The sequence below is a fragment of the Streptomyces cavernicola genome (assembly GCF_029968035.1).
Lineage (GTDB): Bacteria > Actinomycetota > Actinomycetes > Streptomycetales > Streptomycetaceae > Streptomyces > Streptomyces cavernicola.
The window spans coordinates 55,566-168,800 of sequence record NZ_JASCIQ010000016.1; the positions used below are offsets into that span (position 1 = coordinate 55,566).

A 113,235-nucleotide genomic window follows, 5' to 3' on the forward strand; every position below is an offset into this window, starting at 1 on the left:
AGTCGAGGTCGCCGCCGAGCAGGCCCAGCCACTTGCGCAGGGTCAGCACGTCCTCGCGGTCGATGTCGGACGGGCCTCCCTCGATCACGGCGACGGTGACGTCCGGGTTCTCGGTGAGGCGGGACGCGATCACCGATCCCGCGGTGCCGCCACCGACGATGACGTAGTCGAACTCGGTTCCGGGGGTTCCGGGAGTTCCAGGCGTTCCGGTCATGGGGGAGTTGCTCCTCATGGTGTGCGAGGTCGTGCTGAAGGTGCTGTCGCTTAAGGGGCGGGCGCCGCAAGGGAGTTCACGGCGCCCGCGGCGGTCTCAGCCCGCGAACCAGCGCACCGGCTCGGGCGCGAGGTTCTCGGCTGTGCCTTCCCGGGGGCTGTGACATGAGCGGCTGCCGCCGCGGGCCCCCGGACCCCCAGCCGAAGTCGGCTCGGAGGCGGGCCAAAGGGGGATCATCCGGCGAACCATCGCACCGCCTTCGGGTCCAGGTTCTCGTAGACGTGCTTGGACTCGCGGTACTCGGCGAGGCCGGCCGGGCCGAGCTCGCGGCCGACGCCGCTCTTGCCGAAGCCACCCCACTCCGCCTGCGGCAGGTAGGGGTGGAAGTCGTTGATCCAGATCGTGCCGTGGCGCATCCGGCGGGCCATCCGGCGGGCGCGGCCCGAGTCGCTGGTCCAGACGGCGCCGGCCAGGCCGTACTCGGTGTCGTTGGCGAGGGCCAGGGCCTCGTCCTCGGTGGTGAAGGTCTCCACGGTGAGGACCGGGCCGAAGACCTCCTCGCGGACCGCGCGCATCCCGCGGTGGCAGCCGTCGAGGACGGTCGGCTCGTAGAAGTAGCCCTCGGCGGGCCGCACGTCGCTGGGCTCGGGGCGCTTGCCGCCGGTCAGCAGCTTGGCGCCCTCCTCCAGGGCCGAGTCGACGTAGTACTCGGTCTTGTCGAGCTGCTGCTGCGAGACGAGGGGGCCGCACTCCACGCCGTCCTCGGTGCCGCGGCCGAGCTTGATCTTGCTTGCCCGTACGGCGAGTTCGGCGACGAAGCGGTCCCGCACCGACTCCTCGATGATGAGGCGGCCGCCGGCCGAGCAGACCTGGCCCGAGTGGATGAACGCGGCGTTGAGGGCCTGGTCGACGGCGGTGTCGAAGCCCTCCTCGGTCGCGCAGGCGTCGGCGAAGACCACGTTGGGGTTCTTGCCGCCGAGCTCCAGGGCGACCTTCTTGACGGAGACGGCCGCGGCCTGTGCCACCTTCGTACCGCTGATCAGGCCGCCGGTGAAGGAGACCAGGTCGACGTCGGGGTGGTCGGCGAAGCGGGCGCCGACGGAGTGGCCGGGGCCGGTGACGATGTTGGCGACGCCGGCCGGCAGGCCCGCCTCGACGAGCAGCTCGATCAGCGCGACCGTGGTCAGCGGGGTGATCTCGCTGGGCTTGATGACGAAGGTGTTGCCCGCGGCGAGGGCCGGGGCGATCTTCCAACTGGCCTGCAGGAGCGGGTAGTTCCAGGGCGTGATCATCGCGCAGACGCCGATCGGTTCGTGCACGACGACGCTGTGCACGGTGTCCGTGCCCGCGTCCACGACACGGCCCGCGCCCTCGCCGATGACGAGGTCCGCGAAGTAGCGGAAGGCGTCGGCGACGCAGTCGACGTCGACGCGGCCCTCCTCGACGGTCTTGCCCGCGTCCCGGCTCTCCAGGAGGCCTATCTTCTCCCGGTCCCGGACGAGGAGGTCCGCGACCCGGCGCAGCAGGGCGGCCCGCTCCGCGACCGGGGTGTCCGGCCACGGTCCGTGGTCGAAAGCCTTGCGGGCCGCGGCGATCGCGGCGTCCGCGTCGCTGCCGTCGCCCTCCGCCACCACGGCGAACGGCTTGGCATCCGCGGGGTCGAGGATCTCGCGCGTGGCCCCGGAGGCGGCGTTACGCCACTCTCCGTCCACGTGGATGGTCTGTTCTGCCGACACTTCGCGTCTTGCCTTCCGTTTACCGATTTGTTCACCCGGAGTCACCGAGGTGATCTGATGCCCTTGCCCTAGGGGCCGAAAAGCATGTCGGTTCCCGACCCGAAAGTGCCGTGAGTCACTCCGCGTGCGATCAAAAGGCCCGAGTCGTACGGTTTATTGCGAAAAGCCCCGGCGGGAGGAAGCGCGATGCTCAAGCCCCGTAAGGCAACTTTCAGCACGTTTGGCGTCACTCTCTGTGTAACTGCTCTCGTCGGCGGGTTCTGCGGCACCGCTACCGCCCGTGACGACAACGGCATCGCTGACAAAAGCCCCGAGGAGATCGGCAAGGCGTCCCGTGACGCATTGCTGAGCGTGACCTCCCTGCACGTCGAGGCGGAGATCAAGGGCCTCCCCGAACCCACACCCGCGTCCTTCGAGCTCTCGTACGACACGAAGGACAACTGCACCGGCACGGTCACCAACCAGAACGACAAGGGCAGCATGGAGGTCGTCCGCAAGGGCGACCGCGTGTGGATCAAGCCGGACGAGAAGTGGCTCGCCTCCCAGATGCCCGAGCTCAAGGGCGACGAGGCGACCGAGCTCCTCAAGGGCAAGTACTTCGGCACCACCGTGCGGGACGCCGACGGCGCGGAGATCGCCCAGCTCTGCGACCTCAACTCCTTCAAGCAGCAGATCACCGACCAGTCCGGCCGATCGCAGGACGCCACGGTCGAGAAGGGCGAGCGCACGGAGGTCGACGGTCGCCCCGCGATCCGGCTGAACGTCACCCGGGACACCCAGAAGGGCAGCACGTACGTCTCCACCGAGGGCAAGCCCTACCCCCTGAAGATCGAGGCGGACGAGTCCGCGAAGGGTGTCGAGATCGACATGACCTTCTCCGAGTTCGACGAGCCGGTGGACGTCCAGGCGCCGCCGGACGACCAGACCGTCGACATCAACTAGCCCCCACTGCCAGGGACTTGAGCCTCACCCCGCGGTCGTGAACGACCCCAGCGCGTCCTCCATGACCTGCCGCTGCCCCGGCCAGTCGTCCGCCGGGCCGATGCTGAGGACGGCCCACAGCGTCGGGTCGTCGGGGCCGCCGGGCACGATCCGGTCTAGGGTCCGCAGCTCCATGGACCACTCGTCGCTCATGTACGTGTAGTCCAGCTCCGCCGCCTCGCCGTGCGGGTGCGAGACCGGTCCCAGCGCGTTCCGCTCGTACCCGGGCAGTCGCTTCAGGTCCTTCTCGGCCAGCTTCACCGTGCTCATCGGGGTGGCGGCGTCCTCCGTGACCTGGAAGACCTGCAGCCGCTCGGGGCCCTCGGGCGCCTCGTAGTAGTAGAGCGTGACGCCGTTCTTGCCCTCCTCCGTGCGGCGCTCCCAGTCCTCGGGCACGGCGAGCGTGAACTCCGGCTCGGCAGCCGCCCGGTAGCCCGCCGGGACCGAGGCGGACGGCGACGCGGACTCCGTGCTCTCGGCGGGGTCCGGCTCGCCCGTCGGCCCCTGGTCCGCCGGGGGCGAGCCGGTGACGCTCGGCGGGGCCGACGGCTTGGCGTCCGGCGCGGGCTCCGCACCCCGGCCCCACAGCAGGTACGAGCCGAGGCCCGCCGCGAGCACGGCGACGACCACCGAACCGACCACCGCACCCCGCCGGTACCACGGGCGCGACTGCGGCTCGGGGACCGGCGGCTGCCAGGGCGGCAGCCCGGACGACTCCTCCGAGGGCAGCGGCCCGAACTGGGGCCCGCCCGGCCCCTGTTCGCCCCCGCCCGGCGCGTGTTCGCCCCCGCCCGGCGCGTGTTCGGGGCGGGGCGGGGGCGGCGGGGTGTACGGGGCGGGCTGCGGACCGCCGGTGTCCCAGCTCTGCGTCTCGGGGTTCCAGCGCACCCCGCCCTGGCCCTGGTCGGCCACGCTCAGCCTCCGAGGAGTGCGCCGACGGCCTGGGAGACCGCCGCCGCCGACGCGAACATGCCGGTCACCGCGCCCGCGTCCGCGAGGGCCTGCCGCAGCCGCCCGAGCCGGTCGGGGGCGGCCTGCCCGGTCTGCTCGATCTCGCCCTGTGCGCCCTCCAGTTCGGCGTCCAGGGCGGTCGCCGCGTCGTTCTCCACCAGCCGGGCGAGGTCGGCGCGGAGTTCGCGTACCGCGTCGAGGAGCTTCTCGTGGGGGTCCGGGTCGCTCGGCGGGACCACGCCTTCCACGTGGCGCACGCGGTTGTCGTTGCCGAAGACGACAGAGCCGTGCTCGTTGTGGATGTGGACACTGCCCTGCTCGTTGTCGCCCCTACCCTGCATCCGGGCCTCCCCCAGGTTTGGTGAACGACGAACCCGTGCCGGGCTCGGTGCCCGAACTCCCCGGCTGCGTCGCCCGGTTGGTGATGACGTTGTTGTCGCCGAGGGCCACGGCGCCGCCGGCGTTCTCGATGAGCGTGCTGCCGCCGCTCACGTTCACGACCTTCTGGGCGAACTCGTCGGTGCGGTACCCGGCCTCCCGCAGCGCGGTCCGCACCCCGTTGGCCACCCGGTCCTGGATGGACTTCAGATAGCGGTGTACGTCCATGTCCTGGAAGAGCGAGGACTCGCCGTCGGAGCCCAGCTCGCGCACCGAGAGGGCGGGCCCGTCGGGCAGCGCCGCGCCGTGGCCGCCGGTCAGCGCGCGCCAGCCGAACGCCACGCCCCGGCCGAGCGTCACCAGCGAGTGCGCGAACGAGCGGGGCGTACGGGCCAGTGCCCAGACGGCCTTGCCGAACAGGTTGTTGTGCCGGTGCTGGTGGGCCAGTCGGTCGGCGTTCTCGAAGTCCTTGCGGATCGGCAGGAGCACGTGCGGCGCGATCTCCAGCATCAGCATGCCGCCCTGCGTGTGCACCCGTACGAAGACCGTGGTGACGACCTCCTCCTCCCAGCCGCCGACCCGGATGCGCAGGAAGTGCCGCCGCGTCTCGCCGCCCTCGTCCACCGACTCGTCCCGGTGCGTACGGAACGCCGCCTCGCCGTAGGGCGCGTACTCCCGCTTGGGCAGCCCGTCCGCGGGCAGGAACACGCACTCGTCGATCTGCAGTTGGCGCAGCCGGTCCCGCACCCGGCCCCCCGCGTGCGGCGCGGGCGCCCGCAGCTCGGCGAGGAGCGGCCGCACCGCCTCCAGGATCACGCGGTTGCCGAGCGGCCGCTGCTCCTTGTCGGGGTCGGGCCGCAGCTCGACGGCGAGGGTCCAGGAGTCGTACGGCTCGCCCGCGCCGCAGAAGGGACGCGCCGAGTGGTACATGACCAGCGGCGCGTGCTGTTCGGTCCTGATCCGGTCGCGCAGCCGCCCCAAGCGCGCCCCGTCGGCCCCCTCGGCGGGGTCGGCGGCCATGTCGGCGAAGTTCTCGCGGTGCAGTTCGCCCGCGAGGACCCGGGCGAACTGGCCGCGCTGGGCGGCGACGCAGAGCGCGACGAGTGCCAGGGTCGCCGACGCCGCCCAGCCGTGGAACGGCTCCACCGAAGTGGCCGAGGGCGCGATCAGCTGGACCAGGTCGGAGAGCGGCCCCGGCAGGGTCAGCGCCACGATCGACGCGATGCTCTCCCCCTCGGCCTGGCCGAAGATCACCACGATCAGGGTGAGCACCACGAACAGCACGCCGAGCCGCCCGTACCAGCGCAGCAGCAGGGCCGGGACGCGGCGCCACAGGGAGGGGCGGTCCTCCGGCCCGCGCACCTTCGTACCGAGGAAGAGCAGCAGGGCCGGCGACACGATGACGAGCAGCAGATACGAGCTGAGCACCGCCCCGAGCACCCACAGGAACAGAATCCCCGCCGCCCAGCCCAGTTCGAGCCGGCGGGCGCGCAGCGCGTGCGCGAGGACGCGGGCCGCGTCGAAGCCGAGCGAGGGGGCGACGATGCGCTCCTCGTGGACGTACAACTCGTCGATGACCGCGTCGCGGTAGGCCTCGTCCAGGTAACTGCCCGCGCACAGCAGCCGGGTGGCCTCGCTGGCGCCGGGCGGGGTGACCGGGAGGGCGGGCGGCAGTCCGTCGCCCCTGGGCTCGGCCGGTCCTGGCTGCGACGGCACCTGCGGCTGCTGCGACAACGCTCCCCCTGTGAGTCAACTGCCGTGCGACACAGCGGAGTTGACCACCCGGTGTGCGCGAGATCACATCATAGAGGAGTCGGGGCGATGCGGCCCACGAAAAAACCTCCGCCCCGGCGACCGTCGAGACGGCCGCCGGGGCGGAGGCGGAACTACTGGGGAACTACCGGCGAACTACCGGGGTGCGGGACTCAGATGAGGCCGAGACCGCGCACGGCGTCGCGCTCCTCGGCGAGCTCCGCGACGGAGGCGTCGATGCGGGCGCGCGAGAACTCGTTGATGTCCAGGCCCTGGACGATCTCGTACTTGCCGTCCTTGGTGGTGACGGGGAAGGAGGAGATCAGGCCCTCCGGGACACCGTACGAACCGTCGGACGGGACGCCCATGGAGGTCCAGTCGCCCGCGGCGGTGCCGTTGACCCAGGTGTGCACGTGGTCGATGGCGGCGTTGGCGGCGGAGGCGGCCGAGGACGCGCCACGGGCCTCGATGATCGCGGCGCCGCGCTTGGCGACGGTCGGGATGAACGTGTCGGCCAGCCACTGCTCGTCGCTGACGACCTCGGCGGCGTTCTTGCCGGCGATCTCCGCGTGGAAGATGTCCGGGTACTGGGTCGCCGAGTGGTTGCCCCAGATGGTGAGGCGCTTGATGTCCTCGACGGACGAGCCGGTCTTCTGCGCGAGCTGCGTCAGGGCGCGGTTGTGGTCGAGGCGGGTCATCGCGGTGAAGCGCTCGGCCGGTACGTCCGGGGCGGCGGCCTGGGCGATCAGGGCGTTGGTGTTGGCCGGGTTGCCGACGACGAGGACCTTGATGTCGTCCGCGGCGTGGTCGTTGATGGCCTTGCCCTGCGGCTTGAAGATGCCGCCGTTGGCCTCGAGCAGGTCACCGCGCTCCATGCCCTTGGCACGGGGGCGGGCGCCCACGAGCAGACCGACGTTGGCGCCCTCGAAGCCCTTGTTCGGGTCGTCGAAGATGTCGATGCCCTTGAGGAGCGGGAACGCGCAGTCGTCGAGCTCCATGGCGGTGCCCTCGGCGGCCTTGACGCCCTGCGGGATCTCGAGGAGGCGCAGCTTGACCGGCACGTCCGCGCCGAGCAGGTGGCCGGAGGCGATGCGGAAGAGCAGCGCGTAGCCGATCTGGCCGGCCGCGCCGGTGACGGTGACATTCACGGGAGTGCGGGTCATGGCGATCTCCGTTAAGACAGCTGGCGGTTGGGGCCCTGCCCCGGGTGCAGGATCTCCGTGCAGTCGCCTCGTACCGATCGCTTCGCTCGATGATCGATCTCTTGGCGTCAAGAGAGATCCACCGGTCAGGCTATACCGCCCCACCCGGACCGCACCGCCGGACCTGTGTGGCCCGGCCCACACCACCCCGTCGCGGCGGCGGTCTTCGCCCAGGAGGGGGTGAGCGCCGACCACCGCCGCCGGGTGCCGGAGGCCCCGGACTCACGTTCCGAGGACCCGCTCCCGTGGGGGGATGAGACCCGCCTGCCCGAACTCACGCGACGCATGCGTACTTCCCAAAACTGGGGCTCCGCCCCAGACCCCGCTCCTCAAACGCCGGAGGGGCTGTCTTTGGGGCGCCCTACAGGGGCGCGGGGAACTGCGCGCCCAGCCACGACGGCGGGACAGCCAAGCTGAGGGGGTGCCCCATCAGGGGCGCGGGGAACTGCGCGCCCAGCCACGACGGCGCGGCAGACAAACTGGGGGGTGCCCCATCAGGGGCGCGGGGAACTGCGCGCCCAGCCACGACGGCGGGACAGCCAAGCTGAGGGGGTGCCCCATCAGGGGCGCGGGGAACTGCGCGCCCAGCCACGACGGCGCGGGAGACAAACTGGGGGGTGCCCCATCAGGGGCGCGGGGAACTGCGCGCCCAGCCACGACGGCGCGGCAGACAAACGACGGCCGGGGCACGGGGCGCAGCCCCGAAGCGGGATCCAGACGCGGCAGCCCCGGGGAGCTGGATCCAGGGACGGCAGCCCCGAAGCAGGGTCCAGGGGCAGCAGCCCCGGGGGCGGGGGCCGGGGGCGCAGCCGCGGGGGCGCAGCCTCCGTGGTCGTCCGTCAGGACTTTCGGGAAGGGGCGGGGCGGGGAGGAAAACCCGCCCGCCGACGGGGGACCCCCGTCAACCGTCCGTCCCCGTACACCCCTTCAGCCCAGCCACAAGCGTCCCGCAAGCCTTCGCATCGGCAGCGGCCTCCACAGCCACCATCGGCGTATACGCATCCCCGTCCCCGTCGACCTCACCCCTCTGCTCATCGGCGGCGGCCGCACCGGACCCGGTGATCCGCACCGCGTCGCCGGGCGCGGCCTGGGTGATCCGGGCCCAGGCGGCACCGCAGGTCTCGCTGTACCGGACCTCCACGAGAGCGGTGCCGATGGTGACGCTGGTCGGGGTCCGCGCGAACTCGCCGCTGCAGCCCATCTCTTCGGGATCCTCGCCGGTGCAGTCCGCGCCCACGCACTTCACGCCGTCGGGCAGCTCGGGCTTGCTCGCGGTCGGCGACGGGGACGGCTTCGCCACCGGCTCGCCCCCACCGAACCCGAAGCCGCCGAAGTACAGCGCACCCGCGACCACCGCGAGGACCAGGACGACGACGGCGAGGATCGCAAGCCCCTTGCGCCCCCCGCGCCCACCGCCCGGCCGCCCGGCCCCCGCTCTCCGGGGCACGGCGTCCCGCGGAACGCCCGAGGGATCCACCGGGCCGCCGGCGCGGGCGGAGCGCGCGGCGGCGGACGGAGCGGAGGACGCCGAGGACGAGGAGGGCCCGGAAGGCCCGGAAGGCGCGCTCCGCCCCTTGGCGTCCGGCTGCGGACCGAACTCGCCCAGCGCGGCCCGCGCCTGGGAGATGCGGATCGCCTCCATGGTCATGTCGTGCCGCATCTCCGAGCGGCTCCAGGCGCGCTCCGCCAGCTCCCACATCGTGGTGAGGTGCAGCGGATTGGTGCCGGTGACCTCGGCCAGGGCGACGACCGCGCCCTTCGGCGCGAGCAGCCGGCCGCCCAGGTACCGCTCCCACGACGTCTTGCTGTACCCGGTGCGGTCCGCGAGCGCGGCGATGCTCAGCCCGCTGCGGTCGACGAGCCTGCGCAGCTGGCTCGTGAACTCCCGTACCTGCGGATCCAGTTCCTCCGGCAGTGCCTTCCAACGAGGCATGCTTCCCCCTTGCTCCCCTGTCCCTCCCCGTGTGCGTCAGTCTCCCACCGCCGGGCGGCTGTGCCACATGGAACCCCGGCGCAGGGCCTCGCGCACCCGCGTGGACGCGTCATTACCTGCTCGTGAAGATCGTTGCGCGCCGCCGACACCGTGCCGGAATGGTCACTTCCGCGTCACAGGGACCAGGCGGCCCTTGATCCACGGTTGTCACGTCCATGACTCTGGATTCCGGGCGGGAGAACGCGGGACAACAGCGGGGAACACCCGCGGAACCGCAACCGGCACCGGCACCGGAACCGGCACCACCCTCCAAGACGACGGCGCCCGTCCTCCCTCGGGGGAGAGGACGGGCGCCGTCAGCGTTCCCGACGTACAACACACGGGTGGGAACCGTCAGTTGGCGGTCAGTTCGTCACGGTGAAGTGCAGGATCCCTTCCAGGAACGGGATCTCCAGACCGTCCGGCTGCGCCATCAGCGCGAGCAGCACGATCACCAGGCCCATCACCCCGTACGTCACCATGTCGGTGAAGCGGGAGCGGACCGCCAGCATGCCCACCGACGGCAGCACCCAGCGCAGTACGGCGCCGGCGAGCAGCGCGACGCCGATGAGCACCGTGCCGACCCGGAAGAGGTCGAGAGCCGTCAGGAAGAGCCCGAGCCCGGTCAGGCCGAGCACCGTGAGCATCGGCCACTGGCGGGCGGGCGCGGGCGCGTCACCGGCGGCGGCGCGGCCGCCGCCCTCGGGCCGCGCGGTGTCCCGCGTGATCGAAGGGAACCGCCGGGTCTTCTTCCGGGGCTCCGGCGCGGGCCCCGCCGCCTCCTGGCTCACCGACGCACCCATGTCACCGAGCACCCTGCGCGTCGGCGGCGAGTTCCGCCGCAAGCTCGGCAGCCTCCACCACGTTCACGAGCAGCTGCGCCCGCGTCATCGGGCCCACGCCGCCCGGGTTCGGCGACAGCCAGCCCGCGACCTCGGCGACGCCGGGGTGCACATCGCCGACGATCTTGCCGTTCTCGTCCCGGCTGACGCCGACGTCGAGCACCGCGGCGCCCGGCCGTACGTCCTCCGGCTTGATCAGGTGCGGGGAGCCGGCGGCGGCCACGATGATGTCGGCCTGGCGCAGCTGCGCGGCGAGGTCACGGGTGCCGGTGTGGCACTGCGTCACCGTCGCGTTCTCCGACTTGCGGGTGAGCAGCAGCGGCAGCGACCGGCCGATGGTCACGCCGCGGCCGACGACGACCACGTGCGCCCCGTTGATCTCCACGCCGAACTGCCGGAGCAGCTTGATGACGCCCCACGGGGTGCAGGGCAGCGGCGCCGGCTCGTTGAGCACCAGGCGGCCGAGGTTCATGGGGTGCAGGCCGTCCGCGTCCTTGGCGGGGTCGATGAGCTCCAGGATGCGGTTCTCGTCGATGCCCTTGGGGAGCGGCAGCTGCACGATGTACCCGGTGCAGGCCGGGTCCTCGTTCAGCTCGCGCACGACCGCCTCGATCTCGTCCTGCGTGGCGGAGGCGGGCAGTTCGCGCTGGATGGACGCGATGCCCACCTGCGCGCAGTCGCGGTGCTTGCCCGCGACGTACTTCTGGCTGCCGGGGTCCTCCCCGACGAGCACGGTGCCGAGGCCGGGCGTGACGCCCCGGGCCTTCAGCGCTTCCACGCGGCGGACGAGGTCGGCCTTGATCGCTGCGGCGGTGGCCTTGCCATCGAGAATCTGGGCGGTCATACCCCCATCCTCGCGGATGACCCACCCAGGTCTCCAATCCGGTACGGGACGGCCCTGTGCGGTCTCCGATCCGGTTCGGGACGGTCCTGTGTCCGCTCTGTGTTGCACTTGCACAACTCTTCCGGCCGTGGCTGGACAAATACGCCGCGCTTTTAGAAGCATGAGCGGCGCAGTGCCGCGGGCAGTGCACGGGGGGAACACCGCAAGACCGCTCTGACCAAGATCCTCCGTACGAACCGCGTAATCCACGCACGTCAACGGAGGAAACAAGCGCCATGAGTTTCGGCGACCCCCACAGTCCCTACGGGCAGCAGCCCCAGGGCCAGCCCGGCTACGGCTACCCGCAGGCGCCGCCGGTGCAACAGCCCTACGGCGGCTACCCGGCCGGCCCGATGGAGATGCCCAAGCCCGCCCGGCTCGCCCGGATCTTCGCGGCGACCGTCGCCGTCGCGCACCTGATCGTGGCGATCCTCTTCGGCGTCGCGATGGTGATGTTCGACAGCTACCTCGACAACTCGGGGCTCACCGGCGACGAGGCCGTGGCGGTCGGCGGTGTCGGCAAGGGCTTCATCGGCTTCCTCATGGTGCTCGCCACGGCGTGGGCCATCGCCGGTCTCGCGATCTTCCTGAAGTGGCCGAACGGCGGCAACGGCCTCCGCGTCTGGGCGATCGTCTACGGCTCGCTCGCGATCATCACCGGCATCTTCACGATCATGTCGTACGGCCTCGGTCTGGCCCTCATCGCGCTGTCGATCCTGCTGATCGTGTTCGCCGCGAAGCGCGAAACGGCCCAGTGGTTCCAGCGGCCGCGCCACTGAATCCGCTCGGTCCTCTCTCAAGTCCCCAACTCCCAGAAGGAGTCTCGCCATGAGCTTCGGCGACCCGAACAACCCCTACGGCCAGCAGCAGCAGGGCCCCTACGGCCAGCCCCAGCAGGGCCAGCCCGGCTACGGCTACCCCCAGCAGGCCCCGCAGGGCGTCCCGCAGCAGGGTTACGGCTACCCGCAGCAGGCCCAGCAGGGCGGCTACCCCGGTTACCCCGGCGGTGCCATGGAGATGCCCGGCGGTGTCAAGGCCGCCCGCGTCATGCTCTGGGTGATCGTCGCCTTCCAGATCATCGGCGGCATCGCCAGCTTCGTGGGCGCCGCCGCGCTGGGCTCCATCGACGACGGCACCACCACCACGGACGACTCCGCCCTGGCCCTCGGCTCCGGCATGATCGTCGTGATGGGCATCCTGATCCTCATCCTGGCCGGCCTCGGCGCCTGGCTCGCGCTGAGCTTCAAGAACGGTGGCAACACCACCCGCATCTGCGCCATCGTCTACGGCGCGTTCGTCGTCCTCGGCGGCATCTTCCAGCTCCCGCTCGGCATCGTGTCCATCGCCGTCGGCGTGCTGATCATCGTCTTCACCGCGAAGTCCGACGGTGCCGCCTGGTTCAACCGCCCGCGTTACTGAGCGACCAGCGGCGTTCCGCCGTATCCGCAGGGAGAGGCCGGCCGCCCGCTCGGGCAGTCGGCCTCTTGCCGTCCTCCTCCCCCCTCCCCGCACTCCCCCCGCTCCGAAGGACAGACGCCATGAGTTACGGCGACCCGAACAACCCGTACGGACAGCAGCCCCAGCAGCCCCAGGGCCAGCCCTACGGCTACCCGCAGCAGCCCCAGGGGCAGCCCGGTTACGGCTACCCGCAGCAGGCCCCGCAGGGCGTCCCGCCGCAGCAGGGGCACGGCTACCCGCAGCAGCCGCAGCCCGGCTACCAGGCACAGCCGCCGGGCGGCTACGGCTTCGTGCACCTGCCCGCGCTCGGCACCGTGCAACTGGCCAGCATGGGCTCCCGGTTCGGCGCCCGGCTCATCGACGGCGTCGTGATCGGCGTCATCTACGGCATCTTCATGACCGTCGGCGTTTTCAGCGCCATGGGTCTGGCCGAGGAGGGCGACAAGTGTGACTGGGAGGCCGCCGACTATTACGCCTGCCAGGACGAGGCCAACATGAACGCCCTGTTCGTGGGCCTCGGCGTGATGGCCGCCCTCGCCCTCATCACCCTGCTCTACGAGTGGATGATGATCTCCTTCGCCGGTGCGACGCTCGGCAAGATGGCCGTCGGCATCAAGGTCGTCAAGGACGACACCGGCCAGGCCCCCGGCATCGGCGGCGGCTTCGTCCGCTGGGTCATCCCGCAGCTCGGCGGCATCCTCTGCGGCATCGGCACACTGCTCGTGTTCCTGTCGCCGTTCTGGGACAACTCCGGCCGCCAGGTCGGCTGGCACGACAAGGCCGCGCACACGGTGGTCATCAAGAAGCCGTAACCGCGGCCTACTCGACGCAGCGAAGCGCCCCACGCAAAACGCTCGGCTGGGAAACCCCAGCCGAGCGTTTTGCATGATCGACCGTCGAACTCGTCAGTCCAGTCCTTGCCGCGGTGATCGAACAGTCCGGCGCGACGCCCCTGAATGCCGGGTATAGCCTGAAATTCCCCCACTTGGTTAGCACGGCCGCTCCCTTCAGAGGAGTGCCTCATGACGTTCGTCCAGCTCATCGACTGCAAGACCCACGACGTCGACCGGCTCAACCGGCTGATGGACAACTGGGTCGTGGCGACCCAGGGCAAGCGGACCGCCACGCACTCGATCGTCGGCCGGGACCGCTCCGACTCCACGCACGTCGTCGAGATCGTGGAGTTCCCGTCCTATGAGGAGGCGCAGAAGAACTCCAACCTCCCCGAGACCAACCGCATCTTCGAGGAGATGGTCGCCGCCTGCGACGGCATGCCCACGTTCACGGACCTCGACGTCGTACGCGACGAACAGCTCAACAAGGCCGTCGTCACCCGGCTCTTCGAGGAGGCCATCAACGGCAACAATCTCGACCTGTGCGACGAACTGTGTACCGCGGACTACCGGGAACACTCCGCCGGCCGCTCCTCGTACGACCTTGACCTCGCCCAGGCCAGGCGGGAGAACCAGGAGCACCTCGACGCCTTCAGCCCCCGGATGACCGTGGAGAGCATGGTCGCCGAGGGTGACATGGTGTGCTGCCGGGTCTCCATCCAGGGCCGCCACGTAGGCGCTTTCCGCGGGATCGAGCCGACCGGCAAGGACCTCACCGGAACCGGCCAGGCCACGTTCCGCTGCCTCGGCGGCAAGATCGCCGAGGGCTGGCTGAACTTCGACGACCTGGGACTGGCCCAGCAACTCGGGATGATGCAGGCCTGACCTCAGTCCACGGGGCCCCGCAGCTCGCGTACGAACGACGCCCAGGCGCCGGCGGGGAACACGAGCACGGGGCCCTCGGTGTTCTTGGAGTCCCGGACGGGGACGAGGCCGGGGAGGTCGTCGCGGACTTCGACACACTCCCCGCCGTCACCGTTGCTGTAGCGGGACTTGCGCCAGGGCGCGGCGCCCGGGAACGCTTCGGCGACCTCGACGCAGGCACCGCCGTCGCCGTTGCTATAGCTGGACTTGCGCCAGATGGCGGTGCTCAACTCAATGCGATTGCTTGCCATTTCGGTAATCCTCTGCCGCGTCCTCGAGCATGGCGAGGGACGCCTCAAGCGGCAGTGCGGCGGCCCTGAGCAGATCGTACGACCTGCGATACCGCTTCACGAGGGCCGGATCGTCGATGGTGCTTCCGCTGTACGAAGACTCGGTGTACACCAGCGGCGGGGCGTCAGGGAAGGTCATCAGCTGTACGCCACACAGCATCAGCGGATACGCCCCGCAGTTCCACGGGAGGATCTGCGCAAAGACCCGGCGACGTCGCACCAACGCCGCGACGTGGTCGAGCTGTTCGGCCATCTCCGCAGGTGACAGGACAGGGTGCCGAAGGATCGACTCATGCAGGACCGTCCAGTACTCGGGGTTGGCGTGGTCGTCCTCGAAGAGCCGGGCACGCCCCATCCGGGCGGTGACCTTCTCTTCCACCCACTCCTCTGTGGCGTCGGGGTGCGCCGACAGCACCATGGCGCGCGCATACGCGGGCGTCTGCAACAACCCCGTGAGAACGGTTGGGTACCAGTCCTCAATCGCATCCGCATGCTTCTCCGCCTCAAGTACGTACTCGAAGTACTCCGCATGCCCCTTCCGCTTGGCCTTGCGTACGTCCTCGCAGCACCGCTCGAAGAACCCGTCCGTGTCCAGCACGCGATCGACGTGCCGCGCCAAGTCGACCGGCATGCGCCGCTGTCCGCGTTCGATCTCACTCAGGTAGCTCGTCCCGTAGAACGAACCCTCCACCGTCTGCTCAAGGGTCAGCCCCGCCTGCTCGCGCTTGAAGCGCAACTCCTTGCCGTAGAAGGCGGGGACGCTCGACGAGCCGTCAATGTCCTTGCGCGTGCCCACAGTTGCCGCCTTCCACAGTCCACTCAGTGGTGCCCAAACCCCTTCAACCGTACGCCGCACCGCATCACGCTGTGAGGGATTCATCACACACCGCACATGGCAAGGCGCCCCCATGGACATGGAGCCCCTCGACATCGACAACTGCGTGGCAGAACTCCGCACCGCACTCGCCGCGCACGGCATCACCCTGCCGTCGCTCGGCGTCGACGCCCCCACCTTCGCCGCGCAGCTCCCCATCCGCCCCCTCGTCGCGCTCGGGAACTGCAACAAGGCCACGGCCCGCGCCCTCACCGACGTACTGAACAAGGCGGCGGACACACCGTGCGACTGACCTTGACGCTCGAACTGCCCGCGCACGCGAAAGCCGTACCCGAGGTGCGCCGAGTCGTACGCGAACACCTCGGCAACACCGTCGGCAGTCCCGAAGTCCAGCTCTGCGTAAGCGAGTTGTTGACCAACGTGGTGCAACACGTGGGCGAGGGCACCCCGGTGACCATCGAGGTGAGCCCGACCCGCGTGGCGGTCAGCGATCCGGATCCGCACCGGCTGCCCGTGCCCGCACCCCCGCAACACGAAGACCCCGGCGCCGAGTCGGGCCGGGGTCTGGCGCTGCTGGCCGCCGTGTCCACGCGCTGGGGTGTGACACGGCGGCCGGACGGCAAGACCGTGTGGTGCGAGCTACAACCAGTCCCGCACCAGGCGGAACTCAGTGGAAGAAGTGCCGCGTGCCCGTGAAGTACATCGTCACGCCGGCCTTCTTCGCCGCCTCGACGACCAGCTCGTCACGGACCGAACCGCCGGGCTGGACCACGGCCTTGACGCCGGCCGCGGTGAGGATCTCCAGGCCGTCCGGGAACGGGAAGAACGCGTCCGACGCGGCGTACGAACCGGCCGCGCGCTCCGCGCCCGCCCGCTCCACCGCGAGCTTCGCCGAGTCGACCCTGTTGACCTGGCCCATGCCGACGCCGACCGAGGCGCCGTCCTTGGCGAGCAGGATCGCGTTGGACTTCACGGCACGGCAGGCGCGCCAGGCGAAGGCCAGCTCGGCCAGCTCCGCGTCGGACAGGGCCTCGCCGGTCGCGAGGGTCCAGTTCGCCGGGTCGTCGCCCTCGGCCTGCAGCCGGTCGGTGACCTGGAGGAGCGCACCGCCGTCGATCGGCTTGACCTCGACGGGGGCCGCCGGGGCATCGGGGGCGCGCAGCACCCGGATGTTCTTCTTCTTGGCCAGGACCTCGACCGCGCCGTCCTCGTAGCCCGGGGCCACGATGACCTCGGTGAAGATCTCGGCGACCTGCTCGGCCATCGCCACGGAGACCGGCCGGTTGACCGCGATCACACCGCCGAACGCGGACAGCGGGTCACAGGCGTGCGCCTTGCGGTGCGCCTCGGCGACGTCCGCGCCGATCGCGATGCCGCACGGGTTGGCGTGCTTGATGATCGCGACGGCCGGCTCGGCGTGGTCGTACGCGGCCCGGCGCGCGGCGTCGGTGTCCGTGTAGTTGTTGTACGACATCTCCTTGCCGTGCAGCTGCTCGGCCTCGGCCAGACCGCCCGCGCCCGAGGTGTAGAGGGCGGCGCCCTGGTGCGGGTTCTCGCCGTAGCGCAGCACGTTCTTGCGGCCGTACGTCGCGCCGGTGAAGGCCGGGAAGTCCTGCCCGTCCCCCGCGCCGTATCCATTACCGGCTTCGCCGGGGGCGCCGGCGAACCAGGAGGCGACGGCCACGTCGTACTCGGCGGTGTGCCGGAAGGCGTCGGCGGCGAGACGCTTGCGGGAGGTCAGGTCGAAGCCGCCCTCCTTCGCCGCGGCGAGCACGTCCGCGTACCGCTCGGGGCTGGTGACGACCGCGACCGACGGGTGGTTCTTGGCGGCGGCGCGGACCATCGAGGGGCCGCCGATGTCGATCTGCTCGACGCACTCGTCGGGCGAGGCGCCGGAGGCGACGGTCTGCGTGAACGGGTACAGGTTCACGACGACCAGGTCGAAGGGCTCGACGCCCAGCTCGGCGAGCTGCTCACGGTGGCTGTCCAGGCGCAGGTCGGCGAGGATCCCGGCGTGCACGCGCGGGTGCAGCGTCTTGACCCGGCCGTCCAGGCACTCGGGGAAGCCGGTGAGCTCCTCGACCTTGGTGACCGGCGCGCCCGCGGCGGCGATCTTCGCGGCGGTCGAGCCGGTGGAGACCAGCTGGACGCCGGCCGCGTGCAGCCCGAGCGCGAGCTCTTCCAGTCCGGTCTTGTCGTAGACGCTGATGAGAGCCCTGCGGATGGGGCGGCGACCTTCTGCGGTCGTACCTTCGGCGGTCACGGGATGGAAACCTTTCGTCCCTCAATGCGGTAGCCGTGCCGGGCGAGCCGCCCCACGACCTCGACGAGCAGCTTGCGCTCGACTTCCTTGATGCGCTCGTGGAGCGCGGCGCCACCGTCCTCGTGGTCCTCGTCCCGGACCTCGATCACGCCCTGCGCGATGATCGGCCCGGTGTCGACGCCGTCGTCGACGAAGTGGACGGTGCAGCCGGTGACCTTCGCGCCGTACGCGAGCGCGTCGCGCACGCCGTGGGCACCGGGAAAGCTGGGCAGCAGCGCGGGGTGGGTGTTCACGGTCCGCCCGCCGAAGCGCGCGAGGAACTCCTTGCCCACGATCTTCATGAACCCGGCGGAGATCACCAGGTCGGGCTCGTACGCGGCGACGGCCTCGGCGAGCGCCCGGTCCCACTCCTCGCGTGTGGGGTGGTCCTGCACCCGGCACACGAAGGTCGGCAGGCCCACGCGCTCGGCCCGCTCCAGTCCGGCGATCCCGCTCCGGTCGGCGCCCACGGCGACGATCTCCGCGCCGTAGGCGGCGCTGCCCACGGCCTCGATCTCGTCGATCAGCGCCTGCAGATTGGTGCCGGACCCGGAGACGAGCACGACGATGCGCTTCGGGGCGGCGGCAGATGAGGCCACGACGGGGCCCTTTCATGTCTTGCTCGGCTTTGTGCGGTCGTACGAATGCTTCATGGCCCCCGATACGGGGAACTCTACGAAGCGCCCGACCGTCAGCAACGATACCGGCACTCGCAGCGGCCCCCACGGGACGGGGACCCGGCCGGGAGGTAGCGTCTGCGGAGCAAGTCTGCGGATGCCCAGCACGGGCCTCGACCATCTGCTCCTCGCGCACGCGGGGATGGACCCTAGGGGAAGACGCACACAAGATGCCGGACCGACTGCCTACGCCCCCGTCCGCGCCCCGCCGGGACCCCTCCGAGGACGGGTCCCGGCCGAGCGCGGACCCGGACACGGAGAGCACCGGCGCCGAGTTCCCCGGCAACCCGGGCACGGCCGACAACCCCTTCGCCCCGCCCCCGGAGGGCGCCCCCGACCGCCCGTGGCAGCCCCGACAGCAGGGCGACGGGGACAAGCGGGGCGACCGGGACGGCGGCAGCCGGTGGAGCAGCCGCCAGCCGGGCCGCTCCTCGGGCCCCTTCGGCCAGCGCCCCGGCGAGGGCGAGGGCCAGGGCGGCGGTCCCGGCGGGCCCGGCGGACTGCGCTGGGACCCGACGGACCCGGTCCAGCGCCGCGCGCGGTACGCCCTGCTCGCCGGCATGTGGGGCTTCTTCTTCGCCCTGTTCAGCTGGACGTACCTGGGCCTGCTGCTCGGCGCGCTCGCCCTGTACTGGGGCATCAGCTCGCTGCGGGCGAAGGCCGGCGCGGAGCCGGGCGGCACCGCCAAGGCCGATGTGGACGCGATCACGGGGCGTGCCCCGCGCGAGCCCGCCGAGCCGCAGGCCGCGGGCCGGCCGCAGGGGCAGCAGGGGCCGGGTCAGCCGGGCGCGCGGCCGCAGAAGACGGCCGCGGTCACCGGCATCGTCGTCGGCGCCCTCGCCCTGGCCGTGGTGGCGGCGACCTTCACGGTGCAGACCGTCTACCGCGAGTACTACACGTGCGTGAACGACGCCCTCACCACGACCGCCGCGAAGAACTGCGGCGACCTCCTGCCGAAGGAGATCCGCCCGCTTCTGGAGACGACGGCGACGGCCGAAGAGGGCTGACCCCTCCCCGGCCGTCGGGCCATGCGTCCGGCCGTCGGGCCAGGCGTGACAGGTGGGCGCTACGCCTTCGACTGGTCGTGCCGGTCCGCCACTCCGGCCAGGAACTCCTCGATCACCGGGTCGCCGAGCAGCACCGGGCCGACCTGGTGGTGCTCCTCCGGGTCGACGGTGATCTTCCCGGCCTCCGCCGCCGCGGCCTCCATCGCCGTGCGCTCGGCCGCGGCCTTCGACGCGTCGCCCGCCTCGATGGCGGCGAGCGTGTTCAGACCGTGCTCCATGGCCTCTCCCCACAGGTCCGTGGCGTCCAGCCAGCGGTCCGAGTCGGCGAGGAACAGCCGGTCCGGCAGGTCCCCGCGCAGCGTCTCGGGGACCTGCGCGATCTCCCGGACGACGGGCCTGAACTCCCGTACGGCTGCGGCGGGTTCGTTCTCGTACGCCTTCCAGAACGCGGCCGTCTCGGCGGTGAGGCGGGGCGACTGGGGCTGCCACGGGGTGTCGCCGAAGGTCGGCGCGAGGTGGTTGAGGTCCACGAAGCGCTGCACGGCGTCGGCGGTGTGCGCATCGCCGCCCGCGAGGTAGAGGGCGGCCTGCCGGGCCGAGGCATCCCGGTCGTACGCCTCGTCGTTCCAGGCGAAGTCCAGCATCGTGAACATGGCGGGCTTGCTGGCGGACTCCTGGTTCATCGGGTTGGAGACGAGGCCGCTGATGTGCGCGGAGAGCCCCGCCTCCCGCTTGTCGTACGGGGCCATGAGCAGCCGGCCGCGGGTCCTGGCGAAGTCGTTGACCGGGTAGTTGTCCCAGACGAACACCTTGCGGCCGAACAACTCGCTGGCCCGCTCGGCCTGTTCGTTGGTGATCTCCGGCGGCACCACGTCCGTGCCGGTCCACATCACCTCGACGTTCGGGTCGAGGGTGGACCGCATCGTCTCCTTGTACGCGGTGTCCGTGAGGTCGCCGTACTCGGTCGGCACCATCTGCAGCGGGTTGGTGCCCTCGCGGGCCTCGACGAACTCGCGCTGCACCGTGTTGAGCAGCTTCACCTGCGCCTGCGCGGCCGCTCCGCGACCGGGTGCGCCGAACTCGGCCTCGTCGCCCGCGCAGTTCCACTTGGTGTAGCTGATGTCGTCGAGCGGGATGGAGAACGAGCGGACGCCGATGTCGTACAGGGCGCCCAGCTTCGCCGTGAGCGCCGCGGTGTCGGCCGGGTCCGAATAGCAGATGGACGTGCCGGGCGACACGGCGAAGGTGAACCGGACGTGGTGCTCGCTCGCCCGCTCGACCAGGTCGGCCAGCTCGCCGAGCTTGTCCGCCGGGTAGGGCTCGCGCCACTTCTCGCGGTGGTACGGGTCGTCCTTCGGCGCGTACACATAGGTGTTGGCGCGGACGTCGCCGAGGAACTCCATCTGGTCCAGGCGCTCTTCATGGGTCCACGGGGGACCGTAGAAGCCCTCGATGCTGCCGCGCAGCGGCATCGCCGGGCGGTCGCTGACCGAGGCGCCCGCGATCCTGGACGGCCCGTCCTCGGTGCGCGTGAACAGCTGGCGGAGGGTCTGCACGGCGTAGAACTGGCCGGCCGCGTCGGTGCCGCCCAGGGCCACCGTGCTCTTCGTGCCGCCCGAGACCCTGAGGGCGTAGCCCTCGGCGTGGTCGGGGACGGCGGTGTCGTGCAGGGCCTCGGCCACGTCGGCGCGGGCGGCGGGGCCGAGGAGCAGGGTCAACGGGGCGTTGCCGCTGGCCCGTTCGCGTATCTCGATGTCCTTGACGCCGTGGGCGCGCAGCGTCTCCAGGAGCAGCCGTCGGGCGGCGGCGTCGGTGCGGTCGTCCACGACGACCTCGGCCCGTCCTGCCACCGGGACGTCGTCGCCCGCGCGGGACATGGTCCGGGGTGTGGGCGAGACGACGGGCAGCGGGTCGGCCGCGGCGGCGGCCGTCGCGGCCCGCGCGCCGGGGTCGGGGGCGGCGGTGGCCGCGCCGGCCGTCGCCACCGAGGTGGCGACGGCTAGCGCGGTCAGGGTTCTGGCCAGGCGGGGCACAGCTTCCTCCAGGTCGTTCGGGGGCATGACGTGGGGCGTGCTCAACTGCTCAGGCATCTGCGGCGGTTGCTGAGTGGGTGCGCAGAGGGTGCGCTCAGGACCAGCGGACGTCGGCGGACGCCGGGGCGCTGCGCGTGCCGTCCGGGGAGACCGCGACGAGCTGAAGCCGAGTGGTGCCCTCGGTGCCGGCGCGGGCCAGGGACTTGACGTAGTACACCTCGTCGTAGATCCGGCCGACCGACTCCCGCTGCCCGTCCGGGAGTTCGCGGTGGATGTCGTAGTACCAGACGCCCTGCCCCTTCAGCTGCCAGGACAGGAACACCTCGGCCGTCTTGCCGTCCTCGGCGACATGGACCTGGTCGACGGCGAAGCCGGCCGGGGCCTGCGGGCGCTCGGCGGAGCCGCCCAGGAGCGCCAACTCCCCGATGTTCAGGGCGTATTCACCGAGCTTCGCGGCCGAGACCCGCACGCCGACCGCCGCGATCGTGCGACCCTTGTACGCGTCGAGGCGCCGCACCGCGGTCGTCCAGCCCGCACCCTCGGCCCGGCCCGCGGGCAGCCACTCGAAGCGCTCCGGGTCGTCGGCGAAGAGCAGCCCGACCTCGAGACCGCTCTCCGCGCCCGCGCGCCCGGTCAGGAACGTCACCGAGAGCCGCTCGTCGCCGCCCACGTCGAGCGCGGTCTTGAACAGCCGCACGGTGGTGGCGTTCTCCGGGCCGAGCTCGCCGGAGAGCCGCAGCGAGGAGCCGCCGTCGTACGCGCGGGTGTAGTCGTAGTCGACGGTGACCGGGGTCCCGTCGCTGCGGGTCCAGAACTGCCAGGTGGGCAGCAGGTCCTGGATGCTCGCGTTGTTCCACTCACGGCTGCTCGCCTTCTCCCCGTCGAGGAAGAAGGCCCGCCCGTGGCCGGTGTTGAAACGCGTCACGAACGGGAACGCGCCGATCACCGACCGCTCGGTGATGTAGCGGGCGACGCCGTCCCACTTCTTGTGGTTGTCCGCGTCGCGCGGCTTCCCGTCGTCCTCGTTCGGCCACGGCACGTACTCGGTGCGGCCGGTGCGCGTCGGGTCCTCGTTCGGACCCGACCAGTAGCGGCGCTCGCGCTGGAAGACGGCGGGCTGCGCGTCCGGGTTCTCGCGGTCCGGGTAGCGGTCCCAGGCGAAGTGCGAGCCGAACAGGGCCCAGCTGGTGCGGGCCGGCTTGCCCTCGGGGAACACGAGCCGGGTGTCGTAGGGCGGGTTGTAGCCGTACTTCTCGTTCTCCGTGCCGTGGAAGACCACGTCGTACGGGTCGAGGCCCAGCTTCTTCGCCGTCTCCACGGACTTCTCGACCTGCGCGTCGTCCGGCATCCAGTAGTTCGCGAACAGGCTGTTGTTGACCGGGGTGTCGCCGTCCTGGATCCAGGGGGCGTTGCTGTCGTTCAGCTGGTTCTGGTAGTCCAGCTTCCCGTTCACCATGATCGTGTCGTACCACTGGACGTGGAAGCCCTCGGGCGCCTGCGTGCGCAGGTACTTCAGCATCTCCATCAGCTTCGCCGCGTCGGCGGGCGCGGTCTCCGCCTCCTGGTTGATGAAGTAGCCGTCGAAGCCGAAGTATTCGGCCATCTCGATCAGCTTGTCCGCGACCGGGAAGCTCCCGTCGGCGCGCTGCTCCAGGTAGTCGGCGAACTCCCCGTTCCGCGGCCAGAACCAGCAGCCCAGGCTCTTCGCCCCGTTGCGGTGCGCGGCGTCGGTGTAGCCGGGGTTGGGCAGGTTGATCAGGCCGTGGTCGGGCTCGTCGGTGGGCGAGCCGTCGACGGGCATGCCGTGCCAGGACCCGTAGAGGTCGGTGTACTGCCAGAAGCGGAGCAGCCGCCGTGCGTAGACGTCGTTGTACTTGTACGCGGTGAAGAACGAGTTGTCGTAGTCGTAGCTCAGGTTCATCAGCTGCGCCCCGGTCTCAAGGTCCGGGTTCGCCTGGGTGGCCGCGAAGGGCGCGATGCGGGTGGCCAGCGGCACGCGGGAGCGGAAGTACTTCGCCCAGCGGTCGGACTGCGGGGTCCAGCTCTTGAGCGACGCCGCGTCGTACCCGTGCATGAAGGGCTGGTGCGGCGCGCGGCCCGGGGCCGGGTCGGCGGCGGCACTGGCCGGGAGCGCGAACGGGCCGACCGGACCGGCGAGGCCGATGGTCACTCCTGCCGCCCCGAGCATGCCCAGGAACGTCCTGCGGTCCATACGACCCTGGCGGTCCTTGCGGTCCTTGCGGTCCATCAGGCGATCAGCCCTTCGCGTCGAGTTTCACAGAAAGCGCGAAAGGAAAGCTGCCCCCGCTTTGCGTGCACGTCAATGGTTCGCACTCAACTAATGCGATTTAGTTCCTGCGCACTAATGCGGTTTACCGAGGCTCTTGTCGACCCGTTTGGAAGTGGCTACGATCCGGCTTGGGCAAGCGAGTTGGGCACCGGGTGCGTCCTTTTCAGTCGCCCTTCTCGTTCTTCTCGGGCTCCGCCGCCAGAAAGTCGTAGGGCTCGAAGTCGCTGCTCTTGTCGGCTTCGGTGCGCTTGCCGGTGCGGCGGCGCGACCACCAGGTGCGTACGCGGGCCACTGGGCCTCTGGTTGTGCCTGCGGCTTCGGGTGCGGCTTCGGCTTCGGCTTCGGGGGCCGTCGGGTCCGACTCGGCGTCCGTCACCGCCGGGTCCGCTGCCAGGCCCGCCTTCGGGGTCCGCCACCACAGCAGGCGGTCGAGCTGCGCTTGCACGCGTCCGGTCCGGAGGGGCTTCAACGGCGTGGCCTGTGCGGGCCGTTCGGGGTCCGTGGCCTGTGCGGGCCGATTCGCACCCTCGCGCCGCTCCGCCCGCCTCGGCCGCAGCGCCTTCGCCCGGCCCCACAGATCCGCCCGGTCCCACAGGTCCCGCGCCCGCCAGCTCCGTACGCGCCAGGCCCGCAGCCCGAGGGCGACCGGGACGCCGAGCGCGCCCGACCAGAGCAGGGCCGCGCCGCCCGTCCGCCACCACACCGGACCGAACTCCGCCAGCGCCCCGTCGCCGAGGGGGCCGCCGGCGAGCGCCGCGAGCAGGGCGAGGGCCAGCCCGCACAGCACCGCCGCGAGCCCCGCCGCAAGGGCCGTCTCACCGCGCGACCAGGCACTGTCCGGCTCCGACCTGGCCGCCGCGGCGCGCGCCGTGAACCACCCCACCGTCAGCCCGCACGCCCCGCCGACGGCGCACGCCGCCCAGGTCAACGGCGTACCGCCGCCCGAGTCCGGGATCGCGGCGAGCAGCGGGAAGGGCGGAAGCATCGGGTCCGCAGGCGCGCCCGCAGGCCAGACCACGCTGCCCGCGCCGAGCGCGAAGCCGGACCCGAGCCCGTAGGACGCCCCCCACACCGCCGCGTTGGGCACGAGCGCGACGGCGAGAAGGAGCACCGCGACCCGCCCCGACCACAGGTCGCTCAACTGCAGATACGTGGTCTGCGCGGCCTCGGCGTGCAGGACGAGGGAGACCGCCACGAGCAGCGCGCCGCCGCCCACGAGGACAACGACCCCGGCCGCGCCCGCCCGCAGCGCGGCGCCGACACGGGGACGTACGGTGGGACGCCCCTCGGCCGGCTCCGGGTCGAGGAAGCGGTGCAGCGCGGCGGGGAGCGGGCCGTGCGGGCGGCCGTACGCGTTCCACACCCCGGCGGCCGCGCCGAGCACCGCGAGCGCCGTGAGGTGCAGTGCGGCGCTCAACAGGTCGGCGCGCAACGGCCCTTCCACGGCGAAGAGCAGCACGAGCGCGCCCACCGCCAGGTACCCGGCGACCACCCCGCCGAGGGCGACGCGCGGCCGGTCCGTCGTCTCCGCCGCGTCCCGGCCCGCGCGGTGGAGCAGCAGCGCGGGCACCGCGACGAGCAGCAGCGGAGTCACGCCGAGCGGCGCCGGGGCCCCGGAGAGGGTGTCGGTCCTGACCAGGTCCGCGCCGTGCGCGAGCAGCCAGAGCCCGGCCGCGACATGCAGCGCATCGTCCGGCCCGCTGTCCGGATATGGCGAGCTGATCCAACCGACCGTCACCAGTACGGCGAGCCCGCCGAGTCCGAGCCCCGCCGCGACGGCCCCGCCGACCACGGCCCCCGCGAGCGCGGAGGCTCTGCGCCGCCGGCCACCGCGCGCGAGTCCGGCGAGCACCGACGCCGACGGCGGCGACGACGCGGCCGGCGAACCGGCTGAGGGACGGGGCGACGAGCTGCGGTCGGTCGTGTGCATCACGCCCGCAATGCTCCCAACGACACGCGCTTTCTCGTCGTAACAGGCGAATACACGCAGTGTCGCCCAATATACGTTTATGTACTTTTTCGTACGGCATTGGGCTGCACGCACCACCGCGGTCCGCCCTGCGAACGACGACCCGAACGACGGTCCAACGGCCCACGGTGTGGAGAGTCCGACATGACCCAGAGCCCCGCCACCCCGCTGCCGTCCCCGAAGGAGTGCCGACGGCTGCGGGAGGCGCAGGATCTGACGCAGGCACAGGTCGCAGCGAAGGTCGGCGTCACCCGCGAGACGGTCAGGTCCTGGGAGACCGGCCGCACCACCCCGAGAGGCAGCAAGCGCGCAGCATACGCCCGACTGCTCGCCGCCGCCCCGGCCCGCACCCGGCCGCCGAACTCCTCCGCCAAGAGCCGCTCGGGCACGTCCCGTACGGCCAAGGCGCACGGCGGCGGCAAGCCGCACGGCTCGAAGTCGGTGGGCACGGAGTCGGTGAGCACGAACGACATGGACGGCACGGGCGGCACGGGCGTCACGGACGGCACGGGCGTCACGGACGGCACGGGCGGCACGGACGGCACGGACGGCGCTGGCGTTACGGGCGGCGCTGGCGGCACGGGCGGCGCTGGCGTTACGGGCGGCGCTGGCGGCACGGGCGGCGCTGGCGGCACGGGCGCGGAGCCGGTGCCGGTCGGCGCGAGAACCGGAGCCGAGGACGAACGGGCGGACGAGCGGGCGAACGCGACGGCCGGCGAACCCGTGACCGAACCGGCGAACGGATCGGCGAGCGCACCCGCGGCCGACGGATCCCCGGGCGGCTCGGCGACCGGGTCCGGGCTGACGCCCGATCAGGCCTTCGACGCCCTGTACGCGTTCACCTCCCCCGCCCTCGTACGCCAGACGTATCTGCTCACCGGCCGGCGGGCGCTCGCGAAAGAGGCGGTCGAGCGGGCCTTTCAGCAGGCCTGGGAGCGCTGGCCCGAAGTGGCCGTCGACCGCGACCCGGTGGGCTGGGTGCGGGCGGCGGCGTACGAGTACGCGCTCTCGCCCTGGCACCGGCTGCGGCGCAGACACCGGCAGCCGGACGTCCCGCCCGCCGAGGCCGAGGACCGCAAGCTGCTCGACACCCTGCTCAGCCTGCCCGCGCCGTACCGCAGGACTCTCGTCCTCTACGACGGCGTCGGGCTCGACCTGCCCGAGACCGCGGCCGAGACGGAGGCCTCCACTCCGGCGGCGGCGCACCGGCTCCTGCACGCCCGCGAGGCCGTCGCCGAGCAGCTGCCCGAGCTGTCCGACCCGTCCGAACTCCAGCGCAGACTCGACGAGTTGGCGCGCGCCGAGAAGCTCGGCTCCGGCCCCGCCCCCGTCGTACGACAGGGCGGAGAGCACCGCTCTCGGTTCTGGACGCGGGCCGCGATCGCGTTCACGGCCCTGATCATCGGCGCCTCGGCGCTCGCCCTCGCCACCTCGCCGCGGCAGTACGAGCCGGTGCCCGCGCCGGGGGCGCCGATCAGCGGGGTACCGCCGCTGATGGGGCCGGGGCCCCTGACCCCGCAGGACAAATGGCTCCAGCAGAAGCTGCAGTCCGCCCCCGGGAACGGGCCGGAGCGGCTCGCGCCCGCGATCGAGTGACGATGGAGGACGCCTCCCCGGAACGTACGCGGGCCCGCACCCCTGGAAGAGGGGTGCGGGCCCGCGTACGTATGAGCGCTGGTCAGCCGTTGAGGATGGCGCGCGCCAGCTTGGCCGTCTCGGTCGGGGTCTTGCCGACCTTGACGCCCGCGGCCTCGAGGGCCTCCTTCTTGGCCTGCGCGGTGCCGGAGGAGCCGGAGACGATGGCGCCGGCGTGGCCCATGGTCTTGCCCTCGGGCGCCGTGAAGCCCGCGACGTAGCCGACGACCGGCTTGGTCACGTTGGCCTTGATGTAGTCGGCCGCACGCTCCTCGGCGTCGCCGCCGATCTCGCCGATCATGACGATCAGGTCGGTGTCGGGGTCGGCCTCGAACGCGGCGAGCGCGTCGATGTGCGTCGTACCGATGACCGGGTCGCCACCGATGCCGACGGCGGAGCTGAAGCCGATGTCACGGAGCTCGTACATCATCTGGTACGTCAGCGTGCCGGACTTCGAGACCAGGCCGATGCGGCCCGGCTTCGTGATGTCGCCCGGGATGATGCCGGCGTTGGACTGACCCGGCGTGATGAGGCCGGGGCAGTTCGGGCCGATGATGCGGGTCTTGTTGCCCTTGGCCTTGGCGTACGCCCAGAAGGCGGCCGAGTCGTGGACGGCGATGCCCTCGGTGATGACCACGGCGAGCGGGATCTCGGCGTCGATGGCCTCGACGACGGCGGCCTTCGAGAAGGCCGGGGGCACGAAGAGGACGGAGACGTTGGCGCCCGTCTTCTCCATGGCCTCCTTGACGGAGCCGAAGACCGGCACGGACGTGCCGTCGAAGTCGACCTCGGTGCCGGCCTTGCGCGGGTTCACGCCGCCGACGATGTTGGTGCCGTCACCCAGCATGAGCTTGGTGTGCTTCATGCCGGTGGCGCCGGTCATGCCCTGGACGATGACCTTGCTGTCCTTGTTGAGGAAGATAGCCATGGCTGTTCTGTCCCTCGTCCCTTACTTCGCGGCCGCGAGCTCGGCGGCCTTGTCGGCCGCGCCGTCCATGGTGTCCACGCGCTGCACCAGCGGGTGGTTGGCGTCGCTGAGGATCTTGCGACCCAGCTCCGCGTTGTTGCCGTCGAGGCGCACGACCAGCGGCTTGGTGACCTCTTCGCCCTTGGACTTGAGCAGCGCCAGGGCCTGCACGATGCCGTTGGCGACCTCGTCGCAGGCGGTGATGCCACCGAAGACGTTGACGAAGACGGACTTGACGTCCGGGTCGCCGAGGATGATCTCCAGGCCGTTCGCCATGACCTCGGCGGAGGCGCCGCCACCGATGTCGAGGAAGTTGGCCGGCTTGACGCCGGCGTGGTTCTCACCGGCGTACGCGACGACGTCCAGAGTGCTCATGACGAGACCCGCGCCGTTGCCGATGATGCCGACCTCGCCGTCGAGCTTCACGTAGTTGAGGCCCTTGGCCTTGGCAGCAGCCTCGAGCGGGTTGGCTGCGTCCTTGTCCTCGAGCGCCTCGTGCTCCGGCTGACGGAAGTCGGCGTTCGCGTCGAGCGACACCTTGCCGTCGAGCGCCAGGATGTCGCCGGAGGCGACCTTGGCGAGCGGGTTCACCTCGACGAGGAGGGCGTCCTCGGCGACGAAGGTGTCCCACAGGGTCACCATGACCTCGGCGACCTTCTCGGCCACGTCGGCCGGGAACTTCGCCTGCGCGACGATCTCGCGGGCCTTCTCGATGGTGACGCCGTCGTTGGAGTCGACCGGCACCTTCGCGAGCTTCTCGGGGGTCGTCGCGGCGACCTCCTCGATGTCCATGCCGCCGGCGACGGAGGCCATGGCCAGGAAGGTGCGGTTGGTGCGGTCGAGGAGGTACGAGACGTAGTACTCCTCGACGATCTCGGGAGCCGTCTCGGCGATCATCACCTTGTGGACCGTGTGGCCCTTGATGTCCATGCCGAGGATGTCCGTCGCGCGGGCGACGGCCTCGTCCGGGGTCGCCGCCAGCTTCACACCGCCGGCCTTGCCGCGGCCGCCGACCTTCACCTGCGCCTTGACGACGGACTTGCCGCCAAGCCGCTCGGTCGCCTCGCGGGCCGCCTCAGGCGTGTCGATGACTTCACCGGCCAGCACCGGTACACCGTGCTTGGCGAAGAGGTCCCTCGCCTGGTACTCGAACAGGTCCACGCGCGTCCGTCCCTTTTCAGTGGTATCGCGTCGATCGCGGCGCGGCAGTCACTTCCGTTGCGTGCTGTCGCTTCGCGTTCTGTCACGTTCGTTTTCTGCGTGGGCGTGCCGCGAAGGGCAACGTGACTGCGCTGTCACTGAGGGAGGCGTACACGGTGTCCGTGGACGCGGCATGTCCGTCTCGCAGGTTATCGCCGTGGGACGTAGGTCCCTAAATCGCAGATCACACTCCGGCGGTGATTACGGTCACAGAATCCACGCCCCAGCGGCGCTGCCGCTTCTCGCTGACTGGTCTCACGCCCCCGGGCGGGTGCCCTCCCCCCTCCCTCTACGTCCGCGGGAGGGCTAGCCCGATGGGGTGCCCCCACCCACTCCCCTCACATCCGTGGGCGGGGCGCTCCCTCCCCTCGCCCCCTCAGCCTTGGGTGGAGCTGGTGGCGCCTGGTGGGGGCAGGGGAGGGGGCTGGTCTTGGCCGGGACGGCCGTTCCTGTGGCGGGGCCAGCCCCTGGCCGGGACAACTGGCCGGGACAAAAGGCTGGGGCGGGGGCTTGGGACTGGCTCACACCTCAGGGCACGGTGTGACGCCGCAAGCTGTGAGGGCGGGGGTGGCTGGGGTCCGCTGGAGGCGGGGCTCGTCTCGGGCTCGTCTCGGCTATGGCCGAGGCCGTGTTCCGGATGGGGCTGTCCGACGGGGTCGCCCCTGGACCGGAAGGGAAGGGAAGGGAAGGGCTGCCGAATGGCCAGTGCCTGCTGGTGGCGGGGCCGGTCCCGGTGAGGAAACGCCTGGCTGGCGGGGCCGGTTCCGGTGAGGCAACACCCTGGTGGCGAGGCCGGTTCCGGTGAGGCAACACCTGGGCGGCGAGGCCGGTCCCGCTGAGACAACACCTGGGCGGCGAGGCCGGTCCCGCTGAGACAACACCTGGGCGGCGAGGCCGGTCCCGCTGAGACAACACCTGGGCGGCGAGGCCGGTCCCGCTGAGACAACACCTGGGGCTGCCATCGCGCATTCGGGCTGCCGGGGCTGCGAGGGGCCCCGACAGGGGCGCGGGGAACTGCGCGATCAGCCACGACGGCGCAGCAGCCGAACAACCGGCCGGGGTCCGGGGGCTGAAATTCAGCCCGTCCGGCGTTTGAGGACGAGCGCCTCAGCGCGATACGGGGTCCGGGGCGGAGCCCCGAGGCAGGGTCCGAGGCGGGGTCCAGGGGGGCAGAGCCCCGAGGCGGGGTCCCGGGAGGGGCGGCGGAGCCCCGAGGCGGGAGCCCGGGGGCGGCAGCCCCGAAGCAAGGCAGGGGCGGCAGCCCCGAGGCGGGGTCCAGGGGCGGAGCCCCGAGGCCGTCCGGCGAGGAATTCGGGAAGGGGCGGGGTGGGGAAGAGCCAGGCCCGTCCGACCTGAAGGCCCGCGCCCCGCCTCGGCGCAAGAGCCTCGCCCCGGCGAGCCGGGGCAACAGGGGCCGGCCAGCCCCCGCGCCCCCGACCCGGACCCGCACCCCGAGCCGGACCGAACCTCCTCAGGCAGCGGCCCGGCCCGGGTGAACGTCGACTCAGATACCCGTACCCGAGAGGAAGTTCGGCGTGATCGACGTGGCCGTGTCCTGGACGCCGGACACCACGTTGCTGACGAGCGGCGCCGCATCCTGGGTGACCGTACCGGTGAGGTCCTGCGCGAACGGCTGGACGTCAGCGGTCACGTTCTGCGTCAGACCGGTGGCGCTGCCGCCGACACCCTGACCCAGCGTCTGCACCTCGCCGACGATGCCGCCGACAGCAGGCTTCACGTCCTCCACGACCGCACCCGCGAACGGCTGCACCTCACCGACGACGCCCGCCGCGAACGGCTGCACGTCGACGCTGACGTCCTGGACCAGGACACCGGCGTCGGACACGGCCTGACCGGCGACCGGCACGACCGACTCGACCGCGGCGGAGGCCAGCGGGGGCAGCACGGCCTTGGAGGTCTCGTCCACGATCGGCGAAGCCTTGGTCACCGCGCCCTGGGCCGCACCCTGCACCTGCCCCGGAGCCTCGGCGACCAGGCTCTGCGCCTCGCCCTGGACCTGCAGGCCCGCGCCCCGCACCTGGTCGACCCGGCCCTGGACCTGGTCCTGAACCTGGCCCGGCGCCTGCGCGGCCAGCTCGGGGGCGAAGGCGGAGAGCGGGCCGAAGAGGTAGTCGACCTGGCCCTGCGCCTGACCTGCGGCGTCCGTCGCACCCCGCAGGTCCTGCACGCCCGGCAGGTCCGGGGTGCCCGGCAGGTCCGGGGTACCCGGCAGGTCCGGGGTGCCGACGGCCGGGATCGCGCCGTACGCCGGCAGCTCGCCGTCGACGTGCAGGCGGGCCTCGTCCGCGGCGTCCTTGACGTCGCCGACCTGCCCGGCGGCGCCCTCGACCTTGCCGGTCGCGCCCTTGGCCTGGCCCGCGGCGCCCTTGGCCTGCGCGGCGGTGGACTTGGCCTTGCCGGTCACGCCGTCGGCCTTGTCGGCGATGCCCTCGGCCCGCTCCTGCACGCCGGAGACGGTCGACCCGACCTTGCCGGTGACGCCGTCGACAACGTCGGTGTCCGTCACGTCGGCGAGCGTGTCCTGGACGCCCTGGACCGCTTCGACGTCCACGTCCGGGGTGCTGATGGGCAGCGAGGAGTCGGGCAGCTCGGCGGCGTTGGCGCCCGCGGCGCCCATCGCGATGACGCTGGTGGCGCCGGCGGCGATGACGATCGAACGGCGCAGGTTCCGGCTGCTGGTGACGGCCTTGCTGGGCTTGCTGTGCTTGCTCATGCTTGCGTCGATTCCTTCGAATTCGAGGGGGTCGGGAGCGCATGGGAAGGGGGCGCTCCCTGGATGGGCAGACCTGTCCCGCCCCCGCGCGGCAGGTCCAAGGCGGGGGAAGGCCTGCCCTAACCCGGGAATTCGAGGATGTCGCGGTGCCTGTCACGCGTCGGGTGGTACGCCGTGGCGGCGCCCTCCCCGGCCACGAGCCGGAACGGGGGAACGCCCGTCACCGTCGTCGCGTGCAGCTCGCCGTGCCGCTGCGCACCGCCGTCGGACGCCGACTGCCCGGCGATGCCGTACGGGCCCTGCGGGTCGTCGGACGGCAGCTGCGGCTGCTGCCGCGCGTCCCGCCCTGCGGCGTCGTGCGCCTGCCCGGCCGCGACGTTGCCGCCGAAGCGGTCCCACCGCTGGCACGCGAAGGCCGACCGCACCTTGTGCGCCGCGCCGTCGTCCGCCCGCGCACCGTGCTCGCGCTCCTGCGGAACGACACGGTCCGGTACGGGCTGCGTGGCGTCGCCGCCCGGCCCGATCTCCCCGAACTCCGGCAACGACGGCCGGGGGAACGGCGATTCGGGCAGCCTCCGCGCGGCCTCCTCGGCCAGCAAACCGAGCGGGTTCGCGACCGTACGGGTCAACTCCCCCGTCACGTACCGGGTGAGGGACACCGCGGTGGAGGTTGTGGTGGAGGTCGCGACCGAGGTCGCGGTGACCCCTGCCGCCGACGTGCTGTCGACCGCCGCCCGCACCGTGTGCCGCAGAGCGGCCCGGGGCCCGAACTCTGAATCAGCTTCGGAATCGGAATCGGACACAGGCTCGGATGCGGACGTGGCCGTCGGCTTGGACGCGGGCTTGAAAGCCGCGGTGGCCCCCGGCTCGGATGCGGGCTTGAACGCCGACTCGTAGCCGGGCTCGGGCTCAGACTCAGCGGTCGGGTCCGCCTCGGTCGGCTCCGAACTGCCCGCCCACTCGGACGGCCCGGCGGTCGAAGTCGCCGAGGCCGAGGCTGACTCGAACCCGCCCCGGGTCGAAGTCGCCGAGCCCTCCGTGGAGCTGACGGTCCTCGAGGCCTGCGGAGCGTCGACCGCCTCCGCCGCCTGCGCCCGACCGCCGAACAGCAGCCCGAGCGCCAACAGCGCGCCCAGGAAGAGGCCCACGCGCAGCGCACGCCGACCGCCCGCCGAGCGCGCCATGCGCTGGGCGGCGGGAATCGCGGCTGCGGCAGTCAAGTTCGGGGAGCCTCCTAGTAAGCGCCCGATACTTGCATGCGACGGCATGCGTTGCGCAAGTCCCCTGTGACTGATGAGTAGCCATGTCCGGAATGGCCGTTCAGGGCGCTCCGGGATGATTCAGCCACCGTTCACCAGGCGTTGGACAAGACGTCGCACCAGGCGCTGCACGAGGCGTTGCACAAGGCTTGGTCGAGGTGTTGCGCAAGGCTTGATCGAGGTGTTCAGGCCGCGTCCGGTATCGGCAGTGGCCGCTTCTCGATCGCGGCCGCCATCACCTCCGGGAACAGATCGGGCGTGCAGGCGAACGCGGGCGCACCGAGCCCGGCGAGCGCCGCCGCATGCTCCCTGTCGTACGCGGGCGCCCCCTCGTCGGAGAGCGCGAGCAGTGTCACGAACTGCACGCCCGCCGCCTTCATCGCGGCGACCCGCTTCAGCATCTCGTTCCGTATCCCGCCCTCGTACAGGTCCGAGATCAGCACCACGACCGTGTCCGCGGGGCGGGTGATCTGCGACTGGCAGTACGCGAGCGCCCTGTTGATGTCCGTGCCCCCGCCGAGCTGGGTGCCGAACAACACGTCCACGGGGTCGTCCAGTTGGTCCGTCAGGTCGACGACCGCCGTGTCGAAGACGACGAGCCGCGTGGCGATCGACCGCATCGACGCCAGGACCGCGCCGAACACCGAGGCGTAGACGACGGAGGCGGCCATCGAGCCGGACTGGTCGATGCAGAGGATCACTTCCTTCTTCACGGACTGCGAAGCCCGCCCGTACCCCACGAGGCGCTCCGGCACGACCGTCCCGTACTCCGGCAGGTAGTTCTTCAGGTTGGCGGCGATCGTGCGGTTCCAGTCGATGTCCCGGTGGCGTGGCCGGCTGATCCGCGCGCTGCGGTCGAGCGCACCCGTCAGGGTCGCCCGCGCACGCGACGCCAGCCGCTTCTCCAGGTCCTCCACGACCTTGCGCACCACGGCACGCGCGGTCTCCTTCGTCGTCTCCGGCATCGCGTGCTTCAGCGAGAGCAGCGTGCCGACCAGATGCACGTCCGCCTCGACGGCCTCGAGCATCTCCGGTTCGAGCAGCAGCGCGGACAGGCCGAGCCGCTCGATGGCGTCGCGCTGCATCACCTGCACCACGGACGACGGGAAGTACTTCCGGATGTCGCCGAGCCAGCGCGCCACCGACGGGGCCGACGCCCCGAGCCCGGCCGAGCGGTCCCTGCCCTTCCCCGCCCGGTCGCCCTTGCCGTACAGCGAGGTCAGCGCGCCGTCCATCGCCGCGTCCTGCCCCTGCAGCCGGCATCCGGTCCCGTCAGCCGCATCTCCGCCGAGCACGAGCCGCCACCGCCGAAGCCGCTCCTCGTCGCCGCCTTGCCCGTGCTCCGGCACGCGTTCCGGCACGCGTTCCGGCACGCGTTCCGGCACGCGTTCCGGCACGCGTTCCGGCAGGTGTCGCCGATCAGCCTGCGGCTCGGCTTCCCGGGTCGCTTCCGGTGCTTCTGCGCCTGTACGTGTCATGCGGGCGCCTCCGTGAGGTCGCGAACGGCTGAGGCTGGGGCTGGAGCCGAGGCCACGGCCGGGCTCTGGCTCGTGGACGAGGTCGCGGTCGCGGTCGGGTTCAGAGTCGCGGGGTTCGGTGGTGCGAGGCCGAGGAGCAGGTGCAGCACCGGCAGCACCGCGTCGGCCCGCTCCTGGTCCGGTTCCGCCGCGAAGCCCCGTATGCCGGTCGTGGCCGTGATCGCTTCGGCCGCTCCTCCGGGCCCGCGCCGCACCAACTCCCCGAGCGTGCGCCGCACTCCGGCCTCGTACGCCGAGAACGTACGGCGCAGCAGTGGCAGTACATCCGTGAACGCCTCGGCCGGCACGGACGTCAGCCAGGCGTCGACCAGGCCGAGCAACCGGTCGTCGTGGATGAGCAGCATGCCGCCGCCGGTTCCTCCGGAACCACTGCCGACGAACCCCTCGATCCACGCCGCCGCGTCGGCCGGCGCCGCCCCGGGCGACAGTGCGAGCCCCATCAGCCGCGCTGCCTCCGGGTGCTCCAACTCCCCTTCGTCCAGGAGGAGTCGAACCGCTCGCCCCCGCACCTCGCCCGGCACGGTGTCCCGCCCGGCAAGGACCCGGAGGACGGAGTGCCAGCGGCCGCGCACGGCGGTCGTGGTCGCGCCGTCCGGCGGCGTCGGCTCGGCGAGCAGGCCGACCGCTGTGTGCACCGCGTCGACATGGCCTCGCATCTGCGCCCCGCCGTCGGCGTCGAGCCCGGCGCAGGCCGGCGGCAGGCCGACGAAGATGCGCCCGGCGAGGCCCGCGGCGACCTCGGCGAGTGCGCCGGTGTCCGTGCTGCGTACGTCGCCGTAGCGGAGCGAGCGGACCAGTGCGGGCAGGGCCTGGGCGAGGTGGCCGACGTCGGTGTCCAGGGCGGCGCGGTCGGCGAGCACCTGCATCACCGTGGGGAGCGCGTCCGGGAGTTCGGCCAGGAGGCAGCGCTCGGCGAGCGCGGTGACGTCGGCGAGGGCCGGCGCCGAGATCGCGTCCGACTCGGCCTTCGCGGTGGCGGCCGCGAGCACCGTGGTTCCCCAGATTCCCGCTTCGGCGACGCGGACCGCCAGCTCCGGCTCCCAGCGGAGCCGCCAGCTCTCGCGGAACGTCCCGGTGGAGCTGCGCCCCGTGGCCGACGGCTCGCCCCAGCCGACGCCGAGGAGCCGCAGCCGGTGCAGGAGCCTGCTGCGCGCGGCGTCGGTCTCCTTGCGCAGATCGAGGTCCAACTCCCGTTCCAGCGCCTCGGGTTTGAGGCGCAGCCGCCGTTGCGTCCGGCTCAGGTCGCGTTGCAGCGGCACGGCGGGCGCCGCCTCCGGGACCTCGCCGAGCACGTCCCCGACGACGAGCTTGTCGTGCACCAGCGCCAGCGGCACGTCCGAGCCGTCGCACATCACGGCGCGGACCGCGTCGGTGGTTTCCGACAGTCCGGGCAGCGGGCGGCCGCGCATCACGGCCAGCGTCTCGGCGAGCCGTACGGCCTCGATGACGTGCGCCGACGACACCGCGCGGTCCTCGTCCCTGAGCAGCCCGGCGACTCTCGTCATCCAGCGTTCGACGGGCCGGTCCGGTGCGCGGAACAGATGCGCGTACCAGCCCGGCGAGGCGATGCCCGCCCCGTACCCGCTGGCCCGCGACAGTCTGCGGTGTGTCCAGGGCACCCACGTCATGTCGACCTTGGTCTTGGGCAGCCCCTTCAGCACGGCCCGGTCGGCGGTCACAGTCACCTTGGCGGCGAGCGCGGGCACGTGCCAGGCGCCGCACACCACCGCCACCTCGTCCCCGAACTCCTTGCGCGCCGCGCGGAGTTGGAGCCGCATGTACGCCTCGCGCGCCGTGTCGCGGGCGTGGCCGCCGTCGCCGTACCGCTCCCGCAGCGCGCCCATCGCGTCGGCAAGCGCGGCGAACGGGGCCAGTGCGTCGTCGGCCGCGGCCCGGTGCTCGACCACGTCCTCCCACCAGCGCTCCGGGTCGTCGTACCCGGCGGTCTCCGCCAGGACCGCGAGCGGGTCGATCCGCAGACTCCGCCCGTCCGGATCGCCCTCCTGTCCCGCGGCTTCCTGACCGGCCTCCTGCCCTGCAGCTTCCTGACCGGCGGGCTGGCCGGGGTGGCCGGGCTCCGTGCCCGAGCCCACATCCACCTGCGGGTTCGGCCTCTCCCCCGGAGGATCGCCCTGAGCCTCGTCCACGGCCTGGTCCGGGTCCGGGTCATCCCCCGGCGGCTGGGCCAGCGAGTGGGCGGCCGGCAGGTCGATGAACCGTACCGGCACCCCGCGCTCCACAGCCCAGCGCAGCGCCACCCACTCCGGGGAGAACTCGGCGAGCGGCCAGAACGCCGAGCGCGCCGGGTCGTCCGTGACGTGCGCAAGGAGCGCCACCGGCGGGCTCATCCCGTCGTCCCCGACCAGCGCCACCAGGGCGTCCGCCTCGGGCGGCCCCTCGATCAGCACGGCACGCGGCACGCACGCGTCCAGCGCTTCCCGTACGGCCCGCGCCGATCCGGGGCCGTGGTGGCGCACCCCCAACAGCCAGGGCCCGTCCGTCCGTTCACCTTCGTGGTTCTGCGGGGCGCCGCCCCCACCCCCGTGCAGGGCGGCGCCCCTGTCCTTGGGCCGGGCGCGCGGGCCCGGCGCCGCTTCCGCGAAGCCCCTCACGCGCTCACCTCCCGGCACGCGCGGTAGAAGTCCTTCCAGCCCTCGCGCTCGCGGACGACCGCCTCCAGGTACTCCTGCCAGACGACCCGGTCCGCGGCCGGGTCCCGCACCACGGCGCCGAGGATCCCCGCGGCGACGTCGGCCGGCCGCAGGATCCCGTCGCCGAAGTGGGCGGAGAGAGCGAGGCCGTTGGTGACGACCGAGATGGCCTCGGCCGTGGAGAGCGTGCCGCTGGGCGACTTCACCTTCGTACGTCCGTCTGCCGTGACTCCGTCGCGCAGCTCGCGGAAGACCGTGACGACGCGGCGGATCTCGGCGATGCCGTCCGGAGCCGTGGGCAGGTCGAGCGAGCGCCCGAGCTGGTCGACGCGGCGCGAGACGATGTCCACCTCCGCCTCCACGCTCTCCGGTAGGGGCAGCACGACCGTGTTGAAGCGGCGGCGGAGCGCGCTCGACAGCTCGTTCACCCCGCGGTCGCGGTCGTTGGCCGTGGCGATCAGGTTGAAGCCGCGCACCGCCTGCACCTCCTGCCCCAACTCCGCTATGGGCAGGGTCTTCTCGGACAGGATCGTGATCAACGTGTCCTGCACGTCCGCCGGGATGCGGGTGAGCTCCTCGACCCGCGCCGTCATCCCCTCCGACATGGCCCGCATGACCGGGCTCGGCACGAGCGCGTCCCGGCTGGGGCCGTGGGCGAGCAGCTGCGCGTAGTTCCAGCCGTACCTGATCGCCTCTTCCGGCGTGCCCGCCGTGCCCTGGACGAGGAGGGTCGAGTCTCCGCTCACCGCGGCCGCCAGGTGCTCGGACACCCAGGTCTTCGCGGTGCCCGGAACGCCGAGGAGGAGCAGGGCGCGGTCCGTGGCCAGGGTGGTCACCGCGACCTCGACGAGGCGGCGCGGGCCCACGTACTTCGGCGTGATCACCGTGCCGTCCGGGAGTGTGCCGCCCAGCAGGTAGGTCGCCACGGCCCACGGCGAGAGGCGCCAACGCGCGGGCCTCGGGCGGTCGTCGGCCGCCGCCAGCGCCTTCAACTCGTCCGCGAACGCGTCCTCGGCATGCGGCCGCAGCGCTGCCGCGTCGTCCTTCGGACCGTTCACGGCGGTAGTGACGGCGGTGTTGACGGACACAGTCATGGATCCCCCTCCAAATGCGCAGGACTGAGCACCTCGACAGATCACCGGGGCCGCGGCCCGAGCTGATCGCCGGTTGTGGTCTCCACCGTGCACCACGCCACTGACAATCGACCGTCGTCGCAGGTCAGAAGGGAAGTGGGCGTGGGTGGAGAGGAAGTGAGCGCGGCGAGAGGGGAGTTGAGGCGGCGGTGAGGCCGGGCCGAGGCGAGGCCGGGGCGAGGTTCGGGCGAGGCCAGTCGCCGGCGAGGCTCGCCGCAATCGCCGTCGATCTACGTTTCCGCAGGTCAGGGTCGATTGTCAGTGGCGGGCTCTAACGTCGCAGACATGAATCAGCAGGGGGTGCGCTGGACGGCTGATCAGGTGCTCGCACTGGCTCCTGACGTCGCGTCGCGCAAGGCGGGAAGCAAGCTCGGCGCGGCCGGTCCGTGGTCCGAGACGGGCAGTTCGAGCGAGGGGGCGGTATGGGGACTGTGCAAGGGCAGCGGCAGCAAGCCGTACCAAACGGTCGTGGACACCACGGGCCCTGCGTACAAGTGCAGTTGCCCGAGCCGGAAGTTTCCGTGCAAGCACGCGCTCGGCCTGCTGCTGCTGTGGGCGGAACCCGACGGCGCGGACGGCACGGTTCCGGACACGCGGCCGCCGGAGTGGGCGGAGCAATGGCTGGCCGACCGCCGCAAACGAACCGCCGCGACCGGAGGGGACCAGTCAACTCCGGCTACAGCAAAGGCCGGTGACGCCGAGGCCGCCCGCCGCAGGGCGGAGCGTCGGGCCGAGCGGGCGACGGCGGGGGCGACCGAGCTGGAGCAGCGCCTGACCGACCTGCTGCGCGGCGGCCTGGCCGACGCCGAGCAGGCGGGGTACGGGCTGTGGGAGGAGACCGCCCGCCGCATGGTGGACGCGCAGGTGCCCGGACTTGCCTCGCGCGTACAGGAATTGGGGGCGATTCCCAGCTCGGGCGCCGGCTGGCCGGTGCGGTTGCTCGAGGAGTGCGCCCTGCTCCACCTGCTCGACCAGGCTTGGCTGCGGCGCGAGCAACTGCCCGAACCACTGGCGGCCACCGTTCGCGCACGGCTCGGCCTGCCCACATCGGCCGACGGCCCACCCGTCCGGGACCAGTGGCTGGTCCTGGCGCAGTACGACTCGGCCGAGGGCAAACTGACCACGCGCCGCATCTGGCTGCACGGAGTCGCATCGGGCCGCACGGCACTGCTGTTGTCCTTCGGAGCCGCAGGCCGGGCACCGGAGCTCGCGCTTCCAGTGGGGTTCTCGCTGGACGCGGAGGTGTCCTCCTTTCCGGGAACCGGCCAGCTGCGGGCCGCACTCGGCGAGCGCTTCGCCGCGCCGGAGCCGACACCGCTGCGACCCGAGGCCGTGAACATCGCCGATGCCACGGCGGCGTACGGCATCGCGTTGCGCGACGACCCGTGGCTGGACTCGTGGCCGGTCACGCTGCGGGAGGTGGTGCCCGTCCAGGAGGACGAAGGCGACGGATGGCAACTGGCCGATGCAGACGGCAAGTTCGCGCTTCCACTCTCGGACAGAGCCGTGACGCGTCCTGGCCTGTGGAAGCTGGTCGCGATCTCGGGCGGCGCACCCGTCACCGTCTTCGGCGAGTGCGGACACAACGGCTTCACCCCTCTTACGGCCTGGCCCACGGAGGAAGCCACCGAGGCGATATCGCTGAGCTGAGCCGAGCTGGGCCGATCCGAACTGGGCCCAGCTGAGCCGGCCCGACTCCGGCTCCGGCTCCGGCTCCGGCTGGGCTCCTCGTACGCGGTGCCGCCCTGCCGACCGGCTCCCGCACTCCATCCTCTTCCGCAAGACTCGAAGCTCTGGAGCCCGTATGAACGCGATGGCCACCTCCAACAGCACCGCCCCCTCCGACATCTCCGACGCCCCGCCGGACGCGGGCACTGCCTGGGAAGAGCTCGTCACGTCCGCGCTGCTCGGCACCGACCGGCGCAGGCCGCAGGTGAGCGTGGGCCCCGGGCAGGACCTCCCCGGCGCGCTGCTCGACGCGGCGGCCGTGGAAACCGTGCGGCGCCGGGCAGGCCTGCGGCCCACGTCCGCCGCCGTGCTGCCCGAGCGTGCGGCCCCCGACACAAGGCCCCCACTGCCGGCCGCCGCCAGGCGACGCCTCGCCCTTCTCCTCACGGACCGGCCGGGCGCCGGCGGCGGGCGGCGCAGCACGGCCCCCGACCTGACGGAGCTGCTGCCGCAGTGGCTGGCGCTGGCCAACGACCACGGGTACGCCGCGCCCGCCGAGCTGCTGCCCGCCCTGCTCGACGCGGCCCGCGGGCGGACCGACCTGCGACCGCAGGCGCTGCGCTTCGCCGGTCCGCGGGCGCTGTGGCTGGCCCGGCTCAACCCCGACTGGAAGTTCGCGCTCCGTACGGCGCCGGGAGGCAAGGGGCTGCCCGACACCGGGGATGCGGAGGCGGTGCAACGCCTTTGGGAGGAAGGCCTGTTCGCCGAGCGGGTCGCGCTCCTGGCCGCTGTGCGCGTCGACGCTCCCGAAGTCGCCCGCGAGCTGCTCGGCGGCAGCTGGTCGACCGAGCGGGCGGAGGACCGTCTGATGTTCCTCGACTCGCTGCGCGCAGGGCTGTCCGACGGTGACGAGTCGTTCCTGGAGCGTGCGCTGTCCGACCGCAGCCGGAACATCCGGGCGACGGCCGCCGAGCTCCTTTCGGCCCTCCCGAACTCGGCGCTCGCGGCACGCATGGCGGACCGTGCGTCCTCCTGCGTGGCCATGGATCCGACGCGCAGCGCCATCACGGTGGAGGCGCCGCACGCCTGCGACGCGGCGATGGAGCGCGACGGCGTGGTGTCCCAGGCCCCGTCGGGCAGGGGGCAACGGGCCTGGTGGCTGGGCCAGTTGGTGGAGTCGACGCCGCTGGCCGCCTGGTCGGCTCGGCTTGGCGGACGCAGCGCCGAGGAGATCACCGCCCTGCCCGTGCACGACGACTGGCGGCCCGAACTGCACGCCGCGTGGTGCCGTGCGGCCGTACGACAGCGGGATGCGGTGTGGGCTCGGGCGCTGCTCGGCGTGCCGTCCGCGCCGGAAGCGGGCGGGCCCGGCGCGGTGTCGCTCGCCGAGCGGGCCAAACTCCTGGCCGTGCTCCCGGGGACCGAGCGGGCGGACTGGGTCGCCGGGTTCATCGACGCGCACGGCCTGTCCGAGGCGTTCCAGCTGCTCGGAGTCTGCACCCTGCCCTGGTCGGGCAAGCTGGGACGGGCCGTCGTCGACGCCCTCAACATCGCGCGGGACGCGGGCAGTTACCCCTGGAGCTTCAGCGGCGTGATGGGTCTGGCCGAGCGCTGCCTGGACCCGGCCGAGACCAGCCGCCTGGAGTCCCTCACCGCGATATCCGACGAACCGGAGGACGGCGCACCGGGCGCGGTGGGCTACTGGGCGGAGGCCTTCCAACGCCTCGTCGGCACGCTGAACCTGCGCGCGGCGATGGCCGCGGAGCTGACCCCACGGGAGGCGGTGGACATACCGGCCTGACGCCGAACCGGAGGAGGCGGGCGAACGGACAGGCCCGACGGCGACGACCGAGCGGCCGCCGCCTCACGACCTCACCACCCCGGGCTACCGCAGCCTCACGGCCCCACCGCTCCGGCGCCCGCCGGGCCACCCGACCACCCGGCTCGGCTACCCGGCCCGACCGCTCGGCCCGGCTGCCCCGCCCGGCCGTCGGCTCAGGCTCCGGCGGCCTGGGTGACGTTCGCGCGGACCCACTCCACGATCGAGGCCGTCGTCGCGCCCGGCGTGAAGATCTCCGCGACGCCCTGCTCCTTGAGGGGAGCGATGTCGTCCTCCGGGATGATGCCGCCGCCGAAGACCTTGATGTCCGCCGCGTCGCGCTCCTTCAGGAGCTGGATCACCTTCGCGAAGAGGGTGTTGTGGGCGCCCGAGAGGATGGACAGGCCGATCGCGTCGGCGTCCTCCTGGATGGCGGTGTCCACGATCTGCTCCGGCGTCTGGTGCAGGCCGGTGTAGATGACCTCCATACCGGCGTCGCGCAGCGCCCGCGCGATCACCTTGGCACCGCGATCGTGCCCGTCGAGCCCCGGCTTGGCGACCACCACGCGGATCGGACCGGCTGCCACACCCATCACTGCCTCCATGTACCGAGTTGCCCCTCCGGAGTCCGTCACCAGCCCCGAGATGTCTCGCGGAAGGTGAACCAGTAGAGGAACGATGTGAACGAACGTTATCTCCAGGATCCCGTACGCGGCAGTTTCGTGGTGGGGAGGGAGGGGGAAATCACATGGTGGGACACGTTCGCCGGGCGTTTCCACGGGGAGGGCGGCGAGACCGCCGCCCCGCGGGACGTGCACATGGGGAGCCGCCAGGAGATCGCTCCAGAATCGACAGATGCACGGCCACCGCGGGTGCTGGCGGGACAAGGCTCCGCAGGATCCGACACGGCGAGCAATGAGGGCACACGGGGGCGCGGAGGCGACTCCCGCGTGCGGTTCGGGGAGGTCGGCCGTGAGGGTACTGCCCGTACTGATGTCGACGCTCGAGTCCTGTCTGCGCCACCCCGGACTGCTGCACCCCGATCAGCATCTGCGGTTCTCCACCGCTCTGTTGAAGGCGTCGGCCCTGGAGCTGGCCATCCTGGCCGGGCATCTCCTCCTCTACCCCACGGGCATCCGGCAGGAGCGCCCCACCACGCCCCGCCGCCCGGCCCCCACTCCGAGAACCACCGCAGAAACCCCAAAGACCTCAGAAACCGCAGAAGAGGCCGACACCCTCAAGACGCCCGTACGACTGCCGAGTGCCACCGCCGATCGGCCCGTCCTGCTGCTGCACGGCTTCGTCGACAACCGTTCGGTCTTCGTGCTGCTGCGCCGGGCCCTGGCCAGGGAGGGGCGGCAGCACCTCGCGTCGCTCAACTACTCGCCGCTGACGTGCGACATCCGCGGCGCGGCGGAGCGACTCGGCCGACATGTGGAGGAGACCTGCGAACGCACGGGGCAGCCGGTCGTGGACGTCGTCGGGCACAGCCTGGGCGGGCTGATCGCCCGCTATTACGTGCAGCAACTCGGCGGTGACGTCCGGGTGCGGACGCTGGTGACACTCGGCTCGCCGCACGGCGGCACCGCAGCCGTGCCGTTGATGAGCGCGCACCCGATCGTGCGTCAGATGCGGCCGGACTCCGATGTGATCCAGGAGTTGAGGCAGCCCGCCCCGCACTGCAGGACCCGGTTCGTCTCCTTCTGGAGCGACCTCGACACGGTGATGCACCCACTGGAGACGGCCTGCGTCGACCACCCCGACCTCCTCGCGCACAACGTGCAGGTGACCGGCGTCGGGCACCTCGCCCTACCCGTGCACCCGGCGGTCGCGGCCGGCATCCGGCAGGCGATCGACGCGGAGGAGGACATCGCACCGGCCGGGGGCTCGACCGCGACAGTGGCCTGAACAGCGACCTGAACAGAAACCTGGACCGAGACCTGAACAGAGACCTGAACAGCGACCTGAACAGCGGGCCGAGCGGCGGACGACAGCAGCCACCGCCGCTCGGTCCGGCATCCGAGACGACGTCGAGGCGTCCGATGGTCGAACGATCTCCGAACGCAGCGCCAAAGCTCCGCCCACAGTCCACCGAAAGGCGGCCGATTGCCCGTTTCCTGATGCCGGGAAACCTCCCGAAGATTGTCGCCGTCGCGTACCGCCGGGTACAGTCACCGAACTGCTCTGCCCCCTGCTGTCGAGGCGAAAGAGAAGTTGGTGAACGACCAGCACGGCTATGCCGCCGGTTACGACGGCTACACCACCGGTGCCTTCGACACCACCTCTTTTGACGCCGACCCGCTGTTCGGCACGATGCCGGGCGAGACCGGCTCGTACGACGCCGGACAGAGCGGTCAGTGGGACAGCAACCAGTGGGCGTCGGGCGGCCAGGCCGCCTACGACCCGTACGCGGGCGGCGCCACCCAGCAGGCCGGGATGCAGACCGGACTGCAGGACACGGCCCTGCACGACAACACCCCCCATGACGCGGGCAGTTACGCGACCGGCAGCTACGACACGACCGCCATGTGGGCGACGGGCGGCTACCAGCCCCTCGCCGACATCCCCGCGCAGCCCGGACCGCAGGCCGCCGAGCAGTGGGACGCCACCGGCCAGTGGCAGAGCCCGAACTTCGAGCAGCCGACCGGCCTGGAGCACGGGCAGACGTACCTGGAGACGGGCGCGTACGACGCCACCGCGTGGAACGTCGACGGAGCCACGCCTTCCGCGCCGGCCGGCATGCCCACCGATGCGTACGACGCCTACGGCACGACGACGTTCGGCGCCCAGAACTTCGACGCCCAGAACTTCGACGCCCAGAACCTGGACGCTCCGAACTTCGACTCCTCGGGCTTCGATTCTGCGGGCTTCGATTCCGTCGGCTTCGACGGTCAGGCCGCGGCCGGCGTCGGCGTAGGGTTCGAGGCCCAGGCGTTCGACACGCAGAACTTCGACGCCCAGAACTTCGGCGCTCCCGGCCTCGACCCCTCCGGGCTCGACGCTTCGGAGTTCCAGACCCAGGCCTTCGACGCCTCGATGTTCGGGCAGGCCGAGCACATCGAGAGCGTCGGGCACGTCGAGAACGTCGAGCAGCCGCTTCACGACGAGCACGCTGCAGCCGAACATCCCACCGCCGGGCCGGAGTTCGACCAGGCGGCGGGCTTCGGCCACGACGGCAGCGGGCCGTCCCTGCCGGGCCAGGTCGACGCGGCGGACGCAGCCGACGCCGCCGACGAACCGCTCGTCGCGCCGGTCGACCCCGCCCCCCGCAGCCGCAGCCGCCGTCGCGCCCCCGCCAAGCGTTCCGCGCTCCTCACGGTCGCCGTGCCCTCCGTGTGCGCGCTCGGCGTCGCAGGCATCGCCGCCGCGTCCGTGGCCGGCGGCATGAGCGACGAGTCGGCCGACACCCAGACGCAGGCCGCGCCCGACCCGACTACGGTCAAGCCGTCCACGGCCAACAACAAGCTGGACACCCAGCTCGCCAATCTCTCCGCGGACGCCGACGACTTCGCCGACCGGGCCAGCCGTACGCAGGAGCGCATCGACCTCAAGGAGCGCCAGGAGGCCGAGCGCAAGCGGAAGGCCGCCGAAGCCGCGCGCAAGGAGGCGATGCGCCCGAAGTTCGCGTTGCCGGTGGAGCAGCGCGGGCTGAGCTCGTACTACGGACAGTCCGGCATCAACTGGATGTCCACGCACTCGGGCATCGACTTCCCCGTCTCGTACGGCACTCCCGTCATGGCCGCGGCGGACGGCACCGTGCGTACGCAGTGGAATCCCGCGTACGGGAACATGGTGATCGTGACGGCCGCCGACGGCACCGAGCTCTGGTACTGCCACCTCTCCAGCACGAAGATCCGCAGCGGATCCGTGAAGGCCGGCGACACCATCGCGTACTCCGGTAACTCCGGTAACTCGACCGGCCCGCACCTGCACTTCGAGGTGCGCCCCGGCGGCGGCTCGACGATCGACCCGCTTCCGTGGCTGCGCAGCCACGGCCTCGACCCGACCTGATCGGTCCCGGCCTGGCCCAGACCGTCCGACGCAGCCCCGGGCAGCCCCATCAGGGGCGGCCCGGAACCGGCCAGGACCGGGACCGAACCCGTCAGAGCTTCTCGACCGGCGCGTATCTCAGCAGCAGCACCTTCGGCTTCGGGTCTCCGAAGTCGATCGTCGCGCGGGCCTTGTCCCCCACTCCCTCCACGCCGACGACCGTGCCGAGGCCGAACTGGTCGTGCGTGACCCGGTCCCCCGCCGCGAGCGACACCACCGGCTTGTCGCCGGATGTGCGCCGCGTCGCGAAGCCCGAGGGCCCGCCGCGCGCGCGGGAGGACGAGAGCGAGGAGGCGACCGAGCCGGCCGCGCCACGGGAGGGCGGCGGCGCGGCAGGTCCGGTGCGCTTCCAGTCCAGGTGCTGGTCGGGGATCTCCTCGAGGAAGCGCGACGGCGGGTTGTACGAGGGCTGGCCCCAGGCCGAGCGCATCGTGGACCGCGTCAGGTAGAGGCGCTCGCGGGCGCGCGTGATGCCCACGTACGCGAGGCGGCGCTCCTCCTCCAGCTCCTTGACCTGGCCGAGGGAGCGCATGTGCGGGAAGACGCCGTCCTCCAGGCCGGTCAGGAAGACCACCGGGAACTCCAGGCCCTTCGCGGTGTGCAGGGTCATCAGCGTGATGACGCCGGAGCCGTCCTCCTCCTCGTCCGGGATCTGGTCGGAGTCAGCGACGAGCGCGACCTTCTCCAGGAAGTCCGCGAGGGTGCCCGACTCGCCCTCTTCGCGCTCCTGCTCGAACTCCAGGGCCACGGCGGCGAGTTCCTGCAGGTTCTCGATACGGGTCTCGTCCTGCGGGTCCGTCGAGGACTGCAACTCGGCGAGATATCCGGTGCGTTCGAGCACGGCCTCCAGGACCGTGGCCGGCCCTGCGCCGGACTCGACGATCGTACGGAGCTCCTCCATCAGCGTGTTGAAGCGGCGGACGGCGTTGGCGGAGCGGGCCGCCATTCCGTACGCCTCGTCCACGCGCTTCAGGGCCTGCGGGAAGCTGATCTTCTCGCGCAGCGACAGCGCGTCGATCATGGCTTCGGCGCGGTCGCCGATGCCGCGCTTGGGGACGTTGAGGATCCGGCGCAGCGGAACCGAGTCCTCCGGGTTGGCGAGGACGCGGAGGTAGGCCAGGACGTCCCTGACCTCCTTACGCTCGTAGAAGCGGACGCCGCCGACGACCTTGTAGGGCAGGCCGACGCGGATGAAGATCTCTTCGAAGACGCGGGACTGCGCGTTCGTCCGGTAGAAGACCGCGACGTCTCCGGCCTTCGCGTCGCCCGCGTCCGTGAGGCGGTCGATCTCCTCGGCGACGAACTGCGCCTCGTCGTGCTCGGTGTCCGCGACATAGCCTGTGATGCGGGCGCCCTCGCCGGCGTTGGTCCAGAGGTTCTTGGGGCGGCGGCTCTCGTTGCGCTCGATGACGGCGTTGGCGGCGCTGAGGATCGTCTGCGTGGAGCGGTAGTTCTGCTCCAGGAGGATCGTCGTCGCGTTCGGGTAGTCCTCCTCGAACTGGAGGATGTTGCGGATGGTCGCGCCGCGGAAGGCGTAGATCGACTGGTCCGCGTCACCCACCACGCACAGCTCGGCGGGCTCGATCGCGGGGGCGCCGTCGGCCACCGGCTTTCCGTCCCCCACCAGCTCGCGCACCAGGGCGTACTGGGCGTGGTTGGTGTCCTGGTACTCGTCGACCATGACGTGGCGGAAGCGGCGGCGGTAGTGCTCGGCGACGTCCGGGAAGGCCTGGAGCAGGTGGACCGTCGTCATGATCAGGTCGTCGAAGTCCAGGGCGTTGGCCTCGCGGAGGCGCTGCTGGTACATCGTGTACGCCTGCGCCAGGGACTTCTCGAATCCGTCGGCGGCCTGGCCCGCGAAGGTCTCCTCGTCGATGAGCTCGTTCTTGAGGTTGGAGACCTTGGCGCTGAAGGACTTCGGCGGGAACTTCTTCGGGTCGAGGTCCAGGTCCCGGCAGCACAGGGCCATCAGGCGCTTGGAGTCCGCGGCGTCGTAGATCGAGAACGAGGACGTGAAGCCCAGGCGCTTCGACTCACGGCGGAGTATCCGCACGCACGCGCTGTGGAAGGTCATCACCCACATGGCGTTCGCCCGCGGGCCGACCAGGTCGGAGACGCGCTCCTTCATCTCGCCCGCGGCCTTGTTCGTGAACGTGATCGCGAGGATCTGCCCGGGGTGGACGTCCCGCTCCGCGAGGAGGTGCGCGATGCGGTGCGTGAGGACACGGGTCTTGCCGGAGCCCGCGCCCGCGACGATGAGCAGCGGCGAGCCGGAGTGGACGACGGCCGCGCGCTGGTTGTCGTTCAGCCCCTCGAGGAGGGCAGCCGGATCGACCGCGGGGCGGGGGGCGCCGTCGCGGTAGTACGCGTCCCTGGGCGGGGGCGCGTCGAAGCGGCCGCCGAAGAGGTCGTCCGGAATCTCCTCCGGAGCGGGCTCCTCGGGCGGCGGCGGGGGCCCGTGATCCTTGGGCTGCAGGTCCGCCAGGAAGCTGTCGTCAAAGAGGCTGCTCATCGCCTACCGAGTCTAGGCGGCCGCACTGACAACCCGTCCCCGGTTCCCGCAGCCCGCCCGGAACCGGGGCTCGACCGACTCCGGACTTCCGTGTTCAGCCGCTCACACAGAGCGAAAGTCACGAAAATGTATCGGGCCTATCGGACACCAACCTTCACAGCAGCCACACGAGTTGGCTACTTTGCTCGCGGGCCGCACGTACCTCCGCCGGCGAAACACGTCGGGAGCGCGCGGCCTGCGCCGAGTCCGGTGCGCTCCACGCGGGCAGCCGGAGCCGGGGACCCACCTTCATACCTGGGGTGAATCGGTCCCGTACACGAGCACTGCGTACGAGACCGTAGGGCAGCCCTTCCGAACCATCCGCCCGAACCCGACAGCTAACCCGGTAGGCGGCCAACGGAAGGAGCGCCTCCTTTGGCGTCGCACCGCAAGCCGCGGTCCAGGTCGGGTCTCATACGGACGTCCCAGGCCGTCGGCATCACCACCGCCGCACTCACCTCCGTCGCCCTGCTGTCGCAGACCGCGGGCGCCGCGCCCGCGGAGCCGAAGCCCTCGCTCGAAGAGGTGCAGAAGAAGGTCGACGACCTGTATCGACAGGCCGGCGTCGCCACCCAGAAGTACAACGCCGCCAAGGAGCGCACCGACCGGCAGCACGGCGAGGTCGACGGGCTGCTCGACCAGGTCGCCGAGCGCACCGACAAGGTCAACGAAGCGCGCCGGGAGCTCGGTTCGCTCGCCGCGGCCCAGTACCGCAACGGCGGCATGTCCGAGACCGCGAACCTGCTGCTCGCCGACGACCCGCAGGCGATGTTCGACCAGCGGCAGCTGATGAGCCGCCTCGGCGACCGGCAGAAGCGGGCCGTCGAGGACTACGAGTCGCTGCAGCGTGAGGCCTCCGCCGAGCGCGGCAAGGCGCAGAAGAGCCTGGAGACGCTGACCGAGTCGCAGGCGGACCTGAGAGAGAGCAAGCGGGCCGTGCAGGCCAAGCTCTCCGAGGCGCGCGAGCTCCTGTCGAAGCTGACCGCCGAGGAGAAGGCGCGCCTCGCCGCGATCGAGCGGGAGAAGGAGGCCGCGGCCAAGCGCAAGGCCGAGGAGCTCGCCCGCAAGCAGGCCGAGGAGGAGCGGCAGCGCAAGGCCGAGGAGGAGGCCCGCCAGGAGGAGGAGCAGAACTCCGGCTCCGACGGCTCGGACTCCGGCTCGGGCTCCGGCTCCGATTCCGGCTCCGACGCGGGCACCTCGTACGCCGCCAAGGCGCAGAAGGTGATCGCGTTCGCGGAGGCGCAGATCGGCAAGCCGTACGTGTGGGGCGCCACCGGGCCCGACTCGTACGACTGCTCCGGGCTCACGCAGGACGCCTGGCAGGCTGCGGGGATCTCGCTGCCGCGCACCACCTGGGACCAGGTGAAGGTCGGCACGACCGTGAAGACGGCCGACGCCCAACCCGGTGACCTGGTGTTCTTCTACGACGACATCAGCCACGTCGGGATCTACATCGGCAACGGCGAGATGATCCACGCGCCGAAGCCGGGGGCGAACGTGCGCACCGAGTCGATCTACTACATGCCGATCCACAGCGTGGTGCGGCCGGCGTGAATCCTGCTCCGCGCGTGTGCGCCTGCTCGCCACGCGTGTGCAGCTGCTCGCCGCGCGTGTGGGCCTGCGCCGCGCGTGTGAATCGGCTCCCGCGCGTGTGACGTGACACGCGTGGCCCGTACGGCGAAGGGCCCGGACCGCGACGGCGGTTCGGGCCCTTCTGTCACATCGGGCGGTGCTACGTCCAGAGCTTGGCGATGAAGATGTTCGCCACGGTGAGCGCGCCCACCGCGATGAACGCCCCCTTGGCCACCTTCTCCTCGTCGCGCTTCACGTACACGAGGCCGAGGATCACGATCAGCAGTGCCAGCTTCACGCCGATCTTGATGTTGTCGACCGGCTGGCTGTCGGCCTGGTTGAGGCCGACCAGGGCCACTCCGGTGACCAGCATCGTCACCGCGCCGTGCAGCATCGCGGGGGTGAACCGTGCCGTGCCCGCGCCCATCGCCTTCATCTGGGTCAGGAAACCGCCCAGAAGCGAGGCGATGCCGATGATGTGCAGGGCGACGAACACGTTGATGAGTACGTCCATGGCCCGGAGCCTAGCCGGGGGCATACCAGCACTCGACAGCCAGGTCGTGCGGGACGGGCGCATCGGTCGCAGGGGAGCCGAAAACCGGCACTACGCGCGCGTGCGCCCGGTCAGTTGCGGTCACGCTCCACTCTCTGCGGTCAGTTGCGCACATTCCGTCACCATCCCGTGACAGTGAGGTTTAGCGTCCTTGGCCAGGTGACCGGCGCAGCACCGCCGTCCCCGCCCCGTAGGGCGGCAGGCCGGTCACCTCCGCCGAGAAAGTCCGGCGGCGGCCCGCTCCCCCTGTGCGGGCCGCCGCCGGACGCGTAAGGAAGTGGATCCGTGGCCGCGCAGCGCAAGCACCGAAAACCCAGACACCGCTCGATCAGCGGCCATACGGCCCGCACCGCCGCCACCCTGGCTCTCGCCGGCGCGGCGTCCGGTGCGGCGTTCGAAGGGACCGGGCACGCGGAGCCCCAGCTCACGCCGGCCCAGGTGAAGGCCAAGGTCGACCGCCTCTACCACGAGGCGGAGATCGCCACCGAGCAGTACAACGGCACCAAGGAGCGGGCCGAGGCGGCCGAGGACCGCGTCGACGAGCTGCAGGACGAGGCCGCCCGCAGGACCGAGCGCCTCAACTCCGCACGTACGACGCTTGGTTCGGCCGCCACCGAGCAGTACCGCACAGGCGCGATCGCCCCCTCGATGCAGCTCGCCCTGGCCTCCGACCCGGACACCTATCTGGACCGGGTCATGCTCGCCGACCGCGCGGGCACCCGGCAGGCCGCCGCCGTGCAGCGCGTCCAGGGCCAGCTGCGCGAGCTCGACCGGCTGCACGCCGAGGCCGATCGCAAGAGTGACGAACTGGGCGCACACCGCGCGCAGTTGCGCAAGCACAAGAAGGACATCAACGGGAGGCTGGCCTCCGCCGAGCGCCTCCTCGACCGCCTCACCGCCGCCGAGCGCGAGCAGCTCACCGAGGGCCTGCACGGCGGCGACGCCGACTCCCGCGCCTCCCGCGACCTGCCGCGCGGCCCTCTCAAGGCCCCCAACGCGCGTGCCGCACAGGCTGTTTCGTACGCCTACGGCGCGATCGGCAGCCCGTACGTGTGGGGCGCCACGGGGCCGAACGCCTTCGACTGCTCCGGCCTCACCCAGGCCGCGTACCGTTCGGCGGGCGTCTCCCTGCCCCGGACGACGTACACTCAGATCAACGCCGGGCGACGCGTCTCGCGCTCCGAACTCGCCCCTGGCGACCTGGTGTTCTTCTACTCGGGCATCAGCCACGTCGGGCTCTACGTGGGCAACGGGCAGATGATCCATGCCCCGAACCCGAACGCCCCGGTCCGGCTCGCGCCGGTGGACTCGATGCCGTTCTCGGGGGCCACGCGGGTGGCATGAGCCCACGCCGGTTCCGTACGCGCGCCCGCCCCGGGCCCTAGGCGCCTGCTGCCGGATCCGTACGCACCTGCCGCTGCCGCTCGATCACCGCCCGGACGGCCTGAGATCGCCCAGCGGAAGCCACATCTTCACGTCGTCGAACCGCTCTTCGCCCACCGCGATCCCGCCCGGGAGCCGGCCCCACTCGCGAAAGCCGAGGCGGTTGTAGAGCTCGATGGCCGAGTGGTTGTTTCCGCGCACGCCGAGCGTCAGCAGCTCCATGCCCGCCGTACGCGCCTGCTCCACCAGCCCCGACACCAGCAGCTGGCCGAGGCCGAGCCCGCGCGCCGCCGGATGCGTCATCAACTGCCGCAGCTCACCGCTGTGTCGGTACGTCGCGACAGCGCCCCGCCGCTGCCAGAGGCCGCAGCCCGCGACCCTGCCGTCGACCGTCGCCACTGCGAACGCCGCGTCACCGGCTCGCACATCGGCGAGCACGGCGCCCAGCCAGGCGTCCGTCTCGTCCCGCGGGGGCGGGGCGAGATAGCCGATGGCGCCGCCGTCCGCGGTGACGTCCCCTATCAACCGGTGGATGCCGACCTGGAGTTGGGCCTCCTCCTCGGTCGGCCAGACGAGGGCGAGCTGCGGGCGGGTCCTGGCGGGGACGCCGGAAGGGATGTTCATGGTCAGCCATGCTAGGGGGCGCCGCCGACGTCGGGCGAAGTTGTCCACAGGCCCTGCGGCGGCGGCCTGTGCGGAGTTATCCACAGGCCGCACGGACGGGAACGCCTGTGCGGTACGTTCGCCCGCATGTCCCGCCTTCCGCTGCCTCCGCCTCCGCCGCCACCGCATCTGCGCACGTGGCCGGACCGGGACGCCCTGCTGTCCGACAGGGCCGACGCGTTGAAGATCCTGCACCGGCGCAGTCTCGGCCTGTTCCAGCTCGGCCGGCTGTGGTTGCTGGCGCTCCTTGCGCTGTGCGGCTGGTCGGGTGTCGCGGGCGCCGTGCAGATGGGCACCAGCGCCGACGGCTTCCCGATCGACGTGTTCATCGCGGTGCTCGTCGCGGCCGTCGGCCTGGCGGTCATTGCGCCGGCCGTGCTCGTCGCGGTCCTGTGGCTCCGAAGACAGCAGCGCATAGGTCAACTACGGGACGCCTGGCTGCTGTTGGACTCCGACGAGGCCGCCGACAACAGGCTCCGCTCTCCCGCACTGAGCCTGACCTGGATGCTGCTGTCGTTCGCGATGTGTGGGCTCGGCATCTTGAGCTCCTACAGCGCGGCGGCCACGGCTGCCGGCTCGGCCGCGATGTTCCAGCTGTTCCTGGGCATGGGCGGCGGGATGATCATCTGGGTGACCGGACTCCTGGGCATCCACAGGGCGTTCAGACACCGCCAGTGGGTCCTGTCCCGACTCGGGGACGGGAGCGGGCGCGGGAGCGGGGACGGGGACGGGGGCGGGGGCGGGGGCGGGGGCGCGCACCAGTCCACGCATTGACCGCCGGGTGCCCGCACCGCCCTGCCCCACCCCCGGACCGGGCCTCTCAGACCAGCCGCCTCGCCGTCGCCCATCGCGTCAGCTCATGCCGGTTGGACAGCTGCAACTTCCGCAGCACGGCGGAGACATGGGACTCGACCGTCTTCACGGAGATGAAGAGCTCCTTGGCGATCTCCTTGTACGCGTACCCACGGGCGATCAGTCGCAGCACCTCGCGCTCGCGCTGAGTGAGGCGGTCCAGGTCCTCGTCGACCGGGGCGGCGTCCGTCGACGCGAAGGCGTCCAGGACGAAGCCGGCCAGGCGGGGCGAGAACACCGCATCGCCCTCCTGCACGCGGAAGATGGAGTCGACCAGGTCGGTGCCGGTGATCGCCTTCGTGACGTACCCCCGCGCTCCGCCGCGGATCACGCCGATGACGTCCTCGGCGGCGTCGGAGACCGACAGGGCCAGGAAGCGCACCGGGTTCTCGGCGTCCGCCATGAGCGGGGCGCTGCGCCGCAGCACCTCGACCCCGCCGCCGCCCGGCAGATGCACGTCGAGGAGAACCACCTCCGGGCGGGTGGCCGTGATGACGGCGACCGCCTGCTCCACATCGGCCGCCTCGCCCACGACTTCGACGCCCGTGGTCTCCGTACGGCCGATCTCCGCCTGGACCCCCGTACGGAACATCCGGTGGTCGTCGACGAGGACGACGCGCACCCGGCGCGCGCCGGGCTCACGCTCGGGCTCGCCCTGCGTCTGTTCGGTCGCGTCACTCATGCCGTGGTCGCCCTCTCCATCTCCAACTCGACTTCCGTGCCCCCGCCGGGCACCGCGCGCAGCCGTGCCGTGCCGCCGTTGCGCTGCATGCGGCCGATGATCGACTCCCGTACGCCCATGCGGTCCGCGGGCACCGCGTCCAGGTCGAACCCGGGGCCGCGGTCGCGCACCGACACGAAGACCGTCCGGCCCTCGACCTCCGCGAAGACCTGGACGGCGCCGCCCTCGCCACCGTACTTGGCGGCGTTGACCATCGCCTCGCGCGCGGCCTGGAGTTGGGCGGAGAGCTTCTCGTCCAGTTCGCAGTCGCCCACGACGACGACCTCGATGGGCACGCCGTACTTGTCCTCCACCTCCGCGGCCGCTCTGCGGACCGCGTCGGCGAGGTTCTCCGGCTCTTCCTTTTCGGCCTTGCCGGTGGGTTTGTAGAGCCACGTGCGCAGGTCGCGCTCCTGGGCGCGGGCGAGCCTGCGGACCTCGCCGGGGCTCTCCGCGTTGCGCTGGATCAGGGTCAGGGTGTGCAGCACCGAGTCGTGTACGTGCGCGGCGACTTCGGCGCGCTCCTGGGCCCGGATGCGCATCAGGCGCTCCGCGGAGAGGTCCTGTGTCATACGAACGAGGTAGGGGCCCGCGAGCAGGGCTATACCGACGAGCACCGCGAGAGCCGCCTGCAGCACGGCGCCGAGGTCCCGGACGGAGCCCTGCAGCACGAAGATGCCGGTGACTCCGGTGCCGACGAGGACGACTCCGGCGGCGGTGCGCGCCAGGTTCAGCGTGCGCCTGCGGCGGCCGACCTCCATCCAGCGGGCCCTGCGGGCGTTGTCCGCCTGCCGCCAGACCAGGGCCACGCCTGCGGCCATGAGGAGCGTCGGCCACAGATAGACCTTGCCGGGACCGCTCACGTCGACACTGCCCACGAAGATCATCGCGACGACGACCATGGCGAGCAGCGCGATCAACTGCCCCTTGTCGACCTTGCGGACGACCAGTTTGCGGCGGCCGTCCGGACCGATCTCCGTCGTCACGGCGGGCTGCCGCTCGGCCGCTCCGGCCGCGCCCGCGCCGCCGACGCCTCCGACGCCGAGCGGGACGAAGAACCAGAACGCGGCGTAGAGCAGAGCGCCCAGCCCGTTGGCGAGGAACAGGCCGACGAAGACGAGGCGCACCCAGATGACGGGCAGCCCGAGATGGCCCGCGAGCCCGCGCGCGACCCCGCCGAGCCAACGGCCCTCGCCGCTGCGGTAGAGCTTGCGCAGCGGCTGCGGATCATCGGTGGCGGGTGCGGCGGTCGGCATGTCACCGATGGTCACACGGTGCGCGGCGGAAGACATCAGGGTCTGCCCCCGAGACGTCCCTGATCTCTGAGCTCCACCGTGTTCTCCGCACTCCGGCCCGAGCCTCGGCGCAGCGGGCAGGTGCCGCGCCGCTTCCGGGCCCGAGACGCTCAGCGGGAGCGCTCCGTTTCCGGGCCCGCGCCCCGGGCCCGCGCCGTAGCTCCCCCAACTCGGTCTCAGGGTCGGATCTCAGGGTCGGACCAGGGTCTTCCCGCCTGCCGAAGCCGGCCTCGCCCCGTCACCATGGACGCATGAACGATCAGGACCTGGCCGGGGCGAGCGCCGCCGAGCCGAGCGCCCCGCCGGGGCTTCGCCGCGAGCGGCCGCACCGCCTGCTCGGCGGCGTCTGCTCGGGCCTCGGCCGGCACTGCGATCTGGACCCGGTGATCTTCCGTATCGGCATCGCCGTGCTCGCCGTCACCGGCGGCCTCGGCCTGATCTTCTACGGCTTCGCCTGGCTGCTCCTCCCGCTCGACGGGGACGAGGAGAGCGAGGGCCGCAAGCTGCTCACCGGCCGGGTCTCCGGCGCCGGCCTGTCCGCGCTGCTCTGCGCGCTCATCGGCTGCGGCGTGTTCCTTTCCATGCTGAACAACGGCAGTGTGCTCACCTTCGCGGCGATGCTCGCCCTGCTGCTCGCGGGCGCGGGGTACTGGTCGCGGAACCGCCGGGCCGCCGACGCCACCCCGGTCACGGCCCAGAAGGTCGCCGACGCCCCGCCGGAGGCCCAGGCCCCGCCGGTCGCCGGGACCATGTCCTGGTGGCGCGACCCGATAGTGAAGGACGGCACGCACGAGGGCGGCACGGGTTACACCTGGGGCCCGGTGGACATCATTCGCGGCGACCGCCACCCGTTCCCGCTGGGACACAACTGGGTGTTCCACCACGAGCCCCCGGAGGAGTTCCCGGAGCCGCCCGAGCCGAAGCCACGCGGGCCACGCCGGATCGGCGGCTGGGTGTTCCTGCTCGCGCTGCTCGCCGCAGTGCTCGGCACCGCGCTCACCTGGAGCGACCACGGGGGCGCGGGCTCGCTCGGCCTCAGCCTGCAGGCCGGCCTGGCCTGCGCGCTCGCAGTGTTCGGCCTGGGCATCGCGGTGAGCGCGTTCCTCGGGCGTACGGGCGTGGGCTCGATCGTCCTCGCGGTGCTCACGGCAGGCCTGTTGGCGATCGCGACAGTCCTGCCGGCCAACATCGGCACGACCTGGACGCACAGACAGTGGCGCCCGACCGCGACGGCACAGGTGCGGCCGGTGTACGAGGTGGGCTCGGGCGTCGGCAGCCTCGACCTGACGGGCGTCGACCTGCGCAAGGGCCAGACCATGCGGACGGCGGTCGAGGTCGGGGCGGGCCGGGTGGAGGTGGTCGTGCCGGACGACGTCACCGTGCGGCTCCGGGTCGAAGTGGGCGTCGGCGACATCCGGTTGCCGGGCGAGGCCTCCGACGACGTGGACGTCGCCCCAGGCCAGGACCGCGCCGCCATGCTCAGACCGCCGAAGGGCACGCCCGAGGCCGGCACGGTCGACCTGAGACTCGAAGTAGGCGTCGGCCAGGCGGAGGTGAGACGCGCGGCGGCCGGTGCCGAGCCGGACGGACCGACCGAGCCGAGCGACCCGACCAGACCGACGGCACCCACGGCACCGACCGCCCCCACAGCGCCCAGAGCACTCGCCACGCCCGCAGCACTCGCCGCCCCCGCAGCACCCACCGCCCCGGCGAACCCGACCGCACCGACCCAACCGAAGGAGCCGCCCGAACGGACCGAACCAAGCGGCCCGACCTCCCCCGACACCCCGACCGAACCGAGCGAGCCCCAGCAGGAGCCCGCCCCGCAGAAGCCCGCCCCGCCGGAGCGCGTCCCAGCACCGTCCGCACCCTCGTTCCCGCCGGAGTAGCCCATGCTGAAGCACGAGTTCCAGCCCGGAAAGCTCGTCGCGGGCCTCGCCCTGCTCGCCGCGGGCGTGGCCTACGCGGGGGACGCGACCGGGGCCTGGCGCGTTCCGTGGTTCGTGCTGTTCCCGCTGGTCTGCGGCGGCCTGTTCCTCGCGGCGGTCGTGGCCGCGGCGGGCTACGGGATCCGGCGCCGCCGCTCCCGTAGCAGAGCGTCGAGGGAGAACGTGGGGGCGCCCGCGAGCAGCAGCGGGAGCCAGGCCATCAAGTAGGCGAGGTCGTTGCCGTAGTAGTAGGGCTCGACGGCCCAGCTGACCGTCAGCCACAGGCTCAGCGAGATCAGCGCGCCGCCGAGCGCGGCGAGGCGGGTGAGGAGGCCGACCAACGTGCCGAGACCGACGACGAGTTCACCGATGCCGATGGCGTAGCCGAAGCCGACGGGACTCTTCAGTGCGAGGTCCACGAGAGCGGGGATCGCCGAGGAGTCGCGGACGCCCCGCATGGTCTCGGCGATGGAGCCGGAGCCGGAGTCGGACATGAAGGTGGAGTCGGTGAGCTTGTCGAGACCGGCGTAGATGAAGGTGACGCCGAGGAAGATCCGCAGGGGAAGGAGGGCGTGCCGGGTGAGGGTCGCCTTCAGGCTGCCGCCGTCGGCCCGCGCGATGTAGGGGTCGCTCCGCATGCCGTGTGCCATGGTGCCCGCCGCCTCTCGTTGATCGGCCAACAGACCATACGTACGGCAGAAGGGCGCGCCTCACCAGTACCCGGAGCCGAACGGAGCGTTCCGGGATGTCGACGTCAGTCGGTCACCTCGACGACACAACGGTTGCTCTCCACCCCTGCTGCGGTGATGACCTGCACTTCCACACGGCCGGGCGGGATGTCCACGGGGACCGGAACCGTGAGTACCGAGTCGGTGGGATTGGTGAAGCCGCCGGGAACCGGAACGAGAGGGACATGGACATGCACGGGGCCGACACGGACGACGACGCGGGAGAGGCGGTCCGGGGCGCCGGCGCCGGGCGGTACGAATCCGGCGCCGCGGATCTCGATGTCGTCGCCGGTGCGGATCGGCGCGTCCAGGTCGCCCGGCTCGCGGGCACGGACCACGGAGAGGATCACGGGCCGGCCGCCCTCGGCGAACTTCCCGGCGAGGTAGGCGGCGGCCGAGACCAGCACGAGGAGGGCGAGCCCCCACGGCAGGTCGGGCAGCCGGCCGGGCTCGCGGGCGAGCCGGACGGCGGCGAAGGCGAGAGCCCCGGCGGAGACGAGGACGTACTGGACGTCGGTGAAGCTGCCCCGGCCCGCGTCGTCGGTGATCAGGTCGGAGGGGCGGGGCCGGTCGGCGGGGAGCTTCTGCAGCCGCTGCGCCTGGACGCGTACGACGACGAGGCGGCGCACCAGTACGGCGGCGGCGCAGACGACGGCGACGACGGTCAACAGGCCGAGGCCCGCGCCGAGTCGGAGGCCGTCGAGCAGGGCGGAGCGTTCACGTTCGGTCCCCGCGAGGGCGAGGCGGCCGGCCAGTACGAGCACGGCGAAGCCGGTCAGGAGGACCCAGGCGGCGGCGACGGCGCGGGAGGTGGAGAGCCGGTTGTCCTCGCCGACGAGGGGCGCGAGCGCCGCGCCGTGCGTCTGGTGGGCGTGGCCGACGGCGAGCAGGGCGCCTCCGCTGAGGGCGGCGGCGAGGGCGCCCGCGGTGCGGGCCGCGGTCCAGCCGGCGTCGATGGCGGTGAGGGCCTGGGCTAGCAGGAAGAGGGTTCCGGCCGCACCGACGGCGGTCAGGGTGCGGCGGTGCATCTGCCGCAGCCAGGCCCGCCCTTCGGCGCGGCCGCGCTCGGCGACGACGGCTGCCGACTGGGTCAGGGCGTCGGAGGCCCACTGCCGGGACGCGGCGGCCGAGTGGGCGAGGGCGGCGGGCAGTCCGTCGCCGGAGGCCAACGCGTCGCGCTGGGCGAGGAATTCGGCGACGGCGCGTCGATGTCCGGTGCGTGCGCCGTGCGGGCAGTCATCGCCGCAGGCGCAGCCGCCGTCGCGCGCCCCCTTCTCCGTCATGTGCACTGCCACGTGCGCTCCCCATCACTCCAACGATCCTCTTGACCGCCAACGCCCTTGATTTGATGGGGAATTGTGCCGCACTGCGGGGGCCTCGGGGGCGTGTTGTCAGGTCAGAGGGGGTGAGGGCCGTGGCGCGAGGTTGACTCGATCTTCCCGCCCGCGCCGGAGGCGCCCTACGACAGCAGATCCGGCTCCCCGCGGCTGACGTCCTGCCACAGCGGCTGGTAGTTGATCCACGCCACCAGGTCCGTGCCCAACTGCTCGCGCAGCGCCACCGCGTCCTTGTGGCCGATGAGCACCGGACGGCCGGCGGCGCGGGCCTCCAGCTGGACCTGGCAGGAACGCTCCATGGAGATGAACCACCAGGCGGCCGCGTCGACCGAGTCGCCGACGGTGAGCAGCCCGTGGTTACGCAGGACGGCCGCCTTGCGCTCGCCCAGGGCGGCGGCGATGCGGCGGCCCTCGTCCGCGTCGACGGCGGCGAGCGTCACGGCGTCGTACAGCGCGTGGTCCTCGTAGAACGCGCAGGCCTCCTGCGTGATCGGTTCGAGGAGCTCACCGAGCGCGGACAGGGCGCGGCCGCGCAGCGAGTGGCAGTGCGCGACGGACACGACGTCCGGGCGCGCCTCGTGCACCTGGGCGTGCACGGTGATCGCGGCCTGGTTGACGTGATAGCGCCCGTCGAGCACCTGGCCCGCGCCGTCGACGAGGATCAGGTCGCTGACGGTGATGTGCTTGAAGGGCATGCCGAAGGGGTTGACCCAGTAGCAGTCGGTGAACTCCGGGTCCCGGGCGGTGATATGGCCCGATACGCCGTCCTCGTACCCGAAGCGGCCGAACAGCCGCAGGGCGCCCGCGAGCCGTTCCTTGCGGTGCCGGCGCTCGTCCGCGACGGTCTCGTGCACGGGCGGCAGCGCGAACTGCAGCTGGTCGACGGGTATCGGCGTGGGCGCGGGCATGGTCGTCCCTCCATTCCTGGTGTACGGGGCGGAAGTTACCGTCGGTCAACCGAAGTGACCAGGGGCGTCCTGTGAAAAGAGTGCGCAGCCGACGGCGCGGCGCCGGGGAACACAACCCTGCGCACCCCTCGCGAGTCTGCCTGGGCAGACCACACGCATCACAGGAGGACCCGTGCGCCACCGCCCCCACACCCTGGCCGCCGGCTGCGCCCTGGCCGCCGCCCTGCTGACCGCCCCGCTCGCCCTCGCCGCCCCCGCGTCAGCCGAAGCGGCCAGAGCGGCCACCAGCGCCCCGGCCGCCGAAACGCCGGCCGCCGACGCCCCCATAGGCACGCAGCCGCGCGCGGACTTCGACGGCGACGGCAGGACGGACGTCGCCTCCGCCGCCCCGTCCGCCACGGTCGGCGGCCAGGAACGCGCCGGATACGTCTCGGTCGTCCACGGCAGCGGCCGCCACCAGACGATCACCGCGGCCGCCCCGGCAGGCGGTGCCGCGTTCGGCGGGGCCACGGCGGCACGCGACCTCGACGGCGACGGCCGCACCGACCTCGCCGTCCAGGACCGCACCGCCGTCGTCGTGCACTGGGGCTCGGCGCAGGGCCTCAGCGCCGAGGCCACCCCGCTGCCCGCGACCGCCCGCGCCGGCGGATTCCCGCTCACCGAGGGCGACTTCGACGGCGACGGCCACGCCGACCTGGTCGCCAGGGACAGCGACCCGGACGCCGAGTGGGGTCAACTGCGCGTCCTGTACGGCCCGTTCGACCGCGCGGGCGCCCCCGCCCGCAGCTCCGGCCTCACCACCGGCCGCACCTTCGAGCCGACCGGCCTGGCCGCCGACGACATCACCGGCGACGGCCGCGACGACCTGGTGACGACGCACGCCTTCGAGGAGATGTCGGAGTCGAGCCTGTTCTGGGCCGGTACCGCGAGCGGCCTCTCGACCAGCGCCAAGTCCCTGCCCGACGCGGCCGCGGCGACCATCGGCGACGTCGACAAGGACGGCCGCGGCGACCTGGTGATCCGCACCGTGCCCGGCGGCGTGGTGGAGAACCTGCCGTACGACGCGGGCACGATCAAGGTCCTCTACGGCACCGCGTCCGGGCCCTCGACGACCCGCACCAGCACCCTCACGCAGAGCTCCGCGGGCGTGCCCGGCGCGAGCGAGGACGGCGACCAGTTCGGCTACGCCCTTGCCGCGGGCGACGTGAACGGCGACGGCTACGCGGACATCGCGGCCGGCGTCCCGTACGAGGACCTCTCGGGCGCGGCCGGCGGCGGCAAGGACGCGGGCTCGGCGGTGCTGCTCAAGGGCGGCGCATCGGGCCTGACCGGCACCGGCGCCAAGGCGTACCACCAGGACACGGCCGGGGTCCCCGGAGTCGCGGAGGCGGGCGACCGCTTCGGCGCCTCGGTCGCCCTGCCCCCGGGCCTCGGCCTGGTCGCGGGCGCACCCGACGAGGACACCGCCGCCGGTCAGGGCTCGGGCGCGGTGTGGCTGCGCCTCGGCGTCTCCGGTACGTACGCGGTGAACCCGGGCGACATCGGGGCCCCGGCGCCGGGCGCGGCGTTCGGCACGTATCTGCGCTGAACAGCCGGTGACTGTGTAGGTCACGAAAAGGGGGCCGGGATTCCCGACAGGAGATGTCGGGAATCCCGGCCCACACTGAGCGCATGACGCCCATGACGCGCATGCCGTTCAGGACCACGTTCAACTGGGAAGCCTTCGCGACCGCCGAGCCCGACCTCGCCGCGGCCGTCGAGGAACGCTTCGGCTCGTTCACGCACCACGTCCTCGCGACGCTCCGCAGGGACGGCTCGCCGCGCACCAGCGGACTCGAAGTCCGGTTCCTGGACGGCGAGTTGTGGCTCGCGATGATGCCGGACTCGCGGAAGGCGCACGACCTGCGCCGCGACCCGCGCTTCGCGCTCCAGGCCAACCCGGGCGCGGGCCAGAGCATGGGCGGCGGCGACGTGCGCATCGCGAGCCGCGCCGTCGAGATCCACGACCTCGAGGGCCGCGCCCGCTACACCCAGGAGGTCGAGCCGCCGGACCCGGACGCCTTCCACCTGTTCCGCACCGAACTGACCCAGGTGGTACGGACGTTCGTCGAGGACGACACGTATCTGGCCGTACAGATCTGGAAACCCGGAGAGCCCCTCCGTACCGTCAGGCGGACGTGAGGGGCTCTCGACAGGGACCTACGAAGCCGGGGAGGTCACTCCCACTCGATGGTGCCCGGCGGCTTGCTCGTGACGTCGAGGACGACTCGGTTCACATCGGCCACCTCGTTGGTGATCCGCGTGGAGATCCGCGCGAGGACGTCGTACGGCATGCGCGTCCAGTCGGCCGTCATGGCGTCCTCGGACGAGACGGGGCGCAGGACGATCGGGTGGCCGTACGTACGGCCGTCGCCCTGGACGCCGACCGAGCGGACGTCGGCGAGGAGGACGACCGGGCACTGCCAGATCTCGCTGTCGAGACCGGCGGCGGTCAGCTCCTCGCGGGCGATGGCGTCGGCCTCGCGCAGCAGGTCGAGCCGGTCCTTGGTGACCTCGCCGACGATGCGGATACCGAGGCCGGGGCCGGGGAACGGCTGGCGCTGGACGATCTCGGCGGGCAGGCCGAGCTCCTGGCCCACCATGCGGACCTCGTCCTTGAACAGCTGGCGCAGCGGCTCGACGAGCTCGAACTCGATGTCGTCGGGCAGGCCGCCCACGTTGTGGTGGGACTTGATGTTCGCGGTGCCGGTGCCGCCGCCGGACTCGACGATGTCCGGGTAGAGCGTGCCCTGCACGAGGAACGCGACCTCGGGGCCGTCCTCCTGGAGGATCTCCAGCTGGGCCTGCTCGAAGACGCGGATGAACTCACGGCCGATGATCTTGCGCTTGGTCTCCGGGTCGGAGACGCCGGCGAGCGCGGTCAGGAAGCGCTCGGACGCGTCGACGACCTTCAGGTTCGCGCCGGTCGCGGCGACGAAGTCCTTCTCGACCTGCTCGGTCTCGCCCTTGCGCATCAGGCCGTGGTCGACGTACACGCAGGTCAGCTGCGAGCCGATGGCCTTCTGCACGAGGGCCGCGGCCACCGCGGAGTCGACGCCGCCGGAGAGGCCGCAGATCGCGCGCTTGTCGCCGACCTGGGCGCGGATCGCCTCGACCTGCTCGTCGATGACGCTGCCCGTGGTCCAGCTCGGCTCGATGCCGGCGCCGCGGTACAGGAAGTGCTCGAGGACCTGCTGGCCGTGCGTGGAGTGCATCACCTCGGGGTGGTACTGCACGCCGTACAGCTTCTTCTCGTCGTTCTCGAAGGCGGCGACCGGGACCACGTCGGTGGACGCGGTGACGGTGAAGCCCTCAGGTGCGGCGGAGCAGGCGTCGCCGTGGGACATCCACACCGACTGCTCGGCGGGGGTGCCCTCGAAGAGCGTCGAGCCGGACTTGGAGACGGTCAGCGGGGTGCGGCCGTACTCACGGGCGCCGTTGTCGTCGACGGTGCCGCCCAGGGTGGTGGCCATGAGCTGGAAGCCGTAGCACATGCCGAAGACGGGGACGCCGGCCTCGAAGAGCGCGCGGTCGAGGCTCGGGGCGCCCTCGGCGTACACCGACGACGGGCCGCCGGAGAGGATGATCGCCGCGGGGTTCTTGGCGAGCATCTCGTCGACCGGCATGGTGCTCGGGACGATCTCGCTGTAGACCCGGGCCTCCCGCACGCGGCGGGCGATGAGCTGGGCGTACTGCGCACCGAAGTCGACGACCAGGACGGTGTCGGGGGCGGCAGCTGATGAGGATGAGGACACTGCTGGCACTGCGGCGGCCTTCCGGCGGTGGTGGGGAGGGGGGTCTCTACTTGTCGATTCTAACGGCGCGCGGGAGTGAGCTTTCGTCTCACCATCCGAACCCGGGACCGGCCCGCCTTGACCGGGTGTGTGCGCGTACGGCAATACTGTCCCCGTGAACAAGCAGAGCAGCGCCGTTTTCGCGGCCTTCGCGTTTACCTATGGCACCGGGCCCACCGGCTGCCATGGTCGTGCTGCTTGATCCACTGAAGCGACTTCCCAGGCGCCCCGGGCCGACAAGGCTCCGGGGCGTCTGTCGTTTCCGGGGCCTGATCCCCCGGGGCACACACCGCGACCACGAGAACCGGAGCCCCGAACATGACGACCCTCACCACCGCCGCCGCTGACACCGCCACCGCGAAGCCCGCCGCCTCCGCCGCCGAGCGCACCGGGGCCCACACCCCCGAGGCCGCCGAGCTGATCGGCGGCGAGCGGGAGCGGATCGACGCCCTCGACGACCGCATCATCGGGCTCGTACAGGAACGCATGGCCGTCTCGGCGGTGATCCAGGAGTCCCGGATCGCCTCGGGCGGCCGCCGCGTGAACCTCTCCCGCGAGATGGAGATCCTCGGCCACTACAGCGACGCCCTCGGCAAGCCCGGCACCGCGCTCGCGATGACGCTCCTCGAACTGTGCCGCGGCCGGGTCTGAGCCCTCGCCCGGTGAGCCCCTGTGTGCGCAACGGCGTTCGGGCGGACCTGAGTTCGGGTCCGCTCTCACCCGTACGGCGCGTGACCGGTGCGCGGCGGGCTTCGTTGGTCCCGATGTCCGTGCCAGCCAGGGGCGGGCCCGAAAGAACCACGCGTGGCTCCGCTGGAGCGATGAGACGTTACGGATGGTGCCGTGCGTCGTGGGACCTCGCTCCAGAGTGACCGGTCGGCAGGGGACAGCAGCCCGGTCACGAGGGAAAGATTGGTCGGCTCCGGGGACGCCCGGAGCCGGCCGACGGCTCGGCAGCTCGACAGCTCTGGCCAGAAGTGGCCGAAACGGTTGCGCGGGCCCCGGCTCATCCAGCACGATGCGTACGAGGCGACTTCCCAGCGCCGAGTTCCACAATTGAATTGCCATTGGTCAAGACCACTTGAGCGCCGCTTGTGCGCCGGGTCTCCGACCGGCTCCCCGAACCAGCGGCGCACCCCCCGGCGCCGCCCCGCCGCACCGACGCTGCCCTGACGTCGGTGCTGTCAGCGAAGGGCCCCGCAGCTCGCACTCTGCGGGGCCCTTCGCTGTACCTGCGGCCGGGCCGGGCCGGGCGAAACAGGCTTCCCGGATCAACGGATCAGCCGCGCGTGCTCGATCACGGCTCGATGACGGCGCATGGCCGAAACCGCACCCTCCGCAAGTGACCCAAGTCACATAAGGATTCTGTGAGTTGCGGTGCAACCATGCACTCCCTTCGCAGGTCATGCATGCGTATCAACGGCCACACCCGCGCCCCACCGCGGAGGCCTCTCCACCTCCGTACCGCGTGAGCGGTACGCCGGACTATCCGAGGTCTTCCATGAAGCTTCGCCGTGTACTGGCCACCGCGGCCGCTACGGCAGTCATAGCCCCGGTCGCGCTGCTCGCGGCCCCGGCCGCGTTCGCGACGGACGGAGAGCCGAGCCCGGCCCCGACCGCCACCTCCCCCGAGACCAGCCCTTCCGAGGAGCCCTCGGCCGAGCCGACGGACCCGGAGACCACCGAGCCGTCCGAGGCACCCACCGAGACCGCGCCCGGCACGCCCGCCCCCACCGAGGAGCCGACCGAGGCGCCCACCGAGACCGATCCGGAGCCGACCGAGTCGGAGCCCACCGAAGAGCCCACCGAGGAGCCCACGGACGAGCCGACCGAGCCGGAGGAGTGCGCCGACTCCAAGGTCGACGTCGACATCAAGGGCCTGCCCGGCAAGATCGCCAAGGGCTCCGGCTGGCACAAGTTCAAGATGACGGTCGCGAACAACTCCGACACCACCGTCAAGGACCTCTTCTTCGTCGCCGGCGCGTCCGCCGACAAGGAGGGCGAGAACGTCTTCAAGACCCGCCAGGTCGAGCTGCAGGCCCTCAACCCGGAGACGGGCGCCTGGGAGCGGATCGGCAACGACGGCCACACCGCAGGCTTCGTCGGCTGGACGGAGTCCCTGGAGCCCGAGTACCAGGTCGACATCCCGCTGCGCCTGAACGTCAAGCAGAGCGCCCCGGTCGGCGCGGGCTTCTCGCTCGGCGGCAGCGTGTACAGCGACGAGGATGCCGAGTGCGTCGGCTTCGGCCAGGTCGCGTACAAGTTCCAGATCGTCGGCGCGGGCACGAGCACCGGCGGCACCGAGCCGCAGGAGGGCGGCAAGGTTCCGGTTCCGGCCGAGAAGCCCAGCAAGGAGAAGACCGCCGAGGTCACCGGCAGCCTCGCGGAGACCGGTTCGAGCTCGGCGCTGCCGACCATCGGCGCGATCGGCGGCATCACGCTGGTCGCCGGCGCCGGCGTCGTCTTCGCCGTCAAGCGTCGCCGGGGTGAGGGCGCGGTCGCGTAACAGCGCCCCGACCCCCGCGTACGACAAGGGACCTGCACTCGGAGGGGGGTGCAGGTCCTTTGTCGTACGCGGTGCAGCGGCGGCTACTTCTTCGGGGGCATCGCAGGCATGCCGAGGAACGGGAGCTTCAGGGCGCCGAAGGCGTCCGCGGGGACCGTCGGGGACTTGGGCTCCACCGCGGCGAGGCGCTCGTAGGCCTGGCTCTGGGCGGGGCGCTGGTCGGCCTCGCCCTTGTTCGGCCAGAACGACATGGCGCGCTCGGCCTGTGCGGTGATCGTCAGGGACGGGTTGACGCCGAGGTTCGCCGAGACCGCGGCGCCGTCGACGACGGAGATGCCGGGGTGCCCGTAAAGGCGGTGGTACGGGTCGATGACGCCGCTCTTCGGGTCGGCGCCGATCGGGCAGCCGCCGAGGAAGTGCGCGGTCAGCGGGGTGCCCATGAGCTCGCCGATGTTGGACCCGGCGAAGCCGTTGATCTCCTCGGCGAGGAGCGTGGCCGCCTCGGTGGCCGCCTCGATCTGCATCGGGTTGGGCGCGCCATGGCCCTGACGTGCCGTCAGCAGGCCCTTGCCGATGCCCTTCTCCTTGCGGTACGTGGTCAGGGAGTTGTCCAGGGACTGCATGACCAGGCCGATGATGGTCCGCTCCGACCAGCGCCGGTTGGACAGCGAGCGGGCCGCCTGCACGGGATGCCGGACGCAGTTGCCCAGCCAGGCCGCGAACCGCCTTGTGCTGTACGGGACTTGGAGGACGGTCATGCCGCCCATCGCGTTGGAGCCCTTGCCGTAGCGCACCGGCTCGATGTGGGTGTCGCCGTCCGGGTGGATGGACGACGTGATCGCGACGCCCTTCGTGAAGTCCACCTTGGCGACGCCGTGCCGCTTCTTGTAGCGCCGGTTGTCGGTCTGCGCGCCCACCAGCGCCTCGGAGTTGGTGCGGGTCAGGTCGCCGAGCCGGTCCGAGATGCGCGGCAGCAGACCGTTGTCCTTCATGCGGTGCAGCAGCGTCTGCGTGCCGTAGGTGCCGGCGGCGATCACGACCCGCTCGGCGCGGAAGACTCGGCCCTTGCCCTTGCGCTTGTCGTTCGTGGGCAGGGTGGCCACGGCGAAGCCGCCGCGCGAGTCCTCGGTGACCGAGACGACCGAGGTCAGCGGGTGGATGGTCGCGCCCGCCCGCTCGGCGAGGTGCAGGTAGTTCTCGTTCAGGGTGTTCTTCGCGCCGTGCCGGCAGCCCGTCATGCACTCGCCGCACTCGGTGCAGGCCTTGCGGGCGGGCCCCGCGCCGCCGAAGTACGGGTCGGGGACCTCCGCGCCGGGCTTCGCCTTCGCGTCGCCGGTCGCGTCCTTGCCGTCGCCGTAGAACACGCCGACGGGCGCCATGTGGAAGGAGTCGCCGACGCCCATCGCCTCGGCCGTCGCCTTCAGATGGACGTCGGACGGCGTCATCGTCGGGTTGAGCCGCACGCCGAGCATGCGCTGGGCCTGGTCGTAGTACGGCTTCAACTCCTCCTGCCAGTCCGTGATGTCCTTCCACTGCGGGTCGTTGAAGAACGGCTCCGGCGGCACGTACAGCGTGTTGGCGTAGTTCAGGGAACCGCCGCCGACGCCCGCGCCCGCGAGCACCATCACGTTGCCGAGCAGGTGGATGCGCTGGATGCCGTAGAGGCCGAGCGCCGGAGCCCACAGGTAGTTCTTCAGGTCCCAGGAGTTCTTCGGCAGCTCGGCGCGGGTGAAGCGGCGGCCCGCCTCCAGGACGCCGACGCGGTAGCCCTTCTCCGTCAGGCGCAGCGCGGTGACGCTGCCGCCGAAGCCCGAGCCCACGACCAGGACGTCGTAGTCGTAACTCCCGTCCTGCTCTGGGCGGTTGTGGACAGACTCGTCCTGTGACACCGATACCTCCGTAGAAACGTGCAGGTCAGCCGCGTGCGGGCGGAGAGTGGTCAGCGGAGCCGGAACGCCTTCATCGCGCGCAGGCTGCGGCTCATGAACGCCGCGTACTTCTCGTCGTCCATGCCGAAGGACGGGGCCATCGGCATGATCCGCTGGGTGGCCACGGTCTGTGCCTCGGTGTACTTGAGGATGCCCTCGGAGCCGTGCCTGCGGCCGAGGCCGGAGTCCTTCATGCCGCCCATCGGCGACTGCACGCTGCCGTACGCCGGGGCGTAGCCCTCGTTGACGTTGACGGTGCCGGTGCGCAGCCGGGCGGCGACGGCGCGGCCACGGCGGGCGTCCTTCGTCCAGACCGAGGAATTCAGGCCGTACGAGGTGGAGTTGGCGAGCTCGATCGCCTCGTCCTCGTCGCTGTAGCGGTAGATGGAGACGACCGGGCCGAAGGTCTCCTCGTTACACACGGCCATCGGGGCCTCGACGCCGTCGAGGATCGTCGGCTCGTAGAAGTACGGGCCGATGTCCGGACGCGCCTGGCCGCCCGCGACGAGGGTGGCGCCCTTGGCGACGGCCTCCTCGACGTGCCGCTTCACGGTCTCCAGCTGGCGCTCGCCGACGAGCGAGCCCATGTCCGCGCCGTACGCGAGGGACGTACCGAGGCGCATCGCGCGGGTGCGGGCGGCGAAGCGGGCCACGAACTCGTCGGCGATCGACTCGTGGACGTACAACCGCTCGATGGAGATGCAGAGTTGGCCCGCGGACGAGAAACAGGCACGGACCGCGCCGGCGGCGGCCTTGTCCATGTCGGCGTCCTGGAGGACCAGCATGGCGTTCTTGCCGCCGAGTTCGAGCGATACGCCGACCAGGCGGGCGGCCGCGCCCTGCGCGACCTCGCGGCCGGTGCGGGTGGAGCCGGTGAACGAGACGTAGTCGGCGTGCTTGACCAACTCCGGCCCCACGACCGGGCCTTCGCCGAGGACGACCTGGAACACCTCGGCCGGGAGGCCCGCCTCGATCAGCAGGTCGCGGGCCCACAGGGCGGTCAGGCAGGTCTCGGTGTCGGGCTTCATCACGACGGCGTTGCCGGACACGAAGGCCGGGAGCGCGTCGCCGACGGACAGCTCGAACGGGTAGTTCCACGGCGCGATCTGCCCGACGACGCCGCGCGGGACCCGGTGCTCGACGACCTTGGTGAGCGTCGGCACGGCCCCGGTGTGGCTGCGCGAGCGCAGATACGAGGGGGCCTTGCGGCCGTAGTGCCGGGCGGCGACCGCGACGGCCTGCACCTCCTCGTGGGCGTGCAGGCGGGCCTTGCCGGTCTCCAGCTGGATCAGGTCGAGGACCTCGGCCTGGCGCTGAAGCACCAGGTCGTGGAAGCGGAGCAGCACGGCGGCGCGCTTGCGGACCGGCGTCGCCTCCCAGGCGCGCTGCGCGGCACGGGCCCGCTCGAAGGCCTTCGCCACGTCCTCGGGCGTGGACTCGGGCAGGTCCGCCAGCTTCTCGCCGGTGAGCGGCGTGTGGTTGGCGGTCCGCCCGGAGCCGACGACGTCCCGGGTGAGCTGGGCGATCAGCTCGGGCGTGACCACATCCACTGCGGTACGCGCGCCGGCGGGCGCCGGAGCGATGGGGTTGGTGCCGATGTCGTTCGTGCCCTGAGTGTCGTTCGTGCCCTTGGCGGGAGCCTGCGAGTCCGTCATGAGCGTGAGCGTACGACCCCGGAAACCATTTGGGTACCCGTCGGTAACGAGGTTTCACGGAGTGCGCACATCGCGCCAGTGGTTGCTGGCAGCAAAGGGGCTGATCAGGGGTGTTGTCGGCACCCCTGACCCCGTTCGGTCAGAGTTTGTCGATCTGCAGGCTGTCGATCGCGGCCTGGGCCACTTCACGGCCCCGCTCGGTCATGTCGCCCTTGCCGGGGTACCGGACGGTGAGCTTGTACATGTCGCCGGCCTTGGTGCGGTAGTAGAAGATCTTGGCCTCGCGGGGGATCCGGACCTCGTCCGGGTCCACCTCGTACCGGACGGTGTTCTCGGCGGCCTTCTGCTCCTGGTACGTCACGTTGTTCTTGGTGGTGACCTTGACCGACTCCATACCGTTGTCCGGCAGGATGTCGGATGTGGAGGACGTGTTGCCGTCCTGCAGCTCTTCGGCGTCATCGAACGCCTCGGCCGCCGCGCTGCCGCTGATCTCTTCGGATGTGTCATCCGACTTCTTGTACAGGCGCAGCTGGACGTTGATCACGCCGCTCGGGTCGCTGTACTCGGCGAAGTACTCGCCCTCGTCCATGTCCGGGTCGGGGGCATCCGTCTGCATGTAGTGCGCGGGCAGATCGACGGATCCGCCGACCCCCTTGAACTCCTTGGCCTTCCACTCCTCCGTGCCCGAAGTCGGCCCCGCGAACGGGTCCGCGATCACCAGGCCCGCCGCGACCACGGACGCGAGGACCACCGCCACACCCCCGAACAGCACCTTGCGGCTGACCCGGACGCCGTCCACCGGGCCGCGGGCCGTGCCCACCGCCTGCGTGCGCGTCGGGGCCGGCGGGCGGACCGCCTCCTCCAGGAGCCGGCGGATCTGCACCGCGTCGGGGCGCTGGTTCGGGTCCTTGATCAGCAGGCGGTTGATGGCGTCGGCGAGCGGGCCCTTCGCGGCGTTCGGCGCGGCCGGGGTCGCGTTGATCACCGACTGGAGCGTCGCCGGGGTGTTGTTGCGGCGGAACGGCGAGACGCCCTCCGTCGCCGCGTAAAGGACCACGCCGAGCGACCACAGGTCCGACGCCGGGCCCGGCCGCTGCCCCAACACCCGCTCGGGCGCGATGAATTCGGGCGAGCCGACGAAGCTCCCGGTGTCCGTCAGGTTGGTCTCGCCCTCGATCTGGGCGATGCCGAAGTCGGTGAGGACGACGCGGTCGTGCCGGCCCAGCATCACGTTGTCGGGCTTCACGTCCCGGTGCAGGACGCCCGCCGCGTGCGCCGCCGCCAGGGCGCCGAGGACTTCGAGGCCGATGCGCGCGGCCTCGGCGCCGCTGAGGGTGCCCTCCTGCAGGACGTCCCCGAGGGAGCGGCCCTGCACGAACTCCATGACGATCCACGGCTGGCCGTCCTCGACCGCCACGTCGTGCACGTTCACCACGGCCGGGTGGTCCAGCTTCGCCGCGGCCCGCGCCTCGCGGCGCATCCGCTCGAAGGCGTTGGCCCGCTCCCGCTCCGGCAGGTGGTCCGGGATGCGCGGCTCCTTGACGGCGACCTCGCGGTCCACCGTCTCGTCCTTGGCCCGCCACACGGTGCCCATACCGCCGTGGCCGAGCTTGGAGAGCAGGCGGTACCGGCCCGCGATCAGCCGGCCCGCGCCCGGGTCCTGCTGGGCCGGCTGCTGCGCCGCGGCCTGGGTGGGGATGGCGTGCGGCTGCGGCGGCGGGGGCGAAGTGGGTGCGGCCGGCGGCTGAGCGGGGGGCTGCTGGGCAGGGGGCTGGTGAGCGGGGGGCTGCTGCCCGTACGGGGCGGTCTCCTGCTGGGCCTGCTGGTGCGCCTGCCGCTGGGCCTGCTGCTGTGCGTACGGATCAGCCGGGGCGCCGTACGGCCCCGGAGCGCCCGGCGGAGGCTGCGGCGGCTGCAGGCCGTAGCTCGTCGGGTCGTTCGATCCGTAGGGCGTTCCCCCGTGGTTGCTCATGCGTCCATCCTTATCTCGGCACCGCCCCATGGTTCCACCCGCCTACGACAGCGGTCACTGAGCCGTGACGCAAGGCGCCGGATTGCTTGCTGAATGCGCGGTTTGCCGGATCTGCATCGGGCCTGTTTCCGGGCCTGTTCCGGGCTGTTTCCGGGCCTGTTCCCGGGCCTGTTCCCGGCTGTTTCCGGGCCTGTTCCGGGCCTTTCCGCCGTCACTGTGACGGGTTTCGCGCGCCCCGCACGCCCCTCACACCCGCGCGGTTCAGCCCGCAGGGTCGCGCGTGAAGGAGCCGAGCGCCCGGTCGAGGTGGCGCTGCGCCTCCCGCGCCCGCCCGACCGGCGCCGAGACCGACACCTCGTGCATCCGGCCGCCCTCCTCCCAGGCGACGTGCAGTTCGTGCCGCGGGCCCCAGCCGTCGCTCGGCCCGTCCCAGGTGAACTCCCAGCGGGCGGCGGCGCGGCCGTCGTGCCGGGTCTCGGCGAGCGCGCCCGCGCGGTACCCGGCGTGGGTGCGCGGCCCCCGCCCGTGCGCCTCCCGCAGCGCGGCCGCCGGACCTCCCGGTACGGGATCGGCCTCCCGTACCCCGATCCGGAACGCCCCGCCCGGCGACGCGTAGAAGACCCGCGGCGGCTCGACCGTGCGCACGTACCCCTCCGGGACGGCCAGGGCGAACCCGGCCGGGTCGTGCACCAGGCGGTACCCGGCGGGTGCGGAGCCCGTGCCCGTCGGCACCCGGGTCACCGTGACGGTCGGAGTCGGCGTGCCTCCCGTGCCCCCCGTGTCCGCCGTTTCCGAGGCGTGCGGCCTGCCGTCGTCCCGGTCGGCGCCCCCGTCGAACAGCAGCACCGCCGCGGCCGCCCCCGCGCCCGCGACCACCGCCACCAGGACCCCGGCGAGCAGTGCGGCACGCGCGCGTGGCAGCCGACGCGGGCTCCCCGCCGATACGCCGGAACCAGAAGGAGCCCCGGCCCCGGCACCAGCACCGGCACCGGCCGGGCGGCGCGGGCCGGGGGTCGGCAGCCGCTGGGCGGCGGTGCGCAGCGGCGCGAGCGCCGGCGGGAATCCGCGCCGCTCCGCCGGGAACCCGCGCCGCTGCGGCGCGTACGGCACGACGCCCGTCTGCACGTACGCCCGAAGGAGCCGTTCCGCCTCCGCCGCATCGATTCTTCGCTCCGGGTCCCGCTCCAACAGCCCCCGTACGACCGGAAGCAGCGGGCCGGCCGCGCCCGGCAGGTCCAGTTCGTCCGACATGACGGCGGTGACGATGCCGCCCAACGTGTCGCGCTGGAACGGCGATCGGCCGGTCAGCGCCGCGCAGAGCAGCACGCCGAGCGACCACAGGTCGCAGCCGGGCCCGGCTGCGCCGCCCGACATGCGCTCCGGCGCGGTGTACTCGGGCGAGCCGACGAACGAGCCGTGCTCGGTGAGCGTGGAGGCCCCGGCGACCTGCGCGATCCCGAAGTCCGTGAGCACCACACGGCCCGAGCCGGCCTCCGTCAGGACGTTGCCCGGCTTGAGGTCGCGATGCAGCACGCCCTCGCCGTGCGCCGCGCGCAGCGCGCCGAGCAGCGCGAGGCAGAGCCGCGCCGCCTCCTCCGTGCCCAACGGGCCCTGCCCGTCGAGCCGGTCGGCTAGCGAGCCGCCCTCGATCAGCTCCATCACGATGTACGGGCGGCCGTCCTGGACCAGGACGTCGTACACGACGATCACGTGCGGATGGTGGATCTGCGCTATCGTCCGCGCCTCGCGCAGCGTCCGCTCACGCAGCCGGCGGGCCTCGTCGAAGGAGAGCGAGGGGTCGAGAACGACCTCCTTGACCGCCACCTGACGGGCGAGCAGCTCGTCCGTGGCACGCCAGACGACCCCCATGCCGCCCCGGCCCAGCTGCTCCCCCAACCGGTAACGGCCCGCTATCAAGCGGCTGTTGCCCCGCTCGCTCGCGCTCGCCATGACTTCATCATGCCGCACACCCGTACGGTCAACCCCTCACGTCACGACGGACTGCCGCCGAGGCTATGGGTGTCGGCCACTCTGCTTATGGGTCCTGGTCACACCGGCCCGCTCGCCGGTGCCGCGGCCTACGGCCGCCAGCCGCGCAGCACGTGCTCGAACCGCTCCCGCGTCCGGTCCCAGTCCTTCGCCGGGCCCGCCATGTAGATCGCGTACTCGGTGCCGTCCGCCGCGATGTACAGCTGGTCGATCGCCCGCCGCTCGCCCTTGCCGACGCCGTCGGTCTCGGTCCAGCTGAACTCCCATATGGCACCCGGCCGTCCGCGGAACGTGTTGGACTCCAGCTGCACCCGCTCGTACGTGGGCAGCCGCCCCATGCCCTGCTTCTCCATGACCTTGGCGTGCACATACGAATTCTCTTCCGGCGGCACCTTGTTGACGCCGATGCGCAGCAGGTGCCGGCCGTTGTCCGGGGTGTAGTCGATCTGGTCGCCGAAAGTGCGGCGCTTGAAGTCGGGCGGCAGGAGCAGGCTGAAGCCCGCGACGTCGTCCTTGATCCGCACCCAGTCCTTCGGCACGGCGCCTTCCGTGCGCCCCTCGCCGTCGTCGCCGCTGCTGCCGTTCTGCGCGGCGTTCCGGCCCTGCTCGCCGCCCCGGTCGGCGAACTCCAGGATGCCGACCGCCGCGCCCACGCCGACCAGGCCGGCCGCCACGATCACGGCCACCGTGTTCCGCCAACGGTGCCGGGGCGGCTGCGGCTGCGGCGGGGGCTGCACACTGGGCACGGTCGAGCCGGGTGAGGCCGGCGGGGCGGACTGCGGTACGGGAGTCGGGGTGGGCGGTGTGCCCGGCGGCGAGGTAGGCGGCGTGCCGGGCGTCGGGGCGGGCGGCGTGCCGGGGAAGGCGTGCGCGCCCGGGGCCTCGTACCGCCGCGTGGCCACGTACTCCTGGGCCGCCGAAGGCCTGCGCCCCTCCGCGACCTCCGTCAGCATCTGCTCGGCCAGATCCGCGTCAGGCCGCACCTCCGGGTCCTTGCTGAGCAGCGCCGCTATCACCGGGGCGAGCGGACCGGCGTGCTCCGGCACGCCCGGCTCGTCCACCACCACGGCCTGCATCGTGGCCAGCGGCGACTGCCGGCGGAACGGCGAGTACCCCTCGACCGCCGCGAACAGCAGCACGCCCACCGCCCACAGGTCGGACGCCGGTCCCGGGTCGGCGCCCCGCACCCGCTCGGGCGCCAAGTAGTCCAGAGAGCCGACGAGTTCACCGGTCTTCGTGATGGTCGAGTCGCCCTCGATGGCCGCGATACCGAAGTCGGTGAGCAGCACCCGCCGGTCCCCGGCGAGCAGCACATTGGCCGGTTTCACATCCCTGTGCAGCACCCCCGCGGCGTGCGCTGCGCGCAGCGCGCGCACCACCCACGCGCCGATCCGCGCGGCCTCCACCGGCTCGATCCGCTGCCGCCGCCGCAACGCGTCCGCGAGGGAGCCGCCGTCGACCAACTCCATGACGATCCAGGGGCGTTCGTCGTACTCGAACACGTCGTGCACCGTCACGACCGCCGAGTGGTTGATCCGCGCGGCCGCCCGCGCCTCCTTCTGGGTGCGCGCGAGCAGCACGGCCCGGTCGGCCTCGGAGACGTAGAGCGCCGCGGTCAACTCCTTGACGGCGACGGTGCGATGGAGCACCTCGTCGTGGGCCCGCCACACCCTGCCCATGCCGCCGCGCCCGAGGCACTCGGCGAGCCGGTACCGCCCCGCGAGTACGTCGCCCTGTGCCGTGCCTTCGGTCCGATCCACGTTCCCCCGCCCGTCCATGTCCCGGCCAAGCGTAAGGAACACGCCGCACCGTCCGGAAGGCGGTGCGGTGTTACGGGCGGATGGTGTCGCCCCGCCTCGACGGCTCGCCCCGGGTGCGGCTCCGGGTCACTTGCCCGGCCGGTACGAGACGACGGCCTGCTCGTGCAACCGCGTGACCTCGTCCCGCTCGGACTCCGGCCCCTTGACGAGCACCACGTGGTACCGCCCGTCGATCAAAAGCGCCGCATTGCGTACGTACACCTCGCCGCCGTCGGCGTCCGTCCACGTGAACTGGCCCTCTGCGCGCACCTGTCCGCCGACGTCTATGCGCCGCATGCCCGTCGACGTGGCCCATGTCGAGTCCCGGAACGGCTGCAGCTCGACCTCGCGCTCGCGCTGGTAGTAGAGCGGATCGCTGCTCCGGCCCGTGGCCGCGTCCCGACCCGGCACGACGATCAACTCGAACTCCCCGTCCGCGTACGTCACTTGGCCGCGCCCGGTCGCACCCACGCGCTCCCAGCCCTTCGCCACCGCCACCCGGAAACCCTCCGGGTCCTTGCGCAGCGCGAAGCCCTCGGGCACGTCGGGCCCCGAGGACTGCGGGTCGGGCCGCTGCGAGGTCGGCGACTCCGCGTTGCCGTCGCCCGGCCCGTCCGGCCCGTCCTCTCCGTTCTTCCCGTCCTCGCCCTCGCCCGGCTCCGCGGGGGCCGAACTCGCCGAGCCCGCCTGCCCGGTGCGCCCGCCGTCCGCCCCCTCGCCCGCGCCCGCGCCCTCGCTCGGCTCGGCCTTCGGCATGAACAGCACGGCGTACGCGACCGCCGCCACGAGCCCGAGCAGGATCAACGCGAGCAGCATCCGCCCGAGCCGCCGGGGCGCCTGCTGCGTCCGCTGCGTCCGCTGCGCCTTCGGGGCCTGCCGTGCGGGCTGGTACGAGCGGTACTGCTCCTGCAGGTCCGTCGAGGCTGCCCTGCTCCCGGCCCCGGTTCCTGCTCCGGTTCCCAGTGCGGGTCCGGCTCCGATGCCTGGTGCGGCCGCGGCTCCCGCCCCGCGCTTGTGGCGGCTCTTGTGCCGGCCCGCCCTGCGCCTGCGCACCAGCTCGCCCCGGCGTCGTACGACCGGAAGCTTGGTGCGGTCGAAGGGCGGCGAGGGCACCACGTTCTGGCCCGCCTCGGGCTCCGGGGCCGACCGGACGAGGGAGCGCAGCCAGCCGCGCAGCTCCTCGAACTCCGGCCGCTCGGTGGGGTCCTGGCGCAGCAGCGACTCCACGACCGGCCGCAGCGGCCCGCACTCCTCGGCGAACGCCGGCGGCTCCCCGCACACCAGCTGCACCAGCTCGTACGCACTGTCCTCCGGGTACGGGGCGTGCCCCTGCACCGCGCGGAACAGCAGCGACCCGAGCGCCCACAGGTCGGTGGCCGGACCGACCGGGGCCGCCAACTGCCAGTTCTCGTGCACCGGTCCGGCCTGCTCGGGTGCCCAGCGCTCGGTGACGGGGCCGACGACGTTCATCCGCGCCTGCCGCGCCCGCTCCGCGGCCAACGGCGTCGCGGGCCCCTTGCGCGGCGGCCGCTCGGGCTGGGGCCAGGGCTGAGGTTCGGGCTGGGACTCGGCTTGGGCCGGGGTGCCGCCCGCGGGCCGCCGCCCGGCCACGCCGTAGGGGTCGTCTATACGGCCGGGCGGGACGGGAGGGGCGGGCGCACCGGCTGCGGCTTCGCCGCCCGTGCGCGGGCCCGGTACCGCCGGGTCCGGGCCAGGCTCTTCGGACTCATCGGCCCGCGCCGCCGCGTCCGGCACCGGGTCGTACCCGCACAGCGCCTCCTCGGCGGCGCCCGCAGCGAGACCCGTGAGCATCACGCGGCCGTTGTCGCAGACCAGGACCGTGCGCATCGTGATGTTCCGGTGCACCCAGCCGTGGGCGTGCAGCGCGCGCAACGCGGTCAGCACCTCGGACGCGACCTCCGCCGCGCGGTACGGCGTCAGCGGCTTCTCCGCGACCAGCGCCGCGAGCGGCAGCGCCGCCACCAGCTCGCTGACGATCCACAGCGAACCGTCCTCCGCGAACACGTCGAAGACCTGGTCCAGCCGGGGGTGGTCGGGGATCTGCGCGGCCGCCTGCGCCGCCTCGATCGCCCGCCGCACGACCGGATCGGCGGGCCTGCGCGTGGACCGCCCGCCCCCCGGGCCGTACGCACCCTCGTGCTCGTACCCGCTCCCGTACCGGCCCTCGGCGAGCCCCTCGTCGACCACTTCCGCGTCGACCGTCTCCGGCAACGGCACCTGCCGGACGAGGACTTCTTGACCGCTGTACGTGTCGAAGGCGCGGGTCTCGGCGAACTCGTACGCGTCCGACGGGGGCAGCGGAAGGCGGTAGCGGTCGGCAAGCACCCGACCCGCATAGTCGTCCACGTCGCCTCCCCGTCAGCGCACGTACCTCAACGCCCTTGCGCCGACCGCCGTATCACTCCCCGAACCTTCACGATACGTGGCCCCGCCGCGGTCCGCCGCAGGGTCTCGGCAACCGGTCAACTACCGGCTGGCTACCGGTCAGTCCTTCGGTTGGAAGGTCTTGAACGCCGTCTCGCGCAGGGTCCTGCACTCCTTCGCGTTCCACGCGTCGGCCTTGCACGTCACCATGATCGAGTAGCCGCGGTTCTCATCGACCTTGAAGCCCCGGTTGAGGACCCGCACCCGCTGCCCGCTCTGATCACGCTCGAACTCCCAGTCCGCGACGGTCGGGTAGCCGTTGAACTCGACCTCCGCGATGCGGATGTGCCGGTAGTTCGGCATGCTCCCGCTGACGGCCGACCTGAGCTGCCGCCACGCCTTGGCCGCGTCGTCACCCGGACTGCGGTTGAAGTCGACCTGGACGCGCGGGAATCCGCCGCTCTCGCTGAATATGGCGCCGGAGTTCTGCCCGGCCGTGCCGGTCCGACGGAACCCCTCGGGCATCGCCATGGCGAACATGAACTGGCCGTTCGACACCTTCGCGTACCCGGCCGGAATCCCGCCGTCCGCAGCGCCCTCGTCCCCGGAGCCCTTGCCGCCGTCCGCCTTGCCCTTGCCCTTGCCGTCGTTCTCGGCGTTACCGCCGTCGTCCGTGGTCGGGTCCGGTCCGGGGTCGGCGGGCTCGTCCTGCTCGCCCTTGCCCCGGTCCCCGGTGGCGCCGGCCGACGCGGCCGCCTCGTTCTTGCCGCCGCCCTTGCCCGCCGGGTCCTCGCCCCCGCTGAACGCCACGGCGAACACCGTGCCGAGTATGGCCAGCGCGACCACCACCGCCACGACGAGCAGCGTGCGCTTCGGCACCACATCGGTCAGCGAGGCGCGCGCGGCGGCCACGGCCCCACCGGCTCCCGGTCCGCCTGAACTGACTGCGGCATCACTGGACTTGGCGGCGCCGCTGTCCGAACTCGACTTGTCCGTACCGGGCTTCGAGGTGCTCGCCGCAGCCGACGCCGCAGCCGCGTTCCGTACCGACTTCAGCGCGCCGCGCAGCCGCTCCGCCGCCTCACCGCGCCGGGGGCCGCTCGCGCCGGGCGCGTCGGGCGCCTCGGGCAGCGGCACGACACGGGTCGCGGACACCGGGTCGTCGGCCTGCAGCTCCGCCTCGTCGTCGGGCGCGTGGATCACGTCGTTCAGGAGCGCCCGCGCACCCTTGTCGTCGAGCCGCAGATCCGGGTCCTTCTCAAGCAGCCCGTAGATCACCTTCTCCAGGCGACCCGCGTTGCGCGGCGGCTCCAGCGACTCGGTCATCACCGCGGTCAGCGTGGCGATCGCCGAGCCCTTGTCGTACGGCGGAACACCCTCCACCGACGCGTAGAGCAAGCCGCCGAGCGACCACAGGTCCGCCGCCGGGCCCGGCTTGTGCCCGCGGGCCCGCTCCGGCGAGATGTACGAGGGCGCGCCCACGAGCATGCCGGTCGACGTGATGGACGGGTCGCCCTCGACCTGCGCGATACCGAAGTCCGTCAGGACCACCCGGCCGTCGTCCTTCGCGATCAGCACGTTCGACGGCTTCACGTCCCGGTGCAGGATGCCCTCACGGTGCGCGGCGCGCAGCACGTCGAGCACGGCGAGGCCCACCTCGGCGGCGCGGTGCGGCGTCAGATGCCCGTCCTGGCGCACGACTTCGGCGAGCGACTTGCCCTCGATCAACTCCATCACGATCCAGGGGCGGTCGTCCTCGTTGACCACGTCGTAGACCGTGACCGCGCCGTTGTTACGGATCCGCGCGATCGCCTTGGCCTCACGCAGCGTCCGCGTGATCAACCGGCGCTTCTCGTCCTCGTCGATGGCCGAGGGAAAACGCAGCTCCTTGACGGCGACCGTGCGACCGAGCGTCTCGTCGACCGCACGCCAGACCGTACCCATGCCGCCGCGGCCGAGCATCTCCCCCAGCCGGTACCGACCGGCCAGGAGGCGCCCCTTGGTCTCCTGCGGCTGCTCAGCCTCCGACATGCGTCCCCTCTGCAATCAACCCGCCCTGGCAGAGCGTCCATTGTCTCTCATGCCCGGGGTGGGGGAAGGCCCGGGTCCACGCGATGATGGCCCGGCACGGATCGAGGGACCGATATGACCGACAAGCACTCATCACAGCCGCCTCACTCCGCACCCATGCCCCCGACGCACGAGCCTCACAGTTCGTTCACCGGGGCGAGGGGCGGGAGTTCGGGGTTTTGGGGGGTGGGGGTGGGGGTGGTTGTGGGGGTGCTGCTCGTGTCCGGGTGCAGGGCTGGGCCCCCTCCCCCCACCGGTAGCGGGGCCCCCTCCCCCACCTCCACCACCAGCCCATCTCCCCCCACCCCCCACAGCCCCGAACTCCCGCCCTCCTCCCCACCCCTGACCGCAGCCCTGACGTCCCTGACCGCGCACACGCGCACCCCTGGCGCGGCCGCCCTGGCCCGTAGAGCGTCCACCTCGCGCTACGGGTCCGCCGGCACCGCCGACACCGACACCGACCGCCCCATCCGCCGCAAGGACCGCTTCCGCATCGGCAGCATCACGAAGTCCTTCACGGCCGTGGTCGTCCTCCAGCTCGCCGCCGAGCACCGGCTGTCCCTGAACGACACCGTCGAGCAGCACCTGCCCGGCCTCATACGCGGCCACGGCAACGACGGCCGCGACCTCACCCTGCGTCAACTCCTCACGCACACCAGCGGCTTGTTCCCCTACACGGCCGCCCCGGGCACCCACACCACCGACCTCGACCGCCGCTACACCCCCACCGCGCTCCTCCGCACCGCCCTGGCCCACCGCCCCCTCTTCGCCCCCGGCGCCGACTGGTCGTACTCCAACACCAACTACACCGTCCTCGGCCTGATCATCGAGAAGGTCACCGGCCACAGCTACGCCGCCGAGGCGCAGCGCCGCATCATCACCCCCCTAAGGCTGACCGGCACGTCCTTCCCCGGCACCGACAGCCACCTGCCCGCCCCGCACGGCCGCGCCTACTCCGGAACCCCCGCCTCCCCCGAGGACGTCACGGAGATCGATCCCTCGGGGGCGGGCGCGGCCGGCGAGGCGATCAGCACCCTCGACGACCTGAACCGCTTCTACGCCGCGCTCCTCACCGGCGAACTGCTGCCCGCGCGCCAGCTCGCCGCGATGCGCAGCACCCGCTCGTCCGACGGCGTCTACGGCATGGGCCTGATGCCCACCGAGCTGTCCTGCACCACCGTCTGGGGCCACAACGGCCGCATCGTCGGGTCCTACGCCAACACCGCCGCCACCGCCGACGGCCGCCACATCCTGACGTACCGCCTCAATTCCGACTGGAGCACCGCCGGAAGGCCCGAACGAAAGCTCCTGGAAAGCGAGTTCTGTCAGGACAAGAACCAGTAGGCAGAAGCACCGGCCCCAGACAACTCGGCCCCTCACCAAGAAGGCATCACAGAGGCACGATGTCCGGCGCCCCCAACCTCGCGGCGTCGGCCGTCAGGTCGTCCGGCTGGCGCTGCGACTCCCGCTCGGCCTCGACCCGCTTCTCGTAGTGCTCGACCTCTCTGTCGATCTGGCTCGCGTCCCAGCCGAGGACCTTCGCCATGAGCTCCGCGCACTCCCGCGCGCTGCGCGTGCCCCGGTCGAAGGTCTCGATGGAGATGCGCGTACGCCGGGTCAGGACGTCGTCCAGATGCCGGGCGCCCTCGTGCGAAGCGGCGTAGACGATCTCGGCGCGCAGGTAGTCGTCGGCGTACTGCAGCGGTTCGCCGAGTGACGGGTCGTCTGCGATGAGTTCGAGCAGTTCCTCGGTCAGCGATCCGTACCGGTCCAACAGGTGCTCCACGCGCACCACATGGAGTCCGGTGCGGGCGGCGATGCGGGCGCGGGCGTTCCACAGCGCCTTGTACCCCTCGGCGCCGATGAGCGGGATGTCCTCGGTGACGCAGTCGGCGACGCGCTGGTCGAGCCCGTGCACCGCCTCGTCGACGGCGTCCTTGGCCATGACGCGGTACGTCGTGTACTTGCCGCCGGCGACGACGACGAGCCCGGGGACCGGGTGGGCGACGGTGTGCTCGCGGGACAGCTTGCTGGTGGCGTCCGACTCCCCGGCGAGCAGCGGCCTGAGCCCCGCGTACACGCCCTGCACGTCGTCCCGGGTGAGGGGCAGTGCGAGCACCGAGTTCACGTGCTCCAACAGATAGTCGATGTCCGCACTGGAGGCGGCCGGATGGGCCTTGTCGAGGTCCCAGTCGGTGTCGGTGGTGCCGATGATCCAGTGCCGGCCCCACGGGATGACGAAGAGGACGGATTTCTCGGTACGCAGGATCAGCCCGGTCGTCGAGTTGATGCGGTCCTTGGGGACGACCAGGTGGATGCCCTTGGAGGCGCGGACGTGGAACTGGCCGCGCTCGCCGACCATGGCCTGGGTGTCGTCGGTCCAGACTCCGGTGGCGTTGACGATCTGACGGGCCCTGATCTCGTACTCCCCGCCTGCCTCGACGTCCTCCACGCGCGCGCCCACGACGCGTTCGCCCTCGCGCAGGAAGCCGGTGACGCGGGCCCGGTTGGCGACCTTGGCGCCGTAGGCCGCGGCGGTGCGGACCATCATCGCGACGTAACGGGCGTCGTCCATCTGGGCGTCGTAGTACTGCATGGCGCCGACCAGGGCGTCCTTCTGCAGGCAGGGTGCGACGCGCAGGGCGCGGCGGCGGCTGAGGTGGCGGTGCATGGGCAGGCCGCGTCCGTGGCCGCGTGACATCGACATGGCGTCGTAGAGGGCGACGCCGGATCCGGCGTAGAGCCGCTCCCAGCCCTTGTGTTGCAGCGGGTAGAGGAACGGGACGGGTTTGACGAGGTGCGGGGCGATGCGTTCGAGCAGGAGTCCGCGTTCCTTCAGTGCCTCACGCACCAGTGCGAAGTCGAGCATCTCCAGATAGCGCAGGCCGCCGTGGATGAGCTTGCTCGACCGGCTGGACGTGCCCGAAGCCCAGTCTCTGGCTTCGACGAGGCCGGTGGAGAGGCCTCGTGTGACGGAGTCGAGTGCGGTGCCGGCGCCGACCACGCCCGCGCCGACGACGAGCACGTCCAGTTCCCGTTCGGCCATGGCCGCGAGTGCTTCGGCCCGCTCTGCCGGTCCCAGTGTCGCTGTCCTCACTGCTGCCTCCCGTCTCGCCCCCGTGTGGTCGGGCTCACAACGTCGATTCTGTCCGTAGTCGCGGACTTCAGCCACCGCCTGTGGACAACACTCCGAAGTCCGTCGCCGAGCAATACCGCAGAACGGTCATATTTACTCCTAACCTGACATTGCGCTGGTCCACTCTGTCCACAGGGCTTGCGCGCTCCTCCCGTTCCGGCTATTGGGAAGGACGGCCCACGCCATGCCCGCAGATCTCGCCGTCATCGGACTCGGACATCTCGGCCTGCCCCTCGCCCAGGCCGCCGTCGCGTCCGGGATCGAGACCATCGCCTACGACCCGCGGCTCAGCGCCGACCTCGCCGCGGGCCGACTGCCCGCCGACGAGGGCACCCTGACCGCGGCCGACCTGCGCCGGATGCTCGCGGGCGGCTTCCGGCCGACCTCGAACCCGGTGGAACTCGGCCGCGTGCGCACCGCCGTGATCTGCGCACCGACCCCGCTCGGCGCCGACGGTTCGCTCGACCTCGGCCAGGTCGCCGACGCGGCCCGCGACCTCGCGGCCCGGCTCCGCCCGCACACCACGGTGATCCTGGAGTCCCCCGCGTACCCCGGAACGACGGACGAACTCGTGCGCCCGCTCCTGGAGAAGGGCTCGGGGATGCGCGCGGGACGGGACTTCCACCTCGCGTACTCGCCCGGCCGCCTCGACCCCGGCAGCCGCACCCACGGCTATGCCAACACCCCGAAGGTCATCGGCGGCCTCACCCCGGCCTGCACCGAGTCGGCCGCCGCGTTCTACAACCGCCTCACCGACAAGGTCGTACGCGCGCGTGGCCCCCGCGAGGCGGAGACGGTGCAGCTCCTGGAGACGAACTACCGGCACGTCAACATCGCCCTGGTCAACGAAATGGCCGTCCTCTGCCACGACTTGGGCGTCGACCTGTGGGACGTCATCCGCTGCGCCGAGACCAAGCCCTTCGGCTTCCAGGCCTTCCGTCCGGGCCCCGGAGTCGGCGGCCACGGCATCCCCCTCGACCCCAACTACCTGCCGCACCACAGCCGTACGCCCGGCCACCCGCTGCGCATGGTCGGCCTCGCCCAGGAGATCAACCACCGCATGCCGCAGTACGTGATCCAGCGCGCGGCCACCCTCCTCAACGAGCACGGCAAGTCCGCACGCGCCGCGCGTGTGCTGCTTCTCGGCGTCACCTACAAGCCCGACCTCGCCGACCAACAGGGCTCCCCCGCCCACGAGATCGCCACCCGCCTGATGGAGCTGGGCGCCGCCATCAGCTACCACGACCCGTACGTCCCGCACTGGAACGTCCTCGGCCACCCCGTCCCCCGCGCCGACTCGCTCTACGAGGCGGCCGCCGACGCCGACCTGACGATCCTGCTCCAGCCGCACCGCACGTACGACCTGCAGAGCCTGTCGGTGAAGGCCCAGTTGCTGCTCGACACCCGCGGCGCCACCCCCATCGGCGCCGCCCACCGCCTCTGACGAAAGACGAAAGACGAAAGACGAAAGACGAAAACAGTCACTACAGAAGAAGGGCCGTACCGCTCGCGAGCGGTACGGCCCTTCTTCTGTAGTGCAGGTTTTCAGCGGCGGTGCACCGAGTCGGCGACGGTGACCTCGACCCGCTGGAACTCCTTGAGCTCGCTGTACCCGGTCGTGGCCATCGAGCGGCGCAGGGCGCCGAAGAAGTTCATCGAACCGTCGGGCGAGTGCGAGGGGCCGGTGAGGATCTCCTCGGTCGTGCCGACCGTGCCCAGGTCGACCTTCTTGCCGCGCGGCACGTCCTCGTGCACGGCCTCCATGCCCCAGTGGTAGCCCTTGCCGGGCGCGTCCGTAGCACGGGCCAGCGGGGAGCCCATCATCACCGAGTCGGCACCGCACGCGATGGCCTTCGGCAGGTCGCCGGACCAGCCCACGCCACCGTCGGCGATGACGTGGACGTACCGGCCGCCGGACTCGTCCATGTAGTCCCGGCGCGCGGCCGCGACGTCGGCCACCGCGGTCGCCATCGGGACCTGGATGCCGAGGACGTTGCGCGTGGTGTGCGCGGCGCCACCGCCGAAGCCGACGAGGACACCCGCGGCGCCGGTGCGCATGAGGTGCAGAGCCGCGGTGTACGTGGCGCAGCCGCCGACGATCACCGGGACGTCCAGCTCGTAGATGAACTGCTTGAGGTTCAGCGGCTCGGCGGCGCCCGACACGTGCTCGGCGGACACCGTCGTACCGCGGATCACGAAGATGTCGACGCCCGCGTCCACGACGGCCTTGGAGAACTGGGCCGTGCGCTGCGGCGACAGGGCGGCGGCGGTCACGACGCCGGAGTCGCGTACCTCCTTGATGCGCTGGCCGATCAGCTCTTCCTTGATCGGCGCGGCGTAGATCTCCTGGAGCCTGCGGGTCGCTGCCTCGGCGTCCAGCTCGGCGATCTCGTCGAGCAGCGGCTGCGGGTCCTCGTAACGGGTCCAGAGGCCCTCGAGGTTGAGCACGCCCAGGCCGCCCAGCTCGCCGATGCGGATAGCCGTCTGCGGGGAGACGACCGAGTCCATGGGCGCCGCGAGGAACGGCAGCTCGAATCGGTAGGCGTCGATCTGCCAGGCGATCGAGACCTCCTTCGGGTCCCGCGTACGCCGGCTCGGCACGATGGCGATGTCGTCGAACGCGTACGCCCTGCGGCCGCGCTTGCCGCGCCCGATCTCGATCTCAGTCACGTTGTGTGGCCTTTCCACTCTCCGGTCTGCGTCTTCCAGTATCCCCGACACACATGCCGAGGCCCGCGGGCGTAGTACCCACGGGCCTCCAAGCGTGCTCCCCGTACGCGCCGAACGGTCAGCGGCGCGCGTAGTTGGGCGCCTCGACGGTCATCGCGATGTCATGCGGGTGGCTCTCCTTGAGCCCGGCCGAGGTGATCCGGACGAACCGGCCCTTGGCCTTGAGCTCCGGGATGTCGGCCGAGCCCACGTACCCCATGGAGGCGCGCAGGCCGCCGACGAGCTGGTGCGCGACCGAGGAGAGCGGGCCGCGGTAGGGCACCTGGCCCTCGATGCCCTCGGGCACGAGCTTGTCCTCGGACAGGACGTTGTCCTGGAAGTACCGGTCCTTGGAGAAGGAGCGGGCCTGGCCGCGCGACTGCATGGCGCCGAGCGAGCCCATGCCGCGGTACGACTTGAACTGCTTGCCGTTGATGAAGACCATCTCGCCGGGCGACTCCTCGCAGCCCGCGAGCAGCGAGCCGAGCATCACCGTGTCGGCGCCGGCGGCGATCGCCTTGGCGATGTCGCCGGAGTACTGCAGGCCGCCGTCGCCGATGAGCGGGACGCCGGCGTCGTGGCACGCCTTGGCGGCCTCGTAGATCGCGGTGACCTGCGGCACGCCGATGCCGGCGACGACGCGGGTGGTGCAGATCGAGCCGGGGCCGACGCCGACCTTGACGCCGTCCACGCCGGCGTCGATCAGGGCCTGGGCACCTTCGCGGGTGGCGACGTTGCCGCCGACGATGTCGACGCGGATGTTGCTCTTCAGCTTGGCGATCATGTCGAGGATGCCGCGGCTGTGGCCGTGCGCGCTGTCCACGACGAGGAAGTCGGCGCCGGCCTCGACGAGGGCCTGCGCCCGGTCGTACGCCTCGTCGCCGACGCCCACCGCGGCGCCGACGACCAGGCGGCCCTCGGAGTCCTTGGCGGCGTTGGGGTACTTCTCGGCCTTCACGAAGTCCTTGACCGTGATGAGGCCCTTGAGGATGCCGTTGTCGTCGACGAGCGGCAGCTTCTCGATCTTGTGGCGGCGAAGGAGCTCCATGGCGTCCTCGCCGGAGATGCCGACCTTGCCGGTGACCAGCGGCATCGGCGTCATGACCTCGCGGACCTGACGCGAGCGGTCCAGCTCGAAGGCCATGTCGCGGTTGGTGACGATGCCGAGGAGCTTGCCGGCGCCGTCGGTGACGGGCACGCCGCTGATGCGGAACTTGGCGCACAGCGCGTCGGCGTCACGCAGCGTCGCGTCCGGCGAGACCGTGATCGGGTCGGTCACCATGCCGGACTCGGAGCGCTTCACCAGGTCGACCTGGTTGGCCTGGTCCTCGATGGAGAGGTTGCGGTGCAGCACGCCGGCGCCGCCCTGACGGGCCATGGCGATGGCCATGCGGGCCTCGGTGACCTTGTCCATCGCCGCGGAGAGCAGCGGGATGTTCACCGAGACGTTGCGCGAGACGCGCGAGGCGGTGCTGACCTTGTTCGGCAGCACTTCGGAGGCGCCCGGCAGTAGCAGGACGTCGTCGTATGTCAGCCCGAGCATCGCGAATTTCTCGGGTGCTCCGTCGACGTGGTCACTCATGACACCTTCCCCAATGCTCTTGCCAGGCGCGGACCACCATGCTAACGGCCCGCAGGGGCACTTCATTCCACGATCGCATCACAGTGGACGACGATCATCGTGCGTTCCTACGAGGAGTCCGATTGGAGGAGCGCCTGCCTCACTTGCTCCCTGAGCGACTGCCTCACTGCTCCGCGAGCGCCCGCAACCGGCTCAACGCCCGGTGCTGCGCGACCCGGACCGCGCCGGGCGACATTCCCAGCATCTGGCCGGTCTCCTCGGCGGTGAGCCCGACGGCGATCCGGAGCAGCAGCAGTTCGCGCTGGTTCTCCGGAAGGCTGGCGAGGAGCTTCTTGGCCCACTCGGCATCGCTGCTGAGCAGCGCACGCTCCTCGGGGCCGAGGGAGTCGTCGGGCCGCTCGGGCATCTCGTCGGACGGCACGGCCGTCGAGCCCGGGTGGCGCATCGCGGCGCGCTGCAGGTCGGCGACCTTGTGCCCGGCGATGGCGAAGACGAAGGCCTCGAAGGGGCGCCCCGTGTCGCGATAGCGCGGCAGCGCCAGGAGCACGGCGACGCACACTTCCTGCGCGAGGTCCTCCACGAAGTGCCGAGCGTCACCCGGCAGTCGGGAGAGCCGCGTGCGGCAGTAGCGCAGTGCGAGGGGGTGCACGCGGGCCAGGAGATCGTGCGTGGCCTGCTCGTCACCCTCGACCGCGCGTCGTACGAGTGCACCGATGGCCCCTTGGGCAGCAGCAGCCTCGTCGTCACGCATCGGTCCATGGTGCCTCGGCGTCTGCCGATCCGTGGCACCGCGTCCGTAGTTGTGCACCGAAGCGTTATGAGCAGGCGCGCCGGAACTCATCTCCTGCGCCCTCCCCTCCCGCTCGATCGAATCGTCCCCGAGGAACTCCACACCTCAAGGATGCGGCATCGCGCGGGAAACGAGGGACGGCGCGGTCCGAGCCGTCCAAGTCGCAGGTCGTGAGGCGTCCCGTCCGCGCGCTGGCGGACGGGACGCGCCGACGACACGGAACCCGCGCGGCGGCGCACTTCTAGCGGACCAGGCCCCAGCGGAAGCCGAGCGCCACGGCGTGCGCACGGTCCGAGGCGCCGAGCTTCTTGAACAGTCTGCGCGCGTGTGTCTTGACCGTGTCCTCGGAGAGGAAGAGCTCGCGGCCGATCTCGGCGTTGGAGCGGCCGTGGCTCATGCCTTCGAGGACCTGGATCTCACGCGCCGTGAGCGTCGGCGCGGCGCCCATCTCGGCGGAGCGGAGCCGACGCGGGGCGAGCCGCCAGGTCGGGTCGGCGAGGGCCTGCGTGACGGTCGCGCGCAGCTCGGCGCGCGAGGCGTCCTTGTGCAGATAGCCGCGGGCGCCGGCGGCGACCGCGAGCGCGACGCCGTCGAGATCCTCGGCGACGGTCAGCATGATGATCCGGGCGCCGGGGTCCGCCGAGAGCAGCCGGCGCACGGTCTCGACGCCGCCCAGACCGGGCATGCGTACGTCCATCAGAATCAGGTCCGAGCGGTCGGCGCCCCAGCGGCGGAGGACTTCCTCGCCGTTGGCCGCCGTCGTCACGCGCTCTACGCCGGGCACGGTCGCCACCGCGCGTCGGAGCGCCTCTCGGGCAAGCGGGGAGTCGTCGCAGACGAGGACGGAAGTCATGAATGTCCCCCGCGGCTCTCACAGCTGCTGCGCGTCACCTTGAGCCTCCAGGCTGTTACGAATCGTCACCTGTGCGATTGACGCCCTCGGACATCTGCCCGAGCGCTTCTGTTTTCAACCGCCTCGACCTCTCAACGATGGTCACTCGAAAGAGTTACGGGTCGGTGAGCCTTCTTCAGCACTCTACGTGAGGGCTCGGACACAGCACAGCTACCGCAGGTCACCGAAGATTTCGCTCAAGCGATGCCCCATTTAGCGGCTTTTCTTCCCTTTTCCTGGTGTCTGTGACTAGATTCGCCATGAGTCATATTTTCATCTACTCGGACAGTAGATGTACGGTCATGGGTCCAGAATCCGCTCGACACAGGTTGCAAGGGGCAAGCAATGGCAGATTTCTCCCGCCTTCCCGGTCCGAACGCCGATCTGTGGGACTGGCAGCTCCTGGCAGCCTGCCGCGGGGTGGACAGCTCGCTGTTCTTCCATCCGGAGGGCGAACGGGGCGCCGCGCGAAGCGCACGTGAGAACTCGGCCAAGGAGGTCTGCATGCGCTGCCCGGTGCGCGCCCAGTGCGCCGCGCACGCGCTCGCCGTACGCGAGCCGTACGGCGTCTGGGGCGGGCTCACCGAGGACGAGCGCGAGGAGCTCATGGGGCGGGCGCGCAACCGCCTGGTCTCGGCGTCGGCGACGTCGAGTGCGGGTAGTTCGGTGAACTGACCCGAGCTCCGCGGAACAACAGGAGGAACGTTTCTTCGCAGGCCTCTCGGCTGTCACATCCGTCCCGACCGTCCCAGGCGCCGCAACCGGCGGCGCCGGTACGGCCGGGGCGGCTCAGCGGGACGCGGCCGTGGCGAGGTGGTCGAGCGTGGCCGCGACCGCCGGGACCTGCGCCAGGTCGGGCAGGGTGAGCGCGACGATCTCGCGGCGCACGGCGGGCTCCACCGCGACCGCACGGGCCCCCTTCGGCCGTACGGACTCCAGGGCGAGCTCGGGCAGCACCGCGACGCCGAGGCCCGCGCCGACCAGGCTGATCACCGCCGGGTAGTCGTCGGTCGCGAAGTCGATGCGGGGGGTGAAGCCGGCGCTCTCGCAGACGTCCACCAGCTGTCGGCGGCAGCGCGGGCAGCCCGCGATCCAGGGCTCGTCCGCGAGTTCGCCGATGGCGACGGAGGCCGAGCGGGCCAGGCGGTGCCGCTCCGGGACCAGGCCGACGAGCCGGTCGGCGAGCAGCGGGCGGACGACCAGGTCGCTCCAGTCCTCCGTGGCGTGCGCGCCGTCGTACCGGAAAGCGAGGGCCACGTCGCAGTCGCCCTCGCGGAGCATCTCCACCGAGCGCGGCGGTTCGGCGTCGACGAGGGAGACGCGGGTGCCGGGGTGGGCGGCGCGGAGGGCGGCGAGCGCGGTCGGCACGAGCGCGGAGCTGCCGCTGGGGAAGGAGACGAGGCGGACGCGGCCGGCGCGCAGACCGGCGATGGCGGCGACCTCCTCCTCGGCCGCGGTGAGGCCGGCGAGGATGCCCGAGGCGTGTCTGACCAGGGCTTCGCCGGCCTGTGTGAGGCGCATCTCGCGGCCCGTGCGGATCAGCAGCGGGGTGCCGGTGGACTGTTCGAGGGCCTTCATCTGCTGACTGACGGCGGGCTGGGTGCAGCCGAGCTCGCGGGCCGCCGCGGAGAAGGAGCCGGTGGCGGCGACGGCTCGGAGTACGCGGAGATGGCGGGCCTCGATCATGCATCGAGCATAAGCCACTCTTGGGGCAAGCGGCGATTAATGCGTCGACGCTTTGGCTTCGGTCGCCTAGCGTGCCGCGTATGGAGCTTCTTTCGGTGAATGTGGGACGGCTCAAGGCCGTGGAGTACACCGACGCCCCCGCGGGTGGGACCGGCATCGACAAGCGGCCCGTCGAGGGTCCGGTGCGGATCTCCGCGCCGGGGCCGAAGGGCGAGTTCGGCAGCGGGCTCGACGGGGACGTGGTGGCGGATCTGCGGCATCACGGCGGTGACGACCAGGCGGTGTACGCCCTCGCGCGCGAGGACCTGGACGCGTGGGAGCGCGAGCTCGGACGGCCGCTGGCCGCCGGCGCGTTCGGCGAGAACCTGACGACGTCGGGCGTGGACGTGAGCGGCGCGAGGATCGGCGAGCGGTGGCGGATCGGCGACGAGGTGGTCCTGGAGGTCACGTCCTCGCGGATTCCGTGCCGTACGTTCGCGGGGCATCTGGGAGAGAAGGGCTGGGTGCGGCGGTTCACGCAGGGCGGGGCGCCGGGGGCGTATCTGCGGGTGATCGAGCCGGGCGAGGTGCGGGCCGGGGACACGGTCGAGGTGGTGCACCGGCCGGACCACGAGGTCACCGTCGCCCTGCAGTTCAGGTCGGCCACCACCGAGCGGGCGCTGCTGCCGCGGACGCTCGCCGCCGGGGCCGCGCTGCACCCGGAGGCCCGCGCGGCGGCGCGCTCGTACGTGGAGAAGTACGGGGAGTAGTTCGGGGAGTAGTTCGGGGAGTAGTTCGGAGAGTGGGCGAGCGGCGGGGAGGGGGCGGTTCCGGTCAGGCCTGCGGCGTACGGGAGTTGGCGTCCGGGCGGATCAACGGGGCCCTTAGCCTTGGCCCATGACTACCGCTCTGATCACCGGATCGACCGCGGGCATCGGCTCCGCCTTCGCCCGGCGGCTCGCCGCCGACGGCCACAACCTCGTCCTTGTCGCGCGCGACATCGCGCGGCTGCGGGAGCAGGCCACCGAACTCCACGACCGGCACGGCATCGAGGCCGAGGTGCTCTCCGCCGACCTGGCCACGGAGGAGGGCATCGCGGCGGTCGAGAAGCGGCTCGGCGACCGCAGGAACCCGGTCGACCTGCTGGTCAACAACGCCGGCTTCGGCAACAAGGGGACCTACCTGGAGGTGCCCATGGCCGACGAGTTGACGATGCTGAAGGTGCACATCGAGGCGGTCCTCCGGCTCACGTCGGCGGCCGTCGAGGTGATGCGGGAGCGCGGCCGGGGCGGTGTGGTGAACGTGGCGTCGGTGGCGGCGTTCGTGCCGCGCGGTACGTACGGGGCGTCCAAGGCGTGGGTCGTGCAGTTCACGCAGGGCGCGGCGAAGGACCTGGCCGGTTCCGGGGTGCGGCTGATGGCGCTGTGCCCCGGCTTCGTGCGTACGGAGTTCCACGAGCGGGCCGGGATGGGCACCGACAACATCCCCAAGTGGATGTGGCTGGACGCCGACAAGCTGGTGGCGGCGGCGCTCGCGGACCTGGCGCGGGGCAAGACGCTCTCGATCCCGGACCCGCGCTACAAGGTGATGATGGGCGCTGTGAAGGTGGTGCCGCGGAACCTGCTCGGCGGGCTGACGTCGCGGACGGGACGCAAGTACGGGCCCCGGTGACGGCAGCCCCCCACCCCGGCAACTGTGACGTACGTCACTAAAATGGACGTATCCCATCGACTCGGGAGCGGCCATGAAGTTCGTGCAGATCATCGACTACAAGACCAGTCAGTTCGACGCCATGAGCGCCGTTCTGGACCAGTGGGTCGAGCAGACGAAGGGGAAGCGGACCACCGGGCACGCGGTGACCGGCAAGGACCGCTCCGACAGCAACCACTACGTCGACATCGTGGAGTTCGACTCGTACGAAGAGGCCATGAAGAACTCGCAACTCCCCGAGACCGACAAGATGTTCCACGAGATCGTGGCGCTCTGTGACGGCATGCCGTCGTTCACGGATCTCGATGTGGTGCGGGACGAGCAGATCAACGCGGCGACGGCTCGCCGGTTCTTCGACGAGATCGCCATGGGCGGGAATCTGGGCCTGATCGACGAGGTGTTCGCGGACGGTTACACCGACCACGACGTCGCGAACCAGGAGTTGTCCGAGACCGGGAGGGACATCGTCCGGCGGGACGTCACGATGTGGCGGAACGCCTTCGACATGACGTTCTCGATCGACCACCAGGCCTCGGAGGGCGACTGCGTGGCGACCCTCTGGACGTGGACCGGCACGCACAAGGGCACGTTCATGGACATCCCCGGCACGGGCCGGGAGTGCACCATGACCGGCACCACGTTCTTCCAGTTCGAGGACGGCCTGATCAAGGAAGGCTGGTGGCACCTCGACGTGGCCCGGCTGATGGGCCAGCTCGGCGCCACGTAGGAACGCTGCAAAGGGACACCGACATGGGGAAGGCCCCCGTCCGCGTGCTGCGGGACGGGGGCCTTCGCCTCTGCGTCAGGCGCGGAGTGCGTCAGTGCGCGTGGCCGTGACCGTGGCCGTGACCGGCCTCGGGCTCCTCCTCGGCCGGCTTCTCGACGACCAGGGTCTCGGTCGTGAGCAGCAGGGAGGCGATGGAGGCGGCGTTCTCCAGGGCGGAGCGGGTGACCTTGACCGGGTCGATGACGCCGGCCTTGACCAGGTCGCCGTACTCGCCGGTGGCGGCGTTGAAGCCCTCGCCCTTGCCGAGCTCGGCGACCTTCGAGGTGATGACGTAGCCCTCGAGGCCGGCGTTCTCGGCGATCCAGCGGAGCGGCTCGACGGCGGCGCGGCGGACGACGGCGACACCGGTGGCCTCGTCGCCCTCCTTGCCGAGGTTGCCCTCGAGGACCTTCACGGCGTGGACGAGCGCGGAGCCACCACCGGAGACGATGCCCTCCTCGACCGCGGCGCGGGTCGCGGAGATGGCGTCCTCCAGACGGTGCTTCTTCTCCTTCAGCTCCACCTCGGTGGCGGCGCCGACCTTGATCACGCACACGCCGCCGGCCAGCTTCGCGAGGCGCTCCTGGAGCTTCTCGCGGTCCCAGTCGGAGTCCGTGGACTCGATCTCGGCCTTGATCTGGTTGACGCGGCCCGCGACGTCCTCGGCGTTGCCGCCGCCGTCGACGATGGTCGTGTCGTCCTTGGTGATGGTGACGCGGCGGGCGGTGCCGAGCACGTCCAGACCGGCCTGGTCGAGCTTGAGGCCGACCTCCTCGGCGATGACGGTGGCACCGGTGAGGGTGGCCATGTCGCCGAGCATCGCCTTGCGGCGGTCACCGAAGCCGGGGGCCTTCACGGCGACGGCGTTGAACGTGCCGCGGATCTTGTTCACGACCAGGGTCGACAGGGCCTCGCCCTCGACGTCCTCGGCGATGATCAGGAGCGGCTTGGAGCCACCGGCCTGGATGACCTTCTCGAGGAGCGGGAGCAGGTCCTGGATCGAGGCGATCTTGCCCTGGTGGATCAGGATGTACGGGTCGTCGAGGACGGCCTCCATACGCTCCTGGTCGGTGACGAAGTACGGGGACAGGTAGCCCTTGTCGAAGGCCATGCCCTCGGTGAAGTCCAGCTCCAGACCGAAGGTGTTGGACTCCTCGACGGTGATGACGCCGTCCTTGCCGACCTTGTCCATCGCCTCGGCGATGAGCTCACCGATCTGCTTGTCCTGGGCGGACAGCGCGGCGACGGCGGCGATGTCCTCCTTGGAGTCGATCGGGCGGGCGGTGGCGACGAGGTCCTCGGAGACGGCCTTGACGGCGGCGTCGATGCCCTTCTTCAGGGCGGCCGGGGAGGCGCCGGCGGCGACGTTGCGCAGACCCTCGCGGACCAGGGCCTGGGCGAGCACGGTGGCGGTGGTCGTACCGTCACCCGCGATGTCGTTGGTCTTGGTCGCCACCTCCTTCACCAGCTGCGCGCCGAGGTTCTCGTACGCGTCCTCGACCTCGACCTCACGGGCGATGGTGACGCCGTCGTTGGTGATGGTGGGGGCGCCGAACTTCTTGTCGATGACGACGTTGCGGCCCTTGGGGCCGATCGTCACCTTGACCGTGTCGGCAAGCTTGTTGACGCCGCGCTCGAGGGCGCGACGGGCGTCCTCGTCGAACTTCAGGATCTTCGCCATGGAGCTTTGTCAGTCCTCTCGAAAAACGAACAGCGCCCCCGGCACCCGGCTACTTAGGGTCGCGGGGGCCAGGGGCGCAGTTCAAAGCAATACCGGTGAATTACTTCTCGACGATCGCGAGCACGTCGCGAGCCGAGAGGACGAGGTACTCCTCGCCGTTGTACTTCACCTCGGTGCCGCCGTACTTGCTGTACAGCACGATGTCGCCGGACTTCACGTCGAGCGGCAGGCGCTCGCCGTTCTCGAAGCGGCCCGGACCGACGGCGAGGACGACGCCCTCCTGGGGCTTCTCCTTCGCGGTGTCCGGAATGACCAGGCCAGAGGCCGTGGTCTGCTCGGCGTCGAGCGGCTGGACCACAATGCGGTCCTCGAGCGGCTTGATGGCAACCTTGGAGCTGGCGGTCGTCACGATCCGACCTCCCCCTTCGGAGATCTCACGGGGTTAACTGTCTGAGGTGGCGACCAGGTGGATCCGTCGTCGCGGGTGCCGGACCTGCCCGTCGCTGTGTTGGCACTCTCCAACGGGGAGTGCCAGAGCCGACACTATGGCCGCGATTAGCACTCGGTCAAGCGGAGTGCCAATTGCCTGCGGCGCGGCGGGGGGTTTTCGGGGCGGCCGCGCCGATCCGGGCTGTGTTGTGGGAGCTTTGGCCGTCTGCCGGGTGCGGGTTCGATGTGGCTGGGCGCGCAGTTCCCCGCGCCCCTGGGGTGCACACCCTCCGGGTGGCACCCCCTCAGAGGTAGTCCTCCAGCCTTGCCACCGTGTAGCCCTGGGCCTGGATGCTGCGGAGCATCCGGGCCGTCGCCTCGGTCAGGGTCGCGCCGCCCAGCTCGGCGGGGCCGCGGAAGTGGGCGAGGATGATGTCGCCCGGACGCAGCCGTCCTTCGGCCGCGTACCGCAGGTCCTTGGCCTGCATGGAGGCCCGCCACAGGACCACCGCGGAGATCCCGCAGTCGGCCGCGGCGCGCAGGGTGTCGTCGTTGTACTCGCCGTACGGCGGCCGGAAGAGCCGGGGCTCGATGCCGAAGCGCTGCTTGAGCTTGTCCTGCTGGCCGCAGATCTCCCAGCGCTGACCCTCGTACGAGAGTCCGGGGAGGTACGGGTGGTCGAGGGTGTGGTTCTGGACGGTCGCGCCGACGGAGCGGAGCTCGCCGAAGTGCGCGTAGCCCGGACCGACCACGCGGTCCGTGAGGAACATGCTGACGGGGAGCTTCAACTCCCGGACCATGCGCACGAATTGCGGGTCGCGCTCGGCCCCGTCGTCGAAGGTCAGGAAAACCACCTTGTCGTCGGTGGGGACGCGGTCGACGACCGGGGGCAGTCCCGGTCCCGCGGCCGCGCGCACGGCCCGGACCTGCGGTTTCGGGGCCGGGGCGAGCGGCTTGTCGAGGCCCCAGCGGCGGGCGGTGGCCGTGGAGACCCGGCGCTCCTCGACCTTCTGGGCCGCCTTCCGGCCGAGCCGTTCGATCGGGTCGACGGACTGGGCGCAGCCGGTGAGCGCCAGCGCACCGGCTGCCAGCACCCCGGCGAGCAGCCGGTGCGCGCGCCTCACCGGCCGGCCTGCGCGGGCAGGTAGTCCTCCAGGCGCGCGATCGCGTACCCCTTGTCCGTCACCGTCTTCAGGAGGCGGCGCATCATGTCGGGCATGGTGCCCTTCCAGTCCTCCTTGCCGCGGAAGTGCGTGAGGATGATGTCGCCGGGGTGCAGGTCGCGGTCCCACTCGCGCCAGTCCATGCGGTCGACGAAGGCCTCGGCGTTCCACAGCGGCACGGACGTCACGCCGCAGGCCTTGGCCGCCTTGAGGGTGTCCTTGTTGTAGTTGCCGTACGGCGGGCGGAACAGCTGGGGGCGCTTGCCGTAGCGCTTCTCGATGATGTCCTGCATGCCGCAGATCTCACGCTTCTGCTCGGCGTACGAGAGGCCCGGCATGTAGCGGTGGGTGAGGGTGTGGTTGTTCAGGCCTACGCCGCGGTCCTGCATCTTCTTGAAGAAGCCGTAGTCCTCCTTGATCAGGTAGTTGCTGAGGAATGCGGTGTACGGGATCTTGAGCTCGCTCATCATGCGGAGGAACTCGGGGTCCTTGTCGGCGCCGTCGTCGATGGTCAGGAAGACGACCTTGTCCTTGGTCGGGACGGTCGTGTAGACGGGCGGCAGGTTCTTCTGGCCGGTCACCTCGAAGCCCTTGCGGGTGGTGATGGGCTTCTTGGTCGTGGGCGGCTTCGGCGGGGTCAGCGGCATCTTGGCCACCTTCCACTTCTTGACCGCGGCCACGCGGGCGGCATGCGCGGCGGCCCGCTGCTCGGCCTGCTTGACCTGCTGGCCGTGGGCCGGCTCGACGGGGTCCTGCCCGCCGGCGCCGCCCGCGCAGCCGGAGGCCAGGGCGGCGGCGGTGAGCACGGCGATACCCGCCTTGATCTGCAGGGATCGGTTCCCGGCGAGGCTCAGGCGCCGGTTCCCGGCGAGGTGCGGGGATCGATTTCTGGCGAATTTGTCGTTTTGTCGTACTAGTTTCATGGCGTCGGATCCTGTCAGCGAGGGTCTGCCCCGCTCGGCCGACAGCGCCGCCGCAGCGGGCACGATCCACCGACTGGCCGACACGGGGGCGTTCCGACGTCGACCGCGCGCCGCGCACCGGGATGCCGGGCCCGTACCCGCGCCTGAGCCCGCCTCCGCGTCCCCGACAATGGCCGGGTGAACGACCTCGACCCGCTCGCCGCCTTCGAAGCCCTGCTCACCGACGAGGGCCAGGCCCTGCTCGACGCGCTGCGCGACCACGACCCCGCGCAGGAGCTCGCCCTCGCCACCCGGCTGCGCCGCGACCACCCCGCCGGCCTGGTGTCGGCGGCGCTCGGGCAGGCGCGCCTGCGGCAGCGTGCGGTCGCCAAGTTCGGGGCCGAGGACGCGGCGCGGATGTACTTCACGCCGGACGGGGTGGAGCAGGCGACCCGCACCGGCGTCGCCGCGTACCGCGCGGAGCGGTTCCGGGCGCTCGGCGTGCGCAGCCTGGCCGACCTGTGCTGCGGGATCGGCGGCGACGCGATCGCGCTCGCGCGCGCGGGCGTCTCCGTCCTGGCCGTCGACCGCTCCGAGCTGACCTGCGCGGTGGCTCGGGCGAACGCGGCGGCGCTCGGCCTGGGCGAGCTGATCGAGGTGCGCTGCGCGGACGTCGCCGAGGTGGACACATCGGCGTACGACGCGGTGTTCGTGGACCCGGCGCGGCGCGGCGGCCGCGGCCGCGTCTTCGACCCCGAGGCCTATTCGCCGCCGCTGTCCTGGGCGATCGAGGCCGCCCGCGGCGCGCCGCACGCCGCGTTGAAGATCGCGCCGGGGGTGCCGCACGAGGCGGTGCCCGAGGACGCCGAGGCGGAGTGGATCTCGGAGCGTGGCGACGTGAAGGAGGCCGTGCTGTGGTTCGGCGGCGGGGTGGCGCCGGGCGCGATGGCCGCGACGCTGCTGCCCGCCGGGGACACGCTGCGGGCCGAGCCGGCGGCGATGCTGCCGGACCCGGAGCCGCGCCCGGTGGGCCGGTACCTGTACGAGCCGGACGGCGCCGTCATCCGCGCGCATCTCGTCGCCGAGGTGGCCCGGGAGGTGGACGGCGGCCTGATCGACCCGATGATCGCGTACGTGACGAGCGACGCCGCGCACCACAGCCGGTTCGCGACCGCGTACGAGATCACCGACCAACTCCCGTTCAACGTCAAGAAGTTGCGGGCGCTGCTGCGGGAGCGGCAGGTCGGCGTGCTGACCGTGAAGAAGCGCGGCTCGGCCGTCGAGCCGGAGGAGCTGCGCCGCAAGATGAAGCTGTCCGGGCCGAACGCGGCGACGGTCTTCCTGACCCGGGTCGCGGACGCCCCGACGATGCTGGTCGGACACCCCGTGGGCAAGGCCTGACGTCCGCTCCCCCGCAACTCCCCGGCCGCGCGGCCGACTTCGCGAGGACGGCCTACGCGCTACCCCGCCGCGCCGAGTGACTCGAAGCGCCACCGGTGGACCGGGCGCTGCACCAACTCGGCGTCCGGTTCCGGGAGTTCGGGCAGTTCGGCGTCGAGGTCCGCGTCCCACCAGGTGATGACGAGGACCCGGTCGCCGCTGGCCTTGAAGGTCTCGCGGCGCAGCGGGTCGGCGGCGAGCCACTGGGCGCGGGCCCACTCCAGGAGCTCCGCGCCCCGGCCCTCGGCGGCGCGGGCCTCCCACATCAGCGCGACGGTCATGAGTAGAGGTTGTCCTTGCTGACCTCGTGCACGTGGTCGTGGTCGTGCGTGTGGCCATGGCCGTTGTTCCGGCCCGGCACGTGCGGGTCGGTCACCGGGAGCGAGGAGTCCGCCGACAGGTCCCAGTCCGACGCGGCCCGGTTGCGCGCCACCATCTCGGCGCCGAGGGCCGCGACCATCGCGCCGTTGTCCGTGCACAGCTTGGGCCGGGGCACCCGCAGCCGGATCCCGGCCGCCTCGCACCGCTCCTGGGCGAGGGCCCGCAGGCGCGAGTTGGCGGCCACGCCGCCGCCGATCATCAGGTGGTCGACGCCCTCGTCCTTGCAGGCGCGGACGGCCTTGCGGGTCAGCACGTCGACGACGGCCTCCTGGAAGGACGCCGACACGTCCCGTACCGGAACGTCCTCGCCCGCGTTCCGCTTCGCCTCGATCCAGCGGGCCACGGCCGTCTTCAGGCCGGAGAAGGAGAAGTCGTACGCGGGGTCGCGGGGGCCGGTGAGGCCGCGCGGGAAGGAGATGGAGTTCGGGTCGCCCTCGCGCGCGTACCGGTCGATGACCGGGCCGCCGGGGAAGCCGAGGTTGAGGACGCGGGCGATCTTGTCGAAGGCCTCGCCGGCCGCGTCGTCGATGGTCGCGCCCATCGGCCGTACGTCGCTCGTGATGTCGCTGGAGAGCAGCAGCGAGGAGTGGCCGCCGGAGACGAGCAGCGCCATCGTCGGCTCGGGCAGCTTGCCGTGCTCCAGCTGGTCGACGCAGATGTGCGAGGCGAGGTGGTTCACGCCGTACAGCGGCTTGCCGAGCGCGTACGCGTACGCCTTCGCCGCCGAGACGCCGACGAGCAGGGCGCCCGCGAGGCCCGGACCTGCGGTGACGGAGATGCCGTCGAGGTCGCGGGCGGTGACGCCGGCCTCCTTCAGGGCGCGCTCGATGGTCGGAACCATCGCTTCGAGGTGGGCGCGGGAGGCGACCTCGGGGACGACGCCGCCGAAGCGGGCGTGCTCGTCGACGCTGGAGGCGACCGCGTCGGCGAGCAGCGTCGTGCCGCGCACGATGCCCACGCCGGTCTCGTCGCAGGAGGTCTCGATGCCGAGAACGAGTGGTTCGTCAGCCATGGCTGGTGTCGCTTCCTTGCACTGGTACGGAGGAGGCCGGGTCGGCGTGGCGCATCACGAGGGCGTCCACGTTCCCGGGTTGGTAGTAGCCGCGCCGGAAGCCGATCGGCTCGAAGCCGAAGCGCTCGTACAGCTTCTGGGCGCGGGTGTTGTCGACGCGCACTTCGAGGAGTACCTCGGTGCACTCGAAGGCGGTGGCGGCGCGAAGGAGGTCGGTGAGGAGCGCGGCACCGAGGCCGCTGCCCCAGTGGTCGCGGGCCACGGCGATGGTCTGCACGTCGCCCAGGCCGCCGGCCGCGGCGAGGCCCGCGTACCCGACGATCCGCTCGCCGTCCCCCGCGCCCTCGCCGTCGCCGTCGACCGCGACGACGAACCTGCGGGTCGCCAACGGGCCGCGGGAGTGCGCGAGTTCGGACCAGAACATGCCGCGGGACCAGGCGTCCTCGGGGAACAGCTCCCGTTCGAGCGCGAGCACCGGCTCGATGTCCCACCAGCGCATCTCGCGCAGGACGGGGGCGGAGGCGGCGCCGGGCCCGGTGGTTGCGGAAGTCGTCACTTCGGGGTGACCACCTTGTAGTTCTTGGGCACCTGGGCGTCGGGCCTGCGCAGGTACAGCGGCCGCGGCGGCTCCAGGTCCTGCCCGGCCGCGAGGCGCTCGGCGGCGAGCGCGGCGAGCGCGGCGGCCGAGACGTGCTCGGGGCCGCGGGCGTCGGCGAACGCCTCCGGGTAGAGCAGCGCGCCCGCGCCGACCGCGGGCAGCCCGGCGAGCTGTTCGGCGATCTCGGCGGGCCGGTCGACGGCCGGGTCGGTGAGGCGGGTGCGCGGGCCTGCGTACCGCGCCCAGTAGACCTCCTTGCGGCGGGCGTCCGTGGCGACGACGAAGTCGCCCTCGATCCCGGCCGCGTACGCCAGGCCGTCGAGGGTGCACACGCCGTGCACCGGGACGCCGAGCGCCGAGCCGAAGGTCTCCGCGGTCATCAGGCCGACGCGCAGTCCGGTGTAGGGGCCGGGGCCGACGCCGGTCACGATCGCGGTGACGGCGTCGAGCTTCACACCGGCCTCGGCGAGGACCCGGTCGACGGCGGGCAGCAGCAACTCGCCGTGTCTGCGCGCGTCCACCTGACTGGACTCGGCGATGACGGTCTCACCGTCGTGCAGCGCGACGGTGACGGCAGGGGTGGCGGTATCCAGAGCGAGCAAGAGCACGCAAACAGCCTACGGCCCCCGCGCCCCGGGCACGGTGCCAAGGCGAGCGCTTCACCGGCTGCTACCGTCAGCGCACAAGTCCGTATATACGAAGGGTGGAGCACGGTGGCACGCAGCAGCTCGGGAATCGTGGCCGGGCTCACCGCAGCAGCCCTCGCCGCTGTCGGCTTCCTCGCCTATCAGGCCTCGGCGAGCGCCCCCGAGTCGCTCGGCAAGCCGAAGCAGGACGCTCCCACGGCGGCCCCCCGCCACCCGAAGGCGAAGACCGACCCGAAGGCGGTCCCGGCGGCCTCGGGCAAGGGCCTGCGGGTCGTGTACGCGCTGGAGTCGGACCGCGTCTGGCTGGTCGGCGCGGGCAACAAGGCCAAGCGCAGCTTCGAGGTCACGCCCTCCACGGTCGACCCGCGCCCCGGCGAGTACTCGGTGACCACCCGCTCCGGCCAGGTCGTCGGCTCGGACGGGGTGCCGATCGAGCACGTCGTACGGTTCGCGAACGTGGACGGGGTGGCGATCGGCTTCAGCGCGGCGGTCGACGGCTCCACGCCAAAGCTCGACCCCACGCAGAAGACCGGCGGCATCCGGGAGTCCCGCGCGGACGGCCAGGCGATGTGGGAGTTCGCGACGGTCGGCACGACGGTCGTCGTAGTTCCTTAGCCCTGCCAGAGCCCTGCGAGTCCGTTCTCAGGCGGCGTCGCGGTGGCCGTGGGTCCGGTCGTCGTCGCGGGTGGGCTCCGGGAGCCGCGCCGCGCTGCGGTCCGGGGCGGGCGGCGGCGTCGACACGGTTCTCGCGGCGGCGCACGCGGCGAGCAGGGCGCTCATCGACAGCTGCTGCGGCTCGTTCTCGCGGGGGTCCGACGCCGACATGGTGCCTCCCGGTCTCAGAGGGCAACGAAGTTAGGCAACCCTAACCACGTCGTGGTATCCATGTGACCACGACGGACGCCTCCCGCGCAACATGTTCCCGACAGTCTGTCGGAACCGGTGGGCCGTGACCTCTGCCGCGCCGCTCAGGCCGCGAGGGCCGCGAGGTCGGCCGTGCGCCAGCGCTCGCCGATGCCGGTCAGCCGGACCTGCCGCACGTCGTCGTCGGTGTCGCCCGTGGCCCGGTGGATGACCACGTGAAGGCGGTCGTCGGAGAGCTCCTCGACCTTGCCCTCGCCCCACTCGACGACGATCACCGAGTCCGGCAGCGAGACGTCCAGGTCCAGGTCCTCCATCTCGTCGAGCCCGCCGCCCAGGCGGTACGCGTCCACGTGCACCAGCGGCGGGCCGTCGCCGAGGGCCGGGTGGACGCGGGCGATCACGAAGGTCGGCGAGGTGACGGCGCCGCGCACGTCGAGCCCCTCGCCGAGGCCCCGGGTCAGCGTCGTCTTGCCTGCGCCCAGCTCGCCGTTGAGCATCACCAGGTCGCCGGGGCGCAGCAGCTTGGCCAGGCTGCGGCCCAACTCCCGCATCTGCTCGGGGGAGTTGACGGTGAGGCGGACGGTCTCGCCGGGGACGGCCGGGGACGGAGCGTCCGAGAGCTGAGGGTGCGGTGCTTCCATAGCAATCCACGGTAGCCCCTGCGGACCGGTGGCCCGTCCGGTCGCGTCCGCAGGGGCCCGCCGCCTCAGACCGCTGTGCTGCGGGCCTGCTCCCGGGCGCGTACGACCAGGTCCGCGAGGCGGTCGAGGACCGTCTCGGGGTGTTCGAGCATCACCAGGTGACCGGCGTCCGGGACGATCACGAGCTCCGCGTCGGGCAGCAGGTCCGCCATGGCCTCGCTGTGCTCGCTCGGCGTGACCAGGTCCTTGTCCCCGGCGAGTACGAGCACGGGCAGGGCCGCGAAATGCCGCAGCGCCGCCGCCTTGTCGTGCTCGGCGAAGGCCGGGTAGAACTCCGCGACCACGTCGATCGGGGTGCCCTCGATCATCCGCTCGGCGAACCGCGCCACCGCCGGGTCCACGTCCCGCGAGGCGAAGGAGTACCGCTTGATGACCCCCGCGAACAGGTCGGCGGTCGCCCTGCGCCCCTTCTCCACCAGCTCGGCCCGCTGGCCCAGGGCCTTGAGCACGCCGGGGAGCACGCGGCGCACCGCGTTGACGCCCACCACCGGAAGGCCGTAGCTGACCTCGCCGAGCCGCCCCGAGGACGTGCCGACGAGGGCCACGCCGACGACCCGCTCCTTGACCAGCTCCGGGTACTGGTCGGCCAGGGCCATCACCGTCATGCCGCCCATCGAGTGCCCGACGAGGACCAGCGGGCCCTCGGGCGCGGCCGCGTCGATCACCGCCTTCAGGTCGCGGCCCAACTGGTCGATGTCGACCGGCACTTCGTCCTCGGCCTGCGCCCGGCCGCGGCCCGAGCGGCCGTGGCTGCGCTGGTCCCAGTAGACGGCCCGGACGGCGCCGCGCAGGGCGGACCGCTGGAAGTGCCAGGAGTCCTGGTTCAGGCAGTAGCCGTGGCTGAACACCACGGTGACCGGGGCGGGGTCGCGGCGGCCGAAGAGCCGGCGGCGCCGGGGCGCGACGTCCTTCGCGGCCGGCTCCGCCTCGTCCACCTCGTAGTACAGCTCGGTGCCGTCGTCGGCGCGGGTCTGGCCGGGCTCGCCGCGCAGCGTGCCGTACGGGCCCGCGGAGTCCAGGGCGATCCGGGCCTTCCTGCGCATGCCGCGGCCGACGGTGAGCCGCTCAAGGGCGACACCCGCCGCCGCACCCGCGGCGACCACGCCTATCGCGGTGCCCGCGATGCCCGCCCGACGCCAGCTCGTGCTCGCCGAGCCGGCGGCCTGCGCCGCGTCCACCGCCGCCTCCACGGCCGCACCCACAGCGGCCCCCGCACTGGTCTCGCTCACCTGCCGCTCCTGTCTGTCGGTGCCAGGTCCTACCCGTTCACATAGACGCGCGGCACACGGGATCCGATCCTCGTGACGATCTCGTACGCGATGGTGTCGGCCGCTCGTGCCCAGTCCTCGGCGGTCGGCTCGCCGCGGTCGCCGGGGCCGAAGAGCACCGCCTCGTCGCCGGCCACGGGCTCGTCCCCGTCCAGGTCGACGACGAACTGGTCCATCGCGATCCGCCCGGCCGCCGTCCGTACCTTCCCGCCGACCAGGACCGGGGCACGGCCCGAGGCGTGCCGGGGCAGCCCGTCGCCGTACCCGGCCGGGATCAGGCCGAGGGTGGTGGCGGCGGGCGTCGCGTAGTGGTGGCCGTAGCTCACGCCGTGGCCCTCGGGCACGTGCTTGACCAGGGCGAGGGACGCGGCGAGCGTCATCACCGGGCGGAGCCCGAAGTCCGCGGGCGCGCCGATCTCGGGGCTCGGTGAGATGCCGTACATGGCGATGCCGGGGCGCACCAGGTCGTAGTGCGCCTCGGGCAGCGTCAAGGTGGCCGGGGAGTTCGCGATGTGCCGTACGTCGGGGCGCAGGCCCGCGTCCTCGGCGTACGCGACGGCCTCGGCGAAGGCGGCGGACTGCGCGGCGATCGACGGGTGTCCGGGCTCGTCCGCGCAGGCGTAGTGCGACCAGATGCCGGTGACCCGGATCGCGCCCTCGGCCTCGGCCTTCAGGGACTCCTCGACCAGCTCCGGCCAGTCGGCGGGCTGGCAGCCGCCACGGCCGAGGCCGGTGTCGGCCTTGAGCTGGACGCGGGCGGTACGGCCGGCCTCGCGGGCGGCGGCGACGGCCTCGCGCAGCGCCCACATGCCGCTCACCGACACCTCGACGTCGGCCTCGATCGCCTCGCGCCAGGGCCCTCCCGGGGTCCACAGCCAGCACAGGACGCGGGCCTCGTCGGGGCCGATCCCGGCGGCGCGCACGGCGAGGGCCTCCTGCGGGGTGGCGGTGCCGATCCAGGTCGCGCCCGCTTCGAGGGCGGCGCGGGCGCAGGGCAGCATGCCGTGTCCGTACGCGTCCGCCTTCACCACGGCCATGAACTCGGCCCGCGGTGCGCGGGCGCGCAGGGCCCGCACGTTGGCCCGCAGGGCGGCCAGATCGATCTCGGCGCGGACGCGCAGGGGTGTCTCGTTCATCGTGCGCCCAGTCTCTCGCACGGCTCCCGTGTACGTCGTACGGGGCTCGCCCCCGGGGCTCCGCCCCAGGCCCCCGTTTTCCTGTCCTGCGGTCGGCCTCGGGGCTCCGCGGCCGGGCCCCGACGACCGTCAGGCCTGGCCCCACGCCCCCATCGGGGCCCCGCCCCAGGCCCCAGGCCTGGCCCCACGCCCCTTCGGGGCCCCGCCCCAGACCCCGCAGGGCCGTCGCCCGCCTGCCCCACCGTCGCGGCCGATCGCGCCGTTCCCCGCGCCCCTTCCTGAAAGGCCTGCGGCCAGCTTCGGGACTCCTAACGGCCGTCCCTCGACCACCGCGCCATCGTGGCTGGTCGCGCAGTTCCCCGCGCCCCTATCGGGGCACCTGCAGCCGACCTCGACGGCCCCGGCCCGGACACGTACGGCCATCGCCCGGCTGCCCCGCCGTCGTGGCCGGTCGCGCAGTTCCCCGCGCCCCTATCGGGGCTCGGGATCAGGCCGTCCGGCGTTTGAGGACGAGCCCGGAGGGCGGTCGGGGGCAGGGGCGGAGCCTCGGGGCGGGGGTTCGGGGGCGGAGCCCCTGGGGGCCGGCTGCCAAGGCTTTCGGGAAAGGGCGGGGTGGGGAAAGGTCAGGCCCTGGTCGCCTCGCGCCACGCCCCCCGTACCCCCTCCGCCACATCCTGCGCCCCGATCGGCCCGCCCCACGCCGCCAACCGCCCCGCGAGGCCGTGCAGGAAGGCGGCCGTGGACGCCGCGTCCACGGTGTCGAGGCCCGCGGCCAGGAGGGAGCCGGCGAGCCCGGAGAGGACATCGCCGCTCCCGGCCGTGGCCAGCCACGACGTCCCGGTCGGGTTGACCCGCACGACCCGCCCCGGCGCCGCGATCAAGGTCGTCGAGCCCTTGAGCAGCACCGTCGCCCCGTACGACTCCGCGAGCCGCCGCACCGCCGGGAGCCGGGACGCCTCGACCTCCGCCCGGTCGGCCCCGAGCAGCGCCGCCGCCTCGCCCGCGTGCGGCGTGAGCAGGGTCGGGGCCGTGCGGGCCCGGACCGTCGCGCGGGCGGCGAGGCGCAGGCCGTCGGCGTCGATCAGGACGGGGACGTCGGCCGCGAGCACGTCCCGTACCCGGTCCGCGTCGTCCCCGAGGCCGGGCCCGACCACCCACGCCTGGACCCGGCCGGCCTTGGACGGGGGCCCGGCGTGCACCAGCGTCTCCGGGAACCGGTCGATGACGGCGTCCGCCGCAGGGCCCACGTACCGCACCGCCCCCGCGCCCCCGCGCAGCGCGCCCGCCACCGCGAGGACCGCCGCGCCCGGGTAGCGCGCCGAGCCGGCCGCGATGCCGACGACCCCGCGCCGGTACTTGTCACTCTCCGCGCCCGGCACGGGAAGGAGCTCCGCCACGTCCGCGTACTGCAGCGCCTCCAGGTCGGCCGCGGCGGGCAGTTCGAGGCCGATGTCGACGAGGCGGACCGCGCCCGCCAGTTCACGCGCGGGGTCCACCAGCAGGCAGGGCTTGTACGTGCCGAACGTGACCGTCGCGTCCGCCCGCACCGCGGGCCCTCGCACCTCCCCCGTGTCCGCCTCCACGCCGCTCGGCAGGTCGACGGCGACGACGAAGGCCCGGGAGTCCGAGGCGAGTGCGGCCAGTCGGGCCGCGTCCGGGCGGAGGCCGCCCTTTCCCCCGATGCCGACGATCCCGTCGAGGATCAGGCGGGCGTCCGCGATGTCCCGCTCGGGGGCGGTGGACACTCTGCCGCCCGCCGCGAGCAGCGCCCTGAGCCCGCCCGCGTGCGCCCGCTCCGGCGCGAGGAGCACCGCCGCGACCCCGGCCCCGCGCCGCGCGAGCCGGGCGCCCGCGTACAGCGCGTCGCCCCCGTTGTCCCCGCTGCCGACGAGCAGCACGACCCGCGAGCCGTACACCTTGCCTCGGGACTGTCCGAGGAACTCCGCGCAGGCGGCCGCGAGTCCGGCCGCCGCCCGTTGCATCAGCGCGCCCTCGGGCAGCCGTGCCATCAGCTCCCGCTCGGCCGCCCGTACCGTCTCGACGACGAACGCTGTGCGCATACGAGGACGCTCACCCTTCCGCGATCACCACGGCGGAGGCGACCCCCGCGTCATGGCTCAACGACACGTGCCAGCCGCGCACGCCGAGCTCCGCGGCCCGCTGCGCGACCGTTCCCTTGACGCGGAGCCGGGGCTGCCCGCTGTCCTCCACGTACACCTCGGCGTCCGTCCAGTGCAGCCCCGCCGGTGCGCCGAGCGCCTTGGCCAGGGCCTCCTTGGCGGCGAACCGGGCGGCGAGCGAGGCGATGCCGCGCCGCTCGCCGCTGGGCAGCAGCAACTCCCGCTCGACGAAGAGCCGTTCGGCCATCCCCGGCGTCCGGTCCAGGGACGCCTTGAAGCGGTCGATCTCGGCCACGTCGATGCCGACTCCGATGATCATTCGACGGTGACCGACTTCGCGAGGTTGCGCGGCTGGTCCACCTCGTTGCCGCGCGCCGTGGCCAGCTCGCAGGCGAAGACCTGCAACGGCACCGTCGCCACCAGCGGCTGGAGCAGCGTCGGCGTGGCCGGGACGCGGATCAGGTGGTCCGCGTACGGCACGACCGCCTCGTCGCCCACCTCCGCGATCACGATCGTGCGGGCCCCACGGGCGCGGATCTCCTGGATGTTGGAGACGATCTTGTCGTGCAGGACCGAGCGCCCGCGCGGCGACGGCACGACCACCACCACCGGCACGCCCTTCTCGATCAGCGCGATCGGCCCGTGCTTGAGCTCCCCCGCGGCGAAGCCCTCGGCGTGCATGTACGCCAACTCCTTGAGCTTCAACGCTCCTTCGAGCGCGACCGGGTACCCGACGTGCCGCCCGAGGAACAGCACCGTGTTCCGGTCGGCGAGCGAGCGCGCCAACTCCCGTACGGGCTCCATGGTCTCCAGGACCTGCTCGACCTGGCCGGCGATCTGCGCCAGCTCCCGGATCACCGCGTGGATCTCGTCGCCCCACTTCGTGCCGCGCACCTGCCCCAGGTACAGGGCCACCAGATAGCAGGCGACGAGCTGCGTGAGGAACGCCTTGGTGGAGGCGACGGCGATCTCGGGTCCTGCGTGCGTGTAGAGCACCGCGTCGGACTCGCGCGGGATCGTCGAGCCGTTGGTGTTGCAGATCGCGAGCACCTTGGAGCCCTGCTCGCGCGCGTGCCGCAGCGCCATCAGCGTGTCCATCGTCTCGCCGGACTGCGAGATCGCGACGACCAGGGTGCGGGCGGCGAGGATCGGGTCCCGGTACCGGAACTCGCTGGCCAGCTCCACCTCGCAGGGGATCCGCGTCCAGTGCTCGATGGCGTACTTGGCGATCAGGCCCGCGTGGAACGCCGTACCGCACGCGACGATCACGACCTTGTCGACCTCGCGCAACTCCGCGTCGGAGATCCGGAGTTCGTCGAGGGTGAGCGAGCCCGCCGCGTCGATCCGGCCGAGCAGCGTGTCCGCGACCGCCTTCGGCTGCTCGGCGATCTCCTTCAGCATGAAGTAGTCGTAGCCGCCCTTCTCGGCGGCCGAGGCGTCCCAGTCGATGTGGAACGTGCGTACGTCCGCGGGGTTCCCGGCGAAGTCCGTGACCGTCACCCCGTCCCGGCGCAGCTCGACCACCTGGTCCTGGCCCAGCTCGATCGCGGAGCGGGTGTGCGCGATGAACGCCGAGACGTCCGAGGCGAGGAACGACTCGCCCTCGCCGACGCCCACCACGAGCGGGGAGTTGCGGCGCGCCCCGACGACCACGTCCGGCTCGTCCGCGTGCACCGCGACCAGGGTGAACGCCCCGTCGAGCCGCCGGCACACCAGCCGCATCGACTCGGCGAGGTCAGCGCAGGCCGAGTACTCCTCGGCGAGCAGGTGCGCGACGACCTCGGTGTCCGTCTCGGAGTCCAGGCGGTGCCCGCGCTCGGCGAGTTCGTCCCGCAGGGCGGCGAAGTTCTCGATGATGCCGTTGTGCACGACGGCGACCCGGCCCGCGTTGTCGAGATGCGGGTGGGCGTTGGCGTCGGTGGGGCCGCCGTGCGTGGCCCACCGGGTGTGCCCGATGCCGCTGGAGCCGGTCGGCAGCGGCCGGTCGACCAGCGCCTTCTCCAGGTTGACCAGTTTCCCGGCCTTCTTCGCGGCCGCCAGACCGCCGTCGGCGGCCACCGCGACGCCCGCCGAGTCATAGCCCCGGTACTCCAGCCGCTTCAGCCCGGCGAGCACCACGTCAAGCGCCGACTGCGAGCCGACGTAACCCACGATTCCGCACATGGGGCGCAGCCTACGACTCCCGGCCCGCCGATCCCCCGTCAGCTGTGGCGCGAAATCCGATCTCGGGCATCAGCGGGGCGCGCGCTATCCGATCTCGGGCAACGCGTCCCGGGCGTCGCGCAGCAGCTGCAGATACTCCAGCTCCTCGCAGCGCGGCTTGCTGCCCGGCTCGTAGAAGTCGAGGCAGTCCTGCGGGTCCTCGGCGAGGTCCTCGTCGGGCAGGTCGAGCACGAGCTCGTCCCAGACCTCCGCGATGTCCGCGGCATTCGCGACTTCCGCGGCGACGTCGGCACGCGACGCCCCCGCGAGTGATCTGCGACGGACGAAGACACGGCTGCGTACGGACATGACGCCCCCTCGGACCGTGGGCGTGCGGTCACGCGCCCCGGAGCCCGGACCGTACTCCCGATCCCCCAGCCGGTCTAGACCTTCGCGCCGGCGGGCGAGCGGGCACGTGACGCACCCCACCCGCCATCCCGTTCATCCAGCCGCAACAATGTTGTCGTGATCTCTTCGCCGCCCCGAAGCGCCCACCGCAGTGCGCACCGCCGCGCAGAGCCGACGCCGTACGTCGACCTGACGCGCGCCGAGTGGAGCGCGCTGCGCGAGAAGACGCCGCTGCCGCTCACCGCCGATGAGGTCGAGCGGCTGCGCGGCCTCGGCGACGTCATCGACCTCGACGAGGTGCGCGACGTCTACCTGCCGCTGTCCCGGCTCCTCAACCTGTACGTCGGCGCGACGGACAACCTGCGCGGCGCCCTCAACACCTTCCTCGGCGACACGGGCGGCGGCAACGGCACGCAGTACGGCACCCCGTTCGTCATAGGCGTCGCCGGTTCCGTCGCCGTCGGCAAGTCCACGGTGGCCCGGCTCCTGCAGGCCCTGCTCGCCCGCTGGCCCGAGCACCCGCGCGTCGAACTCGTCACCACGGACGGCTTCCTGTGGCCGATGAAGGAGCTCAAGGAGCGCGGCCTCACCGCCCGCAAGGGCTTCCCCGAGTCGTACGACCGCCGCGCCCTGACCCGCTTCGTCGCCGACATCAAGGCCGGCAAGGAAGAGGTCACCGCCCCCGTCTACTCGCACCTGATCTACGACATCGTGCCCGGCCGGCGCCTCACCGTGCGCCGCCCCGACATCCTGATCGTGGAGGGCCTGAACGTCCTGCAGCCCGCCCTGCCCGGCAAGGACGGCCGCACCCGCGTGGGCCTCGCCGACTACTTCGACTTCAGCGTGTACGTGGACGCGAAGGCCGAGGACATCGAGCAGTGGTACCTGAACCGCTTCAAGAAGCTCCGCCAGACCGCGTTCCAGAACCCCGACTCGTACTTCCACCGCCACACCACGGTCACCGAGGAGGAGGCCCTCGACTACGCCCGCACCATGTGGCACACCATCAACAAGCCCAACCTCCTGCAGAACGTGGCCCCCACCCGCGGCCGCGCCGACCTGGTCCTCCGCAAGGGCCCGGACCACAAGGTCCAACGCCTGCGCCTCCGCAAGCTCTGATCGCGTACGAGGCCGATCCCATACGAGGCCGATCCCTTACGGAGCCGATCCCGTACGGAGCTACGCTGCGGGCATGCTGCACCTACGCCTGATCACGCCGCCCGACCGCACCGATGAGGTGGTCGGCCTGGTCGAGAAGACGGTCGGCACGACCCACCTGGTGGTCGTCCCCGGCGCCGCCCGCAATCCGCAGGGCGACGTCGTGATGTGCGACGTGGCGCGCGAGGCGGGCGACGAACTCGTCGGCAGCCTGCGGGCGTTGGGCATCGACAAATGCGGCTCGATCGCCGTCGAGAACATCGACCTCTCGCTGTCCACGCGCGCCCAGCAGGCCGCCGACGACGCACCGGGCGAGGGCGCGGACGCGGTCCTCTGGGAGCACCTCACCGACGCCACGCACGAGGAGTCGACGCTCTCCCTCACGTACATCGCCTTCCTCACGCTCGCCACGATGATCGCGGCCTGCGGCGTGGTCCTCGACAACGCGATCCTGATCGTCGGCGCGATGGCGGTCGGCCCGGAGTTCGGCCCGCTGGCCGGCCTCTGCACGGCGATGGTCCGCCGCGCCCCGCGCCTGGCGCTCCGCTCCCTGATCGCCCTGCTCGTCGGCTTCGCCATCGCGATGGCCGTGACGGTGGGGTTCAGCTACTTCATGGACTGGCAGGGCCTGTTCAGCGACGCCCAGTTGGCGGCCGAACGCCCCAACACCAACTTCATCTACCGCCCCGACGCGTTCTCGTTCATCGTCGCCGTCCTCGCGGGCATCGCCGGCACACTCTCCCTGACCTCCGCCAAGTCGGGCGCCCTGGTGGGCGTGGCGATCTCGGTGACGACGGTCCCGGCAGCGGCGAACGCGGCGGTCGCCTTCAGCTACCACGAGTACAAGCAGGCCTGGGGCTCCTCCGAGCAACTCCTCCTGAACCTGCTCGGCATCATACTCGCGGGCACGCTGACCCTGCTGGCCCAGAAATGGTTCTGGTCGACCCAACGCAAACGCGGCACGAAATCCAGCCCGTCCGGCACGTAATTCAGCCCGTCCGGCACGTAATTCAGCCCGTCCGGCGCTTGAGGACCGGGGGTCCGGGGGCAGAGCCCCCGAAGCGCCGCAGGCTTTCGGGAAGGGGCGGGGCGGGGAGAAAAAAAGGGGCCCGGGGCCCCACCCC

General features: G+C 72.0%; 93 protein-coding genes, 1 pseudogene and 1 riboswitch (1 of these 95 cut by a window edge). Of the genes and pseudogenes, 32 read left to right on the forward strand and 62 right to left on the reverse strand.

All coding sequences use genetic code 11. The features are described 5' to 3' along the window. Together QIS96_RS16735 and QIS96_RS16740 are read right to left on the reverse strand one after the other, a co-directional pair. A protein-coding gene (locus QIS96_RS16735) for a GMC family oxidoreductase (RefSeq protein WP_282543400.1) crosses the window boundary here: on the reverse strand, window positions 1-214 show its start. It extends 1,349 nt beyond the left edge of the window; the window shows 214 of its 1,563 coding nt (coding positions 1-214); its start codon is at window positions 212-214; its stop codon lies off the left edge, out of view. A gap of 233 nt (window positions 215-447) precedes the next feature. Further along, window positions 448-1,950 carry an aldehyde dehydrogenase family protein gene (locus QIS96_RS16740; RefSeq protein WP_282543401.1) on the reverse strand — a complete coding sequence of 501 codons (1,503 nt, stop codon included), beginning with the start codon at window positions 1,948-1,950 and terminating at the stop codon, window positions 448-450. Window positions 1,951-2,136: 186 nt separating this feature from the next. Here QIS96_RS16740 and QIS96_RS16745 point away from each other — a divergent pair, with 186 nt between their 5' ends. Continuing rightward, a complete protein-coding gene (locus tag QIS96_RS16745) occupies window positions 2,137-2,892 on the forward strand; it encodes a hypothetical protein (RefSeq protein WP_282543402.1) in 756 nt (251 codons plus the stop codon). 24 nt (window positions 2,893-2,916) lie between these two features. Here the strand turns inward: QIS96_RS16745 and QIS96_RS16750 are convergent, their stop codons facing one another. From QIS96_RS16750 to QIS96_RS16780, 7 genes are all read right to left on the reverse strand, one after another. Continuing rightward, entirely contained in the window at window positions 2,917-3,843 is a 927-nt protein-coding gene (locus QIS96_RS16750; RefSeq protein WP_282543403.1) for a hypothetical protein, read from the reverse strand. 2 nt (window positions 3,844-3,845) lie between these two features. Further along, on the reverse strand, window positions 3,846-4,223 hold the full coding sequence (locus QIS96_RS16755; RefSeq protein WP_282543404.1) for a hypothetical protein: 378 nt from the start codon (window positions 4,221-4,223) through the stop codon (window positions 3,846-3,848). Continuing rightward, window positions 4,213-5,994, reverse strand: a complete 1,782-nt coding sequence (locus tag QIS96_RS16760) for a COX15/CtaA family protein (protein ID WP_282543405.1) — start codon at window positions 5,992-5,994, stop codon at window positions 4,213-4,215. Before QIS96_RS16760 ends, QIS96_RS16755 begins: the two co-directional genes overlap by 11 nt. A gap of 191 nt (window positions 5,995-6,185) precedes the next feature. Then, on the reverse strand, window positions 6,186-7,175 hold the full coding sequence (locus tag QIS96_RS16765) for a malate dehydrogenase (RefSeq protein WP_282543406.1): 990 nt from the start codon (window positions 7,173-7,175) through the stop codon (window positions 6,186-6,188). Between the two features lie 940 nt (window positions 7,176-8,115). Further along, window positions 8,116-9,147, reverse strand: a complete 1,032-nt coding sequence (locus QIS96_RS16770) for a helix-turn-helix domain-containing protein (protein ID WP_282543407.1) — start codon at window positions 9,145-9,147, stop codon at window positions 8,116-8,118. 404 nt (window positions 9,148-9,551) lie between these two features. After that, window positions 9,552-9,989 (reverse strand): DUF3017 domain-containing protein, encoded by a 438-nt coding sequence (locus QIS96_RS16775; RefSeq protein ID WP_282543408.1) that lies wholly within the window; start codon window positions 9,987-9,989, stop codon window positions 9,552-9,554. A gap of 1 nt (window position 9,990) precedes the next feature. Further along, window positions 9,991-10,872: a bifunctional methylenetetrahydrofolate dehydrogenase/methenyltetrahydrofolate cyclohydrolase gene (locus QIS96_RS16780; RefSeq protein ID WP_282543409.1), complete on the reverse strand. Its 882-nt coding sequence runs from the start codon at window positions 10,870-10,872 to the stop codon at window positions 9,991-9,993. Between the two features lie 275 nt (window positions 10,873-11,147). Between QIS96_RS16780 and QIS96_RS16785 the strand changes: the two genes are divergently transcribed. The 4 genes from QIS96_RS16785 (at window position 11,148) to QIS96_RS16800 (ending at window position 14,087) form a co-directional block, all read left to right on the forward strand. Further along, on the forward strand, window positions 11,148-11,690 hold the full coding sequence (locus QIS96_RS16785) for a hypothetical protein (RefSeq protein ID WP_282543410.1): 543 nt from the start codon (window positions 11,148-11,150) through the stop codon (window positions 11,688-11,690). A 49-nt stretch (window positions 11,691-11,739) separates the two neighbouring features. Next, window positions 11,740-12,330, forward strand: a complete 591-nt coding sequence (locus QIS96_RS16790; RefSeq protein ID WP_282543411.1) for a hypothetical protein — start codon at window positions 11,740-11,742, stop codon at window positions 12,328-12,330. A gap of 119 nt (window positions 12,331-12,449) precedes the next feature. Further along, entirely contained in the window at window positions 12,450-13,181 is a 732-nt protein-coding gene (locus QIS96_RS16795) for an RDD family protein (protein WP_282543412.1), read from the forward strand. Between the two features lie 210 nt (window positions 13,182-13,391). Continuing rightward, window positions 13,392-14,087, forward strand: a complete 696-nt coding sequence (locus QIS96_RS16800) for an ester cyclase (protein ID WP_282543413.1) — start codon at window positions 13,392-13,394, stop codon at window positions 14,085-14,087. 2 nt (window positions 14,088-14,089) lie between these two features. Here the strand turns inward: QIS96_RS16800 and QIS96_RS16805 are convergent, their stop codons facing one another. Beyond that, on the reverse strand, window positions 14,090-14,377 hold the full coding sequence (locus tag QIS96_RS16805; RefSeq protein WP_282543414.1) for a DUF397 domain-containing protein: 288 nt from the start codon (window positions 14,375-14,377) through the stop codon (window positions 14,090-14,092). Next, window positions 14,358-15,212, reverse strand: a complete 855-nt coding sequence (locus QIS96_RS16810) for a helix-turn-helix domain-containing protein (RefSeq protein ID WP_282543415.1) — start codon at window positions 15,210-15,212, stop codon at window positions 14,358-14,360. The genes QIS96_RS16805 and QIS96_RS16810 overlap by 20 nt, the downstream gene beginning before the upstream one ends. Window positions 15,213-15,324: 112 nt before the next feature. On the opposite strand from QIS96_RS16810, the gene QIS96_RS16815 reads away from it, so the two are divergent. Both QIS96_RS16815 and QIS96_RS16820 read left to right on the forward strand, forming a co-directional pair. Further along, window positions 15,325-15,543 (forward strand): hypothetical protein, encoded by a 219-nt coding sequence (locus tag QIS96_RS16815; protein WP_408907200.1) that lies wholly within the window; start codon window positions 15,325-15,327, stop codon window positions 15,541-15,543. After that, window positions 15,534-15,947, forward strand: coding sequence for an ATP-binding protein (locus QIS96_RS16820; RefSeq protein WP_282543416.1), 414 nt, complete (start codon window positions 15,534-15,536; stop codon window positions 15,945-15,947). The genes QIS96_RS16815 and QIS96_RS16820 overlap by 10 nt, the downstream gene beginning before the upstream one ends. Here the strand turns inward: QIS96_RS16820 and purH are convergent. Both purH and purN read right to left on the reverse strand, forming a co-directional pair. Then, window positions 15,919-17,514, reverse strand: a complete 1,596-nt coding sequence (gene purH / locus QIS96_RS16825) for a bifunctional phosphoribosylaminoimidazolecarboxamide formyltransferase/IMP cyclohydrolase (protein ID WP_282543417.1) — start codon at window positions 17,512-17,514, stop codon at window positions 15,919-15,921. The genes QIS96_RS16820 and purH overlap by 29 nt on opposite strands. Further along, window positions 17,511-18,152, reverse strand: coding sequence for a phosphoribosylglycinamide formyltransferase (gene purN, locus QIS96_RS16830; protein ID WP_282543418.1), 642 nt, complete (start codon window positions 18,150-18,152; stop codon window positions 17,511-17,513). The genes purH and purN overlap by 4 nt, the downstream gene beginning before the upstream one ends. Before the next feature lie 248 nt (window positions 18,153-18,400). Here purN and QIS96_RS16835 point away from each other — a divergent pair, with 248 nt between their 5' ends. Beyond that, the gene (locus QIS96_RS16835) at window positions 18,401-19,237 is read left to right on the forward strand and encodes a hypothetical protein (RefSeq protein WP_282543419.1); all 837 of its coding nucleotides are present in this window, start codon (window positions 18,401-18,403) and stop codon (window positions 19,235-19,237) included. 59 nt (window positions 19,238-19,296) lie between these two features. Here the strand turns inward: QIS96_RS16835 and QIS96_RS16840 are convergent, their stop codons facing one another. The 3 genes from QIS96_RS16840 to QIS96_RS16850 form a co-directional block, all read right to left on the reverse strand. Further along, a complete protein-coding gene (locus QIS96_RS16840) occupies window positions 19,297-21,297 on the reverse strand; it encodes a beta-N-acetylhexosaminidase family protein (protein ID WP_282543420.1) in 2,001 nt (666 codons plus the stop codon). 67 nt (window positions 21,298-21,364) lie between these two features. Further along, the gene (locus QIS96_RS16845; protein ID WP_282543421.1) at window positions 21,365-23,518 is read right to left on the reverse strand and encodes an endo-beta-N-acetylglucosaminidase; all 2,154 of its coding nucleotides are present in this window, start codon (window positions 23,516-23,518) and stop codon (window positions 21,365-21,367) included. A gap of 205 nt (window positions 23,519-23,723) precedes the next feature. Beyond that, window positions 23,724-25,490, reverse strand: coding sequence for a cell division protein PerM (locus QIS96_RS16850; RefSeq protein ID WP_282543488.1), 1,767 nt, complete (start codon window positions 25,488-25,490; stop codon window positions 23,724-23,726). Window positions 25,491-25,673: 183 nt separating this feature from the next. Between QIS96_RS16850 and QIS96_RS16855 the strand changes: the two genes are divergently transcribed. Continuing rightward, window positions 25,674-27,125 (forward strand): helix-turn-helix domain-containing protein, encoded by a 1,452-nt coding sequence (locus QIS96_RS16855; RefSeq protein WP_282543422.1) that lies wholly within the window; start codon window positions 25,674-25,676, stop codon window positions 27,123-27,125. A gap of 82 nt (window positions 27,126-27,207) precedes the next feature. On the opposite strand, the gene sucD is transcribed toward QIS96_RS16855, so the two are convergent. The 7 genes from sucD to QIS96_RS16890 all read right to left on the reverse strand — a co-directional run bounded on the left by sucD (window position 27,208) and on the right by QIS96_RS16890 (window position 38,607). Further along, window positions 27,208-28,092 carry a succinate--CoA ligase subunit alpha gene (gene sucD, locus QIS96_RS16860; protein WP_282543423.1) on the reverse strand — a complete coding sequence of 295 codons (885 nt, stop codon included), beginning with the start codon at window positions 28,090-28,092 and terminating at the stop codon, window positions 27,208-27,210. A gap of 21 nt (window positions 28,093-28,113) precedes the next feature. Then, complete coding sequence (sucC, locus tag QIS96_RS16865) at window positions 28,114-29,292, reverse strand: ADP-forming succinate--CoA ligase subunit beta (protein WP_282543424.1); 1,179 nt, start codon at window positions 29,290-29,292, stop codon at window positions 28,114-28,116. A 1,543-nt stretch (window positions 29,293-30,835) separates the two neighbouring features. Further along, on the reverse strand, window positions 30,836-32,065 hold the full coding sequence (locus QIS96_RS16870; protein WP_282543425.1) for a hypothetical protein: 1,230 nt from the start codon (window positions 32,063-32,065) through the stop codon (window positions 30,836-30,838). A 119-nt stretch (window positions 32,066-32,184) separates the two neighbouring features. After that, the gene (locus QIS96_RS16875; protein WP_282543426.1) at window positions 32,185-33,285 is read right to left on the reverse strand and encodes a hypothetical protein; all 1,101 of its coding nucleotides are present in this window, start codon (window positions 33,283-33,285) and stop codon (window positions 32,185-32,187) included. 224 nt (window positions 33,286-33,509) lie between these two features. Continuing rightward, the gene (locus QIS96_RS16880) at window positions 33,510-34,802 is read right to left on the reverse strand and encodes a VWA domain-containing protein (RefSeq protein WP_282543427.1); all 1,293 of its coding nucleotides are present in this window, start codon (window positions 34,800-34,802) and stop codon (window positions 33,510-33,512) included. After that, entirely contained in the window at window positions 34,799-37,411 is a 2,613-nt protein-coding gene (locus QIS96_RS16885) for a DUF5682 family protein (protein ID WP_408907203.1), read from the reverse strand. The genes QIS96_RS16880 and QIS96_RS16885 overlap by 4 nt, the downstream gene beginning before the upstream one ends. A gap of 59 nt (window positions 37,412-37,470) precedes the next feature. Further along, window positions 37,471-38,607, reverse strand: a complete 1,137-nt coding sequence (locus QIS96_RS16890; protein ID WP_282543428.1) for an ATP-binding protein — start codon at window positions 38,605-38,607, stop codon at window positions 37,471-37,473. A 324-nt stretch (window positions 38,608-38,931) separates the two neighbouring features. On the opposite strand from QIS96_RS16890, the gene QIS96_RS16895 reads away from it, so the two are divergent. Then, the gene (locus QIS96_RS16895; protein ID WP_282543429.1) at window positions 38,932-40,296 is read left to right on the forward strand and encodes an SWIM zinc finger family protein; all 1,365 of its coding nucleotides are present in this window, start codon (window positions 38,932-38,934) and stop codon (window positions 40,294-40,296) included. A 163-nt stretch (window positions 40,297-40,459) separates the two neighbouring features. Next, a complete protein-coding gene (locus QIS96_RS16900) occupies window positions 40,460-42,115 on the forward strand; it encodes a DUF5691 domain-containing protein (protein WP_282543490.1) in 1,656 nt (551 codons plus the stop codon). A 194-nt stretch (window positions 42,116-42,309) separates the two neighbouring features. On the opposite strand, the gene QIS96_RS16905 is transcribed toward QIS96_RS16900, so the two are convergent. Continuing rightward, window positions 42,310-42,726, reverse strand: coding sequence for a cobalamin B12-binding domain-containing protein (locus QIS96_RS16905; protein WP_282543430.1), 417 nt, complete (start codon window positions 42,724-42,726; stop codon window positions 42,310-42,312). 379 nt (window positions 42,727-43,105) lie between these two features. Between QIS96_RS16905 and QIS96_RS16910 the strand changes: the two genes are divergently transcribed. Both QIS96_RS16910 and QIS96_RS16915 read left to right on the forward strand, forming a co-directional pair. After that, on the forward strand, window positions 43,106-44,041 hold the full coding sequence (locus tag QIS96_RS16910; RefSeq protein WP_282543431.1) for a lipase family alpha/beta hydrolase: 936 nt from the start codon (window positions 43,106-43,108) through the stop codon (window positions 44,039-44,041). 309 nt (window positions 44,042-44,350) lie between these two features. Next, window positions 44,351-46,144 carry a M23 family metallopeptidase gene (locus tag QIS96_RS16915; protein WP_282543432.1) on the forward strand — a complete coding sequence of 598 codons (1,794 nt, stop codon included), beginning with the start codon at window positions 44,351-44,353 and terminating at the stop codon, window positions 46,142-46,144. A 91-nt stretch (window positions 46,145-46,235) separates the two neighbouring features. On the opposite strand, the gene pcrA is transcribed toward QIS96_RS16915, so the two are convergent. Beyond that, window positions 46,236-48,695: a DNA helicase PcrA gene (gene pcrA, locus QIS96_RS16920; RefSeq protein ID WP_282543433.1), complete on the reverse strand. Its 2,460-nt coding sequence runs from the start codon at window positions 48,693-48,695 to the stop codon at window positions 46,236-46,238. 228 nt (window positions 48,696-48,923) lie between these two features. Next, a riboswitch (cyclic di-AMP (ydaO/yuaA leader) is annotated at window positions 48,924-49,103 on the forward strand. Window positions 49,104-49,109: 6 nt separating this feature from the next. Here pcrA and QIS96_RS16925 point away from each other — a divergent pair. Beyond that, entirely contained in the window at window positions 49,110-50,288 is a 1,179-nt protein-coding gene (locus tag QIS96_RS16925; protein WP_282543434.1) for a C40 family peptidase, read from the forward strand. A gap of 178 nt (window positions 50,289-50,466) precedes the next feature. Here the strand turns inward: QIS96_RS16925 and QIS96_RS16930 are convergent, their stop codons facing one another. Next, window positions 50,467-50,820, reverse strand: coding sequence for a hypothetical protein (locus QIS96_RS16930; RefSeq protein WP_282543435.1), 354 nt, complete (start codon window positions 50,818-50,820; stop codon window positions 50,467-50,469). A 324-nt stretch (window positions 50,821-51,144) separates the two neighbouring features. Between QIS96_RS16930 and QIS96_RS16935 the strand changes: the two genes are divergently transcribed. Further along, complete coding sequence (locus tag QIS96_RS16935) at window positions 51,145-52,203, forward strand: C40 family peptidase (RefSeq protein WP_282543436.1); 1,059 nt, start codon at window positions 51,145-51,147, stop codon at window positions 52,201-52,203. An 84-nt stretch (window positions 52,204-52,287) separates the two neighbouring features. Here the strand turns inward: QIS96_RS16935 and QIS96_RS16940 are convergent, their stop codons facing one another. Next, complete coding sequence (locus tag QIS96_RS16940) at window positions 52,288-52,866, reverse strand: GNAT family N-acetyltransferase (protein WP_282543437.1); 579 nt, start codon at window positions 52,864-52,866, stop codon at window positions 52,288-52,290. A 126-nt stretch (window positions 52,867-52,992) separates the two neighbouring features. On the opposite strand from QIS96_RS16940, the gene QIS96_RS16945 reads away from it, so the two are divergent. Further along, a complete protein-coding gene (locus tag QIS96_RS16945; RefSeq protein ID WP_282543438.1) occupies window positions 52,993-53,679 on the forward strand; it encodes a hypothetical protein in 687 nt (228 codons plus the stop codon). A 46-nt stretch (window positions 53,680-53,725) separates the two neighbouring features. On the opposite strand, the gene QIS96_RS16950 is transcribed toward QIS96_RS16945, so the two are convergent. Next, entirely contained in the window at window positions 53,726-54,439 is a 714-nt protein-coding gene (locus tag QIS96_RS16950) for a LuxR C-terminal-related transcriptional regulator (RefSeq protein ID WP_282543439.1), read from the reverse strand. After that, a complete protein-coding gene (locus QIS96_RS16955) occupies window positions 54,436-55,734 on the reverse strand; it encodes an ATP-binding protein (protein WP_282543440.1) in 1,299 nt (432 codons plus the stop codon). Before QIS96_RS16955 ends, QIS96_RS16950 begins: the two co-directional genes overlap by 4 nt. A 290-nt stretch (window positions 55,735-56,024) precedes the next feature. Here QIS96_RS16955 and QIS96_RS16960 point away from each other — a divergent pair. After that, window positions 56,025-57,344, forward strand: a pseudogene (locus tag QIS96_RS16960) (PspC domain-containing protein); the annotation flags it as partial. A 321-nt stretch (window positions 57,345-57,665) separates the two neighbouring features. Then, window positions 57,666-57,929, forward strand: a complete 264-nt coding sequence (locus QIS96_RS16965) for a hypothetical protein (protein WP_282543441.1) — start codon at window positions 57,666-57,668, stop codon at window positions 57,927-57,929. Here QIS96_RS16965 and QIS96_RS16970 read toward each other — a convergent pair. The 3 genes from QIS96_RS16970 to QIS96_RS16980 all read right to left on the reverse strand — a co-directional run bounded on the left by QIS96_RS16970 (window position 57,836) and on the right by QIS96_RS16980 (window position 60,674). Further along, window positions 57,836-58,339 (reverse strand): DoxX family protein, encoded by a 504-nt coding sequence (locus QIS96_RS16970; RefSeq protein ID WP_282543491.1) that lies wholly within the window; start codon window positions 58,337-58,339, stop codon window positions 57,836-57,838. The genes QIS96_RS16965 and QIS96_RS16970 overlap by 94 nt on opposite strands. A gap of 116 nt (window positions 58,340-58,455) precedes the next feature. Next, window positions 58,456-59,712 carry a hypothetical protein gene (locus QIS96_RS16975; protein ID WP_282543492.1) on the reverse strand — a complete coding sequence of 419 codons (1,257 nt, stop codon included), beginning with the start codon at window positions 59,710-59,712 and terminating at the stop codon, window positions 58,456-58,458. 176 nt (window positions 59,713-59,888) lie between these two features. After that, window positions 59,889-60,674: a class II aldolase/adducin family protein gene (locus QIS96_RS16980; RefSeq protein ID WP_282543442.1), complete on the reverse strand. Its 786-nt coding sequence runs from the start codon at window positions 60,672-60,674 to the stop codon at window positions 59,889-59,891. Between the two features lie 172 nt (window positions 60,675-60,846). Here QIS96_RS16980 and QIS96_RS16985 point away from each other — a divergent pair, with 172 nt between their 5' ends. Then, window positions 60,847-62,262: an FG-GAP and VCBS repeat-containing protein gene (locus QIS96_RS16985; RefSeq protein WP_282543443.1), complete on the forward strand. Its 1,416-nt coding sequence runs from the start codon at window positions 60,847-60,849 to the stop codon at window positions 62,260-62,262. Between the two features lie 83 nt (window positions 62,263-62,345). Then, complete coding sequence (locus tag QIS96_RS16990) at window positions 62,346-62,855, forward strand: pyridoxamine 5'-phosphate oxidase family protein (RefSeq protein WP_408907201.1); 510 nt, start codon at window positions 62,346-62,348, stop codon at window positions 62,853-62,855. Between the two features lie 35 nt (window positions 62,856-62,890). On the opposite strand, the gene guaA is transcribed toward QIS96_RS16990, so the two are convergent. Then, the gene (gene guaA / locus QIS96_RS16995; RefSeq protein WP_282543444.1) at window positions 62,891-64,468 is read right to left on the reverse strand and encodes a glutamine-hydrolyzing GMP synthase; all 1,578 of its coding nucleotides are present in this window, start codon (window positions 64,466-64,468) and stop codon (window positions 62,891-62,893) included. A 357-nt stretch (window positions 64,469-64,825) separates the two neighbouring features. On the opposite strand from guaA, the gene QIS96_RS17000 reads away from it, so the two are divergent. After that, window positions 64,826-65,158, forward strand: coding sequence for a chorismate mutase (locus tag QIS96_RS17000; RefSeq protein ID WP_282543445.1), 333 nt, complete (start codon window positions 64,826-64,828; stop codon window positions 65,156-65,158). An 850-nt stretch (window positions 65,159-66,008) separates the two neighbouring features. Then, a complete protein-coding gene (locus tag QIS96_RS17005) occupies window positions 66,009-67,013 on the forward strand; it encodes an LAETG motif-containing sortase-dependent surface protein (protein ID WP_282543446.1) in 1,005 nt (334 codons plus the stop codon). 83 nt (window positions 67,014-67,096) lie between these two features. Here QIS96_RS17005 and QIS96_RS17010 read toward each other — a convergent pair whose 3' ends face one another. The 7 genes from QIS96_RS17010 to QIS96_RS17040 form a co-directional block, all read right to left on the reverse strand. Continuing rightward, the gene (locus QIS96_RS17010; protein ID WP_282543447.1) at window positions 67,097-68,902 is read right to left on the reverse strand and encodes a GMC family oxidoreductase; all 1,806 of its coding nucleotides are present in this window, start codon (window positions 68,900-68,902) and stop codon (window positions 67,097-67,099) included. Window positions 68,903-68,952: 50 nt separating this feature from the next. Further along, window positions 68,953-70,596, reverse strand: coding sequence for a succinic semialdehyde dehydrogenase (locus QIS96_RS17015; RefSeq protein ID WP_282543448.1), 1,644 nt, complete (start codon window positions 70,594-70,596; stop codon window positions 68,953-68,955). Between the two features lie 139 nt (window positions 70,597-70,735). Further along, window positions 70,736-72,568 (reverse strand): serine/threonine-protein kinase, encoded by a 1,833-nt coding sequence (locus QIS96_RS17020; protein ID WP_282543449.1) that lies wholly within the window; start codon window positions 72,566-72,568, stop codon window positions 70,736-70,738. Window positions 72,569-72,829: 261 nt separating this feature from the next. Then, window positions 72,830-74,518, reverse strand: a complete 1,689-nt coding sequence (locus QIS96_RS17025; protein WP_282543450.1) for a serine/threonine-protein kinase — start codon at window positions 74,516-74,518, stop codon at window positions 72,830-72,832. A 128-nt stretch (window positions 74,519-74,646) separates the two neighbouring features. After that, on the reverse strand, window positions 74,647-76,335 hold the full coding sequence (locus QIS96_RS17030; protein ID WP_282543451.1) for a serine/threonine-protein kinase: 1,689 nt from the start codon (window positions 76,333-76,335) through the stop codon (window positions 74,647-74,649). A 108-nt stretch (window positions 76,336-76,443) separates the two neighbouring features. Further along, entirely contained in the window at window positions 76,444-78,723 is a 2,280-nt protein-coding gene (locus tag QIS96_RS17035; RefSeq protein WP_282543452.1) for a protein kinase, read from the reverse strand. A 138-nt stretch (window positions 78,724-78,861) separates the two neighbouring features. Next, the gene (locus tag QIS96_RS17040) at window positions 78,862-80,772 is read right to left on the reverse strand and encodes a serine/threonine-protein kinase (protein WP_282543453.1); all 1,911 of its coding nucleotides are present in this window, start codon (window positions 80,770-80,772) and stop codon (window positions 78,862-78,864) included. A 258-nt stretch (window positions 80,773-81,030) separates the two neighbouring features. Here QIS96_RS17040 and QIS96_RS17045 point away from each other — a divergent pair, with 258 nt between their 5' ends. After that, window positions 81,031-82,155 (forward strand): serine hydrolase domain-containing protein, encoded by a 1,125-nt coding sequence (locus tag QIS96_RS17045; protein WP_282543454.1) that lies wholly within the window; start codon window positions 81,031-81,033, stop codon window positions 82,153-82,155. A gap of 46 nt (window positions 82,156-82,201) precedes the next feature. Here QIS96_RS17045 and QIS96_RS17050 read toward each other — a convergent pair whose 3' ends face one another. Next, on the reverse strand, window positions 82,202-83,908 hold the full coding sequence (locus QIS96_RS17050) for a glycerol-3-phosphate dehydrogenase/oxidase (protein WP_282543455.1): 1,707 nt from the start codon (window positions 83,906-83,908) through the stop codon (window positions 82,202-82,204). A gap of 223 nt (window positions 83,909-84,131) precedes the next feature. Between QIS96_RS17050 and QIS96_RS17055 the strand changes: the two genes are divergently transcribed. After that, a complete protein-coding gene (locus QIS96_RS17055; RefSeq protein ID WP_282543456.1) occupies window positions 84,132-85,391 on the forward strand; it encodes a nucleotide sugar dehydrogenase in 1,260 nt (419 codons plus the stop codon). A gap of 101 nt (window positions 85,392-85,492) precedes the next feature. Here QIS96_RS17055 and QIS96_RS17060 read toward each other — a convergent pair whose 3' ends face one another. The 4 genes from QIS96_RS17060 to QIS96_RS17075 form a co-directional block, all read right to left on the reverse strand. After that, window positions 85,493-86,617, reverse strand: coding sequence for a GuaB3 family IMP dehydrogenase-related protein (locus QIS96_RS17060; protein WP_282543457.1), 1,125 nt, complete (start codon window positions 86,615-86,617; stop codon window positions 85,493-85,495). Between the two features lie 118 nt (window positions 86,618-86,735). Continuing rightward, a complete protein-coding gene (guaB, locus tag QIS96_RS17065; protein WP_282543458.1) occupies window positions 86,736-88,238 on the reverse strand; it encodes an IMP dehydrogenase in 1,503 nt (500 codons plus the stop codon). Window positions 88,239-88,401: 163 nt separating this feature from the next. After that, window positions 88,402-88,989, reverse strand: coding sequence for a sigma-70 family RNA polymerase sigma factor (locus tag QIS96_RS17070; protein ID WP_282543459.1), 588 nt, complete (start codon window positions 88,987-88,989; stop codon window positions 88,402-88,404). 280 nt (window positions 88,990-89,269) lie between these two features. Further along, complete coding sequence (locus QIS96_RS17075) at window positions 89,270-89,881, reverse strand: response regulator transcription factor (RefSeq protein ID WP_003948568.1); 612 nt, start codon at window positions 89,879-89,881, stop codon at window positions 89,270-89,272. A gap of 384 nt (window positions 89,882-90,265) precedes the next feature. On the opposite strand from QIS96_RS17075, the gene QIS96_RS17080 reads away from it, so the two are divergent. After that, window positions 90,266-90,595, forward strand: coding sequence for a WhiB family transcriptional regulator (locus tag QIS96_RS17080; RefSeq protein WP_282543460.1), 330 nt, complete (start codon window positions 90,266-90,268; stop codon window positions 90,593-90,595). Window positions 90,596-90,709: 114 nt separating this feature from the next. Here the strand turns inward: QIS96_RS17080 and QIS96_RS17085 are convergent, their stop codons facing one another. After that, the gene (locus tag QIS96_RS17085) at window positions 90,710-91,606 is read right to left on the reverse strand and encodes a LysR family transcriptional regulator (protein ID WP_282543461.1); all 897 of its coding nucleotides are present in this window, start codon (window positions 91,604-91,606) and stop codon (window positions 90,710-90,712) included. 80 nt (window positions 91,607-91,686) lie between these two features. Between QIS96_RS17085 and QIS96_RS17090 the strand changes: the two genes are divergently transcribed. The 3 genes from QIS96_RS17090 (at window position 91,687) to QIS96_RS17100 (ending at window position 94,022) form a co-directional block, all read left to right on the forward strand. Continuing rightward, window positions 91,687-92,355: an MOSC domain-containing protein gene (locus tag QIS96_RS17090; RefSeq protein WP_282543462.1), complete on the forward strand. Its 669-nt coding sequence runs from the start codon at window positions 91,687-91,689 to the stop codon at window positions 92,353-92,355. A 127-nt stretch (window positions 92,356-92,482) separates the two neighbouring features. After that, entirely contained in the window at window positions 92,483-93,256 is a 774-nt protein-coding gene (locus QIS96_RS17095) for an SDR family NAD(P)-dependent oxidoreductase (RefSeq protein ID WP_282543463.1), read from the forward strand. Between the two features lie 73 nt (window positions 93,257-93,329). Beyond that, on the forward strand, window positions 93,330-94,022 hold the full coding sequence (locus QIS96_RS17100) for an ester cyclase (protein ID WP_282543464.1): 693 nt from the start codon (window positions 93,330-93,332) through the stop codon (window positions 94,020-94,022). A gap of 91 nt (window positions 94,023-94,113) precedes the next feature. Here the strand turns inward: QIS96_RS17100 and groL are convergent, their stop codons facing one another. From groL to QIS96_RS17120, 4 genes are all read right to left on the reverse strand, one after another. After that, on the reverse strand, window positions 94,114-95,742 hold the full coding sequence (gene groL / locus QIS96_RS17105; RefSeq protein WP_282543465.1) for a chaperonin GroEL: 1,629 nt from the start codon (window positions 95,740-95,742) through the stop codon (window positions 94,114-94,116). A gap of 100 nt (window positions 95,743-95,842) precedes the next feature. Then, window positions 95,843-96,151 carry a co-chaperone GroES gene (gene groES, locus QIS96_RS17110; RefSeq protein ID WP_282535600.1) on the reverse strand — a complete coding sequence of 103 codons (309 nt, stop codon included), beginning with the start codon at window positions 96,149-96,151 and terminating at the stop codon, window positions 95,843-95,845. Window positions 96,152-96,476: 325 nt separating this feature from the next. Then, window positions 96,477-97,295, reverse strand: a complete 819-nt coding sequence (locus tag QIS96_RS17115; protein ID WP_282543466.1) for a polysaccharide deacetylase family protein — start codon at window positions 97,293-97,295, stop codon at window positions 96,477-96,479. Next, complete coding sequence (locus QIS96_RS17120; RefSeq protein WP_408907202.1) at window positions 97,292-98,257, reverse strand: polysaccharide deacetylase family protein; 966 nt, start codon at window positions 98,255-98,257, stop codon at window positions 97,292-97,294. Before QIS96_RS17120 ends, QIS96_RS17115 begins: the two co-directional genes overlap by 4 nt. Before the next feature lie 177 nt (window positions 98,258-98,434). On the opposite strand from QIS96_RS17120, the gene QIS96_RS17125 reads away from it, so the two are divergent. Next, the gene (locus QIS96_RS17125) at window positions 98,435-99,637 is read left to right on the forward strand and encodes a class I SAM-dependent methyltransferase (protein WP_282543467.1); all 1,203 of its coding nucleotides are present in this window, start codon (window positions 98,435-98,437) and stop codon (window positions 99,635-99,637) included. Between the two features lie 59 nt (window positions 99,638-99,696). Here the strand turns inward: QIS96_RS17125 and QIS96_RS17130 are convergent, their stop codons facing one another. Genes QIS96_RS17130 through tsaB form a run of 4 tightly spaced genes read right to left on the reverse strand, consistent with a single transcriptional unit; the run spans window position 99,697 to window position 102,275 of the window. Further along, complete coding sequence (locus QIS96_RS17130; protein ID WP_282543468.1) at window positions 99,697-99,957, reverse strand: hypothetical protein; 261 nt, start codon at window positions 99,955-99,957, stop codon at window positions 99,697-99,699. Continuing rightward, on the reverse strand, window positions 99,954-101,069 hold the full coding sequence (gene tsaD, locus QIS96_RS17135) for a tRNA (adenosine(37)-N6)-threonylcarbamoyltransferase complex transferase subunit TsaD (protein ID WP_282543469.1): 1,116 nt from the start codon (window positions 101,067-101,069) through the stop codon (window positions 99,954-99,956). Before tsaD ends, QIS96_RS17130 begins: the two co-directional genes overlap by 4 nt. Beyond that, on the reverse strand, window positions 101,062-101,568 hold the full coding sequence (gene rimI, locus QIS96_RS17140; RefSeq protein WP_282543495.1) for a ribosomal protein S18-alanine N-acetyltransferase: 507 nt from the start codon (window positions 101,566-101,568) through the stop codon (window positions 101,062-101,064). The genes tsaD and rimI overlap by 8 nt, the downstream gene beginning before the upstream one ends. A 53-nt stretch (window positions 101,569-101,621) precedes the next feature. Beyond that, window positions 101,622-102,275 carry a tRNA (adenosine(37)-N6)-threonylcarbamoyltransferase complex dimerization subunit type 1 TsaB gene (tsaB, locus tag QIS96_RS17145; RefSeq protein ID WP_282543470.1) on the reverse strand — a complete coding sequence of 218 codons (654 nt, stop codon included), beginning with the start codon at window positions 102,273-102,275 and terminating at the stop codon, window positions 101,622-101,624. A 105-nt stretch (window positions 102,276-102,380) separates the two neighbouring features. Here tsaB and QIS96_RS17150 point away from each other — a divergent pair, with 105 nt between their 5' ends. Further along, window positions 102,381-102,929, forward strand: a complete 549-nt coding sequence (locus QIS96_RS17150) for a hypothetical protein (RefSeq protein WP_282543471.1) — start codon at window positions 102,381-102,383, stop codon at window positions 102,927-102,929. Window positions 102,930-102,956: 27 nt separating this feature from the next. Here the strand turns inward: QIS96_RS17150 and QIS96_RS17155 are convergent, their stop codons facing one another. From QIS96_RS17155 to QIS96_RS17190, 8 genes are all read right to left on the reverse strand, one after another. Beyond that, window positions 102,957-103,139, reverse strand: a complete 183-nt coding sequence (locus tag QIS96_RS17155) for a hypothetical protein (protein ID WP_282543472.1) — start codon at window positions 103,137-103,139, stop codon at window positions 102,957-102,959. A gap of 143 nt (window positions 103,140-103,282) precedes the next feature. Continuing rightward, window positions 103,283-103,819, reverse strand: coding sequence for a tRNA (adenosine(37)-N6)-threonylcarbamoyltransferase complex ATPase subunit type 1 TsaE (gene tsaE, locus QIS96_RS17160; RefSeq protein WP_282543473.1), 537 nt, complete (start codon window positions 103,817-103,819; stop codon window positions 103,283-103,285). A 65-nt stretch (window positions 103,820-103,884) separates the two neighbouring features. After that, entirely contained in the window at window positions 103,885-105,108 is a 1,224-nt protein-coding gene (locus tag QIS96_RS17165; RefSeq protein WP_282543474.1) for an alpha/beta fold hydrolase, read from the reverse strand. Window positions 105,109-105,137: 29 nt separating this feature from the next. After that, entirely contained in the window at window positions 105,138-106,283 is a 1,146-nt protein-coding gene (gene alr / locus QIS96_RS17170) for an alanine racemase (protein ID WP_282543475.1), read from the reverse strand. Between the two features lie 623 nt (window positions 106,284-106,906). Continuing rightward, window positions 106,907-108,343 (reverse strand): NAD(P)H-hydrate dehydratase, encoded by a 1,437-nt coding sequence (locus QIS96_RS17175; protein ID WP_282543476.1) that lies wholly within the window; start codon window positions 108,341-108,343, stop codon window positions 106,907-106,909. A 10-nt stretch (window positions 108,344-108,353) separates the two neighbouring features. After that, window positions 108,354-108,722 (reverse strand): holo-ACP synthase, encoded by a 369-nt coding sequence (locus QIS96_RS17180; protein ID WP_282535586.1) that lies wholly within the window; start codon window positions 108,720-108,722, stop codon window positions 108,354-108,356. Beyond that, a complete protein-coding gene (gene glmS, locus QIS96_RS17185) occupies window positions 108,719-110,566 on the reverse strand; it encodes a glutamine--fructose-6-phosphate transaminase (isomerizing) (RefSeq protein ID WP_282543477.1) in 1,848 nt (615 codons plus the stop codon). Before glmS ends, QIS96_RS17180 begins: the two co-directional genes overlap by 4 nt. An 84-nt stretch (window positions 110,567-110,650) precedes the next feature. Continuing rightward, window positions 110,651-110,914: a hypothetical protein gene (locus QIS96_RS17190; RefSeq protein ID WP_282543478.1), complete on the reverse strand. Its 264-nt coding sequence runs from the start codon at window positions 110,912-110,914 to the stop codon at window positions 110,651-110,653. Between the two features lie 156 nt (window positions 110,915-111,070). Between QIS96_RS17190 and coaA the strand changes: the two genes are divergently transcribed. Together coaA and QIS96_RS17200 are read left to right on the forward strand one after the other, a co-directional pair. Next, window positions 111,071-112,072, forward strand: a complete 1,002-nt coding sequence (gene coaA / locus QIS96_RS17195; protein WP_282543479.1) for a type I pantothenate kinase — start codon at window positions 111,071-111,073, stop codon at window positions 112,070-112,072. A 73-nt stretch (window positions 112,073-112,145) separates the two neighbouring features. Beyond that, window positions 112,146-113,099, forward strand: a complete 954-nt coding sequence (locus QIS96_RS17200; protein WP_282543480.1) for a DUF389 domain-containing protein — start codon at window positions 112,146-112,148, stop codon at window positions 113,097-113,099. Window positions 113,100-113,235 lie beyond the last annotated feature (136 nt).

Bases quoted from the DNA above. Each gene is read 5' to 3' on its own strand.
- QIS96_RS16745 (WP_282543402.1), top strand. From the start codon at position 2,137: ATGCTCAAGCCCCGTAAGGCAACTTTCAGCACGTTTGGCGTCACTCTC.
- QIS96_RS16755 (WP_282543404.1), bottom strand. From the start codon at position 4,223: ATGCAGGGTAGGGGCGACAACGAGCAGGGCAGTGTCCACATCCACAAC.
- QIS96_RS16765 (WP_282543406.1), bottom strand. From the start codon at position 7,175: ATGACCCGCACTCCCGTGAATGTCACCGTCACCGGCGCGGCCGGCCAG.
- QIS96_RS16770 (WP_282543407.1), bottom strand. From the start codon at position 9,147: ATGCCTCGTTGGAAGGCACTGCCGGAGGAACTGGATCCGCAGGTACGG.
- QIS96_RS16775 (WP_282543408.1), bottom strand. From the start codon at position 9,989: ATGGGTGCGTCGGTGAGCCAGGAGGCGGCGGGGCCCGCGCCGGAGCCC.
- QIS96_RS16780 (WP_282543409.1), bottom strand. From the start codon at position 10,872: ATGACCGCCCAGATTCTCGATGGCAAGGCCACCGCCGCAGCGATCAAG.
- QIS96_RS16785 (WP_282543410.1), top strand. From the start codon at position 11,148: ATGAGTTTCGGCGACCCCCACAGTCCCTACGGGCAGCAGCCCCAGGGC.
- QIS96_RS16790 (WP_282543411.1), top strand. From the start codon at position 11,740: ATGAGCTTCGGCGACCCGAACAACCCCTACGGCCAGCAGCAGCAGGGC.
- QIS96_RS16795 (WP_282543412.1), top strand. From the start codon at position 12,450: ATGAGTTACGGCGACCCGAACAACCCGTACGGACAGCAGCCCCAGCAG.
- QIS96_RS16800 (WP_282543413.1), top strand. From the start codon at position 13,392: ATGACGTTCGTCCAGCTCATCGACTGCAAGACCCACGACGTCGACCGG.
- QIS96_RS16805 (WP_282543414.1), bottom strand. From the start codon at position 14,377: ATGGCAAGCAATCGCATTGAGTTGAGCACCGCCATCTGGCGCAAGTCC.
- QIS96_RS16815 (WP_408907200.1), top strand. From the start codon at position 15,325: ATGGACATGGAGCCCCTCGACATCGACAACTGCGTGGCAGAACTCCGC.
- QIS96_RS16835 (WP_282543419.1), top strand. From the start codon at position 18,401: ATGCCGGACCGACTGCCTACGCCCCCGTCCGCGCCCCGCCGGGACCCC.
- QIS96_RS16840 (WP_282543420.1), bottom strand. From the start codon at position 21,297: ATGCCCCCGAACGACCTGGAGGAAGCTGTGCCCCGCCTGGCCAGAACC.
- QIS96_RS16845 (WP_282543421.1), bottom strand. From the start codon at position 23,518: ATGGACCGCAAGGACCGCAAGGACCGCCAGGGTCGTATGGACCGCAGG.
- QIS96_RS16850 (WP_282543488.1), bottom strand. From the start codon at position 25,490: ATGCACACGACCGACCGCAGCTCGTCGCCCCGTCCCTCAGCCGGTTCG.
- QIS96_RS16855 (WP_282543422.1), top strand. From the start codon at position 25,674: ATGACCCAGAGCCCCGCCACCCCGCTGCCGTCCCCGAAGGAGTGCCGA.
- sucD (WP_282543423.1), bottom strand. From the start codon at position 28,092: ATGGCTATCTTCCTCAACAAGGACAGCAAGGTCATCGTCCAGGGCATG.
- QIS96_RS16870 (WP_282543425.1), bottom strand. From the start codon at position 32,065: ATGAGCAAGCACAGCAAGCCCAGCAAGGCCGTCACCAGCAGCCGGAAC.
- QIS96_RS16880 (WP_282543427.1), bottom strand. From the start codon at position 34,802: ATGACACGTACAGGCGCAGAAGCACCGGAAGCGACCCGGGAAGCCGAG.
- QIS96_RS16890 (WP_282543428.1), bottom strand. From the start codon at position 38,607: ATGACTGTGTCCGTCAACACCGCCGTCACTACCGCCGTGAACGGTCCG.
- QIS96_RS16895 (WP_282543429.1), top strand. From the start codon at position 38,932: ATGAATCAGCAGGGGGTGCGCTGGACGGCTGATCAGGTGCTCGCACTG.
- QIS96_RS16900 (WP_282543490.1), top strand. From the start codon at position 40,460: ATGGCCACCTCCAACAGCACCGCCCCCTCCGACATCTCCGACGCCCCG.
- QIS96_RS16905 (WP_282543430.1), bottom strand. From the start codon at position 42,726: ATGGGTGTGGCAGCCGGTCCGATCCGCGTGGTGGTCGCCAAGCCGGGG.
- pcrA (WP_282543433.1), bottom strand. From the start codon at position 48,695: ATGAGCAGCCTCTTTGACGACAGCTTCCTGGCGGACCTGCAGCCCAAG.
- QIS96_RS16930 (WP_282543435.1), bottom strand. From the start codon at position 50,820: ATGGACGTACTCATCAACGTGTTCGTCGCCCTGCACATCATCGGCATC.
- QIS96_RS16940 (WP_282543437.1), bottom strand. From the start codon at position 52,866: ATGAACATCCCTTCCGGCGTCCCCGCCAGGACCCGCCCGCAGCTCGCC.
- QIS96_RS16945 (WP_282543438.1), top strand. From the start codon at position 52,993: ATGTCCCGCCTTCCGCTGCCTCCGCCTCCGCCGCCACCGCATCTGCGC.
- QIS96_RS16950 (WP_282543439.1), bottom strand. From the start codon at position 54,439: ATGAGTGACGCGACCGAACAGACGCAGGGCGAGCCCGAGCGTGAGCCC.
- QIS96_RS16955 (WP_282543440.1), bottom strand. From the start codon at position 55,734: ATGCCGACCGCCGCACCCGCCACCGATGATCCGCAGCCGCTGCGCAAG.
- QIS96_RS16965 (WP_282543441.1), top strand. From the start codon at position 57,666: ATGCTGAAGCACGAGTTCCAGCCCGGAAAGCTCGTCGCGGGCCTCGCC.
- QIS96_RS16970 (WP_282543491.1), bottom strand. From the start codon at position 58,339: ATGCGGAGCGACCCCTACATCGCGCGGGCCGACGGCGGCAGCCTGAAG.
- QIS96_RS16975 (WP_282543492.1), bottom strand. From the start codon at position 59,712: ATGACGGAGAAGGGGGCGCGCGACGGCGGCTGCGCCTGCGGCGATGAC.
- QIS96_RS16980 (WP_282543442.1), bottom strand. From the start codon at position 60,674: ATGCCCGCGCCCACGCCGATACCCGTCGACCAGCTGCAGTTCGCGCTG.
- QIS96_RS16990 (WP_408907201.1), top strand. From the start codon at position 62,346: ATGACGCCCATGACGCGCATGCCGTTCAGGACCACGTTCAACTGGGAA.
- QIS96_RS17000 (WP_282543445.1), top strand. From the start codon at position 64,826: ATGACGACCCTCACCACCGCCGCCGCTGACACCGCCACCGCGAAGCCC.
- QIS96_RS17005 (WP_282543446.1), top strand. From the start codon at position 66,009: ATGAAGCTTCGCCGTGTACTGGCCACCGCGGCCGCTACGGCAGTCATA.
- QIS96_RS17015 (WP_282543448.1), bottom strand. From the start codon at position 70,596: ATGACGGACTCGCAGGCTCCCGCCAAGGGCACGAACGACACTCAGGGC.
- QIS96_RS17020 (WP_282543449.1), bottom strand. From the start codon at position 72,568: ATGAGCAACCACGGGGGAACGCCCTACGGATCGAACGACCCGACGAGC.
- QIS96_RS17025 (WP_282543450.1), bottom strand. From the start codon at position 74,518: ATGGCGAGCGCGAGCGAGCGGGGCAACAGCCGCTTGATAGCGGGCCGT.
- QIS96_RS17030 (WP_282543451.1), bottom strand. From the start codon at position 76,335: ATGGACGGGCGGGGGAACGTGGATCGGACCGAAGGCACGGCACAGGGC.
- QIS96_RS17040 (WP_282543453.1), bottom strand. From the start codon at position 80,772: ATGTCGGAGGCTGAGCAGCCGCAGGAGACCAAGGGGCGCCTCCTGGCC.
- QIS96_RS17055 (WP_282543456.1), top strand. From the start codon at position 84,132: ATGCCCGCAGATCTCGCCGTCATCGGACTCGGACATCTCGGCCTGCCC.
- guaB (WP_282543458.1), bottom strand. From the start codon at position 88,238: ATGAGTGACCACGTCGACGGAGCACCCGAGAAATTCGCGATGCTCGGG.
- QIS96_RS17070 (WP_282543459.1), bottom strand. From the start codon at position 88,989: ATGCGTGACGACGAGGCTGCTGCTGCCCAAGGGGCCATCGGTGCACTC.
- QIS96_RS17075 (WP_003948568.1), bottom strand. From the start codon at position 89,881: ATGACTTCCGTCCTCGTCTGCGACGACTCCCCGCTTGCCCGAGAGGCG.
- QIS96_RS17080 (WP_282543460.1), top strand. From the start codon at position 90,266: ATGGCAGATTTCTCCCGCCTTCCCGGTCCGAACGCCGATCTGTGGGAC.
- QIS96_RS17085 (WP_282543461.1), bottom strand. From the start codon at position 91,606: ATGATCGAGGCCCGCCATCTCCGCGTACTCCGAGCCGTCGCCGCCACC.
- QIS96_RS17090 (WP_282543462.1), top strand. From the start codon at position 91,687: ATGGAGCTTCTTTCGGTGAATGTGGGACGGCTCAAGGCCGTGGAGTAC.
- QIS96_RS17095 (WP_282543463.1), top strand. From the start codon at position 92,483: ATGACTACCGCTCTGATCACCGGATCGACCGCGGGCATCGGCTCCGCC.
- QIS96_RS17100 (WP_282543464.1), top strand. From the start codon at position 93,330: ATGAAGTTCGTGCAGATCATCGACTACAAGACCAGTCAGTTCGACGCC.
- groL (WP_282543465.1), bottom strand. From the start codon at position 95,742: ATGGCGAAGATCCTGAAGTTCGACGAGGACGCCCGTCGCGCCCTCGAG.
- QIS96_RS17120 (WP_408907202.1), bottom strand. From the start codon at position 98,257: ATGAAACTAGTACGACAAAACGACAAATTCGCCAGAAATCGATCCCCG.
- QIS96_RS17130 (WP_282543468.1), bottom strand. From the start codon at position 99,957: ATGACCGTCGCGCTGATGTGGGAGGCCCGCGCCGCCGAGGGCCGGGGC.
- tsaD (WP_282543469.1), bottom strand. From the start codon at position 101,069: ATGGCTGACGAACCACTCGTTCTCGGCATCGAGACCTCCTGCGACGAG.
- rimI (WP_282543495.1), bottom strand. From the start codon at position 101,568: ATGCGCTGGTGGGACATCGAGCCGGTGCTCGCGCTCGAACGGGAGCTG.
- QIS96_RS17155 (WP_282543472.1), bottom strand. From the start codon at position 103,139: ATGTCGGCGTCGGACCCCCGCGAGAACGAGCCGCAGCAGCTGTCGATG.
- tsaE (WP_282543473.1), bottom strand. From the start codon at position 103,819: ATGGAAGCACCGCACCCTCAGCTCTCGGACGCTCCGTCCCCGGCCGTC.
- alr (WP_282543475.1), bottom strand. From the start codon at position 106,283: ATGAACGAGACACCCCTGCGCGTCCGCGCCGAGATCGATCTGGCCGCC.
- QIS96_RS17175 (WP_282543476.1), bottom strand. From the start codon at position 108,343: ATGCGCACAGCGTTCGTCGTCGAGACGGTACGGGCGGCCGAGCGGGAG.
- QIS96_RS17180 (WP_282535586.1), bottom strand. From the start codon at position 108,722: ATGATCATCGGAGTCGGCATCGACGTGGCCGAGATCGACCGCTTCAAG.
- glmS (WP_282543477.1), bottom strand. From the start codon at position 110,566: ATGTGCGGAATCGTGGGTTACGTCGGCTCGCAGTCGGCGCTTGACGTG.
- QIS96_RS17190 (WP_282543478.1), bottom strand. From the start codon at position 110,914: ATGTCCGTACGCAGCCGTGTCTTCGTCCGTCGCAGATCACTCGCGGGG.
- QIS96_RS17200 (WP_282543480.1), top strand. From the start codon at position 112,146: ATGCTGCACCTACGCCTGATCACGCCGCCCGACCGCACCGATGAGGTG.